This is a genomic window from Dongia soli (assembly GCF_034044715.1).
In the GTDB taxonomy this organism is placed as follows: domain Bacteria; phylum Pseudomonadota; class Alphaproteobacteria; order Dongiales; family Dongiaceae; genus Dongia_B; species Dongia_B soli.
Genome location: NZ_JAXCLW010000008.1, coordinates 1 through 115,343 on the forward strand (window position 1 = coordinate 1; position 115,343 = coordinate 115,343).

Annotated in this window: 109 protein-coding genes and 1 riboswitch (1 of these 110 running past the window's edge); of the genes, 45 read left to right on the forward strand and 64 right to left on the reverse strand. The window is 59.6% G+C overall.

Annotated features, from left to right (window positions below; translation table 11 throughout):
* Positions 1–252 precede the first annotated feature (252 nt).
* Positions 253–654 carry a hypothetical protein gene (locus tag SMD27_RS20105; protein ID WP_320510229.1) on the forward strand — a complete coding sequence of 134 codons (402 nt, stop codon included), beginning with the start codon at positions 253–255 and terminating at the stop codon, positions 652–654.
* A 23-nt stretch (positions 655–677) separates the two neighbouring features.
* Here the strand turns inward: SMD27_RS20105 and SMD27_RS20110 are convergent, their stop codons facing one another.
* Entirely contained in the window at positions 678–1,094 is a 417-nt protein-coding gene (locus SMD27_RS20110) for a hypothetical protein (protein ID WP_320510230.1), read from the reverse strand.
* Between the two features lie 292 nt (positions 1,095–1,386).
* Between SMD27_RS20110 and tal the strand changes: the two genes are divergently transcribed.
* Positions 1,387–2,382, forward strand: coding sequence for a transaldolase (gene tal / locus SMD27_RS20115; protein WP_320510231.1), 996 nt, complete (start codon positions 1,387–1,389; stop codon positions 2,380–2,382).
* A gap of 117 nt (positions 2,383–2,499) precedes the next feature.
* On the opposite strand, the gene SMD27_RS20120 is transcribed toward tal, so the two are convergent.
* A complete protein-coding gene (locus tag SMD27_RS20120; RefSeq protein ID WP_320510232.1) occupies positions 2,500–2,982 on the reverse strand; it encodes a Spy/CpxP family protein refolding chaperone in 483 nt (160 codons plus the stop codon).
* Between the two features lie 290 nt (positions 2,983–3,272).
* Here SMD27_RS20120 and SMD27_RS20125 point away from each other — a divergent pair, with 290 nt between their 5' ends.
* The 6 genes from SMD27_RS20125 (at position 3,273) to SMD27_RS20150 (ending at position 6,658) form a co-directional block, all read left to right on the forward strand.
* Complete coding sequence (locus tag SMD27_RS20125; RefSeq protein ID WP_320510233.1) at positions 3,273–3,608, forward strand: hypothetical protein; 336 nt, start codon at positions 3,273–3,275, stop codon at positions 3,606–3,608.
* Positions 3,609–3,645: 37 nt separating this feature from the next.
* Positions 3,646–3,963, forward strand: coding sequence for a plasmid stabilization protein (locus SMD27_RS20130; RefSeq protein ID WP_320510234.1), 318 nt, complete (start codon positions 3,646–3,648; stop codon positions 3,961–3,963).
* Entirely contained in the window at positions 3,960–4,523 is a 564-nt protein-coding gene (locus SMD27_RS20135; RefSeq protein WP_320510235.1) for a hypothetical protein, read from the forward strand. The genes SMD27_RS20130 and SMD27_RS20135 overlap by 4 nt, the downstream gene beginning before the upstream one ends.
* A 141-nt stretch (positions 4,524–4,664) precedes the next feature.
* Positions 4,665–5,237, forward strand: coding sequence for a ferritin-like domain-containing protein (locus tag SMD27_RS20140; RefSeq protein WP_320510236.1), 573 nt, complete (start codon positions 4,665–4,667; stop codon positions 5,235–5,237).
* A 140-nt stretch (positions 5,238–5,377) separates the two neighbouring features.
* Positions 5,378–6,220 carry an AraC family transcriptional regulator gene (locus SMD27_RS20145; RefSeq protein ID WP_320510237.1) on the forward strand — a complete coding sequence of 281 codons (843 nt, stop codon included), beginning with the start codon at positions 5,378–5,380 and terminating at the stop codon, positions 6,218–6,220.
* 30 nt (positions 6,221–6,250) lie between these two features.
* Complete coding sequence (locus SMD27_RS20150; RefSeq protein ID WP_320510238.1) at positions 6,251–6,658, forward strand: DUF2000 family protein; 408 nt, start codon at positions 6,251–6,253, stop codon at positions 6,656–6,658.
* A 24-nt stretch (positions 6,659–6,682) separates the two neighbouring features.
* On the opposite strand, the gene SMD27_RS20155 is transcribed toward SMD27_RS20150, so the two are convergent.
* A complete protein-coding gene (locus SMD27_RS20155) occupies positions 6,683–7,192 on the reverse strand; it encodes an ureidoglycolate lyase (protein WP_320510239.1) in 510 nt (169 codons plus the stop codon).
* 403 nt (positions 7,193–7,595) lie between these two features.
* Here SMD27_RS20155 and SMD27_RS20160 point away from each other — a divergent pair, with 403 nt between their 5' ends.
* The 5 genes from SMD27_RS20160 to SMD27_RS20180 all read left to right on the forward strand — a co-directional run bounded on the left by SMD27_RS20160 (position 7,596) and on the right by SMD27_RS20180 (position 13,184).
* The gene (locus SMD27_RS20160; RefSeq protein ID WP_320510240.1) at positions 7,596–9,188 is read left to right on the forward strand and encodes an ABC transporter ATP-binding protein; all 1,593 of its coding nucleotides are present in this window, start codon (positions 7,596–7,598) and stop codon (positions 9,186–9,188) included.
* The gene (locus tag SMD27_RS20165) at positions 9,172–10,269 is read left to right on the forward strand and encodes an ABC transporter permease (RefSeq protein WP_320510241.1); all 1,098 of its coding nucleotides are present in this window, start codon (positions 9,172–9,174) and stop codon (positions 10,267–10,269) included. Before SMD27_RS20160 ends, SMD27_RS20165 begins: the two co-directional genes overlap by 17 nt.
* A complete protein-coding gene (locus SMD27_RS20170; RefSeq protein ID WP_320510242.1) occupies positions 10,266–11,189 on the forward strand; it encodes an ABC transporter permease in 924 nt (307 codons plus the stop codon). The genes SMD27_RS20165 and SMD27_RS20170 overlap by 4 nt, the downstream gene beginning before the upstream one ends.
* Positions 11,190–11,214: 25 nt before the next feature.
* Positions 11,215–12,303 (forward strand): BMP family ABC transporter substrate-binding protein, encoded by a 1,089-nt coding sequence (locus SMD27_RS20175; RefSeq protein WP_320510243.1) that lies wholly within the window; start codon positions 11,215–11,217, stop codon positions 12,301–12,303.
* A 155-nt stretch (positions 12,304–12,458) separates the two neighbouring features.
* On the forward strand, positions 12,459–13,184 hold the full coding sequence (locus SMD27_RS20180) for a sulfite exporter TauE/SafE family protein (protein ID WP_320510244.1): 726 nt from the start codon (positions 12,459–12,461) through the stop codon (positions 13,182–13,184).
* On the opposite strand, the gene SMD27_RS20185 is transcribed toward SMD27_RS20180, so the two are convergent.
* From SMD27_RS20185 to pdxR, 5 genes are all read right to left on the reverse strand, one after another.
* Complete coding sequence (locus tag SMD27_RS20185; RefSeq protein WP_320510245.1) at positions 13,150–13,677, reverse strand: hypothetical protein; 528 nt, start codon at positions 13,675–13,677, stop codon at positions 13,150–13,152. The genes SMD27_RS20180 and SMD27_RS20185 overlap by 35 nt on opposite strands.
* Positions 13,678–13,746: 69 nt before the next feature.
* Entirely contained in the window at positions 13,747–14,376 is a 630-nt protein-coding gene (locus tag SMD27_RS20190; RefSeq protein WP_320510246.1) for a hypothetical protein, read from the reverse strand.
* A 174-nt stretch (positions 14,377–14,550) separates the two neighbouring features.
* On the reverse strand, positions 14,551–15,771 hold the full coding sequence (locus SMD27_RS20195; protein ID WP_320510247.1) for an acetate/propionate family kinase: 1,221 nt from the start codon (positions 15,769–15,771) through the stop codon (positions 14,551–14,553).
* A gap of 62 nt (positions 15,772–15,833) precedes the next feature.
* Positions 15,834–17,552, reverse strand: coding sequence for a sulfoacetaldehyde acetyltransferase (xsc, locus tag SMD27_RS20200; RefSeq protein WP_320510248.1), 1,719 nt, complete (start codon positions 17,550–17,552; stop codon positions 15,834–15,836).
* A gap of 156 nt (positions 17,553–17,708) precedes the next feature.
* Positions 17,709–19,229, reverse strand: a complete 1,521-nt coding sequence (gene pdxR, locus SMD27_RS20205; protein WP_320510249.1) for a MocR-like pyridoxine biosynthesis transcription factor PdxR — start codon at positions 19,227–19,229, stop codon at positions 17,709–17,711.
* A gap of 285 nt (positions 19,230–19,514) precedes the next feature.
* Here pdxR and SMD27_RS20210 point away from each other — a divergent pair, with 285 nt between their 5' ends.
* The 5 genes from SMD27_RS20210 (at position 19,515) to SMD27_RS20230 (ending at position 25,396) form a co-directional block, all read left to right on the forward strand.
* The gene (locus SMD27_RS20210) at positions 19,515–20,687 is read left to right on the forward strand and encodes an extracellular solute-binding protein (RefSeq protein ID WP_320510250.1); all 1,173 of its coding nucleotides are present in this window, start codon (positions 19,515–19,517) and stop codon (positions 20,685–20,687) included.
* Between the two features lie 315 nt (positions 20,688–21,002).
* Complete coding sequence (locus SMD27_RS20215) at positions 21,003–22,082, forward strand: ABC transporter ATP-binding protein (RefSeq protein WP_320510251.1); 1,080 nt, start codon at positions 21,003–21,005, stop codon at positions 22,080–22,082.
* Complete coding sequence (locus tag SMD27_RS20220; RefSeq protein ID WP_320510252.1) at positions 22,075–23,082, forward strand: ABC transporter permease; 1,008 nt, start codon at positions 22,075–22,077, stop codon at positions 23,080–23,082. Before SMD27_RS20215 ends, SMD27_RS20220 begins: the two co-directional genes overlap by 8 nt.
* Before the next feature lie 13 nt (positions 23,083–23,095).
* Positions 23,096–23,971, forward strand: a complete 876-nt coding sequence (locus SMD27_RS20225) for an ABC transporter permease (RefSeq protein ID WP_320510253.1) — start codon at positions 23,096–23,098, stop codon at positions 23,969–23,971.
* A gap of 114 nt (positions 23,972–24,085) precedes the next feature.
* Positions 24,086–25,396: an aspartate aminotransferase family protein gene (locus tag SMD27_RS20230; protein WP_320510254.1), complete on the forward strand. Its 1,311-nt coding sequence runs from the start codon at positions 24,086–24,088 to the stop codon at positions 25,394–25,396.
* 329 nt (positions 25,397–25,725) lie between these two features.
* On the opposite strand, the gene SMD27_RS20235 is transcribed toward SMD27_RS20230, so the two are convergent.
* The 4 genes from SMD27_RS20235 to SMD27_RS20250 all read right to left on the reverse strand — a co-directional run bounded on the left by SMD27_RS20235 (position 25,726) and on the right by SMD27_RS20250 (position 33,793).
* On the reverse strand, positions 25,726–28,161 hold the full coding sequence (locus SMD27_RS20235) for a GcvT family protein (protein ID WP_320510255.1): 2,436 nt from the start codon (positions 28,159–28,161) through the stop codon (positions 25,726–25,728).
* A 131-nt stretch (positions 28,162–28,292) separates the two neighbouring features.
* Complete coding sequence (locus SMD27_RS20240; RefSeq protein WP_320510256.1) at positions 28,293–30,731, reverse strand: GcvT family protein; 2,439 nt, start codon at positions 30,729–30,731, stop codon at positions 28,293–28,295.
* Positions 30,732–30,841: 110 nt separating this feature from the next.
* Positions 30,842–32,422, reverse strand: coding sequence for a trimethylamine methyltransferase family protein (locus SMD27_RS20245; protein ID WP_320510257.1), 1,581 nt, complete (start codon positions 32,420–32,422; stop codon positions 30,842–30,844).
* 180 nt (positions 32,423–32,602) lie between these two features.
* On the reverse strand, positions 32,603–33,793 hold the full coding sequence (locus SMD27_RS20250; protein ID WP_320510258.1) for an MFS transporter: 1,191 nt from the start codon (positions 33,791–33,793) through the stop codon (positions 32,603–32,605).
* Positions 33,794–34,064: 271 nt separating this feature from the next.
* Between SMD27_RS20250 and SMD27_RS20255 the strand changes: the two genes are divergently transcribed.
* From SMD27_RS20255 to arsB, 3 genes are read left to right on the forward strand one after another with little or no spacing between them, the layout of a single operon-like run.
* Entirely contained in the window at positions 34,065–34,400 is a 336-nt protein-coding gene (locus SMD27_RS20255; RefSeq protein WP_320510259.1) for an ArsR/SmtB family transcription factor, read from the forward strand.
* A 46-nt stretch (positions 34,401–34,446) separates the two neighbouring features.
* Positions 34,447–34,956, forward strand: a complete 510-nt coding sequence (locus tag SMD27_RS20260; RefSeq protein ID WP_452094310.1) for an arsenate reductase ArsC — start codon at positions 34,447–34,449, stop codon at positions 34,954–34,956.
* A gap of 38 nt (positions 34,957–34,994) precedes the next feature.
* On the forward strand, positions 34,995–36,059 hold the full coding sequence (arsB, locus tag SMD27_RS20265; protein ID WP_320510261.1) for an ACR3 family arsenite efflux transporter: 1,065 nt from the start codon (positions 34,995–34,997) through the stop codon (positions 36,057–36,059).
* A 51-nt stretch (positions 36,060–36,110) separates the two neighbouring features.
* On the opposite strand, the gene SMD27_RS20270 is transcribed toward arsB, so the two are convergent.
* The 3 genes from SMD27_RS20270 to SMD27_RS20280 form a co-directional block, all read right to left on the reverse strand.
* Positions 36,111–37,403, reverse strand: coding sequence for an NAD(P)-binding domain-containing protein (locus SMD27_RS20270; protein ID WP_320510262.1), 1,293 nt, complete (start codon positions 37,401–37,403; stop codon positions 36,111–36,113).
* Between the two features lie 53 nt (positions 37,404–37,456).
* The gene (locus SMD27_RS20275) at positions 37,457–37,771 is read right to left on the reverse strand and encodes an ArsR/SmtB family transcription factor (protein ID WP_320510263.1); all 315 of its coding nucleotides are present in this window, start codon (positions 37,769–37,771) and stop codon (positions 37,457–37,459) included.
* 176 nt (positions 37,772–37,947) lie between these two features.
* Positions 37,948–38,913, reverse strand: coding sequence for a GlxA family transcriptional regulator (locus SMD27_RS20280; RefSeq protein WP_320510264.1), 966 nt, complete (start codon positions 38,911–38,913; stop codon positions 37,948–37,950).
* A gap of 203 nt (positions 38,914–39,116) precedes the next feature.
* Here SMD27_RS20280 and SMD27_RS20285 point away from each other — a divergent pair, with 203 nt between their 5' ends.
* The gene (locus SMD27_RS20285) at positions 39,117–40,034 is read left to right on the forward strand and encodes a LysR substrate-binding domain-containing protein (protein WP_320510265.1); all 918 of its coding nucleotides are present in this window, start codon (positions 39,117–39,119) and stop codon (positions 40,032–40,034) included.
* Positions 40,035–40,161: 127 nt separating this feature from the next.
* Positions 40,162–41,370, forward strand: a complete 1,209-nt coding sequence (locus SMD27_RS20290) for an MFS transporter (protein ID WP_320510266.1) — start codon at positions 40,162–40,164, stop codon at positions 41,368–41,370.
* A gap of 12 nt (positions 41,371–41,382) precedes the next feature.
* Here the strand turns inward: SMD27_RS20290 and SMD27_RS20295 are convergent, their stop codons facing one another.
* Together SMD27_RS20295 and SMD27_RS20300 are read right to left on the reverse strand one after the other, a co-directional pair.
* Positions 41,383–42,972, reverse strand: a complete 1,590-nt coding sequence (locus SMD27_RS20295) for a protein adenylyltransferase SelO (RefSeq protein ID WP_320510267.1) — start codon at positions 42,970–42,972, stop codon at positions 41,383–41,385.
* 173 nt (positions 42,973–43,145) lie between these two features.
* Positions 43,146–43,523, reverse strand: a complete 378-nt coding sequence (locus tag SMD27_RS20300; protein WP_320510268.1) for a winged helix-turn-helix transcriptional regulator — start codon at positions 43,521–43,523, stop codon at positions 43,146–43,148.
* Positions 43,524–43,872: 349 nt separating this feature from the next.
* Here SMD27_RS20300 and SMD27_RS20305 point away from each other — a divergent pair, with 349 nt between their 5' ends.
* Positions 43,873–44,421 (forward strand): OsmC family protein, encoded by a 549-nt coding sequence (locus tag SMD27_RS20305; RefSeq protein WP_320510269.1) that lies wholly within the window; start codon positions 43,873–43,875, stop codon positions 44,419–44,421.
* A gap of 213 nt (positions 44,422–44,634) precedes the next feature.
* Complete coding sequence (locus SMD27_RS20310) at positions 44,635–45,375, forward strand: SDR family NAD(P)-dependent oxidoreductase (protein ID WP_320510270.1); 741 nt, start codon at positions 44,635–44,637, stop codon at positions 45,373–45,375.
* 34 nt (positions 45,376–45,409) lie between these two features.
* Here the strand turns inward: SMD27_RS20310 and asnB are convergent, their stop codons facing one another.
* From asnB to SMD27_RS20330, 4 genes are all read right to left on the reverse strand, one after another.
* Complete coding sequence (gene asnB, locus SMD27_RS20315) at positions 45,410–47,506, reverse strand: asparagine synthase (glutamine-hydrolyzing) (protein WP_320510271.1); 2,097 nt, start codon at positions 47,504–47,506, stop codon at positions 45,410–45,412.
* A 304-nt stretch (positions 47,507–47,810) separates the two neighbouring features.
* Positions 47,811–48,209, reverse strand: coding sequence for a DUF488 domain-containing protein (locus SMD27_RS20320; protein ID WP_320510272.1), 399 nt, complete (start codon positions 48,207–48,209; stop codon positions 47,811–47,813).
* A gap of 118 nt (positions 48,210–48,327) precedes the next feature.
* Complete coding sequence (locus SMD27_RS20325; protein ID WP_320510273.1) at positions 48,328–48,954, reverse strand: 2OG-Fe(II) oxygenase; 627 nt, start codon at positions 48,952–48,954, stop codon at positions 48,328–48,330.
* Between the two features lie 178 nt (positions 48,955–49,132).
* Positions 49,133–49,861: a DUF3750 domain-containing protein gene (locus tag SMD27_RS20330; RefSeq protein WP_320510274.1), complete on the reverse strand. Its 729-nt coding sequence runs from the start codon at positions 49,859–49,861 to the stop codon at positions 49,133–49,135.
* Between the two features lie 448 nt (positions 49,862–50,309).
* Here SMD27_RS20330 and SMD27_RS20335 point away from each other — a divergent pair, with 448 nt between their 5' ends.
* The 3 genes from SMD27_RS20335 (at position 50,310) to SMD27_RS20345 (ending at position 52,212) form a co-directional block, all read left to right on the forward strand.
* Positions 50,310–51,056, forward strand: coding sequence for an SDR family NAD(P)-dependent oxidoreductase (locus SMD27_RS20335; protein ID WP_320510275.1), 747 nt, complete (start codon positions 50,310–50,312; stop codon positions 51,054–51,056).
* A gap of 390 nt (positions 51,057–51,446) precedes the next feature.
* Positions 51,447–52,037: a poly-gamma-glutamate hydrolase family protein gene (locus SMD27_RS20340; protein ID WP_320510276.1), complete on the forward strand. Its 591-nt coding sequence runs from the start codon at positions 51,447–51,449 to the stop codon at positions 52,035–52,037.
* A 40-nt stretch (positions 52,038–52,077) separates the two neighbouring features.
* Entirely contained in the window at positions 52,078–52,212 is a 135-nt protein-coding gene (locus tag SMD27_RS20345; RefSeq protein ID WP_320510277.1) for a hypothetical protein, read from the forward strand.
* Positions 52,213–52,707: 495 nt separating this feature from the next.
* Here the strand turns inward: SMD27_RS20345 and SMD27_RS20350 are convergent, their stop codons facing one another.
* The 4 genes from SMD27_RS20350 to SMD27_RS20365 form a co-directional block, all read right to left on the reverse strand.
* On the reverse strand, positions 52,708–54,330 hold the full coding sequence (locus SMD27_RS20350) for an RNA-directed DNA polymerase (protein WP_320510278.1): 1,623 nt from the start codon (positions 54,328–54,330) through the stop codon (positions 52,708–52,710).
* A 197-nt stretch (positions 54,331–54,527) separates the two neighbouring features.
* The gene (locus SMD27_RS20355) at positions 54,528–55,952 is read right to left on the reverse strand and encodes an argonaute/piwi family protein (protein WP_320510279.1); all 1,425 of its coding nucleotides are present in this window, start codon (positions 55,950–55,952) and stop codon (positions 54,528–54,530) included.
* Positions 55,949–57,700, reverse strand: coding sequence for an SIR2 family protein (locus tag SMD27_RS20360; protein ID WP_320510280.1), 1,752 nt, complete (start codon positions 57,698–57,700; stop codon positions 55,949–55,951). Before SMD27_RS20360 ends, SMD27_RS20355 begins: the two co-directional genes overlap by 4 nt.
* Positions 57,701–58,293: 593 nt before the next feature.
* The gene (locus SMD27_RS20365; RefSeq protein ID WP_320510281.1) at positions 58,294–59,715 is read right to left on the reverse strand and encodes an OmpA family protein; all 1,422 of its coding nucleotides are present in this window, start codon (positions 59,713–59,715) and stop codon (positions 58,294–58,296) included.
* Positions 59,716–60,451: 736 nt separating this feature from the next.
* Here SMD27_RS20365 and SMD27_RS20370 point away from each other — a divergent pair.
* Genes SMD27_RS20370 through SMD27_RS20380 form a run of 3 tightly spaced genes read left to right on the forward strand, consistent with a single transcriptional unit; the run spans position 60,452 to position 65,057 of the window.
* Complete coding sequence (locus SMD27_RS20370; RefSeq protein ID WP_320510282.1) at positions 60,452–63,334, forward strand: molybdopterin oxidoreductase family protein; 2,883 nt, start codon at positions 60,452–60,454, stop codon at positions 63,332–63,334.
* Positions 63,331–64,110, forward strand: a complete 780-nt coding sequence (locus SMD27_RS20375; RefSeq protein ID WP_320510283.1) for a 4Fe-4S dicluster domain-containing protein — start codon at positions 63,331–63,333, stop codon at positions 64,108–64,110. The genes SMD27_RS20370 and SMD27_RS20375 overlap by 4 nt, the downstream gene beginning before the upstream one ends.
* 11 nt (positions 64,111–64,121) lie before the next feature.
* The gene (locus SMD27_RS20380) at positions 64,122–65,057 is read left to right on the forward strand and encodes a dimethyl sulfoxide reductase anchor subunit family protein (protein WP_320510284.1); all 936 of its coding nucleotides are present in this window, start codon (positions 64,122–64,124) and stop codon (positions 65,055–65,057) included.
* 100 nt (positions 65,058–65,157) lie between these two features.
* Here SMD27_RS20380 and SMD27_RS20385 read toward each other — a convergent pair whose 3' ends face one another.
* Entirely contained in the window at positions 65,158–65,505 is a 348-nt protein-coding gene (locus tag SMD27_RS20385) for an HU family DNA-binding protein (RefSeq protein ID WP_320510285.1), read from the reverse strand.
* Between the two features lie 329 nt (positions 65,506–65,834).
* Complete coding sequence (locus SMD27_RS20390; protein WP_407651943.1) at positions 65,835–67,211, reverse strand: D-amino acid dehydrogenase; 1,377 nt, start codon at positions 67,209–67,211, stop codon at positions 65,835–65,837.
* 38 nt (positions 67,212–67,249) lie between these two features.
* Between SMD27_RS20390 and SMD27_RS20395 the strand changes: the two genes are divergently transcribed.
* Entirely contained in the window at positions 67,250–67,906 is a 657-nt protein-coding gene (locus SMD27_RS20395) for a hypothetical protein (RefSeq protein WP_320510287.1), read from the forward strand.
* A 42-nt stretch (positions 67,907–67,948) separates the two neighbouring features.
* On the opposite strand, the gene SMD27_RS20400 is transcribed toward SMD27_RS20395, so the two are convergent.
* From SMD27_RS20400 to SMD27_RS20480, 17 genes are all read right to left on the reverse strand, one after another.
* Positions 67,949–68,422 (reverse strand): hypothetical protein, encoded by a 474-nt coding sequence (locus tag SMD27_RS20400; RefSeq protein WP_320510288.1) that lies wholly within the window; start codon positions 68,420–68,422, stop codon positions 67,949–67,951.
* A gap of 66 nt (positions 68,423–68,488) precedes the next feature.
* Positions 68,489–68,959 (reverse strand): cupredoxin domain-containing protein, encoded by a 471-nt coding sequence (locus tag SMD27_RS20405; RefSeq protein ID WP_320510289.1) that lies wholly within the window; start codon positions 68,957–68,959, stop codon positions 68,489–68,491.
* Between the two features lie 46 nt (positions 68,960–69,005).
* Entirely contained in the window at positions 69,006–70,229 is a 1,224-nt protein-coding gene (locus SMD27_RS20410; RefSeq protein WP_320510290.1) for a beta-ketoacyl-ACP synthase, read from the reverse strand.
* Positions 70,229–70,957 (reverse strand): 3-ketoacyl-ACP reductase FabG2, encoded by a 729-nt coding sequence (locus SMD27_RS20415; RefSeq protein WP_320510291.1) that lies wholly within the window; start codon positions 70,955–70,957, stop codon positions 70,229–70,231. The genes SMD27_RS20410 and SMD27_RS20415 overlap by 1 nt, the downstream gene beginning before the upstream one ends.
* Positions 70,947–71,417 (reverse strand): ApeP family dehydratase, encoded by a 471-nt coding sequence (locus SMD27_RS20420; RefSeq protein ID WP_320510292.1) that lies wholly within the window; start codon positions 71,415–71,417, stop codon positions 70,947–70,949. Before SMD27_RS20420 ends, SMD27_RS20415 begins: the two co-directional genes overlap by 11 nt.
* 5 nt (positions 71,418–71,422) lie before the next feature.
* Positions 71,423–72,613, reverse strand: coding sequence for a beta-ketoacyl-[acyl-carrier-protein] synthase family protein (locus SMD27_RS20425; RefSeq protein WP_320510293.1), 1,191 nt, complete (start codon positions 72,611–72,613; stop codon positions 71,423–71,425).
* Positions 72,610–73,191 carry a DUF3261 domain-containing protein gene (locus tag SMD27_RS20430; RefSeq protein WP_320510294.1) on the reverse strand — a complete coding sequence of 194 codons (582 nt, stop codon included), beginning with the start codon at positions 73,189–73,191 and terminating at the stop codon, positions 72,610–72,612. Before SMD27_RS20430 ends, SMD27_RS20425 begins: the two co-directional genes overlap by 4 nt.
* Before the next feature lie 6 nt (positions 73,192–73,197).
* Positions 73,198–75,693, reverse strand: a complete 2,496-nt coding sequence (locus tag SMD27_RS20435; RefSeq protein ID WP_320510295.1) for an MMPL family transporter — start codon at positions 75,691–75,693, stop codon at positions 73,198–73,200.
* Positions 75,690–76,349, reverse strand: coding sequence for a LolA family protein (locus SMD27_RS20440; protein WP_320510296.1), 660 nt, complete (start codon positions 76,347–76,349; stop codon positions 75,690–75,692). The genes SMD27_RS20435 and SMD27_RS20440 overlap by 4 nt, the downstream gene beginning before the upstream one ends.
* Positions 76,346–76,753, reverse strand: coding sequence for an acyl-CoA thioesterase (locus tag SMD27_RS20445; protein WP_320510297.1), 408 nt, complete (start codon positions 76,751–76,753; stop codon positions 76,346–76,348). Before SMD27_RS20445 ends, SMD27_RS20440 begins: the two co-directional genes overlap by 4 nt.
* A 3-nt stretch (positions 76,754–76,756) precedes the next feature.
* Positions 76,757–78,457 carry a glycosyltransferase family 2 protein gene (locus SMD27_RS20450; RefSeq protein WP_320510298.1) on the reverse strand — a complete coding sequence of 567 codons (1,701 nt, stop codon included), beginning with the start codon at positions 78,455–78,457 and terminating at the stop codon, positions 76,757–76,759.
* On the reverse strand, positions 78,454–80,175 hold the full coding sequence (locus tag SMD27_RS20455) for an AMP-binding protein (protein ID WP_320510299.1): 1,722 nt from the start codon (positions 80,173–80,175) through the stop codon (positions 78,454–78,456). Before SMD27_RS20455 ends, SMD27_RS20450 begins: the two co-directional genes overlap by 4 nt.
* A complete protein-coding gene (locus tag SMD27_RS20460) occupies positions 80,172–80,759 on the reverse strand; it encodes a COG4648 family protein (RefSeq protein ID WP_320510300.1) in 588 nt (195 codons plus the stop codon). The genes SMD27_RS20455 and SMD27_RS20460 overlap by 4 nt, the downstream gene beginning before the upstream one ends.
* A complete protein-coding gene (locus SMD27_RS20465; RefSeq protein WP_320510301.1) occupies positions 80,734–80,982 on the reverse strand; it encodes an acyl carrier protein in 249 nt (82 codons plus the stop codon). The genes SMD27_RS20460 and SMD27_RS20465 overlap by 26 nt, the downstream gene beginning before the upstream one ends.
* 4 nt (positions 80,983–80,986) lie before the next feature.
* Positions 80,987–81,262 carry a phosphopantetheine-binding protein gene (locus SMD27_RS20470; protein WP_320510302.1) on the reverse strand — a complete coding sequence of 92 codons (276 nt, stop codon included), beginning with the start codon at positions 81,260–81,262 and terminating at the stop codon, positions 80,987–80,989.
* Complete coding sequence (locus SMD27_RS20475) at positions 81,240–82,016, reverse strand: lysophospholipid acyltransferase family protein (RefSeq protein WP_320510303.1); 777 nt, start codon at positions 82,014–82,016, stop codon at positions 81,240–81,242. Before SMD27_RS20475 ends, SMD27_RS20470 begins: the two co-directional genes overlap by 23 nt.
* Positions 82,006–82,758, reverse strand: coding sequence for a beta-ketoacyl synthase chain length factor (locus tag SMD27_RS20480; RefSeq protein WP_320510304.1), 753 nt, complete (start codon positions 82,756–82,758; stop codon positions 82,006–82,008). The genes SMD27_RS20475 and SMD27_RS20480 overlap by 11 nt, the downstream gene beginning before the upstream one ends.
* Before the next feature lie 325 nt (positions 82,759–83,083).
* Between SMD27_RS20480 and SMD27_RS20485 the strand changes: the two genes are divergently transcribed.
* Together SMD27_RS20485 and SMD27_RS20490 are read left to right on the forward strand one after the other, a co-directional pair.
* The gene (locus tag SMD27_RS20485; RefSeq protein ID WP_320510305.1) at positions 83,084–83,797 is read left to right on the forward strand and encodes a 4'-phosphopantetheinyl transferase family protein; all 714 of its coding nucleotides are present in this window, start codon (positions 83,084–83,086) and stop codon (positions 83,795–83,797) included.
* Between the two features lie 45 nt (positions 83,798–83,842).
* Entirely contained in the window at positions 83,843–84,571 is a 729-nt protein-coding gene (locus SMD27_RS20490; RefSeq protein ID WP_320510306.1) for a class I SAM-dependent methyltransferase, read from the forward strand.
* Between the two features lie 43 nt (positions 84,572–84,614).
* Here the strand turns inward: SMD27_RS20490 and SMD27_RS20495 are convergent, their stop codons facing one another.
* The 3 genes from SMD27_RS20495 to SMD27_RS20505 form a co-directional block, all read right to left on the reverse strand.
* The gene (locus SMD27_RS20495) at positions 84,615–85,121 is read right to left on the reverse strand and encodes a 6,7-dimethyl-8-ribityllumazine synthase (protein WP_320510307.1); all 507 of its coding nucleotides are present in this window, start codon (positions 85,119–85,121) and stop codon (positions 84,615–84,617) included.
* An 83-nt stretch (positions 85,122–85,204) separates the two neighbouring features.
* Positions 85,205–85,358: riboswitch (FMN riboswitch) on the reverse strand.
* Between the two features lie 96 nt (positions 85,359–85,454).
* Entirely contained in the window at positions 85,455–86,501 is a 1,047-nt protein-coding gene (locus tag SMD27_RS20500) for a glucose 1-dehydrogenase (RefSeq protein WP_320510308.1), read from the reverse strand.
* A gap of 125 nt (positions 86,502–86,626) precedes the next feature.
* Positions 86,627–86,893, reverse strand: coding sequence for a hypothetical protein (locus SMD27_RS20505; protein WP_320510309.1), 267 nt, complete (start codon positions 86,891–86,893; stop codon positions 86,627–86,629).
* A 174-nt stretch (positions 86,894–87,067) separates the two neighbouring features.
* On the opposite strand from SMD27_RS20505, the gene SMD27_RS20510 reads away from it, so the two are divergent.
* The 3 genes from SMD27_RS20510 to ku (SMD27_RS20520) all read left to right on the forward strand — a co-directional run bounded on the left by SMD27_RS20510 (position 87,068) and on the right by ku (SMD27_RS20520) (position 89,106).
* Positions 87,068–87,430, forward strand: coding sequence for a hypothetical protein (locus SMD27_RS20510; protein WP_320510310.1), 363 nt, complete (start codon positions 87,068–87,070; stop codon positions 87,428–87,430).
* 133 nt (positions 87,431–87,563) lie between these two features.
* Positions 87,564–88,070, forward strand: coding sequence for a PAS domain-containing protein (locus SMD27_RS20515; RefSeq protein ID WP_320510311.1), 507 nt, complete (start codon positions 87,564–87,566; stop codon positions 88,068–88,070).
* A gap of 148 nt (positions 88,071–88,218) precedes the next feature.
* The gene (gene ku / locus SMD27_RS20520) at positions 88,219–89,106 is read left to right on the forward strand and encodes a non-homologous end joining protein Ku (protein ID WP_320510312.1); all 888 of its coding nucleotides are present in this window, start codon (positions 88,219–88,221) and stop codon (positions 89,104–89,106) included.
* Positions 89,107–89,127: 21 nt separating this feature from the next.
* Here ku (SMD27_RS20520) and ku (SMD27_RS20525) read toward each other — a convergent pair whose 3' ends face one another.
* Entirely contained in the window at positions 89,128–89,940 is an 813-nt protein-coding gene (gene ku, locus SMD27_RS20525; protein WP_320510313.1) for a non-homologous end joining protein Ku, read from the reverse strand.
* Between the two features lie 206 nt (positions 89,941–90,146).
* On the opposite strand from ku (SMD27_RS20525), the gene plsY reads away from it, so the two are divergent.
* On the forward strand, positions 90,147–90,770 hold the full coding sequence (gene plsY, locus SMD27_RS20530; protein WP_320510314.1) for a glycerol-3-phosphate 1-O-acyltransferase PlsY: 624 nt from the start codon (positions 90,147–90,149) through the stop codon (positions 90,768–90,770).
* 102 nt (positions 90,771–90,872) lie between these two features.
* On the opposite strand, the gene ptsP is transcribed toward plsY, so the two are convergent.
* The 11 genes from ptsP to ehuB form a co-directional block, all read right to left on the reverse strand.
* On the reverse strand, positions 90,873–92,870 hold the full coding sequence (ptsP, locus tag SMD27_RS20535) for a phosphoenolpyruvate--protein phosphotransferase (protein WP_320510315.1): 1,998 nt from the start codon (positions 92,868–92,870) through the stop codon (positions 90,873–90,875).
* Positions 92,871–92,877: 7 nt separating this feature from the next.
* Positions 92,878–93,165, reverse strand: a complete 288-nt coding sequence (locus SMD27_RS20540) for a PTS sugar transporter subunit IIB (RefSeq protein WP_320510316.1) — start codon at positions 93,163–93,165, stop codon at positions 92,878–92,880.
* Positions 93,166–93,180: 15 nt separating this feature from the next.
* A complete protein-coding gene (locus SMD27_RS20545) occupies positions 93,181–93,651 on the reverse strand; it encodes a PTS sugar transporter subunit IIA (protein WP_320510317.1) in 471 nt (156 codons plus the stop codon).
* A 48-nt stretch (positions 93,652–93,699) separates the two neighbouring features.
* Positions 93,700–95,097: a PTS galactitol transporter subunit IIC gene (locus tag SMD27_RS20550; RefSeq protein WP_320510318.1), complete on the reverse strand. Its 1,398-nt coding sequence runs from the start codon at positions 95,095–95,097 to the stop codon at positions 93,700–93,702.
* 252 nt (positions 95,098–95,349) lie between these two features.
* A complete protein-coding gene (locus SMD27_RS20555) occupies positions 95,350–96,192 on the reverse strand; it encodes a class I SAM-dependent methyltransferase (RefSeq protein WP_320510319.1) in 843 nt (280 codons plus the stop codon).
* Between the two features lie 75 nt (positions 96,193–96,267).
* Positions 96,268–97,269 (reverse strand): N(2)-acetyl-L-2,4-diaminobutanoate deacetylase DoeB, encoded by a 1,002-nt coding sequence (gene doeB / locus SMD27_RS20560; RefSeq protein ID WP_320510320.1) that lies wholly within the window; start codon positions 97,267–97,269, stop codon positions 96,268–96,270.
* Positions 97,270–97,298: 29 nt separating this feature from the next.
* On the reverse strand, positions 97,299–97,985 hold the full coding sequence (locus tag SMD27_RS20565; protein WP_320510321.1) for a GntR family transcriptional regulator: 687 nt from the start codon (positions 97,983–97,985) through the stop codon (positions 97,299–97,301).
* Complete coding sequence (ehuA, locus tag SMD27_RS20570) at positions 97,982–98,803, reverse strand: ectoine/hydroxyectoine ABC transporter ATP-binding protein EhuA (protein ID WP_320510322.1); 822 nt, start codon at positions 98,801–98,803, stop codon at positions 97,982–97,984. Before ehuA ends, SMD27_RS20565 begins: the two co-directional genes overlap by 4 nt.
* Positions 98,800–99,459, reverse strand: a complete 660-nt coding sequence (gene ehuD / locus SMD27_RS20575) for an ectoine/hydroxyectoine ABC transporter permease subunit EhuD (protein WP_320510323.1) — start codon at positions 99,457–99,459, stop codon at positions 98,800–98,802. Before ehuD ends, ehuA begins: the two co-directional genes overlap by 4 nt.
* Positions 99,459–100,187, reverse strand: coding sequence for an ectoine/hydroxyectoine ABC transporter permease subunit EhuC (gene ehuC, locus SMD27_RS20580; RefSeq protein ID WP_320510324.1), 729 nt, complete (start codon positions 100,185–100,187; stop codon positions 99,459–99,461). Before ehuC ends, ehuD begins: the two co-directional genes overlap by 1 nt.
* A gap of 67 nt (positions 100,188–100,254) precedes the next feature.
* Positions 100,255–101,130: an ectoine/hydroxyectoine ABC transporter substrate-binding protein EhuB gene (ehuB, locus tag SMD27_RS20585; RefSeq protein WP_320510325.1), complete on the reverse strand. Its 876-nt coding sequence runs from the start codon at positions 101,128–101,130 to the stop codon at positions 100,255–100,257.
* Positions 101,131–101,325: 195 nt separating this feature from the next.
* On the opposite strand from ehuB, the gene eutB reads away from it, so the two are divergent.
* From eutB to SMD27_RS20605, 4 genes are read left to right on the forward strand one after another with little or no spacing between them, the layout of a single operon-like run.
* Complete coding sequence (gene eutB / locus SMD27_RS20590; RefSeq protein WP_320510326.1) at positions 101,326–102,318, forward strand: hydroxyectoine utilization dehydratase EutB; 993 nt, start codon at positions 101,326–101,328, stop codon at positions 102,316–102,318.
* 2 nt (positions 102,319–102,320) lie between these two features.
* Positions 102,321–103,307: a cyclodeaminase gene (locus tag SMD27_RS20595; RefSeq protein ID WP_320510327.1), complete on the forward strand. Its 987-nt coding sequence runs from the start codon at positions 102,321–102,323 to the stop codon at positions 103,305–103,307.
* 10 nt (positions 103,308–103,317) lie between these two features.
* Positions 103,318–104,502 (forward strand): M24 family metallopeptidase, encoded by a 1,185-nt coding sequence (locus SMD27_RS20600; RefSeq protein ID WP_320510328.1) that lies wholly within the window; start codon positions 103,318–103,320, stop codon positions 104,500–104,502.
* Between the two features lie 10 nt (positions 104,503–104,512).
* On the forward strand, positions 104,513–105,013 hold the full coding sequence (locus tag SMD27_RS20605) for an Lrp/AsnC family transcriptional regulator (RefSeq protein ID WP_320510329.1): 501 nt from the start codon (positions 104,513–104,515) through the stop codon (positions 105,011–105,013).
* Positions 105,014–105,019: 6 nt separating this feature from the next.
* On the opposite strand, the gene SMD27_RS20610 is transcribed toward SMD27_RS20605, so the two are convergent.
* Genes SMD27_RS20610 through SMD27_RS20625 form a run of 4 tightly spaced genes read right to left on the reverse strand, consistent with a single transcriptional unit; the run spans position 105,020 to position 110,063 of the window.
* Positions 105,020–105,538 carry a hypothetical protein gene (locus SMD27_RS20610; protein WP_320510330.1) on the reverse strand — a complete coding sequence of 173 codons (519 nt, stop codon included), beginning with the start codon at positions 105,536–105,538 and terminating at the stop codon, positions 105,020–105,022.
* Complete coding sequence (locus SMD27_RS20615) at positions 105,531–108,506, reverse strand: sarcosine oxidase subunit alpha family protein (RefSeq protein WP_320510331.1); 2,976 nt, start codon at positions 108,504–108,506, stop codon at positions 105,531–105,533. Before SMD27_RS20615 ends, SMD27_RS20610 begins: the two co-directional genes overlap by 8 nt.
* Positions 108,503–108,790: a sarcosine oxidase subunit delta gene (locus SMD27_RS20620; protein WP_320510332.1), complete on the reverse strand. Its 288-nt coding sequence runs from the start codon at positions 108,788–108,790 to the stop codon at positions 108,503–108,505. The genes SMD27_RS20615 and SMD27_RS20620 overlap by 4 nt, the downstream gene beginning before the upstream one ends.
* Positions 108,791–108,803: 13 nt before the next feature.
* Positions 108,804–110,063 (reverse strand): sarcosine oxidase subunit beta family protein, encoded by a 1,260-nt coding sequence (locus tag SMD27_RS20625; RefSeq protein ID WP_320510333.1) that lies wholly within the window; start codon positions 110,061–110,063, stop codon positions 108,804–108,806.
* A gap of 278 nt (positions 110,064–110,341) precedes the next feature.
* On the opposite strand from SMD27_RS20625, the gene SMD27_RS20630 reads away from it, so the two are divergent.
* Genes SMD27_RS20630 through SMD27_RS20640 form a run of 3 tightly spaced genes read left to right on the forward strand, consistent with a single transcriptional unit; the run spans position 110,342 to position 114,366 of the window.
* The gene (locus tag SMD27_RS20630; protein WP_320510334.1) at positions 110,342–111,820 is read left to right on the forward strand and encodes an NAD-dependent succinate-semialdehyde dehydrogenase; all 1,479 of its coding nucleotides are present in this window, start codon (positions 110,342–110,344) and stop codon (positions 111,818–111,820) included.
* A 7-nt stretch (positions 111,821–111,827) separates the two neighbouring features.
* On the forward strand, positions 111,828–112,976 hold the full coding sequence (locus SMD27_RS20635) for a M24 family metallopeptidase (protein ID WP_320510335.1): 1,149 nt from the start codon (positions 111,828–111,830) through the stop codon (positions 112,974–112,976).
* Between the two features lie 10 nt (positions 112,977–112,986).
* On the forward strand, positions 112,987–114,366 hold the full coding sequence (locus SMD27_RS20640) for an aspartate aminotransferase family protein (RefSeq protein WP_320510336.1): 1,380 nt from the start codon (positions 112,987–112,989) through the stop codon (positions 114,364–114,366).
* Positions 114,367–114,422: 56 nt separating this feature from the next.
* Here the strand turns inward: SMD27_RS20640 and SMD27_RS20645 are convergent, their stop codons facing one another.
* Positions 114,423–115,343: the 3' portion of a dimethylarginine dimethylaminohydrolase family protein gene (locus SMD27_RS20645; protein WP_320510337.1), read on the reverse strand. Its footprint extends 69 nt past the window's final position; the window shows 921 of its 990 coding nt (coding positions 70–990); its start codon lies off the right edge, out of view — the gene reads right to left on this strand; the stop codon is at positions 114,423–114,425.

A 115,343-nucleotide genomic window follows, 5' to 3' on the forward strand; every position in this document is an offset into this window, starting at 1 on the left:
TGCTGTTCCTGCAGTTCAAGCGGCCGCTGCGGCAGCCCGGCAGGGTGCTCGGCGATTTGTTCCTAGCCGCCGTGCGTTACAGCCCTTATGTGCAGGAGGCCCGCCGCAATATCACCGCCTGGGAGGCCGCGCAGCAGCGGATCGAGCGGAACTGATCGGCGGATCACGATTAGCCGTCCATGAATTGTGCTAGCTGGCTTGCCGTGGCATGATCGTGCGCTTTGGCGGTCAGATCGGGATAAGTGTGCTGCGATGGTTCTCTCTTTGCCGAAAGCGGTCGGGGTATTGTCGGTCAGCTATGATGCCAACACCAATGAAGTCGTTCTATCGCTGAAAAGCGAAACCGGCTCCGCCTATCAGGTTCGTTTCCATCCAGGCGTAGCGGCCAGCGCTGCCGCAGCCTTGTTTGGCATCGGCCGAGCCTTCGCACCACCTGACGGAACCAGTCATTTCGACGGTCAAGTTTTGCAGGTGACCGGCTGCCGGAAGGCCGTGGGGCCGGATGGTCAACCGATCCTGGATCTGCAGCTCGAAGGCGGCATGCGTCTTCCCATCACCTTTCCAGGTGAAGCGATCGATCTGCTGAAAGGCGATCTAACACAGCTTCAGGAAATGACGGCCAAGCCCAAGAAGCGGGCCAGCCGGCTCCACTGACCCGCCCCGACCCGGCCTCTGCTTCAGGGGTTGAAGAATTCCGGATATTGCTGGAACAGGTCCGGGCAAAACTGTCGGGCGCTTTGTTGAATGCGGTTGAGCACGGTGGCATTGGTGGTTCGTTTCGGCGATGCAGGCGAATAGCCGAACCAGCGGACAAAGGCCGCATCGGCCTGGGGCGTTAAAGCACCGCCGTTGAATACCGACAGCATCTGCGCCTGATCGCCCGCTGGAATGCCGTTGACGAAAGCCCGGGCGCCGCAATCCAGCAGTCGGGACTTCACATCAGCTGGATAAGGGTTGGTTGTGTCTGCTGCCATCAGTGCGCGCAAAGCGGTTCGCAGGTCCTGAAAAGCAGCCTCAGCCGGCAGCGAAGCGATCTGGACGGTAACGAGGATCGCACAGAATATAATCCTAAATTTCATGACATCCTTCCACATTGTTGTGCAAGCCTTATAGCAATGGGGATGGCGCCGCCAGAACCAGACCGAAATCACGCGCGGCATGAGTGAAACGCGCGGATTGCCGCATCCTCTTGGTTGATAGCGCGAAATTCGCTATGACGGCGCTGAGCTGGTCGACCCGTCTGTCCGAAGGGATCTTGGCCTCGCCGATGAGGGCATCGAGCCCGCGGCAGATGGCGGCCTTGCGGGACAAAAGACCAGATAGTTCTCACCCCCCTTCTGAGGGTGGCGGCAATATTAAAGCGCTGCGGCGCGAGAAAGGACGATCATGTCAGAACAGGCAGTCAAAGTGGATCAATCGGCGGCGACCGCCCAGGATAAGCTCGCGCAGCTGTCGCGCATGACCTTGATCGTCGCGGACACCGGCGATATCGACGCTGTGAAGTCCTTTTCGCCGGTCGATTGCACCACCAATCCCTCGCTGATCTTCAAGGCTGCTCAGATGCCGGCCTATGCCCATCTGGTGCAGGAAGCTCGTAGCTGGGGTGAGAGCCAGGGCAAGACCTCGGAGGAGCGGTTGGATGCCGCGCTGGACCGCCTCGCCATTGCCTTCGGCACGGAGCTGTCGCGTCTGGTGCCGGGTCGTGTGTCGACCGAAGTAGACGCGGCTCTTTCCTTCGATACCGAGGCGACGATCCGCAAGGCGGAACGGTTGATCGAGCTATACGAACAGGCCGGCGTGCCGAAATCCCGCATCCTGATTAAAATCGCCGCGACCTGGGAAGGCATTCGCGCGGCCGAACGGTTGGAACGCGCGGGTATCAACTGCAATCTGACGCTGCTTTTTGGTTTTGCCCAGGCGACGGCCTGCGCCGATGCCGGCGTCTTTCTGATCTCGCCCTTCGTTGGTCGTATCCTGGATTGGCATGTGGCACGGGGTGAGAGCTTCGCGCCGGGCGAGGATCCGGGTGTCGCCTCGGTCCGTCGCATCTACGAACATTACAAGCGGCACGGCTATCAAACGGTGGTCATGGCGGCCTCCTTCCGCAGCACCGCACAGATCGAAGCGCTGGCAGGCTGCGACCGCATGACGATCAGCCCCGCCCTGCTGACCGAGCTGCGCAGCCAGACCGGCGACGTGATGCGCCGGCTGGTAGCAGGTGCCGAGACATCGCCGCGTCCGGGTGCCGGATCGGAGGCGGCGTTCCGCTGGTCCCTCAACGACGATGCGATGGCGACGGAAAAGCTTGCAGAGGGCATCCGTCTCTTCCATGCCGATGGCATCAAACTGCGCCAGTTCATCGCGAAGGTCGCGAAAGCCTGACGCCATAGATTGCTCGAAAGATTGTGTGTAAGCAGCCCCGCTGGGGCCGCTTTTCATTCAACGGATACTGGGAACCCTTCGAACTCCGGCAATGCGCAGGTCTGGCAATGCGCAGGTCTATTGGAAATCCGGATCCGCCAGCCAGCGTTCGCCGGTGCGGTTCAAGGTCTGCGGCAGCCGCGGCCGCGTCGCGAAGAAGGCGAGCTTCAATATCTCGCGCTGTTCATCCGTCAGCTTTGCCTCCAATGTAGAGAGCAGATCACCGAACTTCCGATCCTCGGCAGCTTGCTGTTCCAGCCGCGCCGCTCGCCCCTCCAGTAATGCCGACAAAGGCTGAGCTCGATCGCGGTCTTTCCCGCCCTCTTGTTCATCCGCGGCCCAGGCTGCATTTTGCTGGCGTAGGAAATCCGCCACCGGCACCCATAGCGGCTTCTGCTCCTCTGTCAGATTGAGCGCTGTAGCGATGAAGGCGATACGGCCCTCATTCAGATTGCGGATCGTCTCCGTATGATCCGTTGCCGGTGCCGCCGTTTGCGCCTCTGTCGCTGCAGGTACGGCCAGGCCAAGGACGGCCGCCAGCAAAGCTACCGATATGCGCATTCTGTCACTCCTAAGCTGCTTTAGTTTGTCGCATTCACTTTATAAGAGAATATTTGAAAAATCAATCGTCCAAGAATAGCAGAATGGGAGGCATGTATTCAGAGCTCGCGGTATCACAGCGCGGTGAGTGTTCACGGTTTTTTCTTGAAAGGGGGAACTGGGGCGAAGAGCGAGAGTTTTATGTTCGGAACCGAGCCGAACGCGATTTCGCCGTCGCTCTGGTGGCTGTCCGCTTCCGGTTCGATCACGGTGGGCCACCTGGACCGAATTGGATGATAGGGAGGAAAGCGATGGATCAGACACGTTTCGACGAGCTGCTGGGCGATGTCGCCAAGCATTTCAGACATCCCGCCGACATTGTCTCAGCCGAAGGCTACACCAAGCAGCAAAAATGCAAATTGCTGCAGCAATGGGATTACGACCTTCAACTTCTGCTGACTGCAAGTGAAGAAAACATGACCGGTGGCGGCACCAACGCCACCGCGGCAAATGCCGACATGGTGACGCAAATTCGCAATGCCATGAAGGAATTGGGCGTGGAGCGGGACCCCGACGCGTCAGGGCCCGGCAAGATCGGCACGCCCGTCGGCAAGACTGCGGATGGCAAAACGCCGGCTGAAAAGTAACCCCAGCGTATTGCCGGAAGGGATAAGGAGTTCGCCTATGCCACGTGGCGACAAATCCAAATACACCGAAAAACAAAAACGCCAAGCCGAACATATCGAAGAAGGGTATGAAGAACGGGGTGTCGGCGAAAAAGAAACAGAGCGGCGTGCTTGGGGAACGGTCAACCGGATGACGGGCGGGGGCCGGAAGGAAGGCGGTTCCGGTCAGAGCAAACCGGTCAATAAGGCGCCGGCTCGCAAAGGTGGGCGAAAAGGCGGTGCCGCCTCTGCAGCGCGCCCCAAATCGGCCCGTGTCGCTTCGGCACAAAAGGCAGCGACCCGTAAGCGACATGCGCATCGTCAGAAAGCCTCGTGACGCCTGTGTTCGGCAAGCGGATTTCGTCCTATGATCGCGTGTCAGATGTGCGCCGGATAGGACCCGGATGGAACGATTGGTCGATGGCACCTGACCGAAATGAAAGCGATCAAGCGAAGGGAACAAGCCAAGCCGGAGCAAGGCGCCGAGTGGAGCGGACTACGCTGGACAACTTTGTGCAGTGGTCCCTTTGGCTTGCAGTTTTGGCCCTCGGCGCGGACCTGTTGCGGCGCTGGAGTGGCACTGATTTCTGGCCGAATATCGCTTTGGCTAGCTTGGCTGGATTGATTGTTCTCGAGTCTATCTCGATGCTTTGGCGGGTGATGACGGGACGAAGCCCCAGTCCTTTCAGTTTGGCGCAGAGGCGGAAGGGAGCGATTATTGGTCTTGCGGCGGTGAATTTATTGCTCCGCCTGCTCTGGCCGTCATTAGATTTCCTGGCGGTCGGGCTGACATTGTCGCTGGCGACGTTGTGGTTTGCCGCGAAGGACATGGGGGCAGTCCTGCGTGCCAGACGCGAGGACAGCGACCCCGCCGATCCACCGACAGGCGTATACTGAGCCCGCCTGCGTCTCCGCGACGTGCAGATCACCGGGAACCCAGGGATTTCTACGCCGTTCCTTCCTAAGCTCGTCCGCTCGGATAAGCCAATCGCTCGAAAAATCTCAGGCAAAAACCGCCAGATAGAAGGGAGATGATCGATGGATAGTTTCGTTTCCGATATTGAGAATATCCGTAAGCGCGCTCGCCAGCATATTACCGACGGCGCGGTTACCGCAGCCAACAAGACTGACCGCGAACAGGTGATCAAGGTTTTGAATGAAGTGCTGGCGACGGAAATCGTCTGCAATCTGCGCTATCGACGCCACTATCATATGGCGGATGGCCTGTATTCCGAGTCCGTGAAAGCGGAATTCCTGCAGCACGCCCAGGAAGAGCAGGGGCACGCCGAGGCGGTGGCTACGCGGATCGTGCAGCTCAACGGTGCGCCCGATTTTAATCCGGTCAGCCTCAGCACGCGCAGCCATGCGGAATATTCTGAAGGCGAGGATCTGATCTCGATGATCGAGGAAGACCTAGTGGCGGAGCGCATCGCGATCGAAACCTATTCGGAGATCGCCCGCTGGCTCGCCGATCGCGATCCGACGACGCGACGCTTGATGGAAGAAATTCTGCAAAAGGAAGAAGAACATGCGGAGGATTTAGCCTCCCTGATCGCCCGCTTGCCGAATGAAAAGAAGGTTACTGGCGCAGGCAATACCGCAACCCAATAACATCCCGCCCCAGCTCCTTTCCCTGGCAATTCACCGGCGATGATGGCAGGCTTCCGCCTGGCCGTCATGGCCGGTTCGCCATTGATCGCCTGGGGTAATGAGACGTGCAGCAACCGAGTGCAGCTCGTGGGTGGGTGGATGTGAGGCGGGATGCCGAAACCGGCGTCGAAACCATACGCGCCCATTTCGACGGCCATGCTTATGACCCCCACTTCCATGATGCTTATCTGGTCGGCTTGACCGAACAAGGCGTGCAGCAGTTCAGTTGCCGCCGCTCTCTCCATCGCAGCACGCCCGGCCGTATCATCCTGATCGAGCCGGGAGAAGTGCATGACGGTCATGCGCCCGAAGAAGCTGGCTTCACCTATCGCATGCTCTATCTCGATGCGCGGTTGATAGGCCGACATGCGGAACCGCTGGCGGAACGCCGTGCCGGACCGGAACTCGGGTTCAGGGCGACGCTGATGGATGATCCGCAATTGGCTGGCGCCATTTCGACGGCATTCTCCCTGCTGCACTCGGGCGATATCCGCTTGGCACGCGACGCGGCCTTGGACAATCTGATTGGGTGTCTGGCAGACCGCATGATTGGCCATGCGCCTTCGGTGGCGCTGGCACCCAGGCGGCCCGCGACCGTACCGGTCGATCTACGCCGCGTGCGGGATCTCCTGCATGCAAGGATGAGCACGGAAATCGGTCTGAATGAGCTGGCAACGATGGCCGGCACCGACCGCTTTCGCCTGACCCGGGCGTTCCGCGCCGCTTATGGCCTCGCGCCACATGCCTATCTGGTGCAGCTTCGCTTGATCGAGGCGTGGCGGCGGCTGGCGCGCGGCGATCGGCCGGCCGACGTGGCGGCGGCGGTGGGCTTTGCTGACCAGAGCCACCTCGGCCGTTGGTTTCATCGCGCCTATCGACTGACGCCGACCACTTATCGAAAATTCTGCACAAACGTTCCAGACAGGAAGCCGGCGACCGGCTAATCCCCCGGGGAAACCGTTCGGAGTTCCTCGATGTTCGATACCAAGATCGCGCTCATCCTGCGGCAGGACCTAGCCGTTTGGCAGAAACTGAATGTAGCCGCCTTTCTCGCCAGCGGCATCACCGCCGCCGATCCGAGCGTATGCGGCGAAGCTTATCGAGATGCGGCGGGCCGCTTATATACCAGCATGTTTGGGCAACCGGTCCTGGTTTTCGCAGGCGACCTGCAGCAACTGCAGGACAGCCACTGCATCGCCTTGGAACGAGGCCTGACCATCACACCTTACGTCGCGGCTATGTTCACCACAGGGCATGACGCCGCCAACCGCGCGATCTTCGCGGAGGGTAAGGCCGATTACCTCGATCTGGTCGGGCTGGGGCTGCGGGGCGCGCGCAAGGACATCGACAAAGCAGTCAAGGGACTGCGCCTGCATGAGTGAGCAGGCGTCCATGCACGATCACGGTTAGAAGCTCACGCTGACCTGTAATCCGTCATCCAAATTGATCTGCTCTCGGTTACGGCCCGGGCCGGCGCGGTCCAGGGTGAGGAAATTCATCCGGCGTTTCAGGGCAATCAACGGATGCTGCCAGATTCCCTTTGCGAGATTGACGCCCTGCTGCCCATCTGAGACGAAAGCCCGCAAGCTCGCCGGATCGGCAGTGGCGCCGCTTGGCGCGACGATGATCATGAAAGGATAGAACAGAAGCGGCATGATCACCCGGCTCGACAACTGATAGCGCTCCAGCGACTGGACCTGCAGCGGCAGCTTGCGCGGCGTGGCCCGTACCAGGTTGAGCTGCGGCCGCCCGTCTTTGGCGATGACGTCGATCGTGGCGAGATCCAGATAGGTTTCGGCGAACTGATCTTCGCTGACCGTCGGTTCCCGGTCACCGATCTCAATGACCTCTCCGAACGGGGCAAAGCTCTCGGCAGTCAGTTGCTCGGCAGGCAAGGTAATTTTTTTTAAGCTCATGGAATTCCGGTTCTTGGGAGGTCAGGATGATGGCACGGATCCCAACGCTGGGAGCCCGATCTTGTTGCATACCCGGTAATGATATTCGAAATCACAATATTGCGACTGCCACGGGTACAATCAGGCCTAAAATCCATGTAACGGTGCCCTGATACAGCTGGAAAAACTGCAATTCCCGGCAGCGGCGATCCTGGCCTGGATCGGTCGAGCGCAAACACAGGTTGTAGGCCGGCCCAGGCCCGCTTCTTCCTGTTGCGCCGCCGCGGATAATAAGCGAGGAAGGGTTATTCCAGGACCACTCGTGGGATCAACCGGGGGAATATGGCATCCGATTGAATAAAGCTCGCGAATCGGTCCTGGTCTCTGGATAATTGGGGCCGAGGATTGGGGCAACGGGGCAGGCATGACGGACTCACGCAAAACGGCTGAAGCTGCCGGCGCGACGCCGTTGCTGCAGCTTGACGGTATCCTCAAGCAATTTCCGGGCTGCCTGGCCAACGACCACGTCGATCTCACGCTGATGCCGGGCGAGATTCATGCTTTGCTGGGCGAGAACGGCGCCGGCAAGAGCACCCTGGTCAAGATCATCTACGGCGTACAGGAACCGGATGCCGGCCAGATTCGCTGGCAGGGCGCTACGGTGCAGATTGCCAATCCGGCTCAGGCGCGGCGCCTTGGCATCGGCATGGTGTTCCAGCATTTTTCGCTCTTTGAGTCGCTGACCGTGGCCGAGAATATCGCGCTTGGCATCAGCGATGCCCGCCAGCGCAAGGGATTGCGCAGCCGCATCGCCGAGATTTCCCGCAGCTATGGCCTGCTGCTCGATCCCGATCGGGCGGTGCATGAGCTGTCAGTGGGTGAACGGCAGCGGGTCGAGATCGTCCGCTGCCTGCTGCAGGAACCCCGGCTTTTGATTATGGATGAGCCGACCTCGGTGCTGACGCCGCAGGAGGTGGATAAGCTCTTCGACACATTGCGGCGTCTGGCTGCCGAAGGCTGCGCCATTCTCTATATCAGCCACAAGCTCGAGGAAATCCGGGCGCTTTGCCATGAAGCGACGATCATGCGCCAGGGCAAGGTGGTGGCGACCTGCGATCCCCGCCATGAGACGGCGGAACATCTCGCCGAGCTGATGATCGGCAGCCGCGTCAGTGCACCGGACCGGCCGGCATCGAGCCAGGAGGAGAAGCCGGTCATGCTCGAGGTTTCGCACCTGTCGCTGAAATCGGATCGGCAATTCGGGATCGATCTCAAGGACATTTCTTTCACCGTCCGGGGCGGCGAAATTCTCGGCATCGGCGGTGTCGCCGGCAATGGCCAGAGCGAATTGATGGCGGCGCTCTCAGGCGAGACGCTTGTCAACACTGCAGATGCCATCCGCATCAACGATGTGGCTGCCGGTCGCTTGGGGCCGGCGCAGCGTCGGCTGCTCGGCGCCTGCTTCGTGCCGGAGGAACGCAACGGCCATGGCGCCGTCAGCGCCTTCAGCCTTACGGATAACGCTTTTCTCTCGGCCTTCCGTCGGCGCTCGCTGACCCGGCTCGGCCTCATCGAAGGGGAAAAGACTCGCCGTTTCGCCGATGACATCATTCGGCTTTTCGATGTCCGGGGACGCGGCGTGCGGGCGGAGGCGCGTTCCTTGTCCGGCGGCAATCTGCAGAAATTCATTGTCGGCCGGGAGATCCTGCAACGTCCCGACCTGCTCGTCGTGGCGCAGCCGACCTGGGGCGTCGATGCTGGCGCCGCGGCGGCGATTCACCAGGCGCTTATCGATCTGGCGGCCCAGGGCGCCGGGATCGTCATCATTTCCCAGGACCTTGATGAAATCCTGTTGCTCTGCCAGCGGATCGCCGTGATCAATCTCGGCAGCCTCTCGGCGCCGCGCCCCGTCGGCGAAGTAACGGTGGAGCAGATCGGCTTGCTGATGGGCGGCGTGCATGGCGCCCCGCCTCAGGAACAAATAAAGGGAGAGCAGCCGCGTGTGGCTCGGACTTGAACCGCGCGGACAGCGTTCCGCTTTCTGGACCTATGGCTCGCCGGTCCTGGCACTCCTGTTGACCGTCGTTACGGCAGCGATCATTTTCGCCGCTCTCGGACAGGATCCCGCCGAGGCACTTTGGACCTTCCTGATCGAACCGCTGACCAGTGCAAGCGGTCTGCCGGAGCTTTTCGTCAAGGCTGCGCCGCTCATTCTGATCGGCGTCGGCCTGTCGATCGGCTTCCGCGCCAATGTCTGGAATATCGGTGCCGAAGGCCAGTTCACCTTGGGCGCCATCTTCGGCGGCTGGCTTGCCTTGCGGGTTGGCGAGGGCAGCGGCTGGTGGATTTTCCCGGCGATGCTGCTGCTCAGCATCCTCGGCGGCATGATCTGGGCGGCGATACCGGCTTTTCTCAAGACGCGTTTCAATGCCAATGAGATTTTGACCAGCCTGATGCTGACCTATGTGGCGCAGCTTCTGCTGCTCTATCTGGTCACCGGCCCGTGGAAAGATCCGGAAGGTTATGGCTTTCCCCAGACCGCCATGTTCGGCGATGGGGCAACCGCGCCGATCCTGATCCCGGAAACCCGCCTGCATCTCGGTGTCCTCATTGCGCTGGCGGCGGCGCTGCTTGGCTGGCTCATTCTGTCAAAGTCCCTGCTTGGCTTTCAGTTGCGCGTTCTCGGTTCGGCACCTCGCGCGGCCCGCTTTGCCGGTTTCAGCGAAGCCGGCCTGATCTGGCTCTCCCTGCTGCTGGGCGGCGGTCTTGCCGGCCTCGCCGGGCTGTTCGAAGTGGCGGGGCCGATCGGCCAGCTTACGCCCTCGATCTCGCCCGGCTACGGCTTCACCGCCATCATCGTCGCCTTTCTCGGCCGTTTGCATCCGCTGGGCGTGGTGCTCGCCGGTCTTGTCCTGGCCCTGTCTTATCTCGGCGGCGAAGCGGCGCAGATCGATCTTGGATTGCCCAATGCCGTGACCGGCATTTTCCAGGGCATCCTGCTTTTCTATCTGTTGGGTTGCGACGTGCTCATCCTTTATCGGTTACGCCTTGGAAGGAAGCAACCGCCGGCCAAACATCTGCGGGAGGCGTCGCGATGAGCCCGGAAATGATCAACATCCTGCTCAGCATCATGACCGCCTCGACGCCGCTGCTCTTGGCGGCGACCGGTGAGTTGGTGGCAGAGAAATCCGGCGTTCTCAATCTTGGCCTCGAAGGCATGATGCTGGTGGGCGCCGTGATCGGCTTTGCCACCGCGGTGCATACCGGCAGCGCGAGCTTGGGGGTCTTGGCGGCGGTGCTGGCTGGCATCGCCATGTCCTTGGTCTTTGCCTTTCTTTCGCTGACCTTGATGGCCAATCAGGTGGCGACCGGCCTGGCGCTGACGATTTTCGGCACAGGCCTCAGCGCGCTGATGGGGGCGGGCTATGTCGGCACCGCCTTGCAGCCTTTGCCGAAGCTCACCATTCCCGCTCTCAGCGATCTGCCGGTCCTCGGGCCGCTGCTCTTTCATCAGGACGCACTGATCTACGGCTCCTTCATCCTGCTGATCGCTGTTGCCTGGTTCCTCTATCGCAGCCATGCCGGCCTGGTGCTGCGCGCGGTCGGCGATTCCCACGATGCCGCCCACGCCATCGGCTATCCGGTGATCGCCATCCGCTATGCCGCCACGGCTTTCGGCGGCGGCATGGCCGGCCTCGCCGGCGCCTATATGTCCCTTGCCTATAGCCCGAGCTGGTCGGAAAACATGACGGCGGGGCGCGGCTGGATCGCGCTGGCATTGGTGGTCTTCGCCACCTGGCGGCCGGGCTGGCTGCTGCTTGGCGCCTATCTCTTTGGCGGCATCATGTATATGTCGCTCTATATTCAGGGCCTGGGGGTTAATTTGCCGTCGCAATTCATTTCCAGCCTGCCTTATCTCGCGACGATTGTCGTGCTAGTGATGATCTCACGGGACCGTCTCCGCATCCGGCTGAATGCGCCGGCTTGTTTGGGCCGTCCCTTTTTTGCTGCGGGCTGATGCCTGGATTACCAAACGGGAGAGCATGATGGAAAGAAGAACATTTAATAAATTGCTGGGAGCCTCACTGACGACCTTGGCCGCGCCGGCGATCATTCGCCCGGCGCTCGCGGCGGATCCGCTGAAAGTCGGTTTCATCTATGTCGGCCCGGTCGAGGATTTCGGCTGGACGCATCAGCACGATCTGGCGCGCAAGGACCTGGAAGCCGAACTCGGCGACAAGATCAAGACGACCTATGTGGAAAGCGTCAAGGAAGGTGCGGATGCCGAACGCGTCATCGCCGAGCTTGCCAATAAGGGCCATGGCCTGATCTACACCACCTCCTTCGGCTTCATGAATCCGACCCTGAAGGTGGCGAAGCGCTTTCCCAAGGTGAAGTTCGAACACGCGACCGGCTACAAGCGCGCGGAAAATGTCGCGACCTACAACATCCGCTTCTATGAAGGCCGCTATATTCAGGGCGTGATCGCCGGCAAGATGTCGAAATCAGGCATCGTCGGCTATATCGGTTCGGTGCCGATCCCCGAAGTCATCATGGGCATGAACGGCTTCATCCTCGGCATGCATTCGGTCAATCCCAAGGGCCGGATCAAGGCGGTCTTCATCAATTCCTGGTATGATCCCGGCAAGGAAGCCGATGCCGCCAAGGCGCTGATCGACCAGGGCGCCGATCTCATGGCGCAGCACACGGATTCCACCGCGCCGCTGCAGGTCGCGGAACAGCGCGGCATCCAGGGTTTCGGCCAGGCCACCGATATGATCAAGGCGGCGCCGAAGGCCCAGCTGACGTCCTCGACGGATCACTGGCTGCCTTATTACATCGAGCGCACGAAGGCCGTGATCGACGGCACCTGGAAAAGCCAGGACACCTGGGGCGGTCTCGCTTCCGGCATGCTGAAGATGGCGCCTTACACCAATATGCCGGATGATGTGGCGGCCCTCGCCAAGCAGACTGAGGCCGATATCGCCTCCGGCAAGATCGTCATCTTCAAGGGCCCGATCAAGGATCAAAGCGGCGCCGTCAAGGTCGCCGAGGGTTCGACGCTCGACGATGCTTCCATTGCCGGCATGAACTGGCTGGCGGAAGGTGTCGAAGGCAATCTGCCGAAGTAACTGTCGATCGTCTTGATATCGCCCCGTTCCATAGTCTGATGGAACGGGGCGGTGTCCTCTGGCATTCTCGCTCGCGTCCATTTGGCCCTAGGCATCTTCGGGCGGTTTTGCTATCACCGCTTGCGATGGAAATTCTGGGGATTCCGCTCTGGCAGTTGGCAATTAGTTCGCTCGCCGTTTTCGGCGCGGCGATCGTGCGCGGCTTTTCCGGGTTCGGATTTTCCCTGCTCAGCATCACAGCGATCACCCTTTTCATGCCGCAGGCCGAGGTCGTGCCTTCGATCTTCCTGCTGGAAATAGCCGCCTCGCTGCATCTCATCCCCAGCATCTGGCGCGAAATTCACTGGCACTCATTGCTGTTCCTGATGATCGGTTGCCTGATCGGCACCCCGCTCGGCGTCTATGCCCTGGCATCGGTGCCGGCTGCGCCCATGACGCTTGCCATGTCGTTCTTCGTGACGGCGACGGCCTTCCTGATGCTGCGCGGTTTCCGTCTGCAGAAGACGCCGGGATCGCTCGCAACCACCGGCACCGGCGTCGGGTCGGGACTGCTCAACGGTGCTTTCGGCATCGGTGGCCCGCCGGTCATCATCTTTTTCTTCTCCACACCTGGCGCCGCCGCTGTCGGCCGTGCCTCGGTGATCGCCTATTTCATCGGTACGGATAGCCTCGGCCTTGCCTGGGATGCCTATCACGGCCTCGTCACTAAACAGAGCTTCCTGCAAGCCGTTCTCTGGCTGGTGCCGCTGCTGCTCGGCGTCAGTGTCGGCGCCCGCAGTTTCCGCCATATCAGCGAGGAAGCTTTCCGTCGCTGGGTATTGCGCCTGCTGATCGTGCTGGCCATCGTCAGCGGCGTGAAGGCAGCCATGGCGCTGGGTTAGAAGCTGTTTTCGCAGATGCCGATATCGTAATACTGAATATCCAGCGTGCCCCGGTGAAGGGTGAGGCAGACTTCGTCACCGATGGAACGCGGTCGTAAAGCGCCTGATGGACACTAATCTCGGTTTGCGCCGTCAACGGTCCCCAAGGAGCAAGTGTCAGATGCCAGTTTCGGGACTTGGATCGCCGGCTATTTGAGATGGTCATCTCCTTGTTCAGGGTGGTCGCTTGGTATGCCTGCGTGGGGGCGGAGGCAAGGATCGCATTGAGATGAACGGTCGATGCATCGGCATAGATGCCGGCCATCAGCAGGAAACCAACGAGCGCTCGCGGTCTCCTGAATATGCTTCGCAGCCTCACGACATATGTGGCCGTCAGAGCCAGAAACAGGATGATCGCCGGGGCCATGACCTGCGTCGTGTCAATCAGATCATAGACGCGGGCAGCTTCCACCTCCAACGCGAAAGCGCAAAAGCCAAGCGATACGAGGAGCATTTGTTCGAGCCGACTTACGATCCTCAGCGAAGGGTAAGGTTCGTTTTGTGACTGCAGCCAGGAAAGCCGTTATCCAGGGGAGGGACATAAGGGCGCAATAACCGGCAGTAGCCAGGATGAGTCGGAACAGGACAAGGAAGGCCAGGCAAATGCTGGCGATAAGCGGCCATGCGATGAGATTGACGGCGCGCTTGTAGTGCTTCTGTCTTTCCGCCGGGTCGCGCCAAGCGCCGGGTCGCGCATGACCAGATGCTTCAGCTCATGCTCTTCCCCTTCTTTCTCGATTTGATAAACCTGAAAAGACGACTTCCAGGCATTGAAAGCCTTATTGTCGTCGAAGATCGCCGGCATCAAGATTTTCGGCCGATCCGGTGCTCTGGGCCGGATGATGAGGATCGGAAGGCTATTGAGAACGGATATTCTTTGAATGCTGGCGATCTCGCTGAAGCTAAGCGCACGCCTCAGGCCGAGGACCCGACAATCAATCTGATCAGGGTGGAGGACGGCCTTTAACGAAGCGACACTCAAGTAATAAACCGCAATGACAAGCAAGATCCCCCACATGGCAAGTGGCGCCAGTGTGAAAGGCAATATCAAGCCGAACGGGATTTGCTTGAGTGCTGGATAGACTGACAGGCCTTGGGTCGCGATCTTGGTCGCTTGCGCCAGGATCTCGGGAATGCCAGTCGGGCCGATCAATGTCAGGCCGATAAGGAAGGCGGCCAGGACGAGACTGCGCAGCCGACCAAAGAGGCTGCTGCGATAGACTTGGCTCTCTTGCGACAAGGGAAATGAACCCCTGCGGATGACCGCCTTGGAGTATTATCGTTTAATATCTGGGCGAGAGGAATTCACAACTAAAAATAGTAAGCGTTATATATGAGAAATGAGTTCCTTGCAATGCCGGGCAATGACGCCTTCTTCGTCGGTTGGGACAACCATGACACGTACATGCTTGCCCGCGATTGAAATCTGCAGCGGTCCGGCCGGATGAGCGGCGCGCTCATTGGCGCCGGAAGCTAGCGATAGACCAAGCCACGCAGCTTCGTTGCAGACGGCGGCACGAATATTGGCGGCGTTTTCGCCGATGCCGCCGGTGAAGATCATCATGTCGAGGCCCTGCAGCTCCGCGCTCATCCGTGCCAGTTCCATGGCGATGCGATGGCAATAGAGATCGATGGCGCGGGCGGCTGCAGGATCTTTGCTGTCGCTCAAGGTCTTCATATCGGCGCTGATGCCGGAGAGGCCCAGCAAGCCGCTTTGGTGATAGAGCAGTTTTTCAAGATCGCCGAGGCTCATGCCGTCATGCAGGAGATGCAACAGGACGCCGGGATCGATCGAGCCGGGGCGGGTCCCCATCACCAGGCCTTCCAGCGTGGAAAAACCCATGCTGCTTGCGATTCCCTTGCCGTCCTTGATCGCCGCCATGCTGGCGCCATTGCCGAGATGCGCGATCACCAGACGTGAGGGAATATCGATCTTCTCCTGCTGCAGCCGGTGCAGGATGGCTTCATAGGAAATGCCATGGAAGCCGTAGCGCCGGATACCGGCCCGCCAGAAGCGCTCGGGCAGGGCGAAGCGGGTGATGCGTTCCGGATTATCTGCATGAAAGCCGGTATCGAAACAGGCGACCTGCGGCATGTCCGGCAGCAGGTCGCGCAGGGCCTTGATCGCGGCAACATTATGCGGCTGGTGTAACGGCGCCAGCGGGCAAATGCTTTCCAGTGCGGCGATGTCGTTATCGGTGATGACGATGGGTGCCGAATAGGCCGTTCCGCCATGCACGACGCGATGGCCGATACCAAGCCAAGTGGCCTTTTCGCGAGTGATGGCGAGTCGGTCGATCAGCAGGGATAAAGCCTCACGATGGGTGGAGATGGCATCTGCTTCGAACGGCCAATCCGGCGCCTCGCCTTGCAGCGCCTTGACTTCGAGCCGGGTCCGATCCTGGCCAATGCCGGCGATCTGGCCTTTCAGCAGCAAGGCCGGCATTTCGGCCCCGATGCCGGCGTTATAGATCGCGAATTTCAGGCTCGACGAACCGGCATTGAGCACCAGCAGCTTATTGCCATCATGCGCGTCTTTTGAGGACATAGTCGATATCCGCTCTCGCTGCTCCCTTCGCGAAGGAAGGGAGCAGCGAGACTAGCGGGTGATCAGGCGACGGTGAAGTCCTTGTATTTATCGAGCAGCCGCTTCGGCTTTTTCAACGCGTCGCGGCGGAAGGGATCGCCCAGTTCCTGGGTCACCATCACTTCCAGGATGGTGCATTTATCCGAACTGGTCGCTTTCTTCAGTGCATCGCCAATCTGGTCCGGGTGTTCGACGGTGATGCCCTCGGCACCCATGGCTCGTGCAATGCCGGCGAAGCTGGGATTGTTAAGATTGGTGCCGACATAACGGTCGGCATAGAAATCGATCTGGTTCTTCTTCTCCGCGCCCCATTGGCCGTTATTGAAGACAACGGCGGTAACCGGGATGTTTTCGCGAACGCAGGTCAAGGTCTCTTGCAAACTCATGCCCCAGGCACCATCGCCGACATAGGCAACGGCCGGCCGGTCCGGGGCCGCCACCTTGGCGCCGATGGCGGTGGGGAAGGCATAGCCGCAATTGCCGAAGCTCATGGCAGCGAAGAAGCTCTTCGGCTTGTCGAAGCGCAAATAGGAGTTGGAGACCGAGCAGATATTGCCGATATCCGTGGTCACCATGGCGTTCTTCGGCATCGCCTTTTCCAGCTCGCGCAGCGCACGGCGCGGCGGGATGGGCGAGCCTTCCTTCATCGACCAGTCGGTGAGCTCGCTTTCCCAGGCGTCCTGCTGCTTCTTCACCTCGGCAAGACGCGCATCCTTGTTGGCGCGGCTGGCGATCTTTTCGTTCATCGTTTCAAGCCGCTCCAGAATCTCCGCTGCGGCAGCACCCGCATCGCCGCAGACGCCGACCGTGATCGGCTTCACCAACCCGATGACCCGGTGGTTGCTGTCGACCTGGATCAGCTTGGCAGTCTTCGGCCAGTAATCGATATCGTGTTGTGGCAAGGTACCGAACGGCCCCAGCCGCGAGCCCAGCGCCAGCACCACATCGGCCTGCTGGATCACTTTCATCGCCGCTTTCGACCCCTGATAGCCGAGCGGCCCGCAGAGGAGCGGGTGACCGGCCGGGAAGGCATCATTATGCAGATAGGAGGTGACGACCGGAGCGGAGAGATATTCCGCCAGCTTGATTGCCTTCTCCTGCGCATCGGCCATCACCACGCCGCCGCCGGCGATGATGACGGGGAATTTCGCTTCGGCGAGGATCTTCGCCGCTTGGTCGAGGCTCTCGACACCGCCAGCACCCCGTTCGATCTTGATCGGTTGCGGAATGGTGACATCGACCTCGCCATAGAACACATCGCGCGGGATATTGAGCTGGGTCGGGCCGCGCTCGGCCATCGCGAGATCGAAGCAGCGGCCGGTCAGTTCGGCCAGGCGATCCTGGCGACTGACATGGGCCTGGAATTTGGTGATCTTGGAGAAGATCGGCAGTTGTTCGGTTTCCTGGAAGCCGCCCAGGCCGATCGTGTTGCTGCCGGTTTCCGGCGTGATCACGACGACCGGCGAATGTGCCCAGTAAGCGGCGGCAACGGCGGTGACGAAATTGGTGATGCCCGGGCCATTCTGGGCGATGCAGACGCCGTGGCGGTTGCTGGCGCGCGAATAACCGTCAGCCATATGCGCCGCACCCTGCTCATGGGCAACCGAGATGAAGCGGATGCCAGCCGGCTCGAAAATATCGAGCGCATCCATATAAGCGGAGCCGACGATGCCGAACACATGTTTAACGCCCTGCGCGACCAAGGTCTCGACGAAAGCTTCACTTGGGGTCATCCGGGTCATGGGGCATCCTCTCCGCTTGCATCGTTATATGATGGGCCGTCTGCGCGGCTTGCTGTCGCTTCTCAGGATAGAAAAGGCCACTCCGCTTGGGGTAGGTCCAGCGGAGGCGACTGCATTGGGCCAGATGGATCCAGAGCGTCTAGGACCGAGCCGGCATCAGGACTGGGCCAGTTTTTCCCGTACGATCTGCGCCAGGATCTTGATCCCCGGCTCGATCCGCTCGATCGGAATCGATGAGACACCGAGCCGGCAATAGCGAATCCGTTCCGCTGGATGGCGGTCGGTGCGATGGAAATGGATACCGCCGCTTTCGATGACCACGCCGCGTTTCAAGGCTTCGGCCTCCACCGCCGCCATATCCAGGCGCGGCGGCCCTTTGATCCAAAGAGCCGCACCCCCGGCTGCGGCATTGACGCTGAATTCCGGGAGGTACTTGCCAAGCGCAGCGGTCGCCTCCAGCAGCCGGTCGCGATAGGCATGGCAGAGCCGGCGCAGCAATCCGTCGTAATGGCCGTCGGCCAGGAACAGCGCCACCGTGCGCTGGTTATTGGCGGCCGGATGGCGCAGCATCAGCCGCCGGAGGGCGCGGGCTTCGCGGATCAGCGGCTTCGGGCCGACCATATAGCCGAAGCGCAGGCCAGGCGCCAAAGTCTTGGAAAGGCTGGCGATGAAAATGACGCGGTCCTGGCTGTCCAGCGATTTCAGCGCCGGCTGCGGCGTGCCGGTATGGGAGATTTCGCTTTCATAATCGTCTTCGATGATGATGAAGTCATCGCGCCGCGCCGCCGCTAACAAGCCGCGCCGCCGCGCTAGGCTCATGGTGACGGTGGTGGGAAACTGGTGGCTCGGCGTCACATAGACATAGTCGGAGCCAGCCAAAGCGCTATCATCGACGACCAGGCCTTCCCGATCGACATCGAGGCCGACCACATGCTCGGTACGCAAGGCGGCGATATTGCGGGCATCGGTATAGCCAGGGTCTTCGATGCCGAAGCGGGTCCGGGCGTCAAAAAGCAGGCTGGCCAATAGATAGAGCGCATTCTGCGCCCCGACCGTCACCAGGATCTCATCCGGCGAGGCGAGGATGCCGCGCCGCGGCAGCAGCCGGGTGCGGATCTGTTCCACCAGCTTGGGATCATCCTCGGTGAAACGATCCTTCGACCATTCGCGCACAGAATCGATGCTGAGCGCCTGGCGCGAGCATTCCCGCCAAGCCGAGAGCGGAAAGATGTTCTGATCCACCTGGCCATAGATGAAGGGGTAGGGCTGATCGGCCCAGTTCATCGGCTTGACGGTACTGTGTTGTTGTGACGGATGCCGCTTCATCCGGCCCTGCCAGTCTGGCCGCTGATCATCATCTTTGACGGGTGCGTTGTTGACCGTGCTGCGTGCCGCCGGGCCCGCGCGGTTGCGCAGAATATCCGGATTGACGAAAAAGCCGCTGCGCTGGCGGGAGACCAGATAACCTTCCTCAACCAGGTCCTGATACGTCAGCACCACTGTATTGCGCGCGATCTTCAGGCTGCGGGCGAGGCTTCGGCAAGAGGGCAGGGCGCTGCCGGCGGGGATCTGCCCGTCGAGGATTGCCGAGACCAGGCGGCGGCGAAGCTGGGCCTGAAGGGTGACGGATTTGTCCGTTTCCAGATGGAAGAGATAAGCGTGGCTGGCGTGGCCCAAAGAAAATCTCCGAACTGGCACAATCTCTGCGCCGGAAAGCGGCATGATCTCAACGCGGATAGGACTATAGCAATCCACGCGGCGACATTGAAGACGCTGCCGGAAGGGGATTAAGCTGGTGGCCTAAAGAAAACCTCGGGTGGTCCGGATACACGGCCTGCTTTATCCTGCTGCGGGACAAGCGACAGGTGGATCAAGGCCGTTAGCCGGATAAAATTCCGTTGGCGCAGGTGGCTCCGTGGGAAGCAAGCCTGCCAAATAAAAAACGACAACAGGAGGAGCTTCATGGACAGGGATACGAAAGCTCAGCGCTCAACCCGTGCCACCCTGCTGCATGCCCGTGCATTCAGCCGTCGGGTGGTGTTGGGGCAGGCTGCGGCGGCCGGTGCCATCCTGGCGGCCGGACCGATGATCGTCAAAGACGCGTTTTCGTCTTCGGGCGAGGTCAATCTGCTGATGTGGTCGGATGAATTTCCTGAGCCGGTCTTGTCGAACTTCACCAAGTCGACCGGCATCAAGGTCAATCAGACGCCCTTCTCGCAGAACGAAGAACAGATCAACAAGATCCAGGCGACCGGCGGCGAGGGGTTCGATCTCTGCCAGCCGACCCGTGATCGCGCCCCGCAATTCCAGGAACTCGCCCTGCTGGGGCCGATCGATACCAACAAGGTACCGCTCGATAAATTGCTGCCCTCCATGCTGGAAGCCTCAAAGAGCGTTTGGACCTGGGATGGCGGTCTTTATCATCTGCCGCATCTCTGGGGCACAGAGGCATTGGCGTGGCGCACCGATAAATGGAAGAAGGATTACAAGGATCTCACCTACGGCGATCTCTGGGGCGATGACGTCAAGGGCAAGATCCAGGGGCGGCCGCATTCCCTAATGACCGGGATCGGCCTGTGGATGGACCACACCGGCAAGCTGCCGTCGAATCGCATGCTCGACACCTTCAAGGACGAAGAGACCATGCGCAAGATCTGGACCCAGCTCGCCCAATTTGCGGTCGAACATAAGCCTTGGATCAAGCAGTTCTGGGATACCGCTGATAACACCAAATCGGGTTTCATGGAGAATGATGTGGTGCTTGGCCAGACCTGGGACGGCCCGGCGCTCAGTCTGAAGAAATCAGGCAAGCCCATCGCCTATATGGCGCCCCAGGAAGGCGCCATCGCCTGGCTCGACGGCCTCGCCATTCTCAAAGCGGCGAAGAATACCGACCAGGCCTACGAACTGATCAAATTTATCTACACGCCGGAAAGCGCTGCGGCTCTGGCCGAAGGCTCAGGCTATAACCCGGTCATCAAGGATGCCGATAAGCATCTTTCAGCGGAAGCCAAGGCGAATTTCAGCGAAGCTTATCCGGAAAACGCCGTCGATAATTTGTGGTGGCGGCCGCCAGAGCCCTCCTGGTACGGCACGGCGCGCAACGAGTTCGCGGAAAAATTCCAATCCGCTTAGGCCGTCCTGCTTCGGACGTCCCGGTGAGCGATCAACGTCGCCCGCCGGGACGTGCTCCGCGTGCCTTTTCCCATCGCATGCATCTGTACCTATCGAATTACCGATATTGGCCCGACACATGATGAAAGGCCTAGGTCTATCATGATGCCGGATGCGTGCAGGCAACAGAGCATGTGCGGCGGCATTGCTGGCGGCGCAAGCTTTGATTACAGTCTTGGAAAGCATCAGACTGCCGAATGATCGGTACATCACTTGCCGATGATTGACAGGCAGCGACCCGGTAGAGGCTCGGGACATGTCTGGGGGTTGAATCGGATGAGTGCGGACGTCGAACTCGATCACGTCACCATTGCTTTTGGCAATTTCATCGCCGTCAATGATGCCAGCTTGAAGATCAATAACGGCGAATTCTTCAGTTTTCTCGGCCCCTCCGGCTGCGGCAAGACAACCATTCTCCGCACCATTTCCGGCTTTCTTGAGCCCACCAAGGGCGCAGTGCGCATCGGCGGACGCGACATGGCGAGAATTGGACCGAACAAGAGGCCGACCGCGCTGATCTTCCAAAACCTCGCTTTGTTCCCGCTGATGACCGTGGCGGAAAATATCGCCTATGGGCTGCGCGTGCGCGGCATTGGAAAGGCCGAGCGGCGCCGCAAGGCCAATCAGTTGCTCAACTTGATCGCCTTGTCCGATCAGGGCGACAAGATGGTCAGCGAGCTGAGCGGCGGGCAGAAGCAGCGCGTCGCCATCGCCCGTGCGCTGGCGGTGGAGCCGCAGGTCCTGCTGCTCGATGAGCCGCTTTCTGCGCTCGATCTCAAACTGCGCCAGCATATGCGAAACGAGCTGCGGGCGATCCAGCAGCGCGTCGGCATCACCTTCATCTACATCACCCATGATCAGGGTGAGGCCTTGACTATGTCGGACCGCATCGCGGTGATGAATGAGGGTGTCATTCAGCAGGTCGGTGATGCGAAGAGCATCTATGACCGGCCTGCAACCTCCTTCGTCGCTTCTTTTGTCGGCGAGAACAATTCCCTCATCGGCAAGGTTGTCCAGGTCGATGGCGGTTATGCCCAGGTCAAGACCCCGCTGGGCAATGTCACGGGCCGCAACTTGCAGAACATCCGGATCGGCGATTCCGCGGTCGCCTTCATTCGGCCGGAGAAGCTGACGCAGCGCGAAGCCGCCAATCAGAACAGGCTGCAGACGACCGTCAAATCCATCGCCTTTGAAGGCAACCTCAGCCATGTCTACCTGGTCGGACCCGGCCATCGCAATCTCACCATGACGGTGAGCCGGGAAATACCCTTGCCTGAAACCGGCGCCTATATCGGGCTGCATGCAGCGATCGACGATACCTTGATCCTGCCTATGGGAAAGTTGGCCAGTGAGTAGACTGCTTCTTCCCCTCATCCCGGTTGTCGTCGCGCTCATCTTCTGGGCCATGGCGGCGGCGGAACGCCGCGCCGTCGGCAATGTCGCGCATTTCGGTTTCTTCCGCCGCAATGGCGCGGTCCTGTCGGCCTATCTGCTGGGCGCGGTCAGCTTGTGGATTCTGCTGCTGATCGTCCTGCCGCAGCTTTACATGGTGGAGTTTTCCTTCCGGCCGCGTTTGCCGCCGAGCGAAATCGGCGGGCCAAAGGATGTCTATACCCTGGCCAATTACAGCTATCTGATCTTCGGCCGCCCCGGCGATCCAGAAGGCTATAACAAGCTCCATCTCGGCATTTTTCTGCGCACCATCGTCGCCAGCATTTTCGTGACCTTGCTGAATTTCGCCATCTGCTATCCGATTGCCTTCTTCATGGCGAAGGTGGCCAAAGGCGGCTCGATGCGGCTGATGGTCCTGGCGCTGATCGTGCCCTTCTGGGTAAACGAGATCCTGCGTGCCTTTGCCTTCCGCATCCTCTTTTCCAGCGGTGGCATCTTCAATACGGTGCTGCTGGCGACCGGCCTGGTGGATGCGCCGCTCGATTTTTTCAAAAGCGATATCGCCCTCTATGCCGGCCTTTCCTATGCCTATCTGCTGCTGATGATCTTCCCGCTCTATAACGCGATCGAGGCGATGGACAGCAATCAGATCGAAGCCGCACGCGATCTCGGCGCCCCCTGGTGGCATATCCACCTCTTTGTCGTCATGCCGTATGCCAAGCCTGGCATCGCTTCGGGCTGCACCATGGTTTTCATGCTGACGGCGGGTGCCTTGGCGGCGCCCCAAGTCCTCGGCGGTCCCAGCAGCCTCTGGTTCACGCAGGTGGTCTATAACTGGTTCTATCAGGCCTTCAATTGGAATCTGGGTGCCGCCTATGCCTTCGCTTTGCTGATCGCCTGCGTCATCTTCGTCATGGTGGTCCTGCGTCTCTTCAAGGTGAGCTTGGGAGAGATCGCGAAATGAGGAAGATCGCACGATGACTTCCAAGGGCATTTTCAGCTTCTTCATCGGCTTCTATCTGCTGCTGTTCTTCGCCTATCTCTTCGGCCCGCTGCTCATCATGGGCGCAACGGCCTTCAACAATTCCTCCTATCCGCAGTTATGGCCCTGGGAGGGCTTCACGCTGTACTGGTTCATCAAGCTGGCCAATGACCAGGCTATGCTGCGCGGCATCGGCAACAGTCTGCTGGTTGGGCTGGGTGTCATCTGTCTCGCTGTGCCGATCGGCTTGGCCGGCGCCATCGTGATGACGCAGATCTATTGGCGGGCACGCGCGCTTTATTATCTCATCGTCGTCTCGCCGTTGCTGACGCCGGGTGTCATCATCGGCATCTCGACCGTGCTGTTCTGGCGCCAGCTATTGGGGGCAAACCAGCCGCTCTATAGCGGCTATTTCATGACCATTCTTGGCCAGGCCACCTTCATCTCGGCCTATTGCATGCTGATCTTCCTGTCCCGGCTGCAGCGTTTCGATCGCGCCCAGGAGGAAGCGGCACTCGATCTCGGCGCCAGCAATCTGCAATTCTTCTGGCAGGTGCTGCTGCCGTTTCTACGGCCGGCGGTCTTTTCCGCCGCGGTCCTGGCCTTTCTCTCTTCCTTTGAGAACTACAACACCACGACCTTCACCATTCTTGCCCGCACCACGCTGACGACGGAACTTGCCGGCCGCGTCCGGCAGGGCAGCAATCCCAGCCTCAGCGCGCTGGCCTTGCTCATCATCACCATCACGCTGATCGGCGCCATTCTTTACGAGATCTACAAGCGCCGCGAAGACCGGCGCGAAAAGGCCCGTGCCGCCGTAGCAGCGGCAGCGGCGGAAGCCGAAGGCGAACCGGCCATCGCTGCCGCCTGAGCGTTAACGCTGCCGCCATCTGGCCCTGCGCATTCGACTGGCCTGTCCCTATGGGGCCATCTGCCCGGCGCTCTAGACTGAAGGGAAATTCCCGTCAGCTATAGGAGCGTGCCGATGCAATATGCGGCCAACAGTCTCGAAAACCATTGGATGCCTTTCACCACTAATCGCGATTTCAAATCGGATCCGCGTCTGATGGTGAAAGCGCAGGGGCTCTATTACTGGAATCACAAGGGCGAGAAGCTGGTCGATGCGTCATCGGGCCTGTTCTGCTGCGCGGCAGGCCATGGCAGGAAGGAGATCCTCGAGGCGGTGACAGCGCAGATGGCGGAGATCGACTACACGCCGCATTTCCAGACCGGCCATCCCAGTTCCTTCGAGCTCGCCCGCATGGTGGCGAAGATCACGCCGGACAATCTCGACTACGTCTTCTTCTGCAATTCCGGTTCGGAAGCGGTGGAGACGGCGATCAAGATCGCGCTGGCCTATCACGTTGCCAATGGCGAAGGCCAGCGCACACGCTTCGTTAGCCGCGAACGCGCCTATCATGGTGTCAATATGGGCGGCGTCTCCTTGAGCGGCATGATGCGCAACCGCGAAGCCTTCGGCGCGGTGATGCCGGGTGTCGTGCATCTCCGACATACCTGGCTGCCGGAAAACCGCTTCTGCATCGGCGAGCCAGCAACTGGCGTTGAATTGGCGGAGGATTTGCAGCGTTTCGTCGATCTCTACGGCCCCCGCTCCATCGCCGCCTGTTTCGTCGAGCCGATCGCCGGATCGACCGGCGTCCTTATTCCGCCAAAAGGTTACCTCAAGCGCCTGCGGGAAATCTGCGACAAGCATGGCATCCTGCTGGTCTTCGATGAAGTGATCTGCGGTTTCGGCCGCACCGGCAAGGCTTTCGCAGCGCAGAGCTTCGGTGTGACGCCGGATATGATCACCATGGCGAAGGCACTCACCAATGGCGCGCTGCCGATGGGCGCGGTGGCGGTCAGCGACAAGATCTATAACACCGTCGTTGGCGCAGCGGCCGATGGCGCGGTTGAATTCTTCCACGGATACACTTACTCGGCTCATCCCGCCGCCTGCGCCGCCGGCATCGCCACCTTGAAGATCTACGAAAAGGAAGGCCTGTTCGAACGGGCGGCCGAGATGTCGGATTACTTTCTCGACCGCATGTATGCCTTGAAGGACATCAAGGCGGTCAGCGATATTCGCGGCTATGGCATGCTCTGCGGCATCGACCTCGCCCCCGGCGTCAGGCCGGGCCTTCGCGGCTACGATGCCACCAAGCGCCTCTTCAATCGCGGCCTGCATATCAAGTTCACCGGCGATGCCGGCATCTGCGCCCCGGCTCTGGTCGCCGAAAAGAGCCATATCGACGAAATCTATCAGATCTTCCGCGAAGTCTTCAGCGAGTATTGAGAAGGTACTGCCGATCTTCGTACGGCCCAAACGCTTACGAGGTTGTCATCAACTCTGCTGGTGATGACCATCGCACTGTGCCAGCATCAAACTGGGTTGTCACCCTCGGACTTGATCCGAGGGTCCATGGTGAAGCCCTGTACAATGTCGGATAAGAAGAGACCGCTCGACGTAACGCGCACGCTGTTCATCAGTCGCCACGGTGGACCCTCGGATCAAGTCCGAGGGTGACAAGTGTGTTTGTTGTAGCGAGCGTGCAACGATCAACAAGTTTGATGACGAGCTCGTTCGTTGTCGCTGATGTGCCAGAGCTTCGCACTGTCACCCCCTCACACCTTCATCCGAGCGCTGGTCGGGTCGTGGAACGGCTTCAGGCTGGCAGCGGCAGGAACGCGCTTGCCGGCGACCTCGATCTCGAATTTGCCACTCGCGACCAGCTCCGGTGTCACGCCGCCCGGATGCGTGACATAGCCCATGCCGATGGCGGCACCGATCGTGTGGCCGTAATTGGCCGAGGTGACGAAGCCGGTGATCCTGCCGTCGAGATAGATCGGCTCGTTGTGATAGAGCAGCACATCGGGATCGGTCAGCTTGAACTGCACCAGGCGCTTGGTCGGCGTTCCGGCCGCTTTCTGTTTCTCCACCACATCGCGCCCGGTGAAGTCCTTCTTGAAGCTGCAGATAAAGGCAAGGCCGGCTTCGACAGGCGTATCGTCAGTGCCGATATCATGGCCCCAATGGCGATAACCCTTTTCCAGGCGCAGGGCATCCATCGCATGCATGCCGGCCGGCTTGACGCCGAGATCGGCGCCAGCCGCCAGAACCGCATCCAGCACGCCGCGGGCATAATCCGCCGACAGATAGAGCTCCCAGCCGAGCTCGCCGACATAGGAAATGCGCACTGCCAGGGCCTCGGCCGATCCGATCACGATCCTGCGCGCGGCGCCGAAGGGGAAGCCTTCATTGGAGAGATCGGCATCGGTCAGGCGCTGCAGCAAGTTGCGACTGTTCGGACCCATCACGCCGAGCGTGCCAAATTGCGTGGTGATGTCCTCGATCTGCACCCGTGCGCCGGGCGTCATGTTCGATTTCAGGTAATGCAGGTCGCGTGTCGCCGTCGCAGCCGCCGTGGTGATCATGAAACGCGCGGCGTCGAGCTTGGTGACGGTGAGATCGGCCTCGATGCCGCCACGCTTGTTGAGCCATTGCGTATAAGCGGCACGGCCGGTCTGGCTGACATCGGCAGTGGAAATGCGCTGCAATTCCTTTTCCGCATCGGGCCCAGTCAGGAGGAATTTCGAGAAGGTGCTGAGATCGAACAGGCTGACATTCTCCCGCGTGTTGCGGCATTCCGCGGCGCAGTAATCGAACCAGTTCTGCTTCTGGTAGCTATATTGATAGACCGGTTCGACACCTTTGGGCGCATACCAGTTCGGCCGTTCCCAGCCGGCCACCTCGCCGAAACAGGCGCCCAGTTCCTTCCAGCGATCATAGAAGGGCGTGAGGCGAACCTCGCGCGAGGTTTCGAACTGGCGATAGGGCCAATGCATCGCATAAAGGAGACCCAGCGCCTCGGAAACGCGCGGCACCAGGAAGCTCTTGCGGCTCTGATGCGGCATGAAGCGGCGGATATCGACATCCCACAGATCGAAGGGTGGCTCACCTTCGGTGATCCAATGGGCCAGGGCCATGCCGGCGCCACCGCCCGATTGGATGCCGATGGAATTGAACCCGGCGGCGACGAAGAAGTTCTTCACTTCCGGCGCTTCACCCAGGCAATAGCGCTGGTCGGCGGTGAAGCTTTCCGGGCCGTTGAAGAATTTGCGGATGCCAATCTTCTCCAGGCTCGGCACGCGGTGCATGGCGCCTTCCAGGATCGGCGCGAAATGCTCGAAATCCTCCGGCAATTCATCGAAGCAGAAATCCGCCGGAATGCCGTTGACGGCCCAGGGTTTCGCCTGGGGCTCGAAGGCGCCCAGCAGCAACTTGCCGGCATCTTCCTTGTAATAGGCGCAGGCATCCATGTCCCGCAGTACCGGTAGATCGGCCGTCATGCCTTCCATCGCTTCGGTGACGATATAGAAATGCTCGCAGGCCTGGAGGGGAATATTGACGCCGATCTCTTCGCCGACCGCGCGCGCCCACATGCCGGCGCAATTGACCACCTTCTCGGCGCGGATCACGCCCTGGTCGGTCTCGACACCGACCGCGACACCATTCTCGACGATGACGCGGGTCACATTGGTGTCCTCAAAAATCTTCACGCCCTTCATCCGCGCACCGCGGGCGAGCGCCATGGTGGTATCGGCCGGGTTGCACTTGCCGTCCTTCGGATACCAGATGGCGCCGATCACATCATCGACATTGAGCAGCGGCCATTTCTGCTGGACCTCCTTCGGCCCGATTTCCTCGGCAATGACATCGAAGCCATGCAGCATGGACGCGCCGCGCCGCAATTCTTCCCAGCGTTCCGCATTGGTGGCGATGGAAAGACTGCCCGGCTGCACGAAGCCGGTAGCCTGGCCGGTTTCTTGTTCCAGCGTCGTGTAGAGATCGACCGTGTATTTCGCCAGTTTGGTGAGGTTCTGGGTATAGAGCGAGGAACGCACCAGCCCAGCCGCATGCCAGGTCGTGCCACTCGTTAGCTTCTTGCGTTCCAGCAACACCGTATCGGTCCAGCCAAGCTTCGCCAGATGATAGGCAACCGAGCAACCGACAATGCCGCCGCCGATAATGACGACACGGGCCTGGGTGGGTAGTGACATGGTTTGGTTCCTCTTGAAAATAATCACTTGTCATGCGCCTTGCTCCCTATTCCTCCCCTGGAGGTGGCGGGGACGTTGACGCTGCATCAATTGCTCCCTTCCCCGAAGCGGGGAGGGTCAGGGAGGGGACGCTACATCCGCAGCCTTGCATTCTCCGGGTCGTAAAGCGGCTCTTCCGCGACCACTGCCTTGCGCCGCTCGCCCAGCACCAGCACTTCAAGCTCTGTTCCAGGCTTGGCTAGATCGCTGCGCACATAAGCCAGCGCGATGCTTTTGCCGAGCGTATGCCCATAGCCACCGGAAGAAACGAGGCCGACATAATAGTCGCCGAGATAAACCGGCGCGCAAGCCGGCGCGTCGCAATCCTTCTCATCGTCGAGCAGCAGCGGCACGAAACGCTCCTTCGACCCATTCTGCCGCTCCGCCGTCAAGGCTTTGAGGCCTTTGTAATCCGGCTTCTGGAAGTCGACGAAGCGATCCAGGCTCGCCATCAGCGGGGTATATTCATGCGTCATGTCGCTCTTCCAGCCGCGATAGCATTTTTCCAGCCGCAAACTGTCCATCGCATACATGCCGAAATCGGCGATGCCATGCGCCTCGCCGGCCGCCCAGAGCCGGTCATAGACCGATACCATATGTTCGACCGGGCAATGCAGCTCCCAGCCGAGCTCGCCGACATAATTGACGCGCAAGGCCAGCATGCGAGCGAAACCGATCTCGATCTCTCTCCCCGAAAGCCAGGGAAAGGCTTTGTTGGAAAGATCGGTCTCGGTCACCTGCGACAGCAGCTCGCGCGCTTTCGGCCCGGCGATAATGATCGAGCCCATGCGGGCGGAGACATTGCTGAGCGTGACGGAGCCATCCGCCGGCAAGTGCTTCTCAATCCAGTCGATGTCATGCCATTCGGCGGCCGCGGCGCTGATCAGGTAGAAGCGGTTCTCCGCCAGCCGTGTGATGGTGAATTCACTGACGATGCCGCCTTTGTCATTCAGCATATAAGAAAGCGTGATGCGGCCGGTCTTCGGCAGCTTGCCGCAGATCATCCCGTCCAGCCAAGCAGCAGCACCAGGGCCGTCGAGCATCAGCTTGCTGAAGCCGCCGAGATCGAGAATACCGACCCGCTCGCGCACCGCCTTGCATTCGGCGGCGACCGAGTCATGCCAGTTGCTGCGGCGGAAACTCGGGCGCGGTGTCGGATCGGCGCCCGGCTGCGGGAACCAGGCGGCGCGCTCCCAGCCGCCGCGGGCGCAGAAATTGGCACCCTTGGCTTTCAGCTTCTCGTAAAGCGGCGTGACCTTGGCGGGACGGCCGGCGGGCCATTCATTGCTGGGATAGGCGATGGCATATTCGTTCTGATAGAGCTCCAGCGCCTTGTCGACCACATAGCTCTTGGTGGCATAATCCGTATAGCGCCGCGGATCGAGCGACCAGAAATCCCATTCCGGTTCGCCATGGGCGATCCATTCGGCCACTGTCTTGCCGGCGCCGCCGGATTGCGCGATGCCGAAACTGAAGCAGCAGCATTGATAGAAATTCGGCAGGCCATGGGCTGGCCCGATATAGGGATTGCCGTCGGGCGAATAGGGGATCGGGCCGTTGATGACACGCTGTACGCCAACCTTGCCCAGGATCGGCACCCGGCCGATCGCCGCCTCGATATAGGTTTCCAGCCGCTCCAGATCATCTGGATAGAGCTGGTAAGCAAAATCCTCGGGGATGCCATCCAGCCAATGGGCCTGGGCGCGTTCCTTTTCATAGGGACCGAGGATCAGGCCGTGCCGTTCCTGGCGCAGGTAATAGCTGACATCGGGATCGCGCATCAGCGGCAGCTTGCCCTGATAGCTTTCCAGCTCGGGAATGGTTTCGGTGACGAGATATTGGTGCGACATGGAAACGATTGGCATGTATTGCCCGACCATGGCCATGATCTCACCCGCCCGGTAGCCTGCCGCATTGACCACAATCTCGCAGAGAATGTCGCCCTTGTCGGTGATCACTTTCCATTCGCCCTTCGGCGTGCGCTCCAGCCCCGTGACCTTGGTGAAGCGCTGCACCCGTGCGCCCTTGTCCTTGGCGCCTTTCGCATAGGCCTGGGTCAACTGGCTGGGGTCGATATCTCCATCATGCGGGTCCCACAGACCACCGACGATATCGTGCAACTCCATGAAGGGGTATTTGGCCTTGATCTCGGCCGGGTCCAACAGTTCGAAATCGATGCCCTGGGCGCGCGCCATGGCGACCACATGCCAGTACTCATCCATGCGCTCTTGACTATGGGCGAGGCGGATCGAACCGGTGATGTGGTAATTGATGGGGTAGTCGACCTCTTCGCCCAGTCTTGCGTAAAGCTCGGTCGAATGGCGCTGGAACTTGATGATGTTCCAATTGGTGGAGAAGTTCGGGCAATTGCCGGCCGCATGCCAGGTCGAGCCGGACGTCAATTCATCGCGTTCCAGCAGCAGGCAATCGGTCCAGCCCAATTGCGCCAGATGATACAGCGCGCTGCACCCGACGGCGCCGCCGCCAATGATCACGACGCGGGCATAATCCGTGCGGGCATGATCGGTCATTCTCCCCAAACTCCCTAATTATTTCGTTGTGATCCGCAGTTTTGCGGTTTCCGACCCTGGGTACAATGTCACCGGATGTTGCACCGGCATGAAATCAACTCATGACATCATCACCACCCCATCGCCTCCTGTGGCAGGCGGATCGGCAGGCGGGCGCGGATCACGTCGTCGATATTGCGGGTGATCGGGTGCGGATGATGCGATTTCAGGATCGCCTGCGTTTTCGTCACGGCCCGCTGGACGATATTGGTGGCGCCCTGTTCGGTCCACTCATTCGGGCTCTTGCGGTCGCCGATTTCCGGATAGACATATTCGCGCTGCATCAAGCGCAAGGTTTGCTCGGAACCGAGATAATGGCCGGGGCCGCTCAGACAGATGGAACGGATCGTCTCCACCGACAGGGCCTCCTCGGTGACGTCGATGCCGCGAATGGTGCGCTGGGTGGCGCCGAGGATGTCGTTATCGATCAACAGCGCCTCGATGCAAAAGCCGAGCAGGCTTGCCTGCATGCCGGCCGATTCGTAGATCAGATTGGCGCCAGCATTGCCGACCAGGGCATGGTTATAGGCCTTCTCACCGCCCGCTTGGGCATCGGGAATCTTCGAATCCGTGATGCCGGATGAGGTGCCGCCGGTCAAATCGTAGAAATGCGCCATCTGTCCGCAGGCAGCGGAGAGCAAAGCCTGTTCCGGGCTGCCGCCGGACATGGCGCCGGTCCGCAGGTCGGAAACGAAAGGCCAGGTGCCGAAGATCGCCGGCGCGCCGGGTTTCAGCGCATTGACATAGACCAGTCCGGCGAGGCACTCCGCCACCGCCTGCACCACCGCCCCGGCCAAAGCGGCCGGCGCGGTGGCGCCGGCCTGTCCGGCGGAGAGCAGCAGGACCGGCATGCCGCCGCGCACCGCCAGTTCCAGGCAGCGACAGGCATCCTGGGCGAATTTCAGCGGCGGGACCACGAAACAATTCGACTGGCTGACGAAGGGCCGGGCGCGCCACTTATCTTCGCCGCCGGCCATCAGATGCAGCATCTCGAAAGAGAGCTTGAGATGGGCGGGATCGACCCAGGAGGAGCCGACATGCTTGGTCGTCCCCATCACGCTGGCATAGCAGGTGTTGACATCCATCTCGAAGGGATCGGGCAGGTCGCGGCAGACGGTGGTGCGCTGGAAGAAATGCACATGCTCCAGCGTGTCGACCACGCGGGCGATATCATAGAGATCCCGCACTTGGGATTCGCGATAGGCGCCGGTGACGGGATCGACGATATTGACCGCCGCCCCGGCGGTGCCGAAATAGACCCTTTTGCCCCAGGGTTCCATATCGTGCTTCGGATCCTGGCCGTGAAGCACGAAATGCCGCCCGGCTTTGGCGACGCTGTCTTCGACCAGGCTGCGGGGGAAGGTCAGGCGGCCGTTGCTTTCCAACTTGCCACCGGCCGCGGTGACGGCCTCAATGCAGCTTGGAATGGCATCGGCAAAACCGATCTCGGCCAGCACATCCAGCGCGGCGCGATGGATCTTCTCAATATCAGCCGGGAGCAAGGCCTGGAAGCGGCCGCCTTCCATGCCGGGATTGACCGGCCGGTCATTTACCGCCAGTGGCGCGGCCCTCAAAGCGCGCCGCGCCTCGCGACCGCCGCGACGGCTGGTTTCCTCCGGTCTGCCGGCTGCATTTCCTTGAACGGAGCTCATGGAACCTCCTCCCCGGCCGGGCGCCTTTATTTGGCTTGATAAGGCGCCATTTTCCGCCTCGACCGGGCAATGCCGCAAGCGAGACTATTTCACCGATGAATGAGGTCGATTCATGTCAAGCCCGCTACCCGGCAATAGACCGCGGTTGGCGTCGTCCCAAGCCGATCATCTGATCGAATGCTAAAGCTGCGGCAATTCCCGGGGGCGCAGGCCTTTCAGCCAGAGAATGGCGATCATGGCAAAAAACACCGGGGGAAGGATGAGGCCCGCAATGACCGGCCAGCCGAATTCCGTGAGGAGGCTGCCGGAGGCAAAGGAGCCGATCACCATGGCGCCGAAGACGACGAAATCGTTCAACGATTGCACCCTCGGTCCTTCATCGAGCGCGTGACACGTCAGCACCATCGCCGATGCCCCCAGGAAGCCGAAATTCCAGCCGAAACCAAGTAGAACCAGCGCTATCCAAAAATGATGGACGGTCAGGCCGCTCAACCCCGCAATCGCAGCGAGCGCAATCCCGGATAATCCGGCCAGGATGATGTTCGGTGCGCCGAAACGGGCGATCAGCCGGCCGGTGAAAAAACTCGGTGCATACATGGCCACCACGTGAAACTCGATTCCGCAATTAGCCGAGGCTCGCGATATGCCGCACAATTCCATGGCAAGCGGCGCCGAGGTCATCATGAAATTCATCATCATATAGCTCACCACACCGCTCAACATCGCGACGGCAAGTCTTGGCTGCCGGATAATCGATGAAATTGGCCGGCCGCCAGCGGTCTTTGCCGCGGAAGGCCGATAATCGAAGCGAATACCCAGCAGCACGCCGGCCGATAGCAACGATACTGCGGCGGCGGCTAAATAGGTGATGACGTAAGCCTCGGGCAACCATAGATTCATGGTGGCCGTCACCAGTTGCGGTCCGAGAATGCCGGCGACGATACCGCCGGCGAGGACTGTCGATAATGCCTTCGGTCGATCCTCCGCGCGAACGCATTCCGCTGCTGCGAACCGGAACGTCAGGACGACAGCGGCATAGGCACCTCCGAAAAGCATGGCGATGCAAAACAGCGCAAAAGAATGGACGGTGAGCGCAAGAGCGGCAAGAAGCCCGATGATCACGCCGCACAGATTTCCAAACATGAACGCAGCCTTGCGGCCGAAACGCCGCGTGATGAGGCCAACAGGCAATGTGGCGGCCGCCATGCCGATGACGAAGATGGAGAGCGGCATGGTCGCCAATGCGGGGCGCGGTGCTAGCAAGTGGCCGATGATGGCGCTGGTCGCGTAAACGACCACCGAATTGGCGCCGGCCAGCGCCTGGGCGGCCGCCAGGCGCAGCACATTGCTATTCAGCCGAAGATTGAACATCAAATCCCCCCGTCGATCTCCGGAAATGTCCAGGATCGCTTCGAATCTTATCAGAGCGCGATTTTCGAGGGCGATAATGCCTTCAATCGAAGATCAGGCGCAACCGGTCCCGCGGGGGTTGGCGCCTGAAGGCGCGCATATAGCAACGGGAAAAATGGGATAATGAGACGAAGCTGAGGGGCGATCCCGACTTCGGTGATGCTCATCTGTGATGATGAAACTTTCACAGAAGCATTCTTGACTATTTCGATAATTCGCTATTTATGGAAATATGAAAGAGAAACAAGCTTTGGAAGCCTTTTCCGCCTTGTCAAATGCGACGCGGCTGGAGGTGTTTCGATACTTAATCAAAATGGCACCGGATGCCGTACCTGCGGGAGACATTGCGCGCGAGGTCGAGATACCTGCAAGCACCATGTCGACTCAACTTGCGATCCTCAGTCGGGCGGGGTTGATCACGCCGATTCGTAGCGGACGCGTGGTCGGCTACAAGGCTGATATCGAAGGCGTGAGAGCTTTACTGAATTATCTCGTGCGCGATTGCTGTCGCGGCAAGCCGGAGGTCTGCTCGAACCTTATCAAGGCAGTATTACCGGACTGCTGTTAGCACCGGCGTAATCCGGCATCACTGGACGGACCTTATGGAGGCTCTCGTGGTTGACCAGGTGTTCAACGTGCTCTTTCTGTGCACCGGTAATTCCGCGCGCAGCATTCTAGCCGAAGCTATCATGAACCGGGAAGGTCAGGGCCGCTTCAAGGGCTTCAGTGCTGGCAGTCATCCCAAAGGCCAAGTGCATCAATTCGCATTAGGTTTATTGAAGAAAATGAACCATCCGACTGATGGATTGCGCTCTAAAGGCTGGGAAGAATTCGCACAGCCTGGCGCGCCCGAAATGGATTTCGTCTTCACTGTCTGCGACAACGCAGCAAATGAGGTCTGCCCTGTTTGGCCTGGACAGCCGATGAGTGCTCATTGGGGCTTACCCGACCCAGCAGCGGCTATTGGCTCAGAAACGGAGCAGCGTCTCGCTTTCGCCGATACATACCGCATGTTGCGCAATCGCATCAGCATCTTCATCAGTCTGCCTATGAAGTCGCTCGACAAGCTCAGTCTTCAGAATCGCCTGGAAGATATCGGCCGTAGCTTGCCCGAAACGGCTTGAGTTGCCCCGCATTACTCGACAAATAAGAAAGTCCGCACATGTCCACGTTCGAGCGCTACCTGACCGTCTGGGTATTCCTCTGTATTGTTCTCGGTATCGCCCTTGGCAACTTCTTCTCGCCGCTCTTTCACATGATTGGCGCGATGGAAATTGCCAACGTCAATTTTCCCGTCGCCATTCTTATCTGGCTGATGATCATTCCGATGTTGGTGAAGATTGACTTTGCCGCCCTCGGCCAGGTTAAGGAACATTGGCGGGGCATCGGCGTGACTCTGTTCGTGAACTGGGCTGTTAAACCATTTTCGATGGCCATGTTGGGATGGCTCTTCATTGGATATCTTTTCCGGCCTCTGCTACCAGAAGCTCAGATCGACTCCTATATTGCTGGTCTCATCATCCTGGCAGCTGCTCCCTGCACCGCCATGGTCTTTGTTTGGAGCAATTTATCCGACGGTGAGCCACATTTCACGCTGAGCCAAGTGGCGCTGAATGATATGATCATGGTGGTTGCTTTCGCACCTATTGTGGCGCTTCTTCTTGGCCTTTCGGCGATTACCGTTCCCTGGCAGACCCTGGCCTTGTCAGTCGCTCTTTACATCGTTGTGCCGGTGATTATTGCGCAGATCGTGCGACGCTCGATTATTGTAAGTGGCGGGCTTCCGGCGCTTCAGCGACTGCTTTCGACGCTACAGCCGGTTTCGCTTGTTGCACTTCTGACGACGCTGGTCCTGTTGTTCGGCTTCCAAGGGGACCAGATTCTGGCGCAGCCGACGACAATCGTCTTGTTGGCGGTCCCCATTCTGATCCAGGTCTATTTCAACTCCGGCTTGGCATATCTGCTAAATCGGGCTTGCGGCGAAGCGCATTGTGTTGCCGCACCTTCCGCTCTGATTGGCGCCAGTAATTTCTTTGAATTGGCCGTGGCCGCCGCAATCAGCCTATTCGGCCTGCAATCCGGCGCCGCCCTGGCGACCGTGGTCGGTGTGTTGATCGAAGTCCCGGTGATGCTTTCCGTCGTCAAGATCGTCAATTCGACAAAGGCCTGGTATGAGCGGGGCCGCGCCGTACGCGGCGGGAAGCCGCTGGTCGGTCAGCATCGCTAGAGATGACAGGAGATTCGACGCGGGCTGCTTCTCCACAGCAGATCCTGCGCTCTATCTGCGTTGGTTCTCCACGGCAAACTTCATTTGCCAAGGCGTCTGTCGAGCAAATGCCAGTTTCCGGAAGCACAAGATGAATCTGCTGCGCTGCCTTAATGTCACCCGCGATCGCGGCAACGACAGAGCGGGCTTGCTCATAACCGGTAAGTAGCAAAAAGTCGGTGCGCGCCCGTAAGATTTCACGCCAACCGTAAAGAAGTTAGGCTCAGGGTGTGAAAGCTCTAGATAGCCATGCGGCGGAACAGTGCCACAGGAATGCAGATTGGGATCGATCATTGGCCCAAGGGCTTTGACGCTCTCCAGCGAGGGGTCAAGTTCCAATCTCAGCTCGCGGGTCATGTGGAGATCCGGACGTTGGCCGGTTGCGGCAATGATCTGGTCGACCGGTCCGACTGACACAAGTCCATCGGCGGTTTCGCCGTGGAGGACCAGTCCGTCTCCGCTGGAGGAGACTTTCTCCGTTGAGAATCCCCGCACGAGATTGACCTCGCCTTGATCAACGAGCTGCCTTAAATGCATGCCTAATGCGCCTCTGGCTGCGAGCTGATCGGCCTCTCCCCCGCCATAGATGCGCGCAAGGTCGGTTCCTCGAACGACCCAGGTGATTTGTTTGGCATTGCCAGGAAGTCTGGCAAGATCCAGCAGCACATTGATTGCCGAGTATCCCGACCCGACCACGGCGGAGCGCCTTCCGGCATAACGTTCCTTCAATTTTCCCAGAATATCGGGCATGCCATAAACAATGTGGGCTGCGTTCTCCGTCTCACCGGGTACAGTCAGTCCAGATCCACCAAGGGGGTTGGCATTTGTCCACGTGCCGGACGCGTCGATAACAGCCCGCGCGTGTTCGTAATACACATTGCCGGAGCTGTCCGCGATCCGTAGGCGAAACGGCTTCGCTGCGCGATCCTTGCTGGAGACCTTGTCAATGCCCGCGCGGGAAATTGCTGTCACGCGCGCGTCGGTTTTGATGAAGGGCTTCAGTTCGGGAACTTCCGCGAGAGGTTTCAGATAGCGTTCGACAATTTCGCCACCTGTCGGGAGGGTGGAGAGATTCGACATTTTCCAACCGGATTTTTCGAGGAATCGAACCGAGACGGGATCGATGCTCTGTTCCCATGTGGTAAATATCTTCACATGCGCCCAATCGAGCAGGTTAGTTCCCACCGACGCACCGGCTTCATATATGTGAAATTCGATACCACGCTCCGCCAAGTTGGCGCCGGCAGCCAATCCGATAGGGCCTGCGCCGATGACAGCGACTGGTAGATCTCTAAGTTGAGCCATCCACCAACTCCTTCGTTAATTCCGGTAGAATCGAAATACGAGGTCAAAAAAAATCAGGCGGCTTTGCCTCTTGGCTTGCAAGCGGCATCAACGCAGCATTCAGCAACAAGGTAATCGACGAGGGAATTCATAGCTGTGTAATTGGCTCGGCAGATGAGAGTTGTTGCCTGCCGCTCCTGTGTGATTAGGCCATTCGCAACCAAGTTCTTCAGGTGATGCGACAGGGTCGATGCGGCAATTCCAATCTTGTCCTGCAAACTCCCTACCGGCAGGCCGTCATCACCTGCTCTTACCAGGGCACGATATACCTGTAAGCGGGTCGGATTGCCCAAGGCTTCAAGTTGGCTAGCTGCTAATTCGAGTTTCATGGAAATATTGTGTATCTGAGCCCCTCTGTGGTCAAGAGCTTATTTCGGCATTTATCGAAATAGATCTTGAGTCCTCGTGCGTTGGCGCAGCAATGAGTTTTAGATTGAAATTGAAACCGGCATTACCGCGATCTTGACACACCGCTTTCAGCACAGTTCGCAAGGTGTTTTCGATCTTAATCGCAGATCAGCCGCAGCCGGTCTTGCCGGGGTTGGCGCCCGAAGGCGCGCATATAGCAGCGCGAAAAATGGGATAATGAGACGAAGCCGAGGGCGGTGCCGACTTCCGTGATGCTCATCTGGGTCTGATGCAGCAAGTGTCGGGCGCGCTGCATGCGGCGCTGCATGGCGAACTGGCTGGGGGCGGCGCCGAAACAGCGTTTGAACAGTCGTTGCAGCTGGCGTGGACAAATGCCGACCTGCTCCGCCAGCTCTTCCGTGGAGATCGGCTCGGCCAGATGCGCATCGATAATTTCCAGGGCCTGCAGCACCGTCGGGTTCCGGATGCCGCGGGCGCCGGCAGGGCAGATATGCTGGCTTTCCGTCCCCGGGCGCAGGCGATCGTGATTGAGCGCATCGGCGATCGCACGGGTGGACCGCTCGTCCAGGGCTTCGGCCGTGCAGGCGAGGGCGAAATCGATCAGCGCCTTCTTACCGGCGCAGGTCAGGCGACGGTTATCGGCGACATAGAGGCGGTCCTGCAGGTCGAGGTCGGGCCAGGTCTCGCTGAGACTGTCTTGCAGCGGCCATGGCGCGGTACAGCCTCTGCCATCGAGCAGGCCGGCTTCGGCAAGCAGCGGCACGGCATCGCCGCTGGCGAGAATGTGACTGTGTCGGGCGGCGGCGCGCCGCAGCCAGGCCAAGAGCTTTTGGTCGGCTATGGCCTCGTCGCCGCTCAGCAGCACGATATTATCCGGGCACTCTTCGCCGCAAATGGCGCGGGCCGGTTGTACCGCCGTGCCGAGCGAACAAAGGACTGGCAGGCCATCGCTGCTGAGCAGTTGCCAAGTGAAGACGGTGCGGCGGGCCCGGGCATTGGCGATGCCGAATGTGTCGCAAAGCGCCGCCAGCTCATAAAGCGGGAAACCCGGCAGCATCAGGATGGTGATCTCGATCCGGCCGGTTGCCAGACTTCGCCGCAAAAGGGGCATCGTCGCCGACGGCAAGACCGCCGGCAGGGCAGGCCGCGGGGAAGGGGATCGAAGCTCTTGCATCGGCTGCATCGGATCGGCTCTGCTGGCAGTTGCCGCCATTTATGCGGTGGTCCAAGCATGCCTTGCGTGATCCACCGCGCAAGCGAGACTATGTCATTGTCAGATGAGAAAAAGTCATCTAACCAATCTTTATGCGGCGGCAGATACCTTCTCTTACGGCCTTGCGGGCATTCGAAGCGGCGGCGCGGCTTTCCAGTTTCCGTGCCGCGGCGGAGGAGCTGAGCATCACCCAATCGGCAGTCAGCCATCAGATCGCCGGGCTGGAGGAACGTCTTGGCACGGCCTTGTTTCACCGCACCGCCCGGCGGGTCGAACTGACCGAGGCCGGCGCGCTTTATTATCCCTTCCTGCGCGACGCCTTCGATCGCATCAGCCAGGGAACCGATCTGGTGCTCCGCGTCGCCACCACCGACGATCTCATGGTGCAGGTTTATGTCACCGTGGCGGCGCGCTGGCTGATCCCGCGGCTGCATCATTTCCAGGCGGTCAATCCCGATATCCTGGTGCGCTTCAATACCAGTCATTTCTACTGGCATTTCGACCCCAGCACCGCCGATCTCGGCATGGTCTGCACCGATGACACGGGCGACCCCAGCTACCATTTCACCTTTCTCGCGCCGGCACGGCTGGAAGTTGTCTGCAGTCCGGCTTTGGCGAAAAAGGGATTGAAGCGGCCGGCCGATCTCGCCGATCACGCTCTGCTGCAGCTTTTCAACAAGGAAGAAGATTGGGAGGTCTGGCGCGCCGCTGCCGGCATTCCCCATCTCAAGGGCCGCAGCCATCTCAATGGCCGTGCTGTGCCGAAATTCGATTCTTATCTGCTGGCATTGGCGGCGGCGATCGATGGCCAGGGTGTGGCGCTGGCGCCGCATTTCCTGGTCGCGGAGGATTTGAAAAGCGGCCGTCTGGTGCGGCCCTTCAATATCAGCGCCAAGCAGCCCGGCGGCTGGTATCTGGTCTGCCGCAAGGAGCGCGCCCAGGAGCCCCGCATTCAGCGTTTCACTGCCTGGATGCAGGAACAGATCGCGCAGGACCCGGATTTTATCTGAGCGGTCGCCCAATTGCGCAGAAAGGCGTCAGGAAGGGCAGAAACGGATATCGACAGCGCCGGCTCCATCGGCTATCAGGCGAGCCCCATCATCGATTCAATTTATCCCAGTCCAATGGACCCCGGTCATGTCCAGCGACCATGCCGCTTGCCTGCCTTCACCGCATGACGACTGCCGCAATACACCACGCGCCGATATCGCCGCTTGGGCCGCTGTGCTTTCCATCGCGGTGGGCAGCTTCGTCATGGTGACCACCGAATTCCTGCCGATCGGCCTATTGACCGATATCGCCGCGGGGTTGCGGGTCAGTGACGGCACGGCCGGTTTGATGGTGACCATGCCGGCCGCTGCGGCAGCGATCGCCGCACCGACGCTGATCATGCTCTCCGGCGGGCTGGACCGGCGCTATGTTCTCTGGGCCTTGATGGGCCTGTTGATCGTCTCCAACAGTGTGGCTGCTTTGGCGCCCAGTTTTCCGGTTCTCCTGATCGGCCGAGTACTGCTCGGAATCTGTGTCGGTGGTTTCTGGTCCTTCGCCACCAATATCGGCCGCCGCCTTGTGCCGGAGGTTGCGGGCAGCCGTGCAGTGGCCTTGGTCCTCGCTGGTATCTCGGTGGGCACCGTTTGTGGTGTGCCGGCCGGCGCGCTGATTGGCGATCTCTTTGGCTGGCGGGCGGCTTTCGGACTAACCGCCGGCTTCACTGCTTTGGTGCTGCTGTCGCAGATCCTGCTCCTGCCACCCTTGCCGGCGCAGCAGGCTGTGGGGTTGCGGCATCTCTTTGCGCCGCTACGCTGGCCCATGGCCCGCATCGGCTATCTGGTCTGCATCTTTCTCTTCATTGGCCAGTTCGCTGCCTATACCTACCTGAAGCCGCTGCTTCAGCAGGTCATCGGGCTGGCGCCGGACTATATTGCCTTGCTGCTCCTGGTCTATGGTCTGACCGGCATCGTCGCCACCTTCATCGGCGAGCGGGCGACGGCGCGCAGCCTCGGCGGCGCCATGATCGGCATCACCGTCATCCTCGGCCTCACCGTGATCGCGGCGCCGCATGCTACCGAGGGCCAGTTGCTGATCACCGCCCTGGTGGGGCTCTGGGGCTTCGCTTTCGGTGCCATTCCGGTCGCCATCACCAATTGGATGTTCAAGGCGGTACCGGACAATCCGGAAGCCGGGCAGGGGCTGCTGGTGTCAGTGGTGCAGGTGGCGCTGTCTTCTGGCGCGCTGGTCGGCGGGCTGCTGGTCGATCATGCCGGCATCGTCAATGCAATGACCGCGGCCGGCAGTCTCGTCCTGGTCGGCGGGCTGATTACCGCACTCTTCGCGCGCCGTTTCTAAGATCGGCGATTTTTAAGAGCTGCAGGACAGCATCGAACAGCCGGCCCGGTTACGCGCCCAGTCCGGCCGGCGTTCGGCAAAAGCCTCACGTCCCGGCTGGTCGTCATAGGGATTACGCATGACATCCAATAGATCCTGAATGCCGCCGGTATCGCCCTGCTCGGCGCGGTCGATCGCCTGCTGCGCCAGGTAGTTGCGCAGCACATAGCGCGGATTGACCGCATTCATCCGGCCCCGCCGCTCCGCCGCCGGCAGCGCATCCTGCGACACGCGGTTGGCATAACGGGCGAGCCAGTCATTGAAGGCGGGTGTGCCTTGCTGCCGTTTCTCCTGGTCATAAAAAGCTGGTTCCATAAGCCGAAGATTGTCGCCTGCCAGTTCCGGCGTTTCGAGATCGAGGTCGGCGAGGTTGCGGAAGAACAGCGTCATATCGACCTCGGTGTTGGCGAGCCATTCCTGCAGGGTTCTCATCAGCTCGCGGTCGCCTTCCTGGAATTCGCGGAGGCCCAGTTTCCCAGTGATGATCTTTTCCTCGGCCGCCATATAGGTATCGGCATATTGCTGCAACCCGGCCTGCAGCGGCTCCACGGCATCGTCGAACAGTGAGATCAGCGCGCCGGCGAGGCGCGTCAAATTCCAATAGGCGACGCTGGCCTGCTGGCCGAAGCGATAGCGCCTTGTGTGCTTGTCGGTGGTGTTCGGCGTCCAATCGGGATCGAAATTGTCGACCCTGCCATAGGGACCGTAATCGATGGTGAGGCCGAGGATCGACATATTGTCGGTATTCATCACGCCATGCACGAAGCCGACCCGCATCCAATGCCCGATCATCCTTGCCGTGCGGGCGCAGATCTCGGCGAACCAAGCCTGATAGACCTCGCGATCGAGCGTCGTTGTGCCAGTGGCCAGATGCGGGAAGTCCCGGCGGATGGTGAAATCGACCAGCTGCTTCAGCAGCGCGATATCGCCACGTGACGCAGGCAGTTCGAAATTGCCGAAACGGATGAAGCTCGGCGCGACGCGGCAGACGATGGCGCCCTGCTCGGCGCGCGGCCTGCCGTCATAGAACATGTCCCGCACCACGTCCTCGCCGGTCGCCACCAGGCAGAGGCCGCGGGTGGTCGGCACCCCGAGATGATGCATCGCCTCGCTGCAGAGGAATTCGCGGATCGAGGAGCGCAGAACCGCCCGGCCATCGGCATGGCGCGAATAGGGCGTGAGGCCGGCACCTTTGAGCTGGATCTCCCAGCGCTCGCCGGCGCCGTTCACCACCTCGCCAAGATTGATCGCCCGCCCGTCGCCCAATTGCCCGGCCCAGTTGCCGAATTGATGGCCGCCGTAATTGGCGGCATAGGGTTCCATGCCGGGCCATAATTTGTTGCCGGCGAAGACTTCCGTGAAATCCGATGCCGTGACATCCGCTTCGCTCAAGCCCAGTAACTTGGCGACCTCCGGTGCATAAGCGAGCAGGCGCGGCGCCCTGACCGGTGTCGCCTCGACCCGCGAATAGAGTGCGCCGGCGACCTGGCGCTGGCGCGGCCCGGTTTCGCGGTCGCCCGGCAAATCGCGGATGAAGGTATTGTCGAAGGTCAGGTTCTGCATGATTGATCCGGCGCGAAATGGCTGATGCACAAGATATGGCTTAGCCGGCCCTCCGATGCAACGCAGGCCGGCTATGCCGTTAGATCAGCCCTTGGATCAAGCAGTCATTTGCAGGCTTCCCGCGCGGAGCTAGCCGCCGGTCCTGACCGTCTCGGATAAAGAGCGCTGAAGCGTCAGGCCGTGGAATTCCGAACGACAGCATGGCATGGCAGAAGCCTGTGTGTCTCATTGAGCTCCTTGGCGTGATGGGTCCCCCATTCCATTAACGCCTCCAAGACGGGCCGCAGACTTTCGCCAAGCGGGGTAAGCAGGTACTCGATCCCCTGGGAATCCACGGCGCTCGGCTGTCGCCTGACCATTCCATGTTCCTCAAGCGCGCGCAATTGCTGGATCAACACCTTCTGCGAGATGCCGGTAATGCGCTTTTCCAGCTCGCAGATACGCTGCGGGCCACCCAGCAGCACATGGAGGATGACCGCCTTCCAGCGTCCAGAGAGGACACCTAGCGCCCGTTCGACCGGCAAGCCCGGCAATCTCTTGATGATCTTCATGCGCCACCACTGACCAAACGGTGTGTAGATGGGGATGGCTACCGAAATTAAATTTTTGGGGAAGCCGACCAAGGAAGATCTATGGCGGACCTGGTCAAATCTCAAGGCCTTGCCACGATCCGAGCGCGAGAAGCATCGCCACCGCGGTTTTCAACCCCGGTTTCACACACTGGACGCCCACGGGCGCGTTTCGATCGCGATCCCAGCGCAGTATCAGGCGGTGCGCCGCCAGTACCGCCTGAGGTCACAACCGGAATGGCGCTCGGTCGCTGGTCTCCTACGCCAGAGGCGGCGGGCTGGATGGATTACCCAGACGACGCGAAATCCAACGGAGGTTCAATTGTCCGCAATGAAAAAGCCATTTGTCGATATCAATGCGATCCGCGAAACGCAGGAAGCAGTTCGCAAGCAGCCGGAACTCGGCAAGGTCACGTTCAAAATCAACGGAAAGGCGACTGGCGGTCTTGCAGCCGTCTCGCAGACGGGACCGCTGCTACAGAATGGCCAGGCGGATGAGGCACGCAATGGCAAGTCTTCTCTCATCAGTGATGAGCCGGTAGCGTTGCTTGGCACCGATACCGGCATGAACCCGGCGGAACACGTGCTTCATGCACTCGCGGGCTGTTATACGGTAACTCTTGCGGCGATGGCCGCCAGCAAGGGAATCGACTTGAACGAGCTCGAACTCGATCTGAGTTTCGATATCGATCTCAACGGCTTCCTCGGCCTCGACAAATCCGTGCGCAAGGGCGCTCAGGCAATAAAGGTTGACGTCAAGATGTCCAGCGATGCGGCAAGCCGGGCGCAACTCGAAGAACTGATTCGGGAACTGCCGAATAACTCACCTATTCATGATACGCTTGCCAATCCGGTCAAGATAGCGACGCGTCTTGTCTGAAGTTCAGAAGGAGACTTCGCCGGAATATGTTGAGGAAGGTTCTTGGCTGCAGCGGTTTCCCGGGCTCCGATCGGGCGGGATGACACTCGTGCCTGATGGCGGTAAAGACTTTGAGCGACTCAATCGTGGCCCGGGTTCGATGAAAGTATCGCCACTCCCGGGAGGAGCTTCGTGGCGAGCCGCGCTCACCTTTATCAAGAGAGGAGCCAGGACATGACTGCACGTACCGCCATCGTTGTCGGAGTAGGGGCCCAGCAGGGCCTCGGCGCCGCGCTCTGCCGGCGCTTTGCCGCGCAGGGCTATCATGTGCTCGTCGCCGGCCGAACCGAGGCGAAGCTCAACAAGGTTGTTGCAACCATCCGAGCTGCCGGAGGCAGCGCCGAGGCAGTTCGGACCGATGCAACGCGCGAAGCCGATGTGCTTCGCCTGTTCGACCGTGGCATGTCGCCTGGCGACGGGCGCGCGCCGGTCGATCTCATCGTTTCCAATCCGGGTAATAACCAGCGCCTGGATTTCCGCGAGGTTTCGGTCGAAACCTTTGAGGATTTCTGGCGCGCCGGCTGTCTTTCTGGTTTCTTGGTGGGGCGCGAGGCGGCACGCCGGCTGGTGCCGTTCGGCCGCGGCACGGTGATCTTTACCGGCGCCTCAGCCAGCCTGCGCGGCAAACCCGGGTTTGCCCACTTCGCCGCGGCGAAGGCTGGGTTGCGTGCGATTGCGCAGAGCATGGCGCGGGAATACGGGCCATTTGGCCTGCATGTCGCGCATGTCATCATCGATGGCGGAATCGATGGCGAGCGCTTGCACAGCCGCTTCCCTCAGCTCGTGCAGGAGCGAGGCGAGAACGGGCTCCTCAGCACCGAGGCGATCGCCGAGGCATACTGGCAGCTTCATTGTCAGCATCCCTCCGCCTGGACCCAAGAATTGGACCTGCGGCCCTTCAAGGAGCAATTCTGACTCGGCCGCCGATGCCCTCAAATCAACCCCGGGTTCAAGCAGCTCGGTCGATCGGTCCGCCGAGGCCCAGGCGTTGACGCAGCTCCGCCAGCGACATCGACGCCCGTTGCTGCAGATTGGCGGCGAAATTTTCGCAGAACATGTCCTGGATCAGATGTGTCGAGATCGCCATGCTGAGATAGGAAGCGAGCTGATAGGCATAAATCCGGTGTCGCCCCCACAGCCCGACCGAGCGGTAAACGGCGCTGAGCATGCCGGGCTTGAAGATCCCCGCCCGTTTGATCGCCGCCGGGTTCAGCCATTGCCGCGCGAGTTCGCTGCGCAGCATATGGCAGGAGAAGGCGGTCGGCGTCATGAAGGTGCGCTTCGGCCGCAACGCCGTCTCCGGCAAGCGTTTTGCCAGGACCGCACGCAGCACGCGCTTGCTCTCGCCATAGGGATGTCGGCCGTCATCCTGGCCGTTGCCGTGATGCAGCTCCGTCGGCAGGCGCCAGAAGAAGTCCGCCACATCGCGGTCGAGGAAGGGCAGCCGCGCTTCCAACCCGGTCGCCATCTCCACCCGGTCGCCCAGGACGCAGAGATTATAGCCGGCGAGATCGGTGAGGGCGGAGAGGAGGCGCGACAGGCTGATATCGTCAAGGCTGCGCGCCTGGGGCGAGCGCTGTGCCAGCCAGCGTAGCAGATGGTGCGCGGCATGTGATTCGCCGTCATCGGCGGATATCTGGTGCTGGAAGGCGCTATTGGTCAGCCAACGCCCGGCCCGCGCGGCGATCACCGTCCGCAGCGCCACGTAAGGCACGCCGTCATGATCGCGCCCACCATCGCGCCACATCGCCCGCTGCCGCAAGCCCGGCTTGATCTGCGGCAGCACGCCGTCGCGCGGCCCATGCTCGCGCAACATCCGCGCGAGATCGGCGGCCACGCCCCGATCGTCGCGCGCTGCCGCAAGCAAAGCCGCATGGCGGAAATAAACATAGCCGCCATGCAGCTCATCCGCACCTTCGCCGGTCAGCACCGCCTTGACCTCGTTTTTCGCCTGCCGCGCCAGCAGCAGCTTGGCGACGCCATGGGTATTCGGCATCAGCGTCTCGGCATGCCAGACAGTATCGGCATAGGCGGCTTCCAGATCTGCCGTGCTCACCGGCAGCATCACCTGCCGCAAGCCCAGCGCCGATGCCGTCGCGGCCGCCGCGGCGCCTTCGCTGTCGGGACTGTCGGTGAAATCGATCGAATAGGCGGTCAGGTGCCGCGCCGTGCTGACGCCGCCGCTGACCTCCGCCGCGAAAGCCGCGACCGAACCAGAATCGATGCCGCCGGAAAGAAACAGCCCGACCGGCGCATCGCCATGGAAGCGCCGCTTCACCGCCTGGGCCATCAGCGGCTCCAGCGCCTCGGTTGCTTCCTCGAAGCGCATCGGCGTGCTGCCCATCGCTGCCGGGTCGAGATCGGCATAGCGCCGCGTGGTGGTGCTGCCGTCACGCCAGGCCAACAGATAGCTGCCGGGTTCGACCGCGCTGATCCCGGCGAAAAGACTCTCCTGCGGCAGGAACACGCCTTGCAGCCGCCGGTTCAGCGCCGCCGCATCGATGCGCCGCTCGCAGAAGGGATGCGCCAGGATCGCTTTCGCTTCCGATCCGAACAGCAATATCCCCTGCGCCTCGGCAATGAAAAGCGGCTTCACGCCGAAGCGGTCGCGCGCCAGCATGGCGAGACCATGCCGGCGGTCCAGCAGCACGAAGGCGAATTCGCCTTCCAGCTCGCGCACGAAATCCGGCCCGTAATGCAGATAGAGCTGCAGCAGCACCTCGGTGTCGCAGCGCGTCTGGAACGCGACACCCTCGGCCGCCAAAGCCGCACGGGCGCGCTCGAAACCATAGGTCTCGCCGTTATAGACGATCACCACCTGCTCGGCTGCGTCGCGCATCGGCTGCTGGCCGCCATCGGGATCGACCAGCGACAGCCGCGCATGGGCGAAGCAGGCGCTGCCTGCCGGATCCAGCCACATCCCCACCTCGTCCGGTCCGCGATGCAGGATCGCCTGCAGCATCGGCAGTACCCGTTCGGCATCGGCGCGGCGACGCGATGACCGCGTCGTTTCGCCCCAGGTGATTTCTCCGGCGAATCCGCACATGGTCGCTCCTGTCCCTGTTATCCAAGAACCGTCGCGGCAAGAATGCGTCGACGGCCTGCAATGGATGATAAGTGCCCCTGATTGCGATCTGTTCGCTGCCGCCATGGCGGCTGCAGGTATGTAAGGGATTGCTCGGGCCATCGGACGATGCAGCTGAAGCCTGTCCAGCGGCTGTCCGTTGCGTCAGACTACGCTAGTTTCGCTCGCGCTGCCTGGATGCAGTTCGCGGTATATGCGAATTTTCGCATGCGCCTTTTCAGCGATCGCACATTTTGGTGCAATGTCGGGACAATGTCCTAATCCTTCAGTCTCGTATCTGCGCCCCGCGCTCTTTCAAGAGCGCGCGCAGCACCGAGCGGTGGCAATGCTTTTCATCTTCGCAATAGCAGCCGACCGAGAAATTGGTCTGATGCGACAGGGCCGCCAGCATGTCCAAGAGATGCGTTGCGTCGCCTTCTTTCATCTCCGTGCGGAAGTGTTTGACAAAGCCGCGCCAGGCTGGCTCATCGTTATTGGCCTGCGCCGCCAGCGCCTGCTTCACCAGCTCGGCGCTGGGCGAGAGAATCGGCATCCAGACATCGTAGAAGTCGCGTTTGGCGAAATCGCTCTTCTTCACGCCGCGCGGCGGGCGCCGCACCGTGCCGATCCGCAGGCCTTCATCCTTCTGCCGCTTCTCCCCCAGGCGCACGATCCGCACGGCCATCCCTGTTCCTCCCCCACTTGACGGCTTGCCCCGTTTGTCACTGGCCCCATCTGGTCGCTTGCTCGGTTTGCTTGACGGGATAGCAAGGACGCTGCGGCCGCGACTGACCCTGCCTGTTTTAGCGCTTCCGGATCTTGCGGAGCCGCTTCAGCCAGCGTTTGATGCGGAAAGGTTTCTCGCCGCGTTCCGCGCGTTTCGGCTTCACCCAATAGAATTGCACCGACCGCCGTTCGCCGATATAGGCGGGGAAGCCGTGGAACGAGCGTTCGTTGCGCCGGAAGGCCAGCATCGCGCCGTTGACCGGCGGCACTTCGACCACATAATCCTCGATATTGGCCGGGTCCCGCAACAAGCGCAGCTGCCCGCCCGGCGCATGCCATTCCTTGTTGAGATAGATCAGCACGGTGAGGAATTTCGAACTCGAATCGTTATGGACATTGCCGTCGGAAGCCTCGGCATATTTGCGCACGGTGAGCTGCATGGGACAGTCGCTGAGATCCATCCCGAATTTCTCGGCGAAGCGCTCCTTCAGCTCCGGCGCGTTCAACTGGTCCAGCATCGCCTGGAAGGCCGGCCCGGGGCTCAGCTCCTCGGGTGGAAAATTCCCTGCCCGGGTGATGGCCGGATAATCCGCATTGATGGCATCAATCGCTTCCGGCGTGACGAAGCCGGGCACCAGGATGAAATCGCATGGATCGCTTTGCAGTTTTGCCCGGTCGAAGGCCTTAAGGTCAAACATCGACATGCTAGGAAATTACTCCGTTAATCTCGGCGCGCATTCTTGCGTAAGTTCCATATCGGCGCAATGAGAGCGCGTCGCAATGACCGTTCCGGCATAACGGCAAAACGTTACCGCAACATGACGATGAGTTTCGCGAAGCTCGTGCGTCTGTACGTCCGGGAGAACGGCTATCTCAGGCCACTCACCCCTGCATCCCAAAGCGCCCCAGCCCCGGCAGCTCCACCGCCGGGCGCCGCCAGTCCAGGCCGAAGACCGCGCCCAGCACGTTGATCTCCAGCCCCTCGCGCAGGCCGAGCGTGAGGCCGCCATAGCCGCCCAGGCTGAGGCGGAAGCCGGTGCCGGACGGTGTCGCGCGCAGCCAGCGCCCGTCATAGGGATAATCCTTGCCAATGGCGACATTGGGCAGGGTCACGTCGATCTCCGGTACCTTATCCAGGATCGCCGCGACGAAGGTATTGGAATTCGGCCCCGGCCAGGCGCGGTAATCGCCCTGTTTGGAAAAGGCATAATTGGTGATCGCCGCCTGGATGCGCGGGATCAGCCGCGCCGCCGCCTCGCCATCCAGCGCATAGATCAGCTCCGGATCGCGGCCGAACCAGCGCCCATCCGCCGCAAAGCCGTTGACCCGGATCGGCTCGCCCCAGGCGGTATAGTCATAGCGCGTATAATCCGCGGCACCCGGCGCCTTGATCACGATCCAGCAATGACTGGCGAAGATCCCGCGCCACCGCACCGTCCGCGCCGCGAAGATGCGGATGACGGCCGCCGGATTTTCCGCGGCCGGCTTCAGCAAGCCGGTGCTCGACCGGTCCGCATTGCGCCAGTCGCGGTCATAATCCCCTGTGAAATGAAGACCGGCCGATAGGATGAGGGGCAGGACGAAGACAACCAGGAAAGCCGTTAACAACACTCTGACTGTTCCACTCATAGGGGGCACAACCGCTGCTCAATGCCGACCTTATTGAGCAGGGCATGGATGCGGGTGTGAAGTAAAGCGAAAGCGATAAGTGAGGATGTGGCAAGCGCATCGGGTAAAGCCGCCGGATGAGCCAAAAGACAATTACGCAATGTGATGCCCATCACTCTCCTGTCCACCGCAAAGCGCCATTTCATTCTTGGAAGCGTTGTACTTTCACCTGACAGCGAGCCGTCAGTTTCGCTGCCTTAGATGAGCGCACCGCGCCGGACCTGCGCCACGTCATGTCCCGGCGAATTGCGGTTGCCGCGTTGAGGAGACTGCATCACCCGCCAGATTGCATCGATACAATTCCTGAAAAACATCAAATAAAAAACATCACATCACTAATCCAAGTTCTGGGCTGGTCATCGGGGACAACAAACTGAGAGAGAGACGTCTCATGACTCGCTTGAAGAATAAGGTTGCCTTGGTCACCGGCGGCGCGCGCGGTATTGGCGCGGCCATTGTGGAACGGTTATGCGCCGAAGGTGCGGCCGTCGCCTTTACCTATGTGACGGCGAAGCAGCCGGCCGAGGCTTTGGTCAAGGCGATCGGCAAGGCCGGCGGCGTGGCGCTCGCCATTCGCGCCGATAGCGGCGATGCCGAGGCGGTGAAGGCCGCGGTGGCCGAGACGGTGGAAGTCTTCGGTCGGCTGGATATCCTGGTCAACAATGCCGCTATCGAGATTCCCGGCACCATTGACTCTTATCCGCTTGAGAAATTCGATCGCATGATCGCGGTCAATATCAAGGGCCCCTTCATTGCGGCGCAGGAAGCCGTGCGCCATATGAAGGAGGGCGGGCGGATCATCAATATCGGCAGCGTCAGCAGCGACTTCATGCCGGTCCCCGAACACGCCGTCTATGCCATGACGAAGGGTGCGGTCGCCAGCCTCACCCGCGGCCTCGCCCGCGATCTGGGGCCCCGCGGCATCACCGTCAACAATGTTCAGCCCGGCCGTGTCGAGACCGACCTCCTGCGTGCCATATCCAGCGCCCCGGGAGGCGAGAAAGTTCGCGAGCCCGTCGCGCTCAAGCGCCTGGGCAAGTCTGAAGAAGTCGCCAGCCTCGTCGCCTATCTCGCCAGCGCCGAATCCTCCTTCGTGACCGGCGCCAATATGAAGGTCGATGGTGGTGCTTCTGCTTGACGGCCCCGCAACCCACGGCATCGAATCGAGGATCGACATCTCGGAACCCACGCATTCTCCGCCGACGCATTTCCATTCGGGCGCATTCCCGAAGGAATTCCAAAACGCCATGATGCGGCCTGCTGTTGCCGGCCCCCTTTCTCCCGAACGGACCATAGGGACATAGCTGCCAAAGGTTAGCGGAACATGGAGGCGGCTTTAATAGCAGGACCGCCGCCTCCCGCCGGGGATGGGAAGGGAGAAGCCCGGACGATGCGGCATGCGGCCGTGACAGTCGGACATAGCGGCGCCTTGCCGCCTGGCGTAAAATACCGATCTCAAGTGGTTCCCTGATCGAGGACGCTGCGCCGTCCCTGTCCCCGCAGCGGGTGGTCACGATGGGAGGTCACGATGCCTGATCGATACGAGAATTTCGCCGAACTTGCCGAACATGAAACCGGCGGCACCGATTATCGGATCCGCGTGCTGGCCCGCGATCTCTCAGCCGCCATCATCGCGCCCCATGGCGGGCAGATCGAACCCGGCACGACGGAGCTCGCTGTCGCCATCGCGGGCAAGACCTATTGTCTTTATCTGTTCGAGGGGATCAGGAAGAACCGGCCCCATGGCGATCTCCACGTCACCTCAACCCGCTTCGACGAACCGCTCTGCCTGGAGTTGATTGGGCGCTGCGATCGCGTTCTAGCCCTTCACGGCCTGGCGGGCACGGGCAGCAACGTCTATGTCGGCGGCCTGGATACCGCGCTCCGGGATGAAATCTGCACCGCCCTCAACGCCGCCGGCTTCGTCAGCGAGATCGATACGTCCGGCAGTCATGCCGCCAATTCGCCGGACAACATCTGCAACAAGGGGCGGCAGCAAGCCGGCGCGCAACTCGAATTGACGCGCGGGTTGCGGGATAACCTCCGAGATGACGAGGACGCGCTCAGCCTCTTCGCCCGCAGCGTCCGGCAGGCGATTTCGCAGGCGCTGCAAAGCTGATGAGCAGTTGATTCGAAGGCCGGCAGGACCATCCGACCGCATGATCGCGGTCAATATCAATGGCCTTTTCATCGCGACGCAGGAAGCCGTGCGCCATATGAAGGAGAGCGGGCGGATCATCAATGTCGGCAGGGTCAGCAGCGACTTCATGTCGGCACCCGAACAGGCCGTCTAGGACCAAAGGGGGGGCGCCAACCTGACCCGTGGCCTCGTCCGTGATCTTGGCCCGCGCATCACCGTCAAGAACGTCCAACCCGGCCGCGTCCAGACCTCCTGCCCGCCGTGTGCCAGACCTCAGGCACCAAAAAATTGTAGCACCCGTCGCACTCACGCGCCTCGGCAAGTCCGAAGAAGTCGCCAGCTTGGTCGCCTATCTGGCCAATTCAGAAGCGGCGTTGTCACGGGTGCTAATATGAAAGTGGATGGCGGTGCAGCTTGAGTCCTGCCTTCGCGTCGGATACTAGACGAGCCATTCATAGCTAACGGCATGATCATAGTGTAAAATCAGGTCTGCATCTTGCAGGCGAAATGGGTCACCGCGAGTGAATCCTCGTTATGATCGGCAAAGGTCATTTGTTTCTGGGGTTACTTCAATAATCCGACAATTAGCTAATTCACCCGAGCGTGAATCTTCATCGCAACATCGGTCAGGACGTAAAGGCGCTTTGCACTACTCTATCCCGAATAATGCATCATAATCGATGTATTCATTAAAAATATCACCGTTTTCATCACCATAATCTCCACTCAGCTCTTCAAATTCCAGGCGTTCTTGAATCTCGGCCTTAGATTTTGGAACGTAGATATTTCCTGGGAGCACGCTGCTTCGTTGGCGTCTTCTTCGGCCTTTCAAAATTCTGTCCCCACCAGGAACGTTAATCGGAAGATTTCGAGCGTTTTTTAAGAAGAAGCGAACTTTCTCCTGCAAGAGTGTGGAGAAAAAAGGTTCGGATAACATGTCTGCAGGTGCACTAGTCAGCCACCCATTAGCGATAGCCTCATAGAGCAATAGCCATCGATCTTCATAAAAAGCTTGGGGTGAGAGGTTTCCAAACCAAACCGCGGTGGCAAGTGATTTTTCGCAAAGATTGAGCTCCTGAGCACGCAGAGCTAGCAATGCACAAACGGAGTTGTCGGTCTTTGACAGCGCATCAACAGTTACCCCAGTTAGTTTTCGTTCTAGGCTGATAGCAGCCCAAAGGGCCCACGAAACTTCGAAATGATGATTTGCAGGAACATGAGTGACAAGTAAATCGTTTACCCAGCCATCTACCATTGGAGAAATCGGATACCCCATTGCTGCATAAGTGCAAATAATCTTCGTGACCAAGTCGACAGTGTTAGTATGTTCGCGCGATATACGGAGAAGGAAAGCTTCGTAAATATCCCAGTTTTCCCGGGAGATTCGAGCTGTAGTAGTTGCTTTGATTGCAAACACTGCGATGCTTTCGCTTGAGTGCCCAGCTGCTATCTCAAGCATCGACGAAAAATAGCGGAATAAGCTCTGGCGTTGGCTTTTCCCATCTCGGTGAATGCGCATTGCGGCCACTTTATGAGGCCACGTTTCTTCGTTAAAGCTAAGCGTTGTTTGACAACGTGTTTTTTCAGGATTCAATTCTAACTCATAATGATGGACAGCGTCTCTCAAGCTATTGAGATAGGCCTCTGCATCGACCAAAGATGAGAAGCAGTAGAATACGTCATCTATGTATCTGTATCCGGCAAGGATCTTATTTCCTGACAACTGGTCCGCGCGTTCATCGATCGCAGATAGCAGAAGCTCTGAAATAATTCGAGATGTGTCGGGCCCAACAGGAATCCCCTTTGTTTGACCATCCTGACACTGCCGTACCAGGAAATCTAACCTGTTGCCGTAGTATGCCAGATCACGAACATTTCGGTTTAATTTTGCTAACTCCTTGCCGTGCAGTGCCCAAGGAATTGAGTGAGTATAAATAGATTGATAGAAGCGCGCGATATCTGTCGATAGGATATGTGAACGAGTTGCATACGCCTTTAACCGAAGCTCTGCTAGACCAGAGAATGGCGGCAACGGAACTGCTCGTATTGCATTTAGTTCGACTTTTACCGGTGTCAAAGAAAATCGAGATTTTTGACTAAATGACGTCAACTGCGGGTATAAACTCGCGATCTCAAATATCAGGTACAATTGGTTTACAGGATTTACAATGCTGAGGAGCCGGCGCGAGTGTCCTCGACGCGCAAGGTCATATCGACAAGCAATCGATGGGCGGGGATGCTTCTCTTGGTCGCGGCGTGAAAGTCCGCCCACATACGTATTCCACGCTTTTGAAATCCGACTTACACGGCTTGCTAATTGCTAATGTCTTTGTCTGAAACGGCGGTGGAAGTTCTTTTGGAAAATAGCCATCTGCTATCAAAGCCTTTGTAATTTGAAGCGCAGAAGGCATGTTAGATGTCCCCGAAAACTGAATTTAGGTAAATGAAATCTCTTGTTCCAAGAGCTGCTTACATAAAAAATCGAAATTGGTAGGGCGCGCTACCAAGACCTGGCATTCGCTTAACGACACGGGCTAGGACTTTTGCATAACCCAAGGTTACTGGGAGTGGGTCATAGAGACCATCGTTGTTCCAGTTCATCTTGGAGAGAGCTAGTACGGCGTTGGCTGTGCCATCCCAGGGGCCGTGCCCTGCATGGCGCACTAGGCGTATAGGACGAGGCGTGCTGCGTGACCCTTGGAAATATGAACCGTTCTCTTTAATGCCTTGCACATTGCCGTGCGTCCAAAGAAGCGCCTCACGACCGCTAAGACCGATGAGCGTGCCGCGTGATACTGGGAAGGCTGCTGGCATACCTTTCTTTTTTCCCTGGCCGCCGCTTTCAATTCTTATGCCACGCCAGTTCGTATCTTCTATCACTTGAACAAGATCAACTGCTTCGCAAAGATGGAGAGCCTCCATTGCTCCATCAATCTCATCTTCCTTAAACTCCGTTGTTTTGTGCACCATCACTCGGCGGGGCGATTTGCCAGCATGGCGTCGCCGATAAAGGTCTAAAGAACGCGTCATTACGCGAAACATCTCGGCGCGTGATAGAAAGGGATTCTCACGCTGAATGTCTACTTCATGAGCGTCATAGGCAACAAATTCCAGGCCGGAACCATCAGCATCAAAGACTTGGCTGCAGCAAGTCACAAACCGTGGTAAGTCAGAAGCTGGCGGGCGTACAGCGTAGGAAATGCCTATATATGCGGTATCTGAATCTACGTCGGCTAGTTTCCATGGAACTCCGCCAGCTTTAACATAAAGCGCAAGCCCTATACGCCACATAACGCTCGCTCGGCACGGATAAGAAAGAGCTCTGTCCTCTCGTACGACCTGAATGGGAAGCCGCCGGGCGGCGGTAGCTGCCTTTAGGTGATCGTGCAAATCGAAATCTTCATCATTGAAACTATTAAAGCCTTTTGCCCAACGCTGAGGAAGATAGATGAATAGAACGTCGAACTCGTTGCGTCGCCCTTCGAGACTCTGGATTGCCCGCAGCAGGCGGTCTGCAAGAGTAATATGTGGTTTTTCGGACTCTAGAAATTCACTCTCGAATTGCGGTTCGAGCTCTATATGGCACCCGGTCCCAGCGCCCCGCATGTGTAACCCGAATACTCTCTGAAACCCTGGCCACTCCGGGAGGTAATCTCTGCGTTCACTCGGTTTGAACGCAGCGTTTAGTTCACGCATGAACTCATAGAGTCGATTTCCCTCGGTGGCCGGAGCAAGGGTAGCGACTCGAATAGGTGTAGGTACTAAACCTGCCGAATGCGGACCAAAGTTCAGCAACCCACGAAGAGGGTGAACATGACGATCCGAAACTCGATCTGGATGAAAGGCTAGCTTGGGTTCCGGTAGCCAAATGTGTGGCGCGATTTCGCTGCTCATGCGTGTATCCTTCGTGAGAATGCAGTATCTGAAGACAGACGAAAAACTGCATCCACACCATCTCCCACGCCCAAGGCAGGCAGATCATTGCCGTCATCCGCAAGGGTGATTGCCCAAAAAGATACCAAGTCATTGAGTACTTGGTTGTACCGTCTCACTGTACGCTCGCGGGCAAAATCTGTAGCAGCAGTTCTGTTTGCATCGGTAACTCCGTCAAATACAGTTCTAGCTTCAACCAACAGCCATAAACGATCGTCGGCCCAATCCAGGCGAACTCCAATGCCTTCGCGCCAATGGAGCTCAGGATTGTGTTTCACCACGCCGGTAAGGGGACCGACAAGTTTCTGTAGGTCTCTCCATTTTTCTTCCAATGGGTTCACGGGGGCTAGTAGGTCAGTGCTCCTGCGGCGAATTACGTCTAGCTTATGGTGACGCGCCAGTGCTGTCGTTAGCGAATCCCGCAGTAGTCCTCGCTCTCCAGAATCATATCGAAGCCGTTCGTCCTCAATGGTATGTAATGAAAAGTCTTTGATACCGAACGGCTCGAAAGCAGCACGCAACGCGGAATCCGATCCGTAGGCAAGAACACCAGCTTTGGTGCGCGTTACTAATACATTTGCATCAGCATGCTTTGCCGCTGCTCGTACTTCGCTGATACCACCAATCTGGCAAACGATACGGCGACACATAGTGGGTAATAATTTTACAGGAAGAGCATTTAGCCGTACCACAGGCCATCCGCTTCCACCGACAGCACGCGGTGCAGGACTCCACCGGCGGCGCTCACTTGTAAAAACGTCAAGCGCTTTCGTATCGATAACTTCGATTAGGCGGGTTAGATCGCGTAGCGCCTCATCGAAATTTTCAATTCTAACTAAGCCAGCATCCACGCCGGCTTCATTTGCCCGTTTCAAAAGTTTTTTGACGCGAGGCAAAGGGGCGTATTTACCACGATGCAGCCAGAATAGGCCGTTTGGAAAGGGGTTTGATTGTTCAAGCGCCTCCTCAAGTGCATCCATGATCGAGTTGTCGCGTCCACTATATCCTGCCACTACTAGTCCGAAGCGTCGGCAACAATCGATCAGTACTTGTCTTAACCGCGCATCTTGTTGCCGTAGCTCGTCGCCTGTATTTTTTAGACGTCGAGATCGGAAGTCACCGTGCAATTTTACTTCTATTGGCCAACGCGATTCGTTGATAGCTTGCGCTGCCAAATCTGGAGCATCAAGATTCACAGCGGTCAGAGATCCGGTGGTGCCGTAAACTTTGGCGCAGGCGTCCGCAATGAGTGGATCAAAGTTTGTTGTCCAAACTAAGCGTGAAAGCTGAGCTTTCATCAATGTCGCTAAGACCAAATGACCGTATGAGGGCTTTGCTCCAGACAACTTTGTGTCTAAGTAGGTACGTCGGTCTGCTTCGGAGGGGAACACGGCCTCGAAAAGCAAGGCATACTCATCTGCTGAATCGGGCGCAGGGAACGATCCTGATGAGTCAATATGAGCCTGCAATTGCTCTCGGACTGCTGCATTTGTAAGGTCGGCTACCATTTTTGGGGAGATACGACGCTGACTAATGAATAGCAGCTGCTTGAACTCCCATATCATGTCCCAGGCGGTTGGAATCCCTGCAGAAGCGGAAGCACCTGCGCCTAAGAGCCACATTAAGTTTCCGGCCCGTAAAGAAAAGCGACGAGTGAAGTCGTCGATGCCTAGCTCGGGCATCTCAGTTTCATGTTCCGAGGCAATCATAGACTACCTGCAAAAGTTGTAATATCTGGAAACTACAGCTGATTCGTTTCGTAACAAAGCAGGAATTGCGGCCCAATGGGAAAATAACGTGAGAGAGTGGGCCCAATGGAATCCTCCCGCGTAGCTTTATCCTCTGTCCCGATCTTGGAGTTGCCGCCTCAAAGGGGGGCAGTGGGCGCGCGATAGAAAGGACTTCTGATTTCATAAAAAGGTTCGATTGGTGTTTTCCCCACTCGGGATTCCAAGCTCCCGGCGAGAGAGTGGCCCAACCGATTCCGCCGGCATGGCTCTATCTTCTTTCGACGGTGAGCCTAAATTATTTCACACAGAAATCGCTGTAATATTGTATATACGGGGAAGCACCTCGCCGGCAGGAACCGATGCCAGTTGGTCGCCTCCGGTAGCACTGCGTAAGGGAGAGTGAGCTGAGCGAGTCCAGGGAACCCGCTACGCCGCGCCGCCGCTGCGGGCGGGAGAAGAGGTGATCGATACTGCGCCCGTTTTGCACGACCGGGTCGCCTGCACCACCTGTTACACGCACGCCTGCCGCTGCGGACTTCAGCCGTAAGAAGCTCCCGCCTGCATCGCGAGCATCACGGCGCCTCCTCTGATGCTTTATGATACATCACGATTTCCACGCGGCGGTTTTGCGCGCGGCCGCTATCGGATGAATTGGAGGCGACCGGGCTGGTTTCGCCGAAGCCTTGCGCGCGGATGATGTCCGGGGCGATTCCTTTATCGATGAGGTAGCTCCTGACGGCCTCCGCCCGGTGCACGGAGAGGAACTCGTTATATAGGGCTTCTCCCCTATCATCCGTATGCCCGTTGACATCGACATAGCCAATGTCCTGCGGCACCCATCGATGGCTTTCCAGGTTGCGGTCGATTTCCTGCTTTGCATCGTTTTTGAGAACGAAGGAATCGTGATCGAAGAGAACATCCGCATCCAGGCGTATGGTCTCCATCTTGGGAAGGGCAGATGGAACTGGACAGCTAACTTCGGCAAGCATGCTGCCTTTGCCCGATTGGCCGAATGTTCCCTTAACATTGAGGGTCACGTTGTCGACTTGAACCGAGATCGATTTTAAGCCGGTAACCCACATATACTTGATGCCGCTTCGGCAAGATGGCTGGACAATCTGTCCGGCTGTGACCGCCTCTGGCAGCATCTTGCACTCTCCCATAAATCCACCGGTGCAATCAGTTGTGCTGACGATGCAATCGCTCGCTTCCGCCGCGATACACTGCGTCCTGACGCATCCTTTGAACCGGTCGGCCTCTATTCCGAAAACGTAATAGTTCACCTCCTCGATACAGGATGTATTGAATTCCGGTGCAGGCTTACTGGCCGGCCCCTCCAGCCTGGTCGCTAAAAAGAAATATCCGGAGAACCGCCCGCCATCCGGACTGATGGAGTTTATTGACTTGTATGTCTGGTTGGACCGGCGATCCTGAAGGTCGGCTTCAATGAGCAGATCGCCCGGCTTTATTTGCGTGGATATCGTCTGGGTCGCCATGGCGGATTGGCGAATCTCTGACGCATCTTTCGGTGTCAGCAGCGCGTTGGGTTGGCCTTCACTTATCTCAGAGTTAACCGATATCGCTGAATCGAACATTCTGCCGGCGGCTTCCTCGGTATTGCTGACCATTCCCAAGTACCGGGATACTGTCCATTGCGCGGTGTCACTGAAGGCAGCGTTGAAATTGCGCCGCGCCATGCGGGTCATGGCCATGGCGGCATTGCTGGGCAGCAAAAAGCCATCGCAGGCCTTCCAGAGCGGCATCAGGTTTTCGGGCAAGAGCTTTTCCGGGATCGGCGGCTCTGTCGGCTTGCCGAAGGACGGCGCGAAATACATATCGTAAGCCGTTTCGCAGAGGCTCTGGCGCTGCTGATCGTTCTCGACTTGGGAAAGCTTCTGTTGAAAATCTTCAGGGCTTTGCGCGAAGACAGCATCCGGTAAAACACTGCTAGCAAGATAAAGCGCGATGCCGGCAACAGTATATCGATAGGTCATTACGACCTCCTCAACGCCGAACACTTAAAAGCAGGGCCAAGATGACGATCGTAACAAAGGCAATGACAAGACCGGCTGTTATCCAGTTTCCCATGTCCAGCGCCTCCTGCGCGGCGGGACGAAGAGGCCGGCTATCGCCGGATCGGCAATGCGTCGCCAATCGTTCCGCCATCTTGCACTCGCAACTGGATGATCGTGATAATGCCGGTGGAAGCAGTGCGTCGTGATCACGTCAAAAGTGATCTGGCTCAGGGACCAACAGCGATATTTTAGGTGAATGCCGCCCACCTGTCCCCAGGTGGTTAGTCCTCCGACCCATGCGCCAATGGATCTTGATATAACAAACTTCGAAACCGGTCTGCTTGGCCCGATGGCCCTTTCCCGTGGCTCTCTCTTCTGTCTCCATCCCGGACTTGCCGGCTTCAGGTGGCCAGAGGCCCTGCGATAGAAAGGGCTTCTGATTTTCATAAAAAGGTTCGATTGGTGTTTTCCCCATTCGGGAGCCAAGCTCCCGGCGAAGAGCGGCCCAACCGAACCCGCCGGTTGGCTCTATCTTCTTTCGACGGTGAGCCTAAATTATTTCACACAGAAATCGCTGTAATATTGTATAACGGGGAGAGCATCCGCCGGCGAGCCGACACCAGTTGGCCGCGACCGGTAGCACTGCATAAAGGAGAGTAAGCTGAGCGAGTCCAGGAACCGCTACGCCGCGCCGCCGCTGCGGCCGGGGGAAGAGGTGATCGATACCGCGCCCGTGGTTCATGACCGGGTCGCCTACACCACCTGCTACATGTGCGCCTGCCGTTGCGGCATCAAAGTGCATCTGCAGGATGGGCAGATCCGCTATATCGAGGGCAATCGCGATCATCCGGTGAATAAGGGCGTGCTCTGCGCCAAGGGTTCCGCCGGCATCATGACGCAGAACTCGCCGGCCAAATTGAAGAAGCCCTTGCTGCGCGTCGGCGAACGGGGGCAGGGGGAGTTCAAGGAGATCGAGTGGGAGGAGGCGCTGGCTCTGGCGAGTGACTGGCTCGGCCAGATCCGCGCGACCGATCCCAAGCGTCTTGCTTTCTTCACCGGCCGCGACCAGAGCCAGGCCTTGACCGGCTGGTGGGCAACGCAATTCGGCACCCCCAATTACGCCGCCCACGGCGGTTTCTGCTCGGTCAATATGGCGGCTGGCGGGCTCTATTCCATCGGCGGCTCCTTCTGGGAATTCGGTGAGCCCGACTGGCACCGCACCCGCTATTTCATGCTCTTCGGCGTCGCCGAGGATCACGACAGCAACCCGATCAAGCTCGGCCTCGGCCATTTGAAGGGCCGCACGGGGGACGACCAAGCAAAGTTCGTCTCCGTCAATCCGGTGCGCACCGGCTATTCTGCCATCGCCGATGAATGGATCGGCCTCGCCCCCGGCACTGACGGTCTTTTCGTCCTCGCGCTGGTGCATGAGCTGCTGCGCAACGACAAGATCGATCTCGATTTCCTGGTGCGCTATACCAACGCGGCCTGGCTCATCATCGATGCGCCGGGCAGTGCCGAACACGGCCTCTTCGCGCGCGATGCGGAAGGCGCGCCACTTTGCTGCGACCATCTCGTCGGCCATGCCGTCAATGCCCTGCTGCCCGGCGTGCAGCCGCGCCTGATCGGCAGGGTGACATTGCCGGAAGAGGTGTTCGGCGCCGGCAGGCAGGCGCGGCCGGTCTTCGACCTGCTCGCCGAGACCTATCTCGACCCGGCCTATGCGCCGGAGAATGTGGCACTGCGCATCGGCATATCGGCGGAGACCATCCGCCGCATTGCCGCCGAACTGGCCGAGGCCGCCTTCGAGCAGCAGATCGAACTCCCCATCGAATGGACCGACTGGGCCGGCCGCCGCCATGACAAAGTGATCGGCCGCCCGGTTTCCATGCATGCCATGCGCGGCATCTCCGCCCATAGCAACGGCTTCCAGACCTGCCGCGCCATTCATCTCCTGCAGATGCTGCTGGGCTCCATCGATTGCCCCGGCGGCTTCCGCTACAAGCCGCCTTTCCCCCGGCCCGTGCCGCCGCCGGTCAAGCCGGCTTGGCGCTCCGCCCCCGACCAGCCTTTGCCCGGCCCGCCGCTCGGTTTCCCCGAGGGTCCAGAAGACCTTCTGGTGGATGATGCCGGGAAGGCGCTGCGCATCGACAAGGCCTATTCCTGGGAGGCGCCGCTCGCCGCCCATGGCCTCATGCATATGGTCATCCACAATGCCTGGGCGGGCGATCCCTATCCGATCGACACGCTGTTCCTCTATATGGCGAACATGGCCTGGAACTCTGCCATGAACACCACCGGCACCATGCGGATGCTGACCGACAAGGACCCGGAAACCGGCGCCTATCGCATCCCCCATATCATCTATGCCGATGCCTATTATTCCGAGACCGTGGCCTATGCCGATCTCGTCCTGCCCGACACCACCTATCTCGAGCGGCATGATTGCATCTCGCTGCTCGACCGGCCGATCTGCGATGCCGAGGGCATGGCCGATTCCATCCGCCAGCCGGTGATCGAATTGGATCGCGACGTGCGGCCATTCCAGGATGTGCTGCTCGATCTCGGCGCGCGGCTAAAGCTGCCCGGCATGGTCAAGCAGGACGGCACGCCGCTTTATCCCGGCGGGCTCAAGGATTACATGGTGCATCATCAGCGCAAGCCCGGCATCGGCATGCTGGCCGGCTGGCGCGGCGCCGATGGCAGCCAGCATGGCAAGGGCGAACCCAATCCCGATCAGCTGCAGCGTTATATCGAGAATGGCTGTTTCTGGCGCGCCGAGATTCCGGAAAGCGCCCGCTATCTGCGCCATGCCAATCACGATTATTTCGACTGGGCGATCTCCATGGGCCTGATGGACCGGCCCGAGCAGATCGTGCTGCAGCTCTATAGCGAACCCTTGCAGCGCTTCCGCCTCGCCGCCGAGGGCCATGGCGAGGGCCAGCCGCCGGAGAGTGAGCGCGAGCGGCTACTCAGCTATTTCGATCCGCTGCCGATCTGGTACGCGCCTTTCGGCCAGAATGAATCCGAGATCGAGTTTCCGCTCCATGCCATCACCCAGCGGCCAATGCACATGTATCACTCCTGGGGTTCGCAGAATGCCTGGCTGCGGCAGATCCAAAGCGAGAACAAGCTCTATATCCATCACGCCACGGCGGCGCGGCTCGGCCTCAAGGACGGCGATTGGGTCTGGGTCGAGAGCGAGCATGGCGGCATCAAGGCGCCGCTGCAATTGATGGACGGCGTCAATCCGGATACGGTCTGGACCTGGAACGCCATCGGCAAACGGGCCGGGGCCTGGAATCTCAAGCCCGAAGCGGGGGAGGCGCAGCGCGGCTTCCTGCTGAACCATGTCATCTCCGAGCTTCTGCCGCCGCGGCCCGACGGCTATCGCTATGCCAATGCCGATCCCGTCACCGGCCAGGCCGCCTGGTACGATCTCAAGGTCCGCCTGCGCAAATGCGAGCCGGGTGAGGAGCGGCTGACCGAACCTCGCTTCTCGCCCCTGCAGCCGCCTTTGCCGGCGCCGGCCGAGACCTCACGCTATGGCCGCTTCTTTCGGCGCAAACGGGAAAAAGCCGGGGAGGGCGCGCAATGACCTCGCTGCCGGAAAATCCCGCACCGCGCCGTCTCGGCCTCGTCATTGATCTCGATATCTGCGTCGGCTGTCATGCCTGTGCCGTCAATTGCAAGGAATGGAATAGCGGTGGCCATATGGCGCCGCTGACTGATCTCAACGCCTATGGCGATGCCCCGCGCGGCGTCTGGTTCAACCGCATCCACACCTTTGAGGTTGAGGCGGATGGCTCGGTCGAGGCGGAAGAGGGCGTCGGGGGGAGTTGCGGACGCACCGTGCATTTCCCGAAATCCTGCCTCCATTGCGAGACGCCCGATTGCGTCACCGTCTGCCCCACCGGCGCTTCCTATAAGCGCGCGGAGGATGGAATCGTCCTGGTCAATGAGGCGCTCTGCATCGGTTGCAAGCTCTGTTCCTGGGCCTGTCCCTATGGCGCCCGGGAATTCGATGAGGATGTCGGGGTGATGAAGAAATGCACCCTCTGTATCGACAAGATCTATAACGAAAACCTGCCCGAAGCCGATCGCGTTCCGGCCTGCGTCGCCACCTGTCCGACCCATGCAAGGCATTTCGGCGACCTCGCCGATCCCCAGTCCGATGTATCCATCCTGGTCGCCGAACGGGGCGGCTATGACCTGATGCCCGAACTCGGCTACCGCCCGACCAACAAATACCTACCGCCACGGCCCCGCCAGGGCGACGCCGCCATGCCCGCTCTGCCCATGCAGCCAACATCATCCCAGCCCGCGAAGATCCATCCCTTCCTGCGCTGGGTCGACAACCTCCTCTCCCGCTAGGCCCGTCGTTCATGCATCCCGCCTATTCCGTCATCTTCTTCACCTCTGCCTCCGGCGGCGGCTACGGCCTGCTCTTCTGGCTCGGCCTTCTCGGCGCCGGCAGCTACCTGCCGACCAACCGCTGGTTCGCCGTCTTTGCCTTCACCTTCGCTCTCCTCATGGTATCAGCCGGGTTGGTGGCATCGACCTTTCATCTCGGGCGTCCCGAGCGTGCCTGGCGCGCCTTCTCGCAGTGGCGGTCATCCTGGCTCTCCCGCGAAGGCGTGATGTCGCTTGTCACCTACATGCCGGCCGGCCTCATGGCCATCGTCTGGATACTCTACGAACGCATCCTGTCCTGGGTCGGGCTGCTGCTGTGCCTCTGCACGCTGCTGACCATTCTTTGCACCGCCATGATCTATGCGTCGCTGAAGCCGATCCGGCGCTGGCGTCACCCGCTGACGCCGGTCGGTTACCTGATGATCGGCCTCGGTAGCGGTGCGCTGTGGCTCAGCTGCTTCACCCGGCTGTTCGATGGCGGCCTGCCCTGCGCCTGGATCGCCTTCGGCATGCTGCTGGTCGGCGCGGCCGTCAAGCTGCTGTATTGGCAGGATATCGACCACGAAAGGCCGGTCTCGACAGCGGCAACCGCGACCGGTCTCGGCGATCCCGGTAAGGTACGGCTCTTCGCGGCGCCGCATACATCGGAAAACTATCTGCAGCGGGAAATGGCGTTCCAGATCGGCCGCAAACATGCCGGCAAATTGCGCCGCTGGTCGCTGGTCGCGGGATTTCTCGTCCCAGCATTGCTGGCCTTGCTATCGCGTTTTTTGCCAACGGGGCCGGCGATGCTGGTGCTTCTTCTCGCCGTCATAAGCAATGGGATCGGCGTGCTGGTCGAACGCTGGCTATTCTTCGCCGAAGCCCGTCACACCGTCACGCTCTATTACGGCGCCGACGCCGCCTGATCGAAGCGTGCAAAAAAAGCAGCGCCCGGAGGCGCTGCTTTGTCTTGTCCGCGTGGCGCTAAACCACTCGTGGCACGAGGCCACTGCCGGAGAAAGCGATTTAGATCGCTTCCTTCAGTTCCTTGGCGGCGCGGAAGGCGATCTTCTTGCTCGCCTTGATCTTGATCTGCTCGCCGGTGGCCGGGTTGCGGCCCATGCGGGCAGCGCGCTTGCGGACCTGCAGGATGCCGAGGCCGGCGATACGGATACGGGTGCCCTTCTTCAGGTTCTTCACCACCAGGCCGACCATGTCCGAAAGGATGGCATCCGCCTGCTTCTTCGGAATCTCATGGGAGGCTGCGAGTTCCGCCGCCAATTGCTTGAGGGTGATGGTAGCAGCCGGCGCGGCTTTCTTTTCGCCCTTCGCAGCGGCCTTCGGAGCAGACTTGCTCGATGCTTTCAGTGCCATGTACTCATGTCTCCTCTTTTATAAGATCTCTTAACCAGGAATGCGCTTCGATGGTGGTGCACGGTCAGGATATCGCTCTGGCCGGTTTCAGCCATTGGCCTATGACCCGCCAATTTCGATCCGGGCAATCCGATCATCCGATCGGGCGAAACATTCCCCCTGTCAGCGCTCTCCCGCCAGCGCCGCCCATCCGGGTGTTCGGCGACTCGCTGATTACCTGCATAGTATCTCGTAACTTTCGCGTGCTTCCAAGGGTGGGCAATCGCGAAAATGCTTATTTCATCGCCTTTTTCGCCGAGTCGGCCCAGTTTTCCCCAGGTAATTTACTGTCAAGCAGCTTCCAGACCCGGCAAGGTCAGTCCGGTCAGCGGGATTTCCGCTTTGCGACCGGATACGAGGTCAGCCAGGACTCGGCCCGAACCGGCCGCCATGGTCCATCCCAAAGTCCCATGCCCGGTGTTCAAAAGCAGATTGGCATAACCGGTCCGGCCGATAATCGGTGCGCCATGCGGCGTCATCGGCCGCAAGCCGCACCAGAAGCTTGCCCCGGCCACATCGCCGCCGCCAGGGAACAGATCCGTCACCACATGTTCTAACGTCTGCCGCCGCGGCACCCGCAGCTTGAGGTTATAGCCGGCCAATTCCGCCGTCCCGCCGACACGGATGCGATCGCCCAGCCGCGTCAGGGCGACCTTATAGGTTTCATCCATGATCGTCGAAACAGGCGCTTTATCTGCATCCAGTATCGAGGCGGTGAGTGAATAGCCTTTCACTGGATAGACCGGCAGACGGATGCCAATGGGGCGCAACAGCAAGGGCGAATAACTGCCTAAGGCCAGCACATAGGCATCGGCCGTCAAGACACCGGAAGAGGTTTGAATCCCGGCGATTTTGCTGCCATCCCGCAGCAAAGCCTGAATCGATATTCCGTAACGGAACTGCACGCCGGCCTGTGTGGCAAGCGCAGCAATCGCTTGAGTGAACTTGAAGCAATCGCCGGTCTCATCGCCAGGCAGGCGCAACCCGCCGACGATCTTGTTGGCAACCTGGGCGAGGCCGGGCTCGCGGGCGATGCAGCCGGCCCGGTCGAGGACTTCATAGGGCACCTGGTAACGCTGCAGGATTGCGATATCCGACGCAATGTCGTCCAATTGTGCCTGGGTGCGGAACACCTGCAAAGTGCCGAGGGCGCGATCGTCATAGGTGATGCCGGCATCGCGGCGCAGGTTACGCAAACAGTCGCGGCTATATTCGGCAATGCCGACCATATGGCTTTTGTTGCGTTCGTATCGCGCGGCGGTGCAATTGCGCAGCATGGCCAGTCCCCAGCGCCAGAAGGCAGGGTTCATCTGCGGCCAGATCACCAGCGGACGATGGCGCATGAACAGCCATTTGATCGCCTTCAGCGGCAGGCCAGGGCCGGCCCAGGGCGCGGAATAACCCGGGGATACCTGACCGGCATTGGCGAAACTGGTTTCAAGCCCGGGGCCAGGTTGCCGGTCGATCACCGTCACCTCATGCCCAGCCCGGGCCAGATAATAGGCGCTGGAGGTTCCGATCACCCCACCGCCGAGCACCAGTACTCTCATGGCAACCACATCCGTCTCGTTTCGCCGCTTTCTGGCCGTTTGCCTATATAGCGAAGCGTAACCCCCGTCCAGAGCATCCCCGCCTGCGCTACCGTGACATGGCGCACAATTCCGTATTGGCTACATTGCCTTATCCCCCAGGCTGGATGTAGCTTTTGGAACTGGTACAATTGGGGGATCAGATGAAAATGTCATCACATCGACTGCGGAACGTTTTGTGCGCGTTCCAAGGCATAAGGTTTTTGCCGGTGCTCATGGCCATGATCGCAACCGGCTGCACAACACATATCGCGCCCTCGGTGCAAAATAACCCGCCACCCACCGAAAAACTGTCGTCCTTCTCGCATTTCGAACTTCTCCCCGTAGAAGCGTCAACGGAAGCGAAAAAAGAGGACCGGGCACTGGCCAGAATCAGCGAAAACATGCAGCAGACGGTCAAACCGCAGCTTGTAGGTTGGGAAAAACAGGAAACTGGCGGCCGCACGCTCAAAATCCAGCCTTATGTGCAGGATCTGAAATTCGTCGATGGCGGCACGCGTTTCTTCGCCGGCGCGCTCGCGGGTAGCTCTGCGGTAGTGATGAAGGTTAAGCTGATCGACGCGGAAACTGGGGCGGTTGTTGCTGAGCCTGAATTTTACCAACGTGCCGCGGCGATGGGCGGTCCGATAACGGCATGCTACGGCGTATCACTACGGTATGCGCCGAGTATCTTGCGAGAAACTACAACAATGCCGTTGGTGGACCAACTGGTCTCGAAGAATCCGGTAGTTAAATCAGTCAACGCCTTGAAAATGAACAGCGGCATCAGATGATGCCGCTGTTTCTTTATCGCGATGGCCCTTGGTAAAACCGTATCACTTGTTCAGTTTTACGACGGTACCTTTCAGCGCCACACCGGCAACGAAGCCGCCGGCATGGCATTCATATTCGCTATCGCTGCTGAAGGGGTTTTTCTTATAGTAGCTGATGATGTTGATGACGGTATCGCCACCTTCCGCGACAGCCCGTTCGCCCAATTCCTTCATCGCAGAAATCATCGCCCAGCGACAGGCTTCCTCATCGGGCCGGCCGAAGGAATTGCTCTTCTTGTTGGTGACGTATTCGCCGAGATCCTTGCCGGAACCTGGTGCTTGCTGACCGGCAAAATAAAAGGTGATGTTGCCAGGCACATTCTCGGCATAGCGCGGGTCCTTTTTCACATCCTCGATTTTCAAATGATAGGGCGTGTCGCGCGCCTCTGCCGGCATGGCAGCTACCGCGCAGACTGCGGTTGTGGCAGCGACCGCCATCAATTTGAAAACGGGGCTTTTGAAACCGGATTTCCGCATGATCACCATTCCTTTTGGTTGTTTTGGCGTTGCGCCTGGATCATCCGATATATACTGCGATGGGCATCACAGAACAGCGATTTTGCCGGACATGCCCATGGCCTCGTGCAGGAATTCGTCGCAATAGAGATCATAATTGCCCGGTGTCGGGGCGACGAAATACAAATCGGCCTGCTCTCCGCCCTTCAATTCGATATCCTGGTTGAGGCTGGCCGTGCTGACATCCGTGCCATTCTTCTGCATTTTGTCGATCGCGATCGCCTTGAAGAAAGTCTTCGAGCTGAAAGTATGCGCATGGCCCGATGTGTTCACCAGATGCAGGCGATAGGGCGTGTTATGTTTGAAATTCAACGTTCCGGGGCTGAAGCTGAAATCGGCAAGATCGACTTCGACAGTGTGGCTGGCCGACCAATCCGTCGAGCTGACAATCGCAGCCTTATCAACGCTGGCGCTCTGGGTCGCCGGCTTGTCGGAAGCACAGGCGGTAACAAGCAGCGCCAATGCCAGCAAGGCAGAGAGTTTCAGTTTGTGAGTCATGATCGTCTTCTCCTTCCTATGAAGTGATTTACGGTGCGGTGAGGAATCAGGGCCGTTTGAAGATCAGCGAGGTATTGAGGCCACCGAAGGCGAAATTGTTCGACATGAAATATTCGATATCGAGATGCCGGGGGGGACCCATCAGATAGTCAAGCTCGGCACAGCGCGGATCGACATTCTGCAAATTGGCGGTTGGATAAAAGCAGTTGTCGCGCATCATCTCGATGCCGAGCCAGGCTTCCAGCGAGCCGCAGGCCCCGAGGGAATGACCGAAATAGGATTTCAGCGAATGGATCGGCATCCTCGCGCCAAAGACGCTATGGGTGGCCTGGGTTTCTGCAATATCTCCCCATTCCGTCGCGGTGCCATGGCCATTAACGTAACCGATGGCGCTTGGCGGAAGGGCCGCATCCTGTAGCGCCTCTTGCAAGGCGAGAGCCATGGTTTCCGCTTTCGGCTGTGTCGCATGATTGCCGTCGGAATTGCTGCCGAAGCCGACGATTTCGGCGTGGATGCGAGCACCCCGGGCAAGGGCCCTCTCACGTTCTTCTAGAACGAAGGTCACGGCGCCTTCACCGATCACGAGCCCATCGCGGTCCCGATCATAAGGACGCGGCGAAGATGCCGGTTTCTCATTGCGGGTGCTGGTAGCAAAGAGTGTATCGAAGACCGCCGACTGAGTTACATCGAGTTCTTCTGCACCGCCCGCGACCATCACATCGGCCTTACCCCAGCGGATCGCCTCAGTGGCATAGCCGATTGCATGGCTGCCGGAGGTACAGGCGCTCGAGGTCGGAATGACACGGCCCGTGATGCCGAAGAACATGCCGATATTAACCGCAGCAGTATGTCCCATCATCTGAAGATAGCTGGTGGCATTCAATGTCTTCGAACGCCCGCTCGTGATCAATTCGGCAAAGCTAATAACAGGTTGGATGCTGCCGAAGGAGGATCCATAGGCGACACCGGTCCGGCCGTTCCGAATGACCGCGGCGTCACTCAGACCCGCATCCTCGATGGCGCGTTCTGTCGCGTAAACCGCCATTTTCGCCACCATGCCCATGGTTCGGGTTTTCTTTCGCGGATACCGCTCGTCGACCGAGAACCCGGCGATGGGCGCTGCAAGCCGGGTGTTGATCCCATCGAAGCGGTCCCATTCGGTCATGTAACGGATGGCCGTTTCGCCCCGCGCCATCCGTTCTCGGATGGCGCGCCAGGTTTCGCCGAGGGCGGTGATACCGCCGATGCCGGTCACGACAACGCGACGCATCAGAACATCCCGCCATTAACCGACAGGACTTGCCGTGTGACATAGCCTGCCTCATCGGAGCAGAGGAACGAAACGGCGGCCGCGACATCTTCCGGTCGGCCGAAACGGCGGATGGGAATCAACTTCATCACTTCCTCGGCAGGTAATTCCGCCGTCATCTGGGTTTCGATGACGCCGGGAGCGACACAATTCACCGTGATGTTCCGCTTGGCCAACTCAATCGCCAGCGCCTTGGTCGCGCCGATGATGCCGGCCTTCGCGGCGCTGTAATTGACCTGGCCCCGATTGCCAGCAAGGCCAGCGATGGAGGACAATGTAACAATCCGCCCGCCCTTACGTGCCGAGACCATCGGCATGACGATCGGTTTCAAGACATTGTAGAAGCCATCGAGATTGGTTGTGAGCACGCTGTCCCAATCATCGTCTTCGAGGGCGGGAAATGCGCCGTCACGGGCTATTCCGGCATTTAGAACAGTGCCCCAATAGGCCCCATGCTCCGCTATATCCGCTTCCAGAATATTCCGGCAGGCCGCACGGTCGGCGATGTCGAATGAAATTAGCCGCGCGGTTCCGCCCGCTCCTCGGATCGCATCGGCAATGGCTTCGGCGCCGTCCCGGTCCCGCCCGTAATGCAGCGCGATGGCGAAGCCGTCATGCGCCAGACGTTGTGCGATGGCACTGCCGATTCCCTTGCTGGCCCCGGTGACGAGGACGGTCCTATTTTTCATGTGCAATTCCCTGGCTGGCCAGCAAGGCAGCCATGTCTGCCGGTTGAAATACGGTCAATTGCGCTGCGGCCACAACTTGATCCTGTCGGCTGACCTTACAATCGAATACGGCAACGTCTTCCTGCCGATAGGTCAAGACGGTGCTGACGGTCAAAATATTCCCGCTTTCGAACCAGGCGATACGGCAATTGAAATCCCGGGTCCCAAGCAGGAAGCCGACGCGGACCGGCATTCCGGCATCGAGCGTTCGGGCGCCTACATAGGCACCACAAGCCTGCGCCATCCATTCCACGGCCACATGCGCGGCAATGCCTTTATCCGGCCGGAAGAAAGGGATGCCCGGACGGACCATGACCTCTGCGATGAGTTGATTGCTATCCCGCTCTATCACCCGGTCAAGCAAGATCATTGGTCGGGCATGGGGCAACAGCGATTCGATTGGGTAGTCTTTCGGCGCCATGACATTCAGTTCCTGCCGAATGCCAGGGTGACATTACTGCCGCCGAAGGCAAACGAATTGCTGAGCATGGCCATCCTGTCGGTACCGATGGCCCGCATGCCGGTTGAGGCTAAGGTCAGTGTCGGCAGAGCCGGATCGGCGATACCATCCCAAAGGTGGGGTGGCAGCAAACCGTCATTGTAAGCTGGATGCAAGGTCAGCCAGAGAAAAGCTGCTTCGCAGGCACTCGCCGCACCCAACGTATGGCCGGTCATTGATTTCGTCGAACTGCAAGGCACGGACGATCCTAGAAGCGCATGTACGGCTCTGCTCTCCATGGCGTCATTCAAGGGCGTCGCAGTTCCGTGCAAATTGACATAGGCGATATCGGCCGGCGAGAGCCCGGCATCCACCATGGCAAGCCGCATGGCTTCATAGGCGCCGCGACCTTCAGGATCGGGTGCGCTGACATGATGTGCGTCCGAGCTCTCACCGATTCCGAGCAGCATTACCGGCGCCGGGTCCTTGGTAAGCAGGAAAGCAGCGGCCGCTTCTCCGATATTGATGCCGTCGCGATTTCGGCTGAAGGGATTGCACAAGCTGCTGGAAACAGCCTCGAGCGATCCGAAGCCGGTCACCGTCATCCGGCACAAGGTATCGGCACCACCGACCACCGCGGCATCGCAGAGGCCGGCCTGGATCAGACGACGGGCTGAGGCGAAAGCCTTACCGCTGGAAGAACAGGCCGTGGCGATGACATAGGCGGGACCGGTCAGACCAAGCGCACGGGCAGAGAATTCGGCGAGTGTGCCAAGTTCCTGCCGGCTATAGGTGAAGTCATTCGGCCAGCGATGCGTTTGCCAAACGGTTGCATAAGCTGTTTCAGCCTCCGCTATGCCGCCGGTGCTGGTTCCGAGAACAACGGCAATGCGGTCCCGCCCGAAGCGTTGGGCCATCGCATCGACCTCGGCGCGGATTTGATTTAGCGCCGCCAGCATCATCCGGTTATTACGGCAATCATAAGGCAGCAGGCTCTCCGGCAAATCGGGCAGCTTTTCATTGACGGCACCGACATAGACGGTTTTATCGATGGCGATATCAGAGCGCGCCACCAGTCCCGCGCGGCTACCGCTTGCCAGACCATGTGCGACCCTTGCCTTGTCCGAACCGATCGGACAGACGATGCCCATGGCAGAGATGCCGAAAGCCATCGTCATTGCTGCACCTGGACAGTCACGACATCGATGTCATAGCCCCAGGCGAGGTTGCTATAATGCAAGCCACCGGACCAAGGCTGACTGCTACCTGACTGGTACTCGGCATGGAGAACTTCTTTACCATTTGCGGAGACCGACCGGCTCTTGTCATCGACAACGAGATCGGCGCCGGCGGCGGCCAGGGTCTTGCGCATGACGGATTCGGGCCAATAGAGCACGGCGATATCTGCCAGCATGGCGCCCGGCTGGAATTCTTTTGGCAATTGCGGTGAGGATTCCATCGTGACGGAGTTATCGCGCCAAGTTACGGTCATAATGCGCTGGCCCATGCCATCGATACCGACCAATAAAACCCGGTCCGGCGTGATGCTGAGATGAGCTTCAAAGACATAGGTTTTACCCTGGTGATGAGCCGTCAGCATCTGAACCGCTTCGACGCTTCGCCCCATCTCCATGGGACGCGGAAGATCCAACCGTAAGTGAGGTGCCAGGAAGGCCGAGGTATCGTCCCGGGACGCGGTCGCGCTGCACCCGCCCAGGATAACGGCCAGAGCCAGCCAAATTTTTTGTAACCTCATCTTCCTTCAGTCTTTCCACCCGATCGCCGGCCCGGCGTCATGACCTGCCCTGGCCTCGGGACCCGCCCAGCCTCCGGACCCCGCCCTGGGCTCGGGACCCGCCCCTGGGCTCGGAACCTGCCCCGCGTCATGAATGGCAGAATACAGGGGTTTCGTCTCGCGTTTTCTTACGCCGGATTGCGACCATTTATTCTGCCAGTCCCGGCGGGGCTTGGCGCTTCCCGCCACCGGGGCCAGCAGGAAAGCGAAGATCAGGCCGACCAGCATCGTCAGGCCAAAGGCATGAACGGCGGCCACCCGGCTGAAAGCCAAAACGCCGAATGACAGCAAAGTTGTCAAGGTTGCCAGCCAAACTCCCAACATTGTGACCGACTGCCGGTTTCGGCCGCTTTCGGCACAAAAGACGGCAAAATCGACACCGATGGATTGGACGAGGATGAGGGCCATGGCGTGGAAGAAGGTAAAGCCTTCCCCGGCCAAGCCGATCGCCGCTGCTGCTAAAGTAATTGCAGTGACCGACGGCGCCTTGACCAGGATGGCACCCAGCCAGCCGTAACGCCAGATCAAGACCGGCATCATCAGCAACACGCCAACAACGATCAGCCATACCGCGCGGTAGCGATACTTGCTCAGTAAGATCGTGTAATCGCCGGTTGGATCGATCACACGGACGCCATCCACTTCTTGGATCGCGGTGCGCAGAGCTCCCGTATCGCGCAACCCGTCCAGCATGACGACGTGGATGCCGGGTTGCAGCACCAAGCTCCCGAGAAAGGGGACGGAATCCTCCGCGCTGGCTCTATCGAGCGTGAGTACCGCGCCGTTATCGTCGCTGCGCTTCGGCATCGGTAGGCCGAGCTGCTGAACCTGTTGCGTAAGATAGGGCTGGTTCAGCTTGGCGTCGATCAGCCGCCGGTTTTCGCGCTGCCGGGCGGCGGATGGAATGAAAGCGGCGGGCGATTGGTAGCCATGGAGAACGCCTTTACTCCGTAACTCGTCGAGGAGGGGAGCGAGCTGCTCTTCCCGCTGCAAGGCCGTTTCATCATCTGCTGCATGCACCAACAGGAATTGGGTCGAGGTCGTGCTCCCGATCAGCCGCTGGATTTCCGTCTGTTGCGCCAAGAGATCGGGCGACAGCGATTGTAGCTTGCGGACATCGTCATCGGCATGAAGCCGAAGTAAGCCAATGACGGCAGCCACGCATAGAATAGCGCCCAGGATCCTTCGTACAACGCGATGGTCAGGCTGCTCCCAGAACCGCCAAAGCATGCCGGCGGCGTGGAGCATGCCGGCACCGTGGCGCGCCGGCGACAGGCGATCGATGAGAGGAAACCACAAGAGGACTGTGACGAAGGAAGCTGACAGACCGATCACGGAGAAAATGGCGATCTGCCGCAAGCCTGGAAACGGCGCCAGGATGAGGATGGCATAGCCCAATAATGTGGTGACATAGCCGAGGGTGATGCCAGGAAGAACGCTGCGCAGCCGCTGCTCCGGCGTGCGGCAATCCGGATCGAAGAGACTGCTGTAATAATACATGCCATAGTCGACAGCGATGCCGATCAGGCTGACGCCAAACAGCAGCACCGCCACATGCAGATGATCGAATAGAAAAAGGCTGACCGACAAGGCCGCCCCGGCGCCGATGCCGACCACCAGCAGGTTCTGCCACAGCGGTGCGATCCGGCGAAAGGTCAGGAGCAGCAGCAGGACCGAACCGATCGTGGACACAAGACCGAGGGTCGAGGTCTCCTTCATTGCCACCTGCGACCCGGCAGCGGCGAAGAAAACCGCACCCAACCGCTTGACTTGCAGTTCGGCATGCTGCTGCCGCAGTAGCGCAATCTTTTTATCCAGCGGACCGATCAATTGCTGTTGCACATCGAGGGCGAAAGGTTCAGCCATCAAAGTGCCGGTCACGAGAATCCAGGTAATGCCCTTTTCGCTGGTCGTCAGCATGCCGTCGTCCAGCGACAGGCGCGACATCGGGACCGGCAACTGGGTCAGGAACGATTGCAGCAACAGGAAGGGATCATGTGCGATCAGGCGGGCATCCGTCAGACCGACAAAGCCATAGATTTGCGACAGAGCATTGGTCGCTACTTCCTCGCCATCACCAGCCAATAGAAGGGATCGGTCGCGTGGCGACAGCAAATTGTGACGAAAGGGAAAATAGAGAGCCCCTAATTTTTTCAGCCGGTCGCCGGACAAGGAATCGGCTTCAAGCCTGACCAAGCCGGTTGTCGCCAGGGTCTGGCCGAGTTTCGCAGCGACATCGCGGGCCGTGGCGCGATCTGGATCGCCGATCAGCAAGACGACGCGGCGGGAAACTGCATCGGTGACGGCCTGATTGGCTTTTTCCAGGAGTGGCGTTTCTGCCTCACGGGGCAGCAAAGCTAGGATATCGGTGCTGAACTGCAAGCCCGCATGGTACTTCCAGGCGAGATGGCCGGTGAGTGCAAGGAGCACGACCAACCAGATCAGCGCAAGCAAGCGCCTCATTTTTTTAAGGCGCCCTCGAACAGTTTCGTCTCCGCCTCGGAAAGAGGACCGCTGCCGACGGTTTGATCATGGAACTGCAAACGGTCACGATCGCCGCTTGGCCGGTGCATGTCCACATCATTGACATAGCGGCCGCCTTGAATGCGCATCTCGGAAATCGGCATGCTAGCCCCGCCGGCGGATTTCGGCCGCAGCTGCAATGTCCAATTTTCCGCCGTCCCTGCGGTTTCGATCGAGAACTGCGACTTCATGGCGTTCCAGTCGCCCGTCATGGTACCGCTCAGCATGTCGTAGAGCCGCGTCAGAAAAGGCACGCGCGAGGCTGGCAGGCGCAGGGTTTCGTTGCCGCGCGCTTCCTGAACCAAACCATTCGGCGTGATGACAGTCGTTGTTGGATAGGGTTTCTCGACCGTCCAGATGAGTCCCTTGCCTTGCGCGACGACGAAGCTTCCTTCGCTTTTTAACGGCGCCTGGAAGCCTTGCAGGGAGCGTTCCTGTGTGAAGCGCCCGCGCAAAATCTCACCCTGCTTCAGCGGCTCGCCGATCTGTGGGTCGGCCGCCTGCGCGGTCGAATTGGAAAGGACAGCAATCGTCAGGCAGGAGAGCAGCATCGCGGCGATGAGGACAAGGATTTTCCGGACGGCGATTTTCCTCACAGGAAGCTCCGAATCTTGTCGATCAGGAAGGCGGGCGATTCGAGGCATAACTCCCCGGTAGCGGCATCGACCGCAACCTGCGTGGTATGGGCCTTAGTGAGCACTTCGCCCGTGATTTTGTCATGGCAGCGATAGCTGATTTTCAGTCGGTTTTCATATTCGACCAATGTCGCGAGAACGAGAATGGCTTGGGCGTAGCGAATTGGCCGAACATATTTGATCTGCATATCGACGATCGGCCAGAGGAAGCCGGATTGATTCATCTCGGGATAGTTATAGCCGATTTTGTCCAGCAGGGCGCAGCGAGCCCGTTCCAGAAATTTGGCGTAATTGCCATGCCACACGACCTGCATGGGGTCGAGCTCATAGAACTGCGCCACGATTTCCACTTCGGCCGAGATCATTTTCTAATCCGCATCATGAGACGGCGCCCAAAAATCAAAAAAATTGTACCATTGGTAAGGATCGCGCAACGCATATTCCTCGAGCCGCGTCGCAAATCTTTGTGCATGAGCTTGCAAGACTTGCTCTCGACTATGGCGCGGGAGATCGATGCGGTCGGCGAATTTCTCGAAATACAGCCGATATCGATCATCTTCACGCAAACAGAACAGGGTGTAGACCGGGCAGTCCAACAGGGCGGCGAGCAGATAGGGGCCGATAGATAAGGGGGCCGGTTCACCTAGAAATGATGTGCTGACGACGCGGTTGCGGCTGGCGACTGGTGTCCGGTCGCCGGCGATCACGACCCAGGTGCCGCGATCCACGCGTTCTTTGAGATTGACGGCGATTTCCGGTCCCAATTCCGTCACTTGGATCGTATTGACCGCAGCGGCGGTGCGAAATTCCCGCAAGACCTTGTTGTAGTTGGTGGCGTGGTGCGTATGAACCAGAACTGCCAGGCGATTACGCGTGGCATTGTCCAGCAGCGCGCGCGACAAATCAACATTGCCGAGATGCGAGACGATGATCACCGCGCCATAGGGATCAGCGGCAGCTTCCTTCAGATCATCGACCTTCCCCGGCTGAATGGCCTCACCTGGCATCCGACCGGTCCAGCCGATGAAAGTGTCAAGGGCGCTTCCGGCGAAGGAGATGAAATGGCGGTAGCTGTCCGTGAAACCGGGCTTGCCGCGGTTCTTCGCGCGAAAGGCCCGGGCGAGAAATTGCTGCGAAGCTTGTCGCTGTTCGCGGCCGGTCAGATAGAAATAAAGAACGATCGGTGCCAAGACGGCGCGGCAGCCAGTGCGGCCTAGCAGACGATAGCAGGCGAAACAGAAACGCAACCCCCAACCGGTACCCCGTTCCGCCAGCCAAGCCCAATGTATTCCCTCCCGATCCTTCGGCAACCGGGCCGGGCGGTTGTGTAGAATCCCTGGCAGACTTGTCAGCATTCGGAAGACCAGGCGCGTATGCATCCAACTGATGCGCAGGTTATCGCGCCAGAGCTCGAAGTTCGACGTATTGTCCGCCGGATAGATGACGGAAACCGGCAGATTGCTTACCGGCGTGCCGCGCCAGAACAGGCGCACCATGATCTCGGTATCAAAGTCCATCCGTCGGCCGCGAATACCTTCTTCGGCCAGAAGCGCCGCGACCGCAGCCAGCGGATAGACGCGAAATCCGCACATGCTGTCGCGTATCTGAAACGACAAGGTTTCGATCCAGACCCAGATATGCGTCACCCATCTACCGATCGCGCGGCCCAGTGGGACGGAACGGTCATAAACCGGCACACCCGTAACCAGGGCGTCGGGATGCCGCTTGGCCCGTTCCAGCAGTTTCGGCAAAGCCGCGAGATCGTGCTGGCCATCGGCATCGACCTGCAGGGCATGGGTGTAGCCGGCCGCCAGGGCCATGTGAAAGGCCTGGATGACGGCGCTGCCTTTTCCCTGATTGACGGCAAAACGATGGACCGCGCCGCCGCCAAGATCGGCTTTTGAGAATTTCGCCAAGGCGGAACAAGCCGGTTCGTCGCTGCCGTCATCAATGATGAAAACAGCCAGATCGAGTGCCCGCAACGCGGCAACGATGGATGATAGGGCCCGCCAGTGATTGCGGCTCGGAATGATGGCGCAAGGGCGGAACAAGCGGGTCTGGCCGGTCACGGCGATAAGGTAAAATTGCCGGAGGTCAGCACATCGTCCCGATGCCGATAGGTGAAGTTCATCCGATTCTGGTTGACCAGATGCTTGAGGGTCAGTGTGACCTCTCGGTTCGGCGGCATGATGCGCCGGAACTTGACCTGCAAGGACGAAGCAACGCCGTCTCCGAGATGGAGATATTGTGCCGTGTAGTGAGCCGCCCAGTCGACCAGCGCCACGCCCGGGACAATCGGCAAGCCGGGAAAATGCCCGTCGAGCTGCTGCAAGCCGGATGGAATAAAGAGATCAAGCTCGATGCCGTTTCCAATGGGCCGTAGATTGCGCAATTCCGGATATTGCGGCCGGTCCGGATTGATGGTCACATTTTCCTCATTGAACAATGCCAAAATGTCCGACGCGCGCCGCTTGCCTAGCGTGGAAGCGGGAAGCGCATCGACGAAGCGCCAGTGCTTGGGAAGGCAAGCGGATTCCAGCTGCCTGCCGAGCTGCTGGCGCAACAGCCGGCCGAAACGGAAATCGCCGATCTCCTTCAATCGCGTCGTCCCCGACTCGCTTGGCACGATGGCGGCAGCCAGGCGCGGACGATCGCTCGGCATGATAATGACGGCAGCGGCTTTTACCAAGTCGACGCCGAGCAAAGCAGCTTCGATCTCTTGGAGACTGATCCGCTTGCCTTCGATTTTTACAATGTCGTCAGCCCGGCCCCGGTTGCGGAAGGAACCGTCCGCCGCCAGCGTGATGAGATCGGCACTGTCATAGAGTCCGTCCCCGGCGATGAAGGGAGAGCGGACCTGCATGCATCCGTCAGGTTGCTGCCGGACGGCGACACCGGGCAATGGATGCCAGGCTGGATCTGTGTTCCGCCAATGGCGATAGGCGATCGCGCCGGTTTCCGTGCTGCCAAAAATTTCGGTCGGCGCCAGGGATAGGATATCAGTTGCTTCGCGGGCCGCGCTTGCCGGCAATGGCGAGCCGGCGGAGAGGATCAATGCCGGCCGGTTGTGCTCGCTCTGCGACGGCAAGCCGGAAAGGCGGCTGAGATGGGCAGGGCTGGTCACCAGGACGGCGCCGTGCAGGTCTTCGGCGAGGACGGTCTCCCAGAAGTCGTGGCTATAGCCATGGAAAGGCCGGCCGGTCAGAAGCGGCCAGACCAGCCGGAAGGTGAGACCATACATATGTGTGGGCGAGACCGTGGCGTGCACCCAACCGGTTGCTGGCAGATCTGGCCCGAACAGGCTTTCGATGGCCCGGGCCTCAGTTTCGAGCAAAGCCAGTGTCTTCGTCACGCATTTCGCATTGCCCGTCGTGCCCGAGGTAAAGAGATCGAGACGGCAATTTTCCGCCGTCAGGACGGGTAAAGCGCCGACTTGCTCCGGCTGATGTTCCAGCCGGAGAAGCGGCAGGTCCTGCGCCACCGGGCGGTTGCTGACGATATGATCCCAACGGTCACGGATACGCATCAGCGTGTCCGGCAGGACGTTTTGCGGCATCAGCGCCGTTGCCCCGGCATGAAAAAGGGAAAGGAGGCCGACCGCCGTCCAATAGGCATCGGTACAGGCAAGCAATCCCTGGCGACAGCCGTTGCGCCGAAGCTCAGCCGCATTGCCGGCGACATCGCGGTGGAACTGGGCAAGATCGATGCACTCGCCGCCTGTCGCGGCGACGGTCGCGGCCGCTGCTCGGCCATCAGCAAATATGCGGGCGATCGAACCGGCGGTCATGACTGTTGCCGGCGCCATTTGAGTAGGTGACGGAAACCGATCTCGCCGACGAACAAGGCACCGGTAATAAGATAGGAGATGAGGCCGGTCCAAAGCGTCCAGGTGGCGAGGCTGCCCCAGATGGACAGGCCGATAGCGATCATCGCATTGGCGACCAACCAGACCAACCAGAGGACCGTTACCTTGCGGCAATAGAGCTGTCCGCTCGGCGAAAGTTCGCCATCGGTCAGGACGGCAATGCGCTCGATCAGGCTGGGCGGGCAATAAAGCGACCAGCCGAAGACGCTGGCGGCGACAAGGCTCATCAGGGCCGGATAGGCGGAGACGGCGAAGGCCGAATCCAGGATCGACGCAATCAGCAACAAAAGTCCGGCGACCAGCAGCGGTACCCGCCAAAACCGCGCGATCTCAGATTTCGCCGCAATCAGCCGCAAAGCCAACAGGATGAGCGCCGCCGCGATGAAGCCACGAGGAGAAATGATATCCCGGCTGAAATACACGAAGAAAGGATAGGCAACGCCGAGGGCCGCCAGGGCAATGATTAAGGCTGTTCCGGATTTACTCCGCCAAGATGGCTTGGACACGGTCGAGAACATCGCTCACCCGGCGAACCGTCTTGAATTCTTCTGCCTTGAATTTGCGTTTGGTCAATTCTTGCAGCTTCACAATCAGATCAACCGCATCGATACTGTCGAGATCGAGGTCCTCGTATAGCAACGCTTCGGGCGTGATTTTTTCCGCCGGCACCTCGAACATCTCTTCCAGATAGCCGCGCAGGGCCTGGTAAATCTCGTCACGGGATAACATTGTCTCAGTCCTTGCGCTGCGCCTGAATGAACTTTGCCAAACTATGGATGGTGGCGAAATGCGCCTTCACCTCATCGGTGATGGTCTCGATCTTCGTACCATAGGTCTTGCGAATGGCAACGCCGAGTTCAAGCGCGTCGATGGAATCCAAACCAAGTCCCGTAGTGAATAAGGGCTCGTTGCTGTCGATATCGCCGGGCTCGATACCTTCGAGCTTCAGCGTCCGGACGACCAGCTCTTTCAGGTCGTGTTCCAAGTCATTGAGTTGCAAGTTGTTCACCGTAATAACCTTCAATATGGCGGACCAGTGCTCTGGCTGCGATCGATCTGCTTTGTTCGCGCAATAGCACTTTTGAATCCAGGCTGTCACCGACTGTTACTGTGAATTGCGAACGGCGGGGCGGGACGCGCCACCAGGGATCGCCCTTCAGCAGCATGATCGGCTTGCAGAGGATCGTGACGAGTTGAATGCGGGCTTCGGCGAGCAAGGCGATGTTGGCGAAGCCGCGGTGGAATCGCATCGGCTCACCGGGCCTAGTCCGGGTGCCTTCGGGGAAGATGATAAGATTGTCGCCGCTATCGATCGAGGTCTTGCAGGCGTCGAGCAGCGCTTCGGGTTCCAGATTGTTGGGGATGTAACCGCAAAGCCGCACCACGCCGCCGAGATAGCGGTGGTTCCACAATTCATGTTTGACGATGCATTGCGCGCGCGGAATGAAGGCCATCAGGAACACTACGTCCAGCAGGGTCGGATGATTGGCGATGACGAGATGGCCCTGGCTGTCTGCCAGCCTTTCCGCACCTACTACCTCTAAGCGCAGGATGCCGAGGCCTTGCAGCATCGCCGCGAAAACCCGGAACAGGCCTTGGACGAAACGCTGCGCATTGCGCCGACCTGTGGCGCCATCGATCTTCAGTTTGGCCACGATGGGAAGGACAGTCAGCGCCGCCAGCGCACCGCCGCCGAAAAAGACGGAAAAGGCAAAGCCCGTTGCGATGACCCGCCAGCCGCGATCGATATGGTTAAGCCGCACGTTGCCACCGCCATCTCATGCGTTCGCCGGTCGAGCTGGCGGTATCACATCCGGACAGAAAGAATTTCAGGAAATCTTCGATCGCATTGCTCTCGACCGCATGGTTGCGGGACGGCGTCGATTCGGTTGCGGCCGCAGAGATATGGAGCGCATCGCCGACCGGCTGCCGGCTGAGTTTGAGAGCGACGACCAAGGGCGCGCCAGCCTCCGGCTTTTCCTGGAACCGCTGATAATCACCGGCAAGCGGCTCCTCATAGCAGACGAGCAGCACCGCTTCGTCAGGATTGGCCGCCAGGTTGGCGGCCGCTTCCAGCATTGCAAAACCGAATGTATCGCGGCCGGCCGAAATAGTCGTATGGCCCGCCTTGTTGCCGGTGTGGATCGACAAAAGGCCCGCCAGAGCGTGATGGATGGACAGGCTAAAATCGGCCGGCGACGGTGGTTGTTGCTGCGCCAGATTCCCGAGGATTCGCAGGGTTCGCGGAAATTCGCCGTGGCGGGAAGCGAAGATATAGCGGGTTGTCTGGATGCTGTCGCAGGCAAGGGCCGCGCCGATGACTTTTTGCCCGAAAGTGTCGATCCGCCGACGCAGCATCATGGGAAGTGTGCCAAGGCCTTCGCCATCCCTTGGTTCGCCGCCGCCGGGTACACCAGCCCAGGCGCGCCAGTCTGCTCGCGTCTCGAGACCCGGCGCCCAGGCAAACCAATCTTCGACAAAAATGGGAAGTTCCTGCTGCATCATCTTCAGTATGACGGGTCGTTCAGTGACAGAGACGCGCTTTGGAAATTCGGCATCACGTGCCTTGCTTCCAGCGGCTTGTCGCTTATGCGATGTCCGGAAATAAATTGATTGCGGACAATATGATAGCTAGCGGCACATTTCGCCCCGGCATTGCGCCTTTTAACCCTGACCATCGCTCCATGCTCGGCCGCAACCGCATCCGGATTCCCAATAGGGCATCCGATACCCCCAGCCCCCAAATTTAGCAAAAAACATTATAATACGGCTCCAGCACTTTATGGAAGCCTTCCCGTAGACCCCGAACCTATTGAAATATATGAGTTTTGTGTCAATTCTTCGAGAGGAGGGCGAGGCCGCCTCGGATATGCTGGAACGCTGGTCCCACCGGCTTCCCCCCATGGGAACAATAGCCGAGCGGAGCCGGATAGGCCGCGCCTTGCTCTATGATCTGCTGCAAGGCGTTGTTGGCGATGTCGCTGCCGATTGGCGGATAGAGACAGAATCTTCCGGCCGGCCAATCGTGTTCTCGCCCAATTTACGCTCCCCTGAGCCCGACCACCTTTTGCCGTCGGTCTCGATAGCGCATTCCGGTGGCTGGGTCATGTGCGGCATGTCACAGGAGGGGAAGATCGGCGTCGATCTCGAAATGCTGCGATCCGACCGGAATTGGCAGGGCATGGCGGAATCCGCCTTCGGACCCCAGGAGGTGCGGCGGGCGGCGCAACATGGCATGCCTGGCTTCTATCGTCTCTGGACGTTGCGGGAAGCCATGGCTAAAGCGACAGGGGAGGGGTGGCCGGCCGTGACCGATAAGCAAGACCGTGCTGATACCGGCCCCGATACCGGCATCTGGTTCGCCTCACTCGACGGTGCGTCCTGGTCGCTGTGGCATGAACGGATGCTCTGCCTTGCGACGCAGCGACAATTCAGCCTGGCCGTTGCGCGCAGCTATCGGGCAAAAGCATCACCCACGTCACACATGCCGTTAAAATGGTGGCATTTATCGCAGGAGTTGCAGATGATGGAAACTCAGTCATAGGTCAGATGCGCGGGGAAGGCGCATATGCCAGAGCAGGGGTCATCGATGCATCAACTGGGGTATCTGCGGAACGATCGTCTCACTGCAGATATGTATGTACCGGAATCGCGTTTCGGCATCTGGTTCTTGCAGACGGAAACCTGGGCAACTCATGTCCTCACCCGGGCGGTCAACGATCTCGAACGGCTGATCGAGAATCGCCTGCAGTCATATCCGGTCATTGTCGATGTCGGTTGCGGCCTCGGCCGCTCGTTCAAATTGCTGCATGAACGGTTCAAACCGGAACGCATGATCGGCGTCGATATAGACTCGGCGATGCTCCAGGCGGCCGCGTCGGGGATCGCCAAGGAGAATTTCACCGTCGAGCTGCGGCAATCCACCAGTTCGCGCCTGATGATGCCGGCACAATCCGCCGACATGGTGTTCTGTCATCAGACCTTTCACCATCTGATCGACCAGGAGGCGGCTTTGCGGGAGTTTTACCGCGTGCTGAAGCCAGGTGGTCTGCTGCTTTTTGCGGAATCGACCAGGAAATACATTCATTCCTGGCTCATTCGTTATCTCTTCCGTCATCCGATGGATGTGCAACGGACTGCGCCGGAATATCTGCAGATGATCCGCGATGCCGGATTCAATATCCGGCCGCGCTCGGTCTCCTATCCCTATCTCTGGTGGAGCCGCTCGGATCTCGGCATCATGGAGAGATGGTTCGGCATCAAGCCGCCGATGGAGCGCGAAGAAACCCTCGTCAATCTGGTCGCAGTAAAGCATTAAGCCGGCGGCACTGTCTCGAGCACCGCCGCCGGCTCATGACCGATCAGGCGGCGGCCTGTTTCAGCTTCTGCATATTGGCAATGGTCTGGGCACAGGCATTTGCAGCTTCGGTACCCTTCACCAGGAAGTGCTCGAAGAAGAATTTCCGGTGCTCTTCATGGTCATGGAAATGCTGCGGCGTCAGGACCGCCGACAGAACCGGCGTTTCCGTTTCGAGCTGCACCTGCATCAGGCCGCTGATGACCGCCTGGGCGACGAATTCGTGGCGATAAATACCGCCATCGACGACGAAGCCGGCGGCGACCACGGCGGCATAACGCCCGGTCTTGGCCAGGATCTTCGCCTGCAACGGAATTTCGAAGGCGCCGGGGACGGCGAAGACATCGATGCGATTTTCGGTGATGCCGAGTTTCGACAGCTGCGCCACAAAGGCGATGCGGCACTGGTCGACGATATCCTTGTGCCAGGACGATTGAATGAAGGCGATGCGGCCACCCTCCGTGGGAGCTTTGCTTGGCGTTGAAATAGTGCTGATCTGGCTCTGATTCATTTTGGTACCTCAAGCGTTGGGACCGGAATCAGGGCAAACGGGCTATCCATGTAAGGACGCTACGCGCCCACATGTCGGCGACATCCCGTCCTCTTCCATCCGGACTATGACCGTCGGCTTCGGAGTCACACCGAATCTGCTGACCTTGCCGGATCGATTCCGGAAAGCGCTCGCGGGCTTATGCGATCATGCGCAATCACCGCCGGTGGGGAATCACACCCCGCCCTGAGAACGTTTTGCCATACGGGTCGAGCCCGGATAACGGCGATTCCATAGGGGATTTCGGCGCGCGCCGCAAGCCCGCCGCTGAGAGCCGGCAGGAAGCTGAAACCGCTAACCGGTGAAATCGATCACGACCTTGATATCGTCGGACTGGCGTTCGAAGGCTTCAGGCCATTGCTCCAGCGGGACACGGCGCGTGATCAAGCGCTGTAGCCAGAGCTGGTCGGCGGTGCGGAGCGCAGCCACGGCCTGTTCATAGTGCCGGCGATTGGCATTGACGGAGCCGAAGATCAAGTCGTTCTCCAACACCAGGCGCCTGCCGATCTCGCCGATATCGAAATCGAGTGCATGCTGTCCGCTGGATAAGCCGGCGAGACAGACGATGCCGTTTCGGCCATTCAAAGCAAAAGCATCCAGGATCACCGGCGCCGCGCCGGTGCATTCGATGATGATGTCGGGGCGCAGATCGAGGTCCTTCAGCTTGCCGCTATGATAGGTGGCGCCCAATGCGCGGACGAGATCCGGCTTGGGGCCGGTTTCCACCTGATCGAAGACATGCATGTCGAAGCCTTGTTGTTCGCCCATCAAGGCCGCGAGCAGGCCGACCGGGCCTGCCCCTGTGATCAAGGCGCATTTCGGTTGCCAGTGCGCGCGGGCGCCGATGCGGCGGATCTGTTCCCAAGCCTTGGCGACGATGCTGGCAGGCTCCACCAGGACGGCGGTGGCGCGCATCGACAATGGCACCCGGATCGCATAGGCGGATGCCAGTGCAAATTGTTCGCTGCCATAGCCGTCGATCGACTTGATGCCGCGTTCAACATATTCGCCGTTGCTGCACGTATCCCATTCGCCGGCGGCACAGTTGGGGCAGGGAACGGGGTCGGGCCGGCGCACAAATCCGACCACAAGATCGCCCGGCTGAAAGCCGCTGTCATCTGGCGCCCAGATGATCTCGCCCAGGGCTTCATGGCCGATAACCAGATATTGTTTGCCTTCCGGCGCCCAGCCGTAATTGCCGGCGGCGATCTCGATATCGGTGCCGCAGATCCCCAGATCCAGGCACCGCACCAAGAGATGGCCAAGGGAACAATCCGGCTGATCGATTTCCTGTAATGCCAGGGAATGATTTTGGCCGGGAATAAGCGTAAGTGCACGCATCGACACCCTCACTTCTGCCGACTCAACCGCTTCACGTTGAAAAACGTTCCAGGAGAACGTTCCGGCCGCTGCGGTTGTGCGGGAAACAAGTGAGTCGAGGAACGAGGTCGTCAGGGAGACAAGCGTTAGCCTGCGGTCTGGAGGGCCACATCCCCCGATGCGCCGGGTCCCTGGTAGCGTAACAGGGGAGTGTTTTCCGCGTACCACTTGTCGGGGTTTGTCCAGACATAGGGACAGACGTCATGGATCCTGATTTCGGTTACCCGATACGGCTGTGCGCTCAATATCTCATCCAAAAAGCGCTGCGCATCCTCGCTGTCGGAATAGGCGATCACCCTGTTTCGATAATCAAGCGCGACCAATTTGGCGTTCAATTTACGGATCAAATCCATCCTGGACTCCTCTGGCTACAGGCATTCATGTCCTCGGCTCAACCGTTCGAAGCGAATGCTCTGGGAAGTGGATGGTCGTCGGCGGGCGGCCGTAATTATATCGTAGTACGATATAATTGTGTCGTGAAGCGATATAAATCAAGTGTAAGCTTAAGGAAGGGATGGCGGGGGACGATGACGGGTGCGGATGAAATGGCGGTTATGGAAGGACCGAAGTCAGAAAACGGCAAGAACCACCACCACAACCTGACCAAGGCTGAATATGAAACTCTGGCCGCGGGCCAGAAAGCTGCTCGCCCGCATGTCCACCATGCATCTCGAGGAACTGCGACGGCTGGGACCGCAGCTGGCGCAATTGCTCATGCGCTTCGGGTCATAACGATGCGCGGGATCCAGGACGCTCAAACCGGTGCTGAGATCACAATGATATTATACCTAAGGAGCGCGGTCGCGGCTGTTTGTTCTCTTACTAGAAGGGAGTCGCGGGCCGCGGTGAAAATCGGCGGCGAAATAGCCAACTTCATGCTTCTTTTATAATTATTTATTATTAGTCCGAATAGTTAGGCTGCTTGGCTTTGGCCATGTTCAGTGATTGGCAGAGCGAACCGGGAGCCTGGTCCGTCGTGGATGAAGGTGCTCCCTACCTGTGGAGTCATCAAGGCGTAACGGCATGCAATGGGCGCCAAAGAATATTTGCCAGCTTCGTGACTATTGGGGCAGTCTCGCGGGAGACGCCGTTCCGGAGCGAGCACTTTTCGATCCGGCCCAGGTCAAATCGATCCTTCCTTATCTGATGATCTGCGAGTTCGAATTTGCTCCGTTCCGGGTCCGCTTCCGGTTGAGCGGAACGAGCGTCGATGAAATGACCGGCATGAATTTGACCGGGCGGTATCTTGATGAATTCGCGACCGGGACCTATGCCGCCAGTATCCAGGAAATGCTGGGTTACTATGAGGATGCGAGCAAGACCGGGCGCCCGCGGGTGTGGACTTATCCCTGGAGCGGCGACAATCCCGGCGCCAGGGTCATATGGGTCGCCTTATTTCCGTTCCAGATAAACGGCACGCTCTCGCAATGCGTGTCCATAGAGGATTATGGCGAATTCGACGGCGTGAAGGATGCCGAGTTGCGCCCGGAGACGGGAGCGGATTGGGCCGGGCTGTCCAAACTTATATAGGGTTATCCCGCCCGCTCGATGTCGATTCTCGTTCTTGCTTAATATTGCATCAGGTTGTCCGGCGAGGTCCGGAACTTATGGCCCATAGCACGGTTACGTGGGGGTTGCCTACGCAGATGAGTCGGCATCCAGAGAGGTCAGCACGGTCATGGCCCCCAGAGCCAATTGGAAAGGCTATCTGAAGATCGCGGAAGTGACCTGTCCGGTCGCTCTTTACACGGCTGCCTCGACCTCGGAACGCATGGCCTTCCATACGGTCAACCGGGAAACCGGGCATCGGGTGCACCGGCAATTCATCGACAGCGAAACAGGTGATCCGGTCGAGCGTGAGGACCAGGTCAAGGGATATGGCGTCGGTGATGACGATTACGTCATCCTCGAACCGGAGGAGATAACGGCTGCGGTCCCGGCCAGCGATAAGACCCTCTCGGTCGATGCTTTTATCGCCTGCGACGATATCGACAATGTCTATTTCGACCGGCCCTATTATTTGGCACCGGCCGATAAGAATGCCGAGGAATCCTTCTTCCTTATATGCAAAGGCATGCAGGCGGCCAATGTCGCGGCTATCGCCCAGACCGTGCTGTTTCGCCGGGTGCGCACTTTGCTCATCCGGGCGCACGGGCCGGGCATGATCGCGACCACCTTGAATTACGATTATGAAGTCCGGTCCGCGAGAGAGGCCTTTGAAGACATTCCGAAAATGAAGATCAAAGGCGAAATGCTGGATCTCGCCAAGCACATCATCGACACCAAAATGGGAGAATTCGATCCCCGCGAGTTCGATGACCGCTATGAGGCTGCTCTGGCTGACTTGGTTAAAGCGAAGCTGGAAGGCAAACCTATTCCCAAGCTCAAGGTCATCCAGCCGGGCAAAGTCATCGATCTCATGGAAGCCTTACGGCAGAGCGCCGGCCGCGAGAAAGGCGGTGCCGGTACCAAGAAAGCCGCGGGGACTTCACGCCGCAGCGCGGCGGCAAAAGGGAAAAAGACCGCCAAGAAGAAGGCGGCGCCGGCACGGCGGAAGGCCGGTTGATCATCTCCATCTGAATGCACTCTAGCGCTTGCGCGGTCTCTTCTCTTCGGAGGCAATGCTCTTCCGCAAGGCATCGACGATGCTGATCACATTACTGGGGCGCTCTGCTGCTTCGCTCTTGCCTTTGCGCCCGGCGACCCGCTTACCCTTGCGCTTGCTGGCAATGATATCGAGCAGCCTTTCCTGAACGGGGTCGTTCACCATGGAAGGGTCCCAGGCTTTGGATCGTTCGGCGATCAGCTTCTCCACCATATCGACCAGCTTCTTATCGGTCTTCGGGGTCTTGATGCCGGTGAAGTAGGGTTTCACGTCACGCACTTCGTCACCATATCGCAATGTCCAGAGGACAATGCCTTTGTCGCGCGGCTGCAGCATGACGGCCCGCTCGCGGCGATACATGACAAGGCGGGAAATGCCGACGGTTTTGGTGGCTTCCATTGCATCCCGTATGACGCAGAACGCTTCCTCGCCCACCTCGTCATCGGGCATCAGATAATGCGGCTTGTCGTACCAGATCCAGTCAATGCTATCCCTCGGCACGAACATGTCGATATCGATGGTGCGGGTACTTTCCAGTGCCACGGCCTCGATTTCTTCATCTTCCAGTAGCACGAAATCGTCTGCTCCCCGCTGGTAGCCCTTGACCTCATTTTCCTCATCGACAGGGTCGCCAGTTTCAGCATCGACATATTGGCTGACAATGCGATTGCCTGTTTTGCGATTTATTGTATGGAAGCGGACCTTCTCGCTTTCCGAGGTCGCCGGCATCATCGAGACCGGGCAAGTCACCAGGGATAGCTTTAAGTAACCTTTCCAGAAGCTGCGTGGCGGCATGTCTCACCAGCTGGTCGCGACGGAGGCGCATTGCTGGAGGCGGCAGTGCGTTAAGAAACGGGGAATCTCACGCCCTTTCGGAAAGAGCGCCTCCACACCGACAACATCGATACGGGCAAAAGGTTCCAGGGGGTCGCCTTATGAGATGCCTTATTAATTGTCGAGTCATCAGAGCGACGTCATAGTTGCAGGGAGGGGAGAGTTTGATGATCGATATCTTCAAAATTCTTGCAGCCGCCGCTTCGGGTTATCTTTTGGGCAGCCTGAATACCGCGCTGATCGTCGGAAAAATATACCGCAAGGATATCCGGCAGCATGGAAGCAGAAGTGCCGGGCTTACCAATACTCTGAGAGTGCTTGGGAAACCCGCTGCGGCGTTTGTTCTTGCGGGGGATGTCTTAAAAGGGATAGCGGCCGCTCTTATAGGGTTGCACCTCGGCGTTTATGTTAACTCGGGAGAGGCGATCGATTGCCTCAGCCTGTTGGCGGCAGGTGCAGGAGCAGTTATCGGGCATAACTGGCCGGTTTATTTCGGCTTCAAAGGGGGTAAGGGAGCACTTACGGCAGCGGCCGTTCTATTTATGATCAACTGGGTTATGGCCCTTATATCCCTTGGCCTTTTTGTAACGATCGTCGCATTAACCCGTTACGTTTCTTTAGGCACCATAAGTGCCGCAATACTTCTTGTGGCGATTTCGTTTGTGCCGGATTTTGGAAATACATTTTATTTTCATCTATTTGCCTGCGCGATGGCGTGTATCGTTATTTTCAAGCATCGGGAAAATATCCGAAGGCTGTTTTCGGGAACAGAAAACAAGCTCACCTTTTGATCTTCCCGCATGGAGCTCGTCAAATGTGAACTAACCTCCTGGGTGCGGCGTTACAGCCGCGTCGAGGCAAGCCGGACCATGCAAGGTTGTCGCCGATGCCGCTTAAGCGGGCCGCCCGGCGCGGCTTTCCATCACCAGTTTCTTGGCGCGGGGAATCAACGAGGATTCCATGCTGAATTCGGTAACACCGTAGCTCAACAAAGTCGGGATCAAAGCCGGATCGCCGGCTGCTTCGCCACAGACGCCGACCCAGATCCCTTTGGCACGCGCGGCCTGGCAGGTGAGTTCGATCATGCGCAAGACGGCCGGATGCGATGCCTGGCACAGCCGCCGCAATCGCGGATTTCCGTGCAGCCGATCTGCCGCCATGGTGTATTGCGTGAGGTCATTGGTGCCGATCGAGAAGAAGCCGACCTCCTCGGCCAACTGGGTGGCACACATGACGGCGGCCGGTGTCTCGATCATGATGCCGAGTTCCGGCAGCCGCGCGGCTTTGCCCTCTGCCGCCAATTCTGCGGCACAGATGGAGAGGAGCGCCTTTACTTCGCGGATTTCCCCGATGTCGCTCACCATCGGGATCATGATCTTGACATTGCTTTCGGCCGCAGCGCGCAGGAGCGCGCGCAATTGCGGTTTGAAAATATCCGGCCGGTCGAGACAGAGGCGCACGCCGCGCCAGCCCAGGAAGGGATTTTCTTCACGCCGCGCGGACAGACCCGGCAGTGGCTTGTCGCCGCCGACATCCAGCGTGCGAATGATCACCGGCCGGTCGTCGAATTGACGGGCGATCTCGAGATAGGCGGCCAGTTGCTCATCTTCGCTTGGCAGCGAGCGGCGCTCCAGGAACAGGAATTCGGTGCGCAGCAAGCCGACACCCATGGCGCCGTTTTTCAAGGCCTGCGTCGTTTCGGCCGGCAGGTTGAGATTGGCGGCGATTTCGATATCGACACCATCGAGCGTGCGGGCGTGAAGGTGAGCATAGGATGCCAGGATCTCCCGCTCGCGGGCGAGATCGTCCGCTTCCCTCAGGAAGCTATCGACGTCTGTTTGGCTCGGATTGAACACAACGAGACCGGCTCCGCCATCCAGGGCCACGGTTTTTGCTTCGCGCAGCTGAGCGATATCTGTCGCCAGGCCGAGGACAGCGGGAATGCCCAGGGAGCGGGCCAGGATGGCCAAGTGGGATGTCGCCGCACCTTCGAGGCAGACGAGGCCCTTGATCCGGTCCGCCGGCAGGCGCGAAAAATCGATTGCACCGATATTGCTGGCCACCAGGATGCAAGGCTCATTGAGAGATGCGCTGTCCAGGACCGGCAGGCCAAGCAGTTCGGCGGCGATCTGGCGAGCTATTTCTTCAATGTCGTCGGCGCGGGCCGTGAAATATCCGTCGTCAAGTTGGCGAAACGAAGCCGCGAGTTGCTGACCCACAGTCAGGGTCGCATAAACCGGATCCTGGCGGTCGCCGATCCTTGTTTCGATCGGCGTAATGAAATCGGGATCGTTGGCAAGATTGATCAGGGCAGTGAGAATTTCCGCGCCGAGAACGTCGCCGTGCGGATGCGCCTCTTTCATGCGGGCGAGATCCGTGGCCGTACGGGTAACGAAGGCGTCTACGGCGGCCCGGAACGCTGCCAGTTTTGGTTCCACTTGACCGTCAGCAATCGTCGCGGCGGCCGGCTTGATGCTTTCAGGGATATGCAGCCAGACTGGGCCGATCGCGATGCCGGCAGAAGCGGCGACGCCGGTCAGGTGATTATCCGTGCACCGATCTCGACCGAGGCCTACTTTCGTCGGCACGGCCGCGGCAGGTCCCGGTGGTGCGACCGAAGAGGCTGTGCGGTCGGTCGGCTTCCCGCTGATCAATTCGACCAGCGCGTCAAGTGCGGCATCGGCATCGACGCCGCTTGCTCGCACCGTGACTTCCTCGCCGATCTTGGCGCCGAGCAACATGATTTTCACGGCGCTTTTGCCGCTGGCGACGATCTTGCCTTTGACGATCTCGACGGTGGCATCGAAGCTTTTCGCCAGTTTGACGATTTGTGCAGCGGGACGGGCATGCAGGCCCTCGTCGAGCGCCACTCTGACGATCTTTTCCAGCATGGACGTCTCAGCCGGCGCGCAGGGCCGCCTCGATCTGGTCCAGGGCGGCATCCTTGCCGATACCGGTCAGGAAAGGCAGGCCTTTGATCACCGGCTTGCCAAGATTGTCGGGAACCGGCGTGGTCGAAACGATCAGATCGGCATCGGGCGCCAGGCTTGGCACCTCGGTCGCCTTGCACTGGCGGATCGCGACTGGAATACCCTTTTCCTTCATCGCATCCTCGATCGCCATTGCCACGACAGTCGATGTGGCGACAGCGGTGCCGCAGGCAACCAGCACGACCTTGGTTTTCATCGCAATTCTCCCAACTCAGGCGGCTTTCGCCAGTAAGGCCAAGATATCTTCCTTATCCGCCGCCGCGGTCATTTCTTCAAGCAGGCTTCCATTCTGGATCAGGCCGGCAATCGCCTGAAGCATCTCGACCTGCTTGTCTTTCTCTTTCAAAGCCAGAAGGAACACGATGGAAATGGGAAGCTTTTCGTCGGGGTCTTCCATATTCCCGAACAGGACCGGCTTGGTCAGAGTCGCCACGGCGACCGCCGGCATGACCACATGTTCGGGATCGGTATGGGGGACGGCGACATTGATCTCGCCAAGAGGGAGGCCGGTCGGCATGTCGGTTTCGCGGGCGATGACCGCCTCAACATAGCTTTCCGTCACAAGATCTTGCTCGGCCAGCTTGCCGCCGAGCAGGGCGATCACCTCATTGGCATCCCCGGCCTCGATGCCGGTGAAAATCATTTGCGGGTCGATCAATCGCATTAAAGTGTTGGACATCATCTCTCCGATGCGCCCCGCTCCGATTGCCGGAGCGGGGCTGTCACAGGCCTAGGCTGCGGCTTCTTCCTCAGCCCCAGCCTTCAATTCCCAATTGGTCGCGGAACGCCGATAGAGCCAATAGCCGATCGCCACCAGGATAGCAGCGACGGCCAGTCCGATTGCGGCCAGGTTCTGGACCAGTTCTACCATGACATAGGGGACCCAGAGGAAGCCGTCGACGATGCTGGTGATCTGCGCGGCATTTTCCGGCAGCTTGAACCCGGCACTGACCGCCGCATTGGTGAAGAGCGGGGCTAGGGCGGTGGCGACATAGAAGCCGATGGCCAAGGTCACCGTGCCGATGATCACCATGCGGAAGACATTGCCTTTCACAATCGGCGCGGTCATCGCCACGACGAAGGGAATGACGGCGAGATCGGCGAACAAGATCACGCGGCTGCCCGGCAGGATGACCGACAGCAGAATGGCGATCGGCACCAAAATCAGGGAGCTGGAAATCGCCGCCGGATGGCCGATGAGGATGGCGGAATCGAGGCCTATCAGGATCTCGCGGTCGCCGGCGCGCTTCTGCACAAAGGTGCGGGCGGCTTCCGAAACCGGGATCAGGCCTTCCATCAGGATCTTCACCATACGCGGCAGCAGCAGCATGACGGCGGCCAGGTTCATCGCCGTCTTCAGGACATTGGTGATCATCGTGCCGCGGTCGGGCACGTTGTAATAGGCAATGGCGCCCAGCACCAGGCCGATGATCAGGCCGAGGATGACCGGCTCGCCAAAAACGCCGAGGCGGCGCTGGATGGTATTGTTGTCGATATTGATCTTGTTGATGCCCGGGATGCGGTCGATGATCCAGTTCAGCACGATGGCGATGGGCACGATCTGAGCGGATGCCAGGTGCGGCACCGAGACGCCGGGCACTTCATAGAAGCGCTGCACACCCTTCGCGGTCCAGTCGGCGAACAGCAAGGTCAGGGCGACGACGATCGCCGCAGCGATCAGGCCGTAAACCAGACTGTTGGTCGCGGCGACCACCAGCGAGCCAACGAAAGCGAAATGCCAGAAGTTCCAGACATCGACATTCAGCGTGCGGGTCAGGCGCGCCAGCAGCAGCACCAGATTGACGATGATGCCGACCGGAATGATCCACAGCCCGACCGAGGAGCCGAAGGCGATGGCGGCAGCAGATGGCCAGCCCACATCGACCACATCACGGGTGATGCCGGTATTCTTGACGATGGCCTGGGCGACATCGCTAAGGCTGGTCCACATGAGGCCGATGACCAGATTGATGCCGATGAAGGCAACGCCGATGGTGATGCCGGCGCGGAAGGCTCGGCCCGGCTTGGCGCCCAGGATGATCGCGAAAATGAAAATGAAAACCGGCAGCAGGACGGTCGAACCCAAACCGTCGATGACGCCTTTGATATCTGTAAGAATCGTGTCCATTTCGAAAAGCCTCCCCCTATATCCAAATCAATCCGGAGGCAGCCTTCGATGGTCCCAAGCGGACTCAGTCAGTATGACGCTGCATGCGCCCTTTCGACACCGACCCCACCCCTCTCAGCCGAAACCGACTGTCCCCGCGTTTGTAAGGGAATACGTTTATATCTGTTATTTTTAAAGTCAATTCTCGGCAATAAAATTATAAGAATCGGCGGATTTAGATGCGATCCCAATACGTTACCCAGGTCATCTCCGCTATTGCGGTTTGACGAATTTTAACGTGAATCGATCGCTTTCGCCGATCGCCAGATACTTTGCACGATCCTTATCTTTCAGGCGCAGAGTCGGCGGCAGGGTCCAGACACCGGCGGGATAGTCTTTCGTATCCTTCGGATTGGCATTGACTTCCGATTCGGCAACGAATTTGAAGCCGGCTTTCTCGACCAGGGCGATGGCGTAATCCTCGCGCACATAGCCGCTGGCGGCTTCCGGATCCTGCGGCTGGTCGGCGCGGCCACGGTGATCTTCGATGCCGAGAATGCCGCCAGGTTTCAAGGCGCGGTAAAAGGCGTTCAAATTCGCCTCGGCCGAACCGTCGGCGATCCAATTGTGCAGATTGCGGAAGGTCAGCACCATATCGGCGGTGCCGGGCGGGGCGATATCGTGACGATCGCCCGCGAATTCCGTCACCTTGACCTTGTCGTAGAGCGCCGGGTTGCTTGCCAGCTTCGCGGCGAAACCACCGCGATTGCTCACCGCTTCGGCGGATGTATCGTCGGCGGCCGGACCCGCCGCATAATACTGCCCATGATCACGCAGATACGGCGCGAGAATTTCCGTCCACCAGGCGCCGCTACCTGGGTCGATCTCGACCACCGTCATGTCGTCGCGCAGGCCAAAAAAGGTCAATGTCTCGTAAGGATGCCGATAGACATCGCGCCGAGTGTTCTTTTCCGACCGTTGTGGCCCGGCGATCAGGCTCTGCAATTTAATGTCGGACGCCGTATCGGGGTCGGATGAGGTGGAACTGCAAGCCGGCAGAAGCGGCATTGCGAGCAGCATGACGGCGAGGACAAGGCGGCTTCCACCCGAACGCATCGGTTCACTCCCACGTGAGTCGAAACCGAGAGACTAAGCCATAAAAGCTTGTCCTCGCTAGACGAATATCGATGCTTATTTCATTTCGACCGCGGTGACGGCGATGCAATCGCCCGCCTTCACCAAGCCGGGGAAATGCCGTCCGGCCAGAATGCCGTCGAGCTTCGCCGTATAGGTGATCGGCGCGACGCCGGTCCGATCGGCATGCCAGACCTTGGCGATCACATCTCCCTTTTTGACGGGTTGGCCGAGATCGATGCAGGGTTCGATCAGGCCATCGCTTTCGCTGAAGGTGAAGCAGTCGCCATCGGGCATGTCGAGGCGCATCGCCTTCTGACGCTCGATCCGGCCTTTGAGGATGCCGGCATGGATCAGCAGATTGCGCACGCCGCGCTTGGCGATCCCTGCCGTGTGCGCGGTTGCTGAGCCGCCACCCCCTAGTTCGGTCGAGATGAAGGTCTTATCCATCTCTTCGGCCGAGGTGTCGTACATGCCGACACTGTCGATCTCCAGCAGCATCATGGAATAGGGGGCGTTGAAGGCTTCCATTGCCGCCACGCAACGATCCTCCAGCGCTTGCTGCGCCGGCAGGCGATGGGCGCAACAGAAGGGGACGAATTCCAGCGTCTTGCCGCCGGCATGAATATCCAGAGTGACATCTGCCATGGGCAGCAAAGTGCGCTGGAAATAATCCGCGATCTTTTCCGTCACCGTGCCGTCGGGGCGGCCGGGAAAGGAACGATTGAGATTGCCACGATCGATTGGCGAAGTCCGGGTCGCGGCGCGGAAGGCGGGATAGTTCATTGCCGGCACGATGATGACCCGGCCGGACAAGCCTTCCGTCGTGATCGTGGCCGCGAGATCCATCAAGGCGATCGGGCCTTCATATTCGTCGCCATGATTGGCGCCGGTCAGCAAGGCGGTCGGCCCATTGCCGTTCTTCGCCACGGTGATCGGAATCATCACGGCGCCCCAGGCGGAATCGTCGCGGCTGTAAGGCAGGCGCAGGAAACCGTGCTGTACGCCGTCGCGGTCGAAATCGACAGTAGGTGAAATGGGATTGGGGCGCTTTTCCATTCTGTGCCGGTCCTTGCTCAGTATTTATTTCAACGTTCGGGATAGCGCTTCATGCGCTTGACGCTCATGGAGATATGACTGCGACGGATATGGCCGACCGCTTCCAGATCGCCAACCTCCATGGCCGCCAGGATATCGGCCATCTCGCGACGAAACACGGCGATCTCATCGGGCAGGTTGAGGTGAGGTACGGATTTAATCCAGATCCGGGTCGTCAAATAATAGAGGCGCTCCGAAATATCCCGCAGCGGCACATTGCCGATCATGCTGCCCAGTTCCTGGAAGAAATCGATATTGAGCTGCATAAAGGTTTTCGGCTCCGGCTTCTTCGCCAGCTGGTCGCAGCGCTCTACCAGCGCGCGCAGGCGGCCGAGGTCATCCTCGGTTCGGGGAACGGGATCGAGCTTGCCAATCAGGACCGCCAGCTCCATGCGCAGTTGGAAGACTTGCGCCAAAGCATCGATATCGACATCCGTCACGAAGGTGCCGACGCCATGCCGGCTTTCCAGCAAACCTTCGCTTTCCAGGCGGGTCAGGACGCGGCGAATCGGTGTGCGGGAAACGTGAAATTCCTCAGCCAATTCTTCTTCGGCGAGTCGCGCACCGGGTCCGTATTCGAGCAGGCAGATACGGTCGCGAATAGTTTTATAAATTCGCTCGAAACGTTCGCGTGACATGCTCAAAGGACGTTCCGCCATATCGTCCTGCACACTCATACCGACTCCAATACAGCCCTCAGAAATTGTTTCGTCCGCTCGTTTTTCGGCGCGCCAAACAGCTCCTGCGGTACCCCTTGTTCGGCGATCTTGCCCTGATAGAAGAAACAGACCCGGTCGGCAAACTCTTTCGCAAAGCCCATCTGATGGGTCACCATCAGCATGGTCAGGTCATGTTCGGCGCCCAATTGCCGGATGACATGCAGCACTTCACCGACCAGTTCAGGATCGAGGGCCGAGGTGACCTCGTCGAACAGCATCACTTTCGGCCGCATGGCCAATGCCCGGGCGATGGCGACGCGCTGTTGCTGGCCCCCGGAAAGCTGTGCCGGATAATGTCCTTTCTTGTCTGCGAGGCCCACCATGTCGAGCAATTCCGTGGCGCGGGCCTCCGCCTCTTTGCGCGACATTTTCAGCACGGTGATCGGCGCCTCGATGCAGTTCTGCAAGGCGGTCATATGAGGAAACAGATTGAAATGCTGGAACACCATGCCGATCTTGCTGCGCACCCGCCGCAGATGCTTTTGCGCAGCCGGCACCATCTGGCCGGATCGCATCATATGGGTCATCGGCTCGCCATCGACCCAGATGACGCCACCATCGATCCGTTCCAGCGTCATCAGCATCCGCAGCACCGTGGTCTTGCCGGAACCGGACGGGCCGATGATCGCAACTTTCTCACCGCGCGCAATCTCCAGGTTGAGGTCGTCGAGGACCACAAGATTGCCATAGCGCTTGCAGACATTTTCGAATCGGACCATGGGCTGTTCGGCTGCGGACTGCGCCGCTGAGGTCTTTATGGCTGTCACCTCTGTCATTTGGCGCTCCTGAGATTGAGGCGGCGTTCCACCAGTCTGATCAGAGCCGCAGAAACCAGGCTCATGATGAGAAAGGCGATGCCGACCAAAGTGATGGGCTCGGTGTAACGGAATGTCTCGGAGCCCAAAATCTTCGCCGTCTGCATCATCTCCATGACCGCGATGGCAGAGAGCAGCGGCGTTTCCTTGAAGAGGGCCACGAGATAATTGCCAAGGACCGGCACGATCGGCGGAATCGCCTGCGGCAGAATGATGTTTTTGAAAGTATTCAAACTGCTGAGATTGAGCGCGGTGCAGGCTTCCCACTGGCCGCGATGCACGCCTTCGAGGCCAGCACGATAGACCTCGGCGCAATAGCAGCCGTAATGCAGCCCGAGCGCGATAACGCCGGCGACGAAGGCATCGAGCGTGACGCCGAAAGAGGGGAAGACGAAATAGAGAAAGAAGATCTGGATCAGCAGCGGGGTCGAGCGGATGAATTCGATGAAGACCGACACGCACCAGCCGACCTTCGGACCACTCATGCGCAGGATCGCGAGGATGAGGCCAAGCACCAGGGCCAGCACAAAACCGATGGCGGTAGCCTCGATCGTCACGATCGCCGCCTGCGCCAGGACCGGCAGAATCTCAAAGGTATAATCCCAATCCCAGATCATCAGGCGCTCCTGCCGCGCGGCATCCCCTTGGATGCAATTTTTTCCAGTCGCTTCATGCCGATCGTGATGCAAAGTGACATCACAAGATACATGAGCAGCACCAGCGTGAAGATCGGAATCGTCCGCATCGTCGTCTGGTTCATCTCCTGCGCCATGAAGGCGAGATCGGAAAGCGTGATCAGCGAGACGAGGGCGGTCGATTTCAGCAGTTCGATGAAGAGATTGCCCCAGGGAGGAATCATGGCAATGAAGGCCTGGGGCAGGATGATGCGGCGTAATGCCTGGACCCGCGTCATATTGAGGGCAATGGTCGCTTCCCATTGGCTGCGGCTAACTGATTGCACCGCACCGCGCACAACCTCTGCGCCATAAGCACCGACATTCAGGCCAAGGCCGAGAACGGCGACCGTGAAGGGTTCCAGCGAGATGCCAAAAAGCGGCAGGGCAAAGAACAGCCAGAACAACTGCACCAAAGCGGAGGTGCCGCGAAAAATCTCGATATAGGTGACGGCGAGCCAGCGGAGGGGGCCAGGACCGTAAAGCTTGGCCAGGCCCGAGACGGTGCCCATAATGACGGCCAGCAGGGAACCGCAGACGGCAATCTGCACCGTTAGCCACGCGCCTTGCAACAGGCCGGGAAAGAAAACGGAAAAAGTGTGCGATGTGGCAAGCGCCGCCAGGGTTATGAGGGCGGCGACAAGCATTGCACCGAGCGAAAACGTGCCCACGTCAGGAACCTCCGGGCTCCAGAAAGTCGATCAGGCGGGGCGGATAGTTCCGCCCCGCGCTTCAATCTTATTCGCCTTTGCAGAGCTGTTCAGTGGTCATATTCGGGAGGTAATCCTTGCCGAAGCCGAGTGGCGTGACCAAAGCGATATGCTCCGGCGAGCCGATGAATTTCTTCAGCTCGTTGTTGAAGGCTTCATAAAGGTCCTTGTCTTCCTTGCGGAAGCCGAAGCCGCCATGTCCCTTCACGGATTTGCCGGCAACCTCGCCGAAAGGCGGCGTCGATTCCACACCCTCGCTTTTCTTCGCCATATCGGCAATTGAGAGCGCGGTCAGCGATGCCGCATCGGCGCGGCCCGATTGTACCGCCGCCACCAAGCTCGACTGATCCGGCAGCATGACCAATTGCGTTATCGGAATACCGGCATCCTTGGCATAGCCCGCTTCGACCGCGCCCGCCATGACGGCGAGCTTGAGGTCCTTGTTCGCAGCGATGCTGGAATAATCCTTGATCTTCTTCGGATTGCCCTTTTTCACCAGCATAGCCTGGCCGATGCCGTAGGAGGGTTCGGAGAACTGGATTTCCTTGCAGCGCTTCGGATTGATGAACATGCCGGCGGCAATGATGTCAAAGCGCCCGGCTTTCAAACCGGGAATGAGCGCGCCGAATTCCGTCAGCACGCCATCGACTTCGGGAATGCCGATCTTCTTCAGCACGGCCTTTGCTACTTCCGGTGCCTCGCCGGTCAGTTTGCCGTCGGGCGTCGCATAGCCGAACGGCGCTTCATTGGCAAAGCCGATGCGGATGAAGCCCTGTTTCTTTGCTTTCTCGTAAACAGTCTCCGCAAAGGCGGGACGCGATGTGCTGATGATCAATCCCGCAGCGCCGAGGCCGCCCAGGGACAGTAAAAGATGACGACGGCTGACGCCAAAATGGTGGTCCATTCCTCTCCTCCACTGCTCGTTCGAGATTTGGTTGAAGGCATCCGTAGCGGATTTATCTCGTTGACCAATGTTGTGTACATCTATTCTTTCTTTTGGGCAAGGGCTGATGTATAACTGCCGATAAATCGCATTTTAATGCGATTTTCAACCCGAATGGGAATATAGTTGTATACAATGTCAGAATCGGATTACCAAATGCCGGATTTGGCCGAGATTCAGCGCGCCGCACAGGCGATTGCCGGCACAGCCGAGCGGACGCCTTATGTCATTTCTTCCGCTTTATCGGCCCTGGCCGGGCAGGAAATCGGCCTGAAGCTGGAGACCCGGCAGCCGATCGGCGCCTTCAAGATCCGTGGTGCCGCCAATGCGATCAGCCGGCTTTCGCCGGAGCAGGCGCGCCGGGGTGTCGGCTGCTGCTCGACGGGCAATCACGGGCGGGCTTTGGCCTACGCGGCGGCAAAAAACGGTATCCGCGCCATTGTCTGCCTTTCCTCCCTGGTGCCGCAAAACAAAGTTCGGGCGATCGCGGAATTGGGTGCGGAGGTGCACCGTATCGGCAAGTGCCAAGACGATGCCCAGGCCGAGATAGACCGCCTGGTCGCCGACGAAGACATTACCGATATCCCGCCTTTCGATCATCCCGACATCATCGCCGGACAGGGCACCATCGGGCTGGAGCTGTTGGAAGACCGGCCCGACCTCGACGCCATCGTCGTGCCGCTTTCCGGCGGCGGTTTGATCAGCGGCATTGCCATCGCCGCGAAGGCTATGAAGCCGGAAATCAAAATCATCGGCGTGTCGATGGAACGTGGCGCCGCTATGCAGGCGAGTCTTGCTGCAGGTCATCCGGTCGAGGTCACGGAATTGCCGACCCTGGCCGATTCGCTCGGCGGCGGCATCGGGCTTAACAACCGCTGGACCTTCGATATTTGCCGCCGTCTGGTCGATGAAATCATCCTGCTGAGCGAGGCCGAAATCTATCGCGGCATGCAGCATCTGGCCAGGAAAGAGGGGCTGGTGGTCGAAGGTGCCGCCGCGGTCGGACCGGCTGCGTTGCTCGCCAGCAAGCTCAAGCCAGCAGGGCCGATGGCGATGATCATTTCTGGCCAAAATATCGATCAACGGCAATTCGATCTCATTGCCGCAGGCAAGCCGGTCCAGGTCGGCGACATCACGGTGGAAGGATAAGGATGCGCGACATCTTCGTGCTGACCGAAGCGGATCTTCGGAAGTTCATCTCGCTCAACCTCGATATCGTCGATGTGGTCGAGCGTGCCTTTCTGGCGCTGGCCTCCGGCAAGGTGGTCATGCCGCCGATCCTCTCCATGGACCTGCCGGATGTACATGGCGAGGTCGATGTGAAGACTGCCTATATTCCCGGCTTCGACGGCTTCGCCATCAAGGTGAGCCCGGGTTTCTTCGACAACCCGAAGATCGGCCTGCCTAGCCTCAACGGGCTGATGATCCTGTTCTCGGCCAAGACTGGGCTCGTAGATGCGCTGATGCTCGATAACGGCTATCTCACCGACATCCGCACCGCGGCGGCGGGTGCAGTTGCTGCGAAGCATCTGGCACCGTCTCGCGTCGATACCGCCGGCGTGCTTGGCACCGGGGTCCAGGCGAGGTTGCAGATCGCCGCGGCGCATCTCGTGCGGCCTTTCTCGAAAGTTCTTGTCTGGGGCCGGAATGCCGAAAATGCCGCTTCCTGTGCCCGCGATATCGCAGCCAGTCTTTCTGTCGAGGCCGTTGCACTTGCCGATCCGGCGGAGGTCGTGCGGAAAAGTCAGCTGGTGGTTACGACCACGCCGGCGCGCGAACCGGTTCTGAAAGCCGACTGGCTGCATCCCGGTTTGCATATTACCGCCATGGGCGCCGATCAGGCCGGCAAGAACGAGATTGACCCTGCCGCCATTCTCGCCGCCGATCTTTTCGCCTGCGACCGGATTTCGCAGAGCGAGACGGTGGGTGAGCTGCAAACGGCGCGGAAAGCCGGCTTCCCGGCCGACCGGGTGCCTGAACTGGGTGAGATCATTGGCGAATCGAAAACCGGACGCAGCAAGGACGATCAAGTCACGATCTGCGACCTGACCGGGACCGGCGCGCAGGACACGGCGATCGCCACCTATGCGCTGATGGCAGCCAAGAAAGCCGATATCGGCACGATCATCAAAGCCTGACGAGGAAGACATGGCCATCTACGACAAACCCTTCACCAAGGCCGAATATGCCAAGCGCGTCGCCGATACGAAGAAGCGCATGCAGGAGGCCGGCTTCGATCTCCTCATCTGTTCCGATCCGGCCAATATGTGCTGGCTGACCGGCTTCGACGGCTGGTCCTTCTATGTGCCCCAGGCGGTTCTCGTGCATCTCGAGGAAGAATGGCCGGTCTGGTTCGGCCGTGCCCAGGATGCGAAAGCGGCGCATGTCACCACAGATCTTCCCGCCAACAACATCGTGCCTTTCTCCGAACGCCTGGTGCAGCACAAGACGGAACATCCGTTCGACGAACTGGCCGATCTCATCGAGAAGCGCGGCTGGGGCAAAGCGCGGATCGGCGTCGAGATGGATGCGCATTACTACACCGCGCGCTGCCATGCCCACCTCACGAAAGGCCTGCCGAATGGCAAATTCGCCAATAACGGCGATCTGGTGAACTGGGCGCGGCTCGTCAAATCTGAGACCGAGCTGAAATATATGCGCGAGGCCGGCCGCATCTGCACCGAAGCCATGAACCGGGCGATCGCCAAGATGAAACCGGGCGTGCCGCAGAACCATGTGATCGCCGAGATCTATCATGCCCAGACCATGGGCGTCGGTGGTATCGGCGGCGATTATGTCGCGATCTGCCCGCTGATGCCGATCGGCGAGGGGACCAGCACGCCGCATCTCACCTGGTCCGATGCGCCGCTGCCGAAGAATGCCTTGACCATGCTGGAGATTGCCGGCTCCCGCCGTCATTATCACGCGCCGCTGACCCGGACGATTCATCTCGGCGAGCCGCCGGCGGGCATTCAGGATGTCGCGAAAGCCGTCGTCGAAGGTGTCGATGCCGGACTCGCCACGGCGCGGCCTGGCGCGACCGCTGAAGAAGTCGAAGCCGCCTGGCAGGCCGTGCTGCGGCGGAACGGATTGAAGAAGGAAAGCCGCGTCGGCTATTCGATCGGCCTCTCCTATCCGCCGGATTGGGGCGAACGGACGGTCAGCCTGCGTCCCACCGATCTGACGGTACTGCAACCCGGCATGTGCTTCCACATCCAATCGGGTGTCTGGTTGCAGGATTGGGGCGTGGCGATCTCCGAATCCTTCGTAGTGACGGAAAAAGGTGGCGAACGTCTCTGTGACGTGGCCCGCGAACTCATCGTCATCGACTGACGGGACCGACATGCGAAATGGTGCGATAAAGCTCGATGATCGCGATCTCCGGATTCTGTCGATCCTGCAAACGGAAGGTAGAATCACCAAAACCGCTTTAGCCGAGCGGGTCAATCTGTCGCCGACGCCTTGCTGGAGCCGGCTGAAACGATTGGAGCGGATCGGCGTCATCGAGGGTTATCGCGCCAAGGTCGCGATCAAAAGATTCGGCCTCACCATGGTTTTCATGGAGGCTGAATTGGAAAGCCACCGCGCAGCGGATTTCGCCCGCTTCGAAGCGGCGATGCGGGAGCGGCCGGAAGTCGTCGGCTGCTGGTCGGTCGGCGGCGGGATCGATTATCTGATCCAGATCATGGTGAAGCGGGTCGATGCCTATCAACGCCTGGTCGACAATCTGCTAGAAAGTGGCGTCGGGTTGAAACGCTACTATACTTACGTGGTGACCAAGCCGATCAAGGAAGACGGCCAGCTGCCACTGGAACAACTGGCGTCGGAATTGGCCGAAGACTGATCTCCCTCATCCGTGCCGTAGCGCCTCTTCCAAAACCTCACGCAGCGATTTACTGAAACTGCGTGGGCACAAGATCGCGAGGTGATGTGCCTCACGCCATAGTGTGACGGGGATCCGATGCATCGAGGTCAGTCGTATTGCACCGACAGGAAAGGCGGGCTCGCGCGGATCGAGGCCGCTGAATTTCGCTATCAGATCGGTGGCGGCTGGCATGGCAACTCGCAGTAAGCATCTCGATTGCGAAAGATCGAGCACGACGCCTTGGCCGATCGGCAGATCAGGTAAGATGCCGGCTTTGGTATATCGCAACAGCCACAGGCGCTGCGGATGAAGGCGTAACAAAATCCCATCCGCTGCTTCGATAACTTGGCCCGGTACCGGCACCGAGGATGCACCGCAGGCAACGGCGATCGACCGCGCGGCCGATGTAAAGCTTTCCGGCCAGGCATGGAATTGCGTGAGCGTCCAGCCGGTCCGTTCACTGATGAGGGGCGTCGCTGTCGAGACTTGCGCGGCGTCAGGCATGGAGGCGGGTTCCTTCGGGATCGAGGAAATGTGGCGCAACGATCTTCACGAGAGTCGATCGACCCCGAATGGGGTCGGCGGCAAGGATCGTCTTGCCCTGCCATTTGTCGAGACCACCTTGGATAAAACCTAGCCCGATCCAATGTCCGAGCGACGGGCTTTCCGTCACCGAGGTGACCCAGCCGAGCCCATGCCCATCTTCCTGTCCCTGCTCGGCGAGAATGGCGCCGCCTTTGAACGTCTCGCCCTTCGTTACCGGGACAAGGCCAACAAGACGAGCCCGGTCAGCGCGCTGCAGATCGGGGCGCTGCCGAAGGATATTGCCTATAAAGGCTTTCTTTGTTGAAGCCATGCGGCCGAGGCCGAGATCTTCCAGCGTCGTCCGGCCGTCCAGCTCGGGTCCGCCGACATGGCCCTTTTCGATGCGCAGGGCGCCAAGTGCTTCAAGGCCATAGGCGCAGCCACCGTGCTCTTTCGCCATGTTACGCAAGGCATGCCATAGAGCGGGGCCATGAGACGCGCCGATATAGACCTCATAGGCAAGTTCGCCGGAGAAACTGATCCGCGCAAGACGACAGGGCACGCCGTTGAAGACGCCGGTGCGGACCGCCATGAAGGGGAAGGCTTCGTTGGTGAAATCCAATCCGCCGATATGAGCGGGGAGAATCTCCCTGGCGCGCGGACCGGCTACCGAGATGCCAGCCCATTGATCGGTCACTGAGCTAACGGAGACGCGCAGCTCCGGCCAGCGGGTCTCCAATAAATCCTCCAGCCAAGCCATCACCTTGGCGGCATTGCCGGTGGTCGTCGTCATGAAATACTCGTGTTCCGACAGACGCCAGGAAGTGCCGTCATCCATCACGATACCGTCCTCGCGCAGCATCACGCCGTACCGCGCCATACCCACCTTCATCGCCTTGAAGCCATTGACATAGATGCGATCGAGGAATTCGCCGGCATCGGGTCCCTGGACGGCGATCTTGCCGAGGGTCGAGACATCGCAGAGGCCGACGGCATCCCGCGTCTGGCGCATCTCGCGCAGATAAGCTTCGTCCACCGTCTCGCCGGTTTGTGGATAATACCAGGGGCGCATCCACAAACCGGTTTCCAGCATATGCGCGCCGCTATCGGCGATGACATCGTGCAGCGGCGAGCGGCGGATCGGCAGCAGGTGCTTGTCGCGCTCGGCTCCAGCCAGCGCCCCGATCGAGACCGGGGCGAAAGGCGGGCGAAAGGTGGTGGTGCCGATCTCGCCGACGGATCGGCTGGCCATTTCCGACAGCAGGGCCAAAGCCGGCACGGCGGAAGTACGGCCCTGATCTGCCGCCATGCCGAGCGTGGTATAGCGTTTCAGCAGCTCCGGCGCTTCATAGCCTTCTTGATTGGCCTGCAGGATATCGGCGGCGGTTACGTCATGCTGCAGATCGACGAAGATTTTCTTGAGATTGAGATCGCTGGCAAGCCGCACCGGCTTGATCGGCGTTTCCCAACCGCCGGGCGCCGGAATATCGTCGACCGGGGCCTTGCGGCCAAGCGCGGCGGCTGCCGCTGCGGCGATGGCCCGTCCGGACCGGGCGCAATCATCGGAACGCCAGATGCCGGCTGCAGCACCGACGCAATCGATCGGCTCGTTCGCCCTGCCGGGCAAGAAGGCTTGCAGCGTTTGGTTCCAGGACGGTTTGACGCCGCGCTGGCTGAGCAAATGCTGGGTCGGCGACCAGCCGCCTGAGACGGCGACGATATCGCAGGCAAGGCGGCCGGTGATGCTGCCTTGTCCAGTCGCCGGTCCAATATCGACGGCCCTCACATGGCGACCGCCAAGGGCTGCCCGGATTGCCTGGCCGAGACGCAAATCGATGCCGGTGTTATTGGCAAGCTTATGCAGCGTTTCCGATACCCGCTCGCGGCTGTCGATCAGCGTCACCGAGAGGCCAGCGATGGCGAGGTCCCGTGCTGTTGCATAGGCCGAATCATTCGTCGTCGCCAGCACGATGCGACGGCCGGGTGCGACCGCCCAGCGATTGAGGTAAGACCCGACGGCGGAAGCCAGCATGATTCCGGGTCGATCATTGCCGGCAAAGAGCAACGGACGCTCCATGGCGCCGGCGGCAATGATGATGCGCTTCGCCCGCACGATCCAGAACCGCTCCCGCCACGGAATCGTCGCGGCTTTCACCGGGTCGCGCCGCTCAACCAACCCCGCGACGGTTCCGTCATAGAGGCCGAAGGCGGTTGTTCGTTTCAGAATGCGAATATTCGCGGATTTGTTCAGCGTGCCGAGGCGGCTTGCCAGCCATTGCGCTGCCGGTTGCTGGTCGATCGTGCCGGTATTCGTGAGAAGCGCGCCGCCAAGTTCAAAATCGCGTTCGGCGAGGATCACATCGAGGCCGGCCTCGGCAGCGATCCGGGCCGCTTCCAGGCCCGCCGGTCCGGATCCGATGACCAGCAGATCGCAGAAGGCATTGACCGTTTCATACTGATCGGGATCGGGTTCCCGCGCTGCTTTGCCCAAACCCGCTGCGCGCCGGATGAAGTGCTCGTAGAACAGCCAGTTTTTCGGGCTGCGGCCCGGGCCCATGAAGGTCTTGTAGTAAAAACCGGCGCCGAGCAGGCTGGCGAAGACTTGGTTGACCGCGGCGAAATCGACTTTCAGGCTGGGCCAGCAATGCTGGGCATGCGCCGTCAGCCCATCATGCAGTTCTTCCGTTGTAACGACGGAATTTGGTAGCGAATGAGCGCCCTCGCCAAGCGTCACCAGCGCATTGGCCTCTTCCAGCGCGGCACTCATGATGCCGCGTGGCCGGTGGTATTTGAAACTGCGGGCGACGAATTGGATGCCATTGGCCAGCAGGGCCGAAGCCAGGCTGTCGCCGGCATGCCCCGTCATTGCCTGGCCGTCGAAATTGAAGCGATACTCGCTATTGCGGTCAATGCGACCGCCTTGCTGCAGACGAAAGCCCGTGCTCATGACGATTGACCATCCAGCAATGAAGCAAGCGCTGCATTAGCCGGCATGACCGAGGCGATTTCATGGGTCAACGTATCGCGCTCGACGATCAACCAGAGCCGGCAGCCATCGGTATGTTGCCAGCGTTCTCGATGCGGGCCTTTTGGATTCTCCCGGCGATAGACCGCCTCGATCCACGCCTCCATCGAGGCGGCGAGATCGGGGTAGATGATATTGGCATCGCCGCCATAGGAGAATTCGCTATGGTCGCGCTCACCGCAGAAAGGGCATTTGATGCGCAGCATGATGGTCCCTTTCTCAGTGCAGTTTCGGTATCGGACCGACGCCGGCTTCGTCGATCATGGCGCCGCGTCTAAAGCGATCGAGCGAGAACGGCGCTGCCAGCCGATCCGGCTCGTCGCGCGCCAGAAGATGGGCAAAGCACCAGCCGGAAGCCGGTGTCGCCTTGAACCCGCCGTAGCACCAGCCGGCATTGAGATAGAGGCCGTCGATTGGTGTCCTGTCGATGATATGCGAGCCGTCCATTGTCATATCCATCACCCCGGCCCAATGGCGGAGCAGGCGGACGCGGCCAAGGCAGGGCATCAGCGAAACGCCGAGCGCAGCAACATCCCGCACCACCGGCAGGTTGCCGCGCTGCGCATAGGAATTGTACATGTCGAGGTCGCCGCCAAAGACCATGCCGCCTTTATCCGATTGGCTGATATAGAAATGGCCATGGCCACCGAAGCCGATCACGTAATCAAGCAAAGGTTTCAGCGGTTCGGAGACGAAGGCCTGCAGGAGATGGCTTTCGATCGGCAGGCTGAGCCCAGCCATCTCGCCGAGCCGCGAGGTGTGACCCGCCACGGCAATGCCGGTCTTGCCGGCGCGGATCTGTCCCCGGCTGGTTTCCACGCCGGTGATCCGCCCGCCATCGCGCAGGAAGCCACTGACCTCGCAATTCTGGATGATGTCGACGCCGAGTGCGGCGGCAGCCCTGGCATAGCCCCAGACCACCGCATCATGCCGTGCGGTGCCGGCGGTCGGCTGCATCAGCCCGCCCCAGATCGGGAAGCGCGCTGTTGGCCGATAATCGAGATGCGGCACCAGCTTCTGCATATCCGCGCGGCTGAGCAGACGTGCGGCGATGCCATGGCGCCGCATGATATTGCCGCGGCGCGCGGCGCTGTCCAGGGCATCGGGTGAATGCGCCAGAAGAATCTGGCCGCGCGGGCTGAACATGACATTGTAGTTCAGCTCATGCGAGAGGTTGTTCCAGAGCTTGAGGGAGAAGTCGTAGAATTCGGTCGCGCCGGGCAGCATGTAATTGGAACGCACGATCGTGGTGTTGCGCCCCGCATTGCCCGAGCCGATATAGCTCTTTTCCAGGACGGCGACATTACGGATGCCAAATTCCCTGGCCAGGTAATAGGCCGTGGCAAGGCCATGTCCGCCCCCGCCGACAACAATCACATCATAGCTGGATTTGGGCTCGGGGTTCGGCCAGGCGCGCGGCCAGTCCCGATTGCCCGTGATGGCGTGTTTGATCAGAGACAGGGCCGAATAGCGAGGCATCGAAAGCTTCCATCGGGATCACGCCATGCACGGCGCCATAACCTTTGTCGCATGGCGGAAAAAGAAAAAGCGTCCGAATGAGGCGCCCAAGATAGAGGATTTTTCTGCCCTGGCCGACGAGTACAGTGAAATCCTCCGGCTGAATCTGGCTACGGTGACGGTATCGAGCATGCCTCGACGCCTTCATCGAGAGGACTGGACCCGATTCCATGAAACGCATAGCCAAGGTCGCATCCGTCAGAAGTCCTGCCAAAACGTCATCGGCGAGAATCGCGCAAATGCGCCGCCCGAGCCGGGCGCCCGGCCTGGACCGGCTGCAGGACACCCGGCTATTCAAGGAATTCGCCTATCTCGACGGGTCCTGGACAGCAAGTGCCAGCGGCCAGGTGATTGCGGTCACCGATCCTGGCACCGGCGCATGGATCGGCAGCGTTCCGGCCCTGACCGCCGCGGAAAGCGAAACCGCCATTGAAGCCGCGTCACGAGCCTTTCCGGCCTGGTCGGCACGGCTGCCGCAAGAACGGGCGAAGCTGCTGCGCGCCTGGTTTGACCAGATCGTTCAACACCGCGAGGATCTTGCAGTGCTGATGACGGTGGAGCAGGGGAAACCGATCTCGGAAGCGCGCGGCGAGATCGACTATGCCGCCTCCTTTGTCGAGTTTTATGCCGAGGAGGCGAAGCGGGCGAATATCGAATCCGTGACCTCCCATCTGCCCGGCGCGGCGATGACGGTGTCGCGGGCGCCGATGGGTGTCGCGGCCCTGATTACGCCCTGGAATTTTCCCTCGGCCATGATCACGCGCAAGGCCGCAGCGGCCCTTGCGGCCGGCTGCACGGTCGTCATCCATCCGTCGAAGGAAACGCCGTTCTCCGCTTTGGCGCTGGCGGAACTGGCGGAACGTGCGGGCCTGCCGCGCGGTGTCGTCAACATCGTCACCGGCGAGGCGACCGAGGTTGTGCCGCCGATGACGGCCTCGCCGCTGGTTCGCGTTCTGTCGTTTACGGGATCGACCGAGATCGGCCGGCTGCTTTATCAGCAGAGCGCCGGGACGATCAAATCGCTGATCCTGGAGCTTGGCGGCCATGCGCCTTATCTGGTTTTCGCCGATGCCGATCTCGACCGTGCCGTCGATGCGGCGCTCAGCGCAAAATTCGCAACCTCCGGCCAGGATTGCCTGGCGGCGAACCGGATCTTGATCGAACGGCCGGTTTATCAGGCCTTCGCCGCGAAATTTGCCGAACGGGTGGCAAGTCTCTCCGTCGGTATTGGTTTGAGCGATCCGGTGATCGGTCCGCTTATCAACGAGAAAGCCGTCGCCAAGCAGGAGGCACAGATCAGCGATGCCCAGGCGCGCGGCGTAACTGTGCTGACCGGCGGCAGTCGACATGCGGCCGGACCGCTCTTCTTCGAACCGACCGTTCTGAGTGATGTGCCGCATGACGCGCTGATCTTCCGTGAAGAGACCTTCGGCCCGATTGCTGCCTTGTCGCCCTTCGATAGCGAGGAGGAGGCGGTGGCCTTGGCCAATGCCACGGAATATGGCCTCGTCGCCTATCTCCACAGCACCGATACGGCGCGCATCGCACGAGTCACGCGACGATTGGAATTCGGCATGATCGCCGTCAACCGTACCAAGATCACCGGTGCACCCGTTCCCTTTGGCGGCTGCAAGCAATCCGGCCTTGGCCGCGAAGGTTCGCGCCTCGGCATGGAAGCCTTCATGGATGTCAAATATGTCTGTCAGGAAGTGAGCTGAAATCGCCATGCACGATAATCCCTTTTCCGATAGCGAAATCGAGAATCGCCTCAAGGCATTTCGCGAGCGCTTGGCCGAAGGGCGACTGGATGCCGCGATCGTCGCCTCGCCGGAGAATGTCTTTTATCTGACGGGCCTCGATCACTGGGGTTATTTCGCGCCGCATCTGTTGATCGTGCCGCTGGAGGGACGCCCGGTTCTCGTGACGCGCGCGATGGAACGGGTCTCGGTGGAAAAACAGGTACGTGCTGCAGATTTCCGCGGGCATCCGGACAGCGAAACGGCGGCCGACATGGCGGCCCGTGTCATGCGCGATCTTCGCCTCACAAATCGCGCCGTCGGCCTCGAATGCTGGACCTCTGGCATGAGTCACGGGCTAGCACAGTCGCTCTTAGCGCAGGTTGACGCCAAGTGGAGCGATATATCGGGCCTCGTCGATCAGATGCGCCTGGTGAAAAGTGCCGAGGAACAGGTTTTGATGCGTCGCGCCGCCGCCGTTACCGATGCTGCTGCGGAAGCCGCGATCGGGGCGATTGCAGACGGCGCCGCGGAACGGGAAGTGACCGCTGCTTGCCAAGCCGCCATGACCCTGGCCGGCGGCGATCCGGTCGGCTTCGGCCCCTTCATCCGACCCGGCAGCCGGCTCGGCGAGGAGCACGCGACCTGGGGCAATAGCGCTTATCGCCACGGCGAGCCGGTCTTTCTCGAATTGTCCGGCTGCGTCGGCCGCTATCATGCACCGCTCGGCCGCATCGTTCATGTGGGCGCCGCGCCTGAAGGCGACATCGCCATGGCCGAGGTGACGAAGCGCGCTTTCGATGCGGTGATCGGCGCGCTGAAACCCGGCACCCGCGCCCGCGCTGTCTATGCCGCGTGGCAAAATGTCGTGGACGATGCTGGTCTTGCACATTATCGCCGACATCATTGCGGCTATTGCGTGGGTATCGGACAACCGCCATCCTGGACCGGCGGCAATTCGGTAACCGGCTTGCGGCATGATTCCGATTTGCCGATCAAAAGCGGCATGTCGTTTCACATCCTGTCCTGGCTCATGGGGACCGGGCGTGGCGACTATTTCATATCCAATGCCGTGCTGCTTGGGGACAAGGGCGCGGAAGTTCTGACCAAGACACCGCTTGGTCCCATCATCAGGTAAGGAGATTGCGATGCTGCCGAACGACACGTTGGACCAATGGGACCGGGCGCATTTCTTCCATCCATCGACGCATACGGCGCAATTCGCCCGGGGCGAGATGCCGAACCGCATCGTGACGGGCGGCAAGGGCTGCTATATCCAGGATCGTGATGGCAACAAGCTGCTAGATGCCTTTGCCGGCCTCTATTGTGTCAATGTCGGCTATGGCCGGCCTGAAATCGCCGAGGCGATTGCAAAACAGGCTGCCGAACTTGCCTATTATCATGCTTATGTCGGCCACGGGACGGAAGCCGCAATCACGCTCGCCAAAATGATCATCGAACGCGCGCCGAAGAATATGTCGCGGGTTTATTTCGGCCTCTCCGGTTCGGATGCGAACGAAACCAACATCAAGCTGATCTGGTATTACAACAACGTCCTGGGCCAGCCGAAGCGCAAGAAGATCATCTCGCGCTGGCGTGGCTATCACGGTTCGGGCCTGATGACGGGATCGCTGACTGGCCTTGAGCTGTTCCACAAGAAATTCGATCTGCCGCTGGCCCAGGTCATTCATACCGAGGCGCCTTATTACTATCGCCGCCAGGACGCGGCCATGTCGGAAGCGGATTTCTCCAATTATTGTGCAGAGCAACTCGAGAAGCTCATCCAGGCCGAGGGAGCAGACACGATTGCCGCTTTCATCGGCGAGCCGGTTCTCGGCACCGGCGGCATCGTGCCGCCGCCGCAAGGTTATTGGTCGGCGATCCAGGCGGTGCTGAAGAAATACGATATCCTGCTTGTTGCCGATGAGGTCGTCACCGGTTTCGGGCGTCTGGGGTCGATGTTCGGCTCAGACCATTATGGGATGGAGCCGGATATCATCACCATTGCCAAGGGCCTCACCTCGGCCTATGCGCCCCTGTCAGGGTCGATCGTCTCGGAACGTGTCTGGAAAGTGCTGGAACGCGGCAATGACGAATTCGGACCGCTCGGCCATGGCTGGACCTATTCGGCGCATCCGCTCTGCGCGGCGGCCGGTATTGCCAATCTCAAGCTGATCGATGATCTCGGCCTGGTGCGCAATGCCAAGGAAACGGGCGCCTATTTCGTCAAAAAGATGAAAGAAGCGCTGGCCGATCATCCTATCGTCGGCGAAGTGCGCGGCGAGGGCATGCTCTGCGCGGTGGAGTTCGTCGAGGATAAGAAAGCGCGCCGCTTCTTCGATCCCGGCAAGAAGGTCGGCCCGCAGATCGCCGCGGCCTTGCTGAAACAGAATGTGATCGGCCGCGCCATGCCGCAGGGCGATATCCTGGGCTTCGCCCCACCGCTTTGCCTGTCGAAAGAGGAGGCGGATCTGATCGTCAAGGCGACAGTCAAGGCGACGGAAGAGGTGAAGGCAGCGCTTCGCTAACGATTTTGGCGGGACAGCGCAGGACCTATGCAGGCTATGCGCTGTCCGCCAGTACTTTATTTCGTGACGCGGCCAAGGACGCCGGTCAGGCAGCCGATATTGCCGGCGGCCTTGGAAAGCTCATCCGTCGCCACCGTCACGCAATCGATGCCGTGCTGCTCGAAGAAGGGTTGAAACTTCGCCAAGCCCGCCGCCATCATGATCTTGCGCGGTCCTAACGTGACAAAGTTCATGGCGCGGTAGCTTTCCGCATCATCTTCATAAGGTGGGAAGATCACCTCATAGCCCCGTTCCACCACGGCCTTTACCGTGGCGAGGGGCGTACGGCGCGGCCAGCAGATAGCGAGATCGCTGTCGGCGATGCGCAGCATGCCCATGAAATGCATCGTGCCATAGGGCATGTCGACGGCGAGCGTTTCACAGCCGATCTCCGCAAGAACGGCGGTGATCTGATCGATGGCTGCCTGATTGGTGCGATGGCCGCGCCCGATCATCGCGGTCTGTTCATCCAGCCACATGAGATCGGCGCCTTCGAAAGTGGCATCGCCCGTCAGGGTCTTTAGGATCGGGGTGCCGAGATCGGCCAGCCGGCGCGCCGCCCAGCGTTCTTCGCCGGCCCGCACCTGGCCGGCGGGACGGGCGAGGATCGCACCTTGCGGCGTCATGACGAAGAGATCGGCACAGAACATCTGGTTCGGCGGTGCATCGCCTTCCGGCATCACATGATGCACCTCGACTCCCAGCTTTTCATAAGCTTCGACCATGGCCGCGTGTTGCTCGCGCGCCCGCGTGAGGTTGAGCGGCTCCAGCATCAGCACGCTCTCCGGATCCTCGAGGGAGGCTGCCAGCTCCTCGCCCGGCTGATGCACGATCACGGCCTGGAGCGGTCGCCATTCGGAATCGATCTTATGGCGCGCCCAGATTCCGCCGAGTTCATCTCCATGAGGCTTTTCCCGCTGCACCCATCCGGCGCCGCC

Coding starts and splice junctions, on each gene's coding strand:
- SMD27_RS20105 (WP_320510229.1), top strand. CDS start 253: ATGGTTCTCTCTTTGCCGAAAGCGGTCGGGGTATTGTCGGTCAGCTAT.
- SMD27_RS20110 (WP_320510230.1), bottom strand. CDS start 1,094: ATGTGGAAGGATGTCATGAAATTTAGGATTATATTCTGTGCGATCCTC.
- tal (WP_320510231.1), top strand. CDS start 1,387: ATGTCAGAACAGGCAGTCAAAGTGGATCAATCGGCGGCGACCGCCCAG.
- SMD27_RS20120 (WP_320510232.1), bottom strand. CDS start 2,982: ATGCGCATATCGGTAGCTTTGCTGGCGGCCGTCCTTGGCCTGGCCGTA.
- SMD27_RS20125 (WP_320510233.1), top strand. CDS start 3,273: ATGGATCAGACACGTTTCGACGAGCTGCTGGGCGATGTCGCCAAGCAT.
- SMD27_RS20130 (WP_320510234.1), top strand. CDS start 3,646: ATGCCACGTGGCGACAAATCCAAATACACCGAAAAACAAAAACGCCAA.
- SMD27_RS20140 (WP_320510236.1), top strand. CDS start 4,665: ATGGATAGTTTCGTTTCCGATATTGAGAATATCCGTAAGCGCGCTCGC.
- SMD27_RS20150 (WP_320510238.1), top strand. CDS start 6,251: ATGTTCGATACCAAGATCGCGCTCATCCTGCGGCAGGACCTAGCCGTT.
- SMD27_RS20155 (WP_320510239.1), bottom strand. CDS start 7,192: ATGAGCTTAAAAAAAATTACCTTGCCTGCCGAGCAACTGACTGCCGAG.
- SMD27_RS20160 (WP_320510240.1), top strand. CDS start 7,596: ATGACGGACTCACGCAAAACGGCTGAAGCTGCCGGCGCGACGCCGTTG.
- SMD27_RS20170 (WP_320510242.1), top strand. CDS start 10,266: ATGAGCCCGGAAATGATCAACATCCTGCTCAGCATCATGACCGCCTCG.
- SMD27_RS20175 (WP_320510243.1), top strand. CDS start 11,215: ATGATGGAAAGAAGAACATTTAATAAATTGCTGGGAGCCTCACTGACG.
- SMD27_RS20185 (WP_320510245.1), bottom strand. CDS start 13,677: ATGCTCCTCGTATCGCTTGGCTTTTGCGCTTTCGCGTTGGAGGTGGAA.
- SMD27_RS20195 (WP_320510247.1), bottom strand. CDS start 15,771: ATGTCCTCAAAAGACGCGCATGATGGCAATAAGCTGCTGGTGCTCAAT.
- xsc (WP_320510248.1), bottom strand. CDS start 17,552: ATGACCCGGATGACCCCAAGTGAAGCTTTCGTCGAGACCTTGGTCGCG.
- SMD27_RS20210 (WP_320510250.1), top strand. CDS start 19,515: ATGGACAGGGATACGAAAGCTCAGCGCTCAACCCGTGCCACCCTGCTG.
- SMD27_RS20215 (WP_320510251.1), top strand. CDS start 21,003: ATGAGTGCGGACGTCGAACTCGATCACGTCACCATTGCTTTTGGCAAT.
- SMD27_RS20225 (WP_320510253.1), top strand. CDS start 23,096: ATGACTTCCAAGGGCATTTTCAGCTTCTTCATCGGCTTCTATCTGCTG.
- SMD27_RS20230 (WP_320510254.1), top strand. CDS start 24,086: ATGCAATATGCGGCCAACAGTCTCGAAAACCATTGGATGCCTTTCACC.
- SMD27_RS20235 (WP_320510255.1), bottom strand. CDS start 28,161: ATGTCACTACCCACCCAGGCCCGTGTCGTCATTATCGGCGGCGGCATT.
- SMD27_RS20240 (WP_320510256.1), bottom strand. CDS start 30,731: ATGACCGATCATGCCCGCACGGATTATGCCCGCGTCGTGATCATTGGC.
- SMD27_RS20245 (WP_320510257.1), bottom strand. CDS start 32,422: ATGAGCTCCGTTCAAGGAAATGCAGCCGGCAGACCGGAGGAAACCAGC.
- SMD27_RS20250 (WP_320510258.1), bottom strand. CDS start 33,793: ATGTTCAATCTTCGGCTGAATAGCAATGTGCTGCGCCTGGCGGCCGCC.
- SMD27_RS20255 (WP_320510259.1), top strand. CDS start 34,065: ATGAAAGAGAAACAAGCTTTGGAAGCCTTTTCCGCCTTGTCAAATGCG.
- arsB (WP_320510261.1), top strand. CDS start 34,995: ATGTCCACGTTCGAGCGCTACCTGACCGTCTGGGTATTCCTCTGTATT.
- SMD27_RS20270 (WP_320510262.1), bottom strand. CDS start 37,403: ATGGCTCAACTTAGAGATCTACCAGTCGCTGTCATCGGCGCAGGCCCT.
- SMD27_RS20275 (WP_320510263.1), bottom strand. CDS start 37,771: ATGAAACTCGAATTAGCAGCTAGCCAACTTGAAGCCTTGGGCAATCCG.
- SMD27_RS20285 (WP_320510265.1), top strand. CDS start 39,117: ATGCGGCGGCAGATACCTTCTCTTACGGCCTTGCGGGCATTCGAAGCG.
- SMD27_RS20290 (WP_320510266.1), top strand. CDS start 40,162: ATGTCCAGCGACCATGCCGCTTGCCTGCCTTCACCGCATGACGACTGC.
- SMD27_RS20295 (WP_320510267.1), bottom strand. CDS start 42,972: ATGCAGAACCTGACCTTCGACAATACCTTCATCCGCGATTTGCCGGGC.
- SMD27_RS20300 (WP_320510268.1), bottom strand. CDS start 43,523: ATGAAGATCATCAAGAGATTGCCGGGCTTGCCGGTCGAACGGGCGCTA.
- SMD27_RS20305 (WP_320510269.1), top strand. CDS start 43,873: ATGAAAAAGCCATTTGTCGATATCAATGCGATCCGCGAAACGCAGGAA.
- SMD27_RS20310 (WP_320510270.1), top strand. CDS start 44,635: ATGACTGCACGTACCGCCATCGTTGTCGGAGTAGGGGCCCAGCAGGGC.
- asnB (WP_320510271.1), bottom strand. CDS start 47,506: ATGTGCGGATTCGCCGGAGAAATCACCTGGGGCGAAACGACGCGGTCA.
- SMD27_RS20320 (WP_320510272.1), bottom strand. CDS start 48,209: ATGGCCGTGCGGATCGTGCGCCTGGGGGAGAAGCGGCAGAAGGATGAA.
- SMD27_RS20325 (WP_320510273.1), bottom strand. CDS start 48,954: ATGTCGATGTTTGACCTTAAGGCCTTCGACCGGGCAAAACTGCAAAGC.
- SMD27_RS20335 (WP_320510275.1), top strand. CDS start 50,310: ATGACTCGCTTGAAGAATAAGGTTGCCTTGGTCACCGGCGGCGCGCGC.
- SMD27_RS20340 (WP_320510276.1), top strand. CDS start 51,447: ATGCCTGATCGATACGAGAATTTCGCCGAACTTGCCGAACATGAAACC.
- SMD27_RS20345 (WP_320510277.1), top strand. CDS start 52,078: ATGATCGCGGTCAATATCAATGGCCTTTTCATCGCGACGCAGGAAGCC.
- SMD27_RS20355 (WP_320510279.1), bottom strand. CDS start 55,952: ATGAGCAGCGAAATCGCGCCACACATTTGGCTACCGGAACCCAAGCTA.
- SMD27_RS20360 (WP_320510280.1), bottom strand. CDS start 57,700: ATGATTGCCTCGGAACATGAAACTGAGATGCCCGAGCTAGGCATCGAC.
- SMD27_RS20365 (WP_320510281.1), bottom strand. CDS start 59,715: ATGACCTATCGATATACTGTTGCCGGCATCGCGCTTTATCTTGCTAGC.
- SMD27_RS20375 (WP_320510283.1), top strand. CDS start 63,331: ATGACCTCGCTGCCGGAAAATCCCGCACCGCGCCGTCTCGGCCTCGTC.
- SMD27_RS20380 (WP_320510284.1), top strand. CDS start 64,122: ATGCATCCCGCCTATTCCGTCATCTTCTTCACCTCTGCCTCCGGCGGC.
- SMD27_RS20385 (WP_320510285.1), bottom strand. CDS start 65,505: ATGGCACTGAAAGCATCGAGCAAGTCTGCTCCGAAGGCCGCTGCGAAG.
- SMD27_RS20400 (WP_320510288.1), bottom strand. CDS start 68,422: ATGCGGAAATCCGGTTTCAAAAGCCCCGTTTTCAAATTGATGGCGGTC.
- SMD27_RS20405 (WP_320510289.1), bottom strand. CDS start 68,959: ATGACTCACAAACTGAAACTCTCTGCCTTGCTGGCATTGGCGCTGCTT.
- SMD27_RS20410 (WP_320510290.1), bottom strand. CDS start 70,229: ATGCGTCGCGTTGTCGTGACCGGCATCGGCGGTATCACCGCCCTCGGC.
- SMD27_RS20415 (WP_320510291.1), bottom strand. CDS start 70,957: ATGAAAAATAGGACCGTCCTCGTCACCGGGGCCAGCAAGGGAATCGGC.
- SMD27_RS20420 (WP_320510292.1), bottom strand. CDS start 71,417: ATGGCGCCGAAAGACTACCCAATCGAATCGCTGTTGCCCCATGCCCGA.
- SMD27_RS20425 (WP_320510293.1), bottom strand. CDS start 72,613: ATGACGATGGCTTTCGGCATCTCTGCCATGGGCATCGTCTGTCCGATC.
- SMD27_RS20430 (WP_320510294.1), bottom strand. CDS start 73,191: ATGAGGTTACAAAAAATTTGGCTGGCTCTGGCCGTTATCCTGGGCGGG.
- SMD27_RS20435 (WP_320510295.1), bottom strand. CDS start 75,693: ATGAGGCGCTTGCTTGCGCTGATCTGGTTGGTCGTGCTCCTTGCACTC.
- SMD27_RS20445 (WP_320510297.1), bottom strand. CDS start 76,753: ATGATCTCGGCCGAAGTGGAAATCGTGGCGCAGTTCTATGAGCTCGAC.
- SMD27_RS20455 (WP_320510299.1), bottom strand. CDS start 80,175: ATGACCGCCGGTTCGATCGCCCGCATATTTGCTGATGGCCGAGCAGCG.
- SMD27_RS20465 (WP_320510301.1), bottom strand. CDS start 80,982: ATGTTATCCCGTGACGAGATTTACCAGGCCCTGCGCGGCTATCTGGAA.
- SMD27_RS20480 (WP_320510304.1), bottom strand. CDS start 82,758: ATGATGCAGCAGGAACTTCCCATTTTTGTCGAAGATTGGTTTGCCTGG.
- SMD27_RS20490 (WP_320510306.1), top strand. CDS start 83,843: ATGCATCAACTGGGGTATCTGCGGAACGATCGTCTCACTGCAGATATG.
- SMD27_RS20495 (WP_320510307.1), bottom strand. CDS start 85,121: ATGAATCAGAGCCAGATCAGCACTATTTCAACGCCAAGCAAAGCTCCC.
- SMD27_RS20500 (WP_320510308.1), bottom strand. CDS start 86,501: ATGCGTGCACTTACGCTTATTCCCGGCCAAAATCATTCCCTGGCATTA.
- SMD27_RS20505 (WP_320510309.1), bottom strand. CDS start 86,893: ATGGATTTGATCCGTAAATTGAACGCCAAATTGGTCGCGCTTGATTAT.
- SMD27_RS20510 (WP_320510310.1), top strand. CDS start 87,068: ATGACGGGTGCGGATGAAATGGCGGTTATGGAAGGACCGAAGTCAGAA.
- SMD27_RS20515 (WP_320510311.1), top strand. CDS start 87,564: ATGCAATGGGCGCCAAAGAATATTTGCCAGCTTCGTGACTATTGGGGC.
- ku (WP_320510312.1), top strand. CDS start 88,219: ATGGCCCCCAGAGCCAATTGGAAAGGCTATCTGAAGATCGCGGAAGTG.
- ku (WP_320510313.1), bottom strand. CDS start 89,940: ATGCCGCCACGCAGCTTCTGGAAAGGTTACTTAAAGCTATCCCTGGTG.
- plsY (WP_320510314.1), top strand. CDS start 90,147: ATGATCGATATCTTCAAAATTCTTGCAGCCGCCGCTTCGGGTTATCTT.
- ptsP (WP_320510315.1), bottom strand. CDS start 92,870: ATGCTGGAAAAGATCGTCAGAGTGGCGCTCGACGAGGGCCTGCATGCC.
- SMD27_RS20540 (WP_320510316.1), bottom strand. CDS start 93,165: ATGAAAACCAAGGTCGTGCTGGTTGCCTGCGGCACCGCTGTCGCCACA.
- SMD27_RS20545 (WP_320510317.1), bottom strand. CDS start 93,651: ATGATGTCCAACACTTTAATGCGATTGATCGACCCGCAAATGATTTTC.
- SMD27_RS20550 (WP_320510318.1), bottom strand. CDS start 95,097: ATGGACACGATTCTTACAGATATCAAAGGCGTCATCGACGGTTTGGGT.
- SMD27_RS20555 (WP_320510319.1), bottom strand. CDS start 96,192: ATGCGTTCGGGTGGAAGCCGCCTTGTCCTCGCCGTCATGCTGCTCGCA.
- doeB (WP_320510320.1), bottom strand. CDS start 97,269: ATGGAAAAGCGCCCCAATCCCATTTCACCTACTGTCGATTTCGACCGC.
- SMD27_RS20565 (WP_320510321.1), bottom strand. CDS start 97,985: ATGAGTGTGCAGGACGATATGGCGGAACGTCCTTTGAGCATGTCACGC.
- ehuA (WP_320510322.1), bottom strand. CDS start 98,803: ATGACAGAGGTGACAGCCATAAAGACCTCAGCGGCGCAGTCCGCAGCC.
- ehuD (WP_320510323.1), bottom strand. CDS start 99,459: ATGATCTGGGATTGGGATTATACCTTTGAGATTCTGCCGGTCCTGGCG.
- ehuB (WP_320510325.1), bottom strand. CDS start 101,130: ATGGACCACCATTTTGGCGTCAGCCGTCGTCATCTTTTACTGTCCCTG.
- eutB (WP_320510326.1), top strand. CDS start 101,326: ATGCCGGATTTGGCCGAGATTCAGCGCGCCGCACAGGCGATTGCCGGC.
- SMD27_RS20595 (WP_320510327.1), top strand. CDS start 102,321: ATGCGCGACATCTTCGTGCTGACCGAAGCGGATCTTCGGAAGTTCATC.
- SMD27_RS20600 (WP_320510328.1), top strand. CDS start 103,318: ATGGCCATCTACGACAAACCCTTCACCAAGGCCGAATATGCCAAGCGC.
- SMD27_RS20605 (WP_320510329.1), top strand. CDS start 104,513: ATGCGAAATGGTGCGATAAAGCTCGATGATCGCGATCTCCGGATTCTG.
- SMD27_RS20610 (WP_320510330.1), bottom strand. CDS start 105,538: ATGCCTGACGCCGCGCAAGTCTCGACAGCGACGCCCCTCATCAGTGAA.
- SMD27_RS20615 (WP_320510331.1), bottom strand. CDS start 108,506: ATGAGCACGGGCTTTCGTCTGCAGCAAGGCGGTCGCATTGACCGCAAT.
- SMD27_RS20620 (WP_320510332.1), bottom strand. CDS start 108,790: ATGCTGCGCATCAAATGCCCTTTCTGCGGTGAGCGCGACCATAGCGAA.
- SMD27_RS20625 (WP_320510333.1), bottom strand. CDS start 110,063: ATGCCTCGCTATTCGGCCCTGTCTCTGATCAAACACGCCATCACGGGC.
- SMD27_RS20630 (WP_320510334.1), top strand. CDS start 110,342: ATGCGCCGCCCGAGCCGGGCGCCCGGCCTGGACCGGCTGCAGGACACC.
- SMD27_RS20635 (WP_320510335.1), top strand. CDS start 111,828: ATGCACGATAATCCCTTTTCCGATAGCGAAATCGAGAATCGCCTCAAG.
- SMD27_RS20640 (WP_320510336.1), top strand. CDS start 112,987: ATGCTGCCGAACGACACGTTGGACCAATGGGACCGGGCGCATTTCTTC.